100 protein-coding genes, 3 tRNA genes, 1 pseudogene and 1 other annotated feature (2 of these 105 only partly in view) are annotated in these 115,343 nt (G+C 50.3%); of the genes and pseudogenes, 69 read left to right on the forward strand and 35 right to left on the reverse strand.

Features of this window, described 5'->3' with window-relative positions; all coding sequences use genetic code 11:
* Positions 1-318, reverse strand: the 5' portion of a protein-coding gene (locus JWZ98_RS02400) for a sensor domain-containing diguanylate cyclase (protein ID WP_205453017.1). 1,824 nt of this gene lie to the left of the window's left edge; only the first 318 of its 2,142 coding nucleotides appear in the window; its start codon is at positions 316-318; its stop codon lies off the left edge, out of view.
* A gap of 165 nt (positions 319-483) precedes the next feature.
* Between JWZ98_RS02400 and JWZ98_RS02405 the strand changes: the two genes are divergently transcribed.
* The 7 genes from JWZ98_RS02405 (at position 484) to dapD (ending at position 7,346) form a co-directional block, all read left to right on the forward strand.
* Positions 484-1,890 carry a cytochrome ubiquinol oxidase subunit I gene (locus tag JWZ98_RS02405; protein ID WP_205453019.1) on the forward strand — a complete coding sequence of 469 codons (1,407 nt, stop codon included), beginning with the start codon at positions 484-486 and terminating at the stop codon, positions 1,888-1,890.
* Positions 1,880-2,971, forward strand: coding sequence for a cytochrome d ubiquinol oxidase subunit II (gene cydB, locus JWZ98_RS02410; protein WP_205453021.1), 1,092 nt, complete (start codon positions 1,880-1,882; stop codon positions 2,969-2,971). The genes JWZ98_RS02405 and cydB overlap by 11 nt, the downstream gene beginning before the upstream one ends.
* A 112-nt stretch (positions 2,972-3,083) precedes the next feature.
* Positions 3,084-3,662, forward strand: a complete 579-nt coding sequence (locus JWZ98_RS02415) for a DUF502 domain-containing protein (protein WP_205453023.1) — start codon at positions 3,084-3,086, stop codon at positions 3,660-3,662.
* An 84-nt stretch (positions 3,663-3,746) separates the two neighbouring features.
* The gene (locus JWZ98_RS02420; protein WP_205453025.1) at positions 3,747-4,238 is read left to right on the forward strand and encodes a CinA family protein; all 492 of its coding nucleotides are present in this window, start codon (positions 3,747-3,749) and stop codon (positions 4,236-4,238) included.
* Positions 4,239-4,415: 177 nt separating this feature from the next.
* A complete protein-coding gene (locus tag JWZ98_RS02425) occupies positions 4,416-5,201 on the forward strand; it encodes a M48 family metallopeptidase (protein WP_205453026.1) in 786 nt (261 codons plus the stop codon).
* Positions 5,201-6,403, forward strand: a complete 1,203-nt coding sequence (gene dapC / locus JWZ98_RS02430) for a succinyldiaminopimelate transaminase (protein ID WP_205453027.1) — start codon at positions 5,201-5,203, stop codon at positions 6,401-6,403. The genes JWZ98_RS02425 and dapC overlap by 1 nt, the downstream gene beginning before the upstream one ends.
* Before the next feature lie 124 nt (positions 6,404-6,527).
* Positions 6,528-7,346: a 2,3,4,5-tetrahydropyridine-2,6-dicarboxylate N-succinyltransferase gene (gene dapD / locus JWZ98_RS02435; RefSeq protein ID WP_205453028.1), complete on the forward strand. Its 819-nt coding sequence runs from the start codon at positions 6,528-6,530 to the stop codon at positions 7,344-7,346.
* A 96-nt stretch (positions 7,347-7,442) separates the two neighbouring features.
* Here the strand turns inward: dapD and JWZ98_RS02440 are convergent, their stop codons facing one another.
* The 7 genes from JWZ98_RS02440 to JWZ98_RS02470 all read right to left on the reverse strand — a co-directional run bounded on the left by JWZ98_RS02440 (position 7,443) and on the right by JWZ98_RS02470 (position 15,281).
* Positions 7,443-8,177 (reverse strand): hypothetical protein, encoded by a 735-nt coding sequence (locus JWZ98_RS02440; RefSeq protein ID WP_205453029.1) that lies wholly within the window; start codon positions 8,175-8,177, stop codon positions 7,443-7,445.
* A 331-nt stretch (positions 8,178-8,508) separates the two neighbouring features.
* The gene (locus JWZ98_RS02445; protein ID WP_205453030.1) at positions 8,509-9,519 is read right to left on the reverse strand and encodes an NAD-dependent epimerase/dehydratase family protein; all 1,011 of its coding nucleotides are present in this window, start codon (positions 9,517-9,519) and stop codon (positions 8,509-8,511) included.
* A complete protein-coding gene (locus JWZ98_RS02450) occupies positions 9,512-10,945 on the reverse strand; it encodes a radical SAM protein (RefSeq protein WP_205453031.1) in 1,434 nt (477 codons plus the stop codon). The genes JWZ98_RS02445 and JWZ98_RS02450 overlap by 8 nt, the downstream gene beginning before the upstream one ends.
* A gap of 117 nt (positions 10,946-11,062) precedes the next feature.
* On the reverse strand, positions 11,063-12,619 hold the full coding sequence (locus JWZ98_RS02455; RefSeq protein WP_205453033.1) for a radical SAM protein: 1,557 nt from the start codon (positions 12,617-12,619) through the stop codon (positions 11,063-11,065).
* A 9-nt stretch (positions 12,620-12,628) separates the two neighbouring features.
* Positions 12,629-13,372 carry a WecB/TagA/CpsF family glycosyltransferase gene (locus JWZ98_RS02460; protein WP_205453035.1) on the reverse strand — a complete coding sequence of 248 codons (744 nt, stop codon included), beginning with the start codon at positions 13,370-13,372 and terminating at the stop codon, positions 12,629-12,631.
* Positions 13,365-14,372 carry an NAD-dependent epimerase/dehydratase family protein gene (locus tag JWZ98_RS02465; RefSeq protein WP_205453037.1) on the reverse strand — a complete coding sequence of 336 codons (1,008 nt, stop codon included), beginning with the start codon at positions 14,370-14,372 and terminating at the stop codon, positions 13,365-13,367. The genes JWZ98_RS02460 and JWZ98_RS02465 overlap by 8 nt, the downstream gene beginning before the upstream one ends.
* 291 nt (positions 14,373-14,663) lie before the next feature.
* The gene (locus tag JWZ98_RS02470) at positions 14,664-15,281 is read right to left on the reverse strand and encodes a PIG-L family deacetylase (protein ID WP_205453039.1); all 618 of its coding nucleotides are present in this window, start codon (positions 15,279-15,281) and stop codon (positions 14,664-14,666) included.
* A 34-nt stretch (positions 15,282-15,315) separates the two neighbouring features.
* Between JWZ98_RS02470 and JWZ98_RS02475 the strand changes: the two genes are divergently transcribed.
* On the forward strand, positions 15,316-16,530 hold the full coding sequence (locus tag JWZ98_RS02475) for a glycosyltransferase family 4 protein (protein WP_205453041.1): 1,215 nt from the start codon (positions 15,316-15,318) through the stop codon (positions 16,528-16,530).
* Between the two features lie 18 nt (positions 16,531-16,548).
* On the opposite strand, the gene JWZ98_RS02480 is transcribed toward JWZ98_RS02475, so the two are convergent.
* Complete coding sequence (locus tag JWZ98_RS02480) at positions 16,549-17,634, reverse strand: glycosyltransferase family 4 protein (RefSeq protein ID WP_205453042.1); 1,086 nt, start codon at positions 17,632-17,634, stop codon at positions 16,549-16,551.
* A 179-nt stretch (positions 17,635-17,813) separates the two neighbouring features.
* Positions 17,814-18,572, reverse strand: a complete 759-nt coding sequence (locus tag JWZ98_RS02485) for a hypothetical protein (RefSeq protein WP_205453043.1) — start codon at positions 18,570-18,572, stop codon at positions 17,814-17,816.
* Positions 18,573-18,857: 285 nt separating this feature from the next.
* Here JWZ98_RS02485 and JWZ98_RS02490 point away from each other — a divergent pair, with 285 nt between their 5' ends.
* The 6 genes from JWZ98_RS02490 to JWZ98_RS02515 all read left to right on the forward strand — a co-directional run bounded on the left by JWZ98_RS02490 (position 18,858) and on the right by JWZ98_RS02515 (position 24,822).
* Complete coding sequence (locus JWZ98_RS02490) at positions 18,858-19,295, forward strand: hypothetical protein (protein ID WP_205453044.1); 438 nt, start codon at positions 18,858-18,860, stop codon at positions 19,293-19,295.
* 358 nt (positions 19,296-19,653) lie between these two features.
* A complete protein-coding gene (locus tag JWZ98_RS02495) occupies positions 19,654-19,899 on the forward strand; it encodes a hypothetical protein (RefSeq protein WP_033155885.1) in 246 nt (81 codons plus the stop codon).
* A gap of 6 nt (positions 19,900-19,905) precedes the next feature.
* Entirely contained in the window at positions 19,906-20,244 is a 339-nt protein-coding gene (locus JWZ98_RS02500) for an ArsC family reductase (RefSeq protein WP_205453045.1), read from the forward strand.
* On the forward strand, positions 20,244-21,374 hold the full coding sequence (gene dapE, locus JWZ98_RS02505; RefSeq protein WP_205453050.1) for a succinyl-diaminopimelate desuccinylase: 1,131 nt from the start codon (positions 20,244-20,246) through the stop codon (positions 21,372-21,374). The genes JWZ98_RS02500 and dapE overlap by 1 nt, the downstream gene beginning before the upstream one ends.
* 342 nt (positions 21,375-21,716) lie before the next feature.
* Entirely contained in the window at positions 21,717-24,038 is a 2,322-nt protein-coding gene (locus JWZ98_RS02510; protein ID WP_205453052.1) for a CHASE domain-containing protein, read from the forward strand.
* Between the two features lie 49 nt (positions 24,039-24,087).
* Positions 24,088-24,822 carry a TIGR00266 family protein gene (locus JWZ98_RS02515; protein WP_033155888.1) on the forward strand — a complete coding sequence of 245 codons (735 nt, stop codon included), beginning with the start codon at positions 24,088-24,090 and terminating at the stop codon, positions 24,820-24,822.
* 13 nt (positions 24,823-24,835) lie between these two features.
* Here JWZ98_RS02515 and radC read toward each other — a convergent pair whose 3' ends face one another.
* The 4 genes from radC to JWZ98_RS02535 all read right to left on the reverse strand — a co-directional run bounded on the left by radC (position 24,836) and on the right by JWZ98_RS02535 (position 30,507).
* Entirely contained in the window at positions 24,836-25,510 is a 675-nt protein-coding gene (gene radC, locus JWZ98_RS02520; protein WP_205453054.1) for a DNA repair protein RadC, read from the reverse strand.
* Positions 25,511-25,756: 246 nt separating this feature from the next.
* The gene (locus JWZ98_RS02525; protein WP_205453056.1) at positions 25,757-27,112 is read right to left on the reverse strand and encodes a Dyp-type peroxidase; all 1,356 of its coding nucleotides are present in this window, start codon (positions 27,110-27,112) and stop codon (positions 25,757-25,759) included.
* 13 nt (positions 27,113-27,125) lie between these two features.
* Positions 27,126-28,430, reverse strand: coding sequence for a hypothetical protein (locus JWZ98_RS02530; protein WP_205453058.1), 1,305 nt, complete (start codon positions 28,428-28,430; stop codon positions 27,126-27,128).
* Between the two features lie 40 nt (positions 28,431-28,470).
* The gene (locus JWZ98_RS02535) at positions 28,471-30,507 is read right to left on the reverse strand and encodes a cytochrome P450 (RefSeq protein ID WP_205453066.1); all 2,037 of its coding nucleotides are present in this window, start codon (positions 30,505-30,507) and stop codon (positions 28,471-28,473) included.
* A gap of 462 nt (positions 30,508-30,969) precedes the next feature.
* Between JWZ98_RS02535 and JWZ98_RS02540 the strand changes: the two genes are divergently transcribed.
* The 6 genes from JWZ98_RS02540 to JWZ98_RS02565 all read left to right on the forward strand — a co-directional run bounded on the left by JWZ98_RS02540 (position 30,970) and on the right by JWZ98_RS02565 (position 37,018).
* Entirely contained in the window at positions 30,970-32,565 is a 1,596-nt protein-coding gene (locus JWZ98_RS02540; RefSeq protein WP_033155891.1) for an alkaline phosphatase D family protein, read from the forward strand.
* An 84-nt stretch (positions 32,566-32,649) separates the two neighbouring features.
* Positions 32,650-33,885 (forward strand): glycerophosphodiester phosphodiesterase, encoded by a 1,236-nt coding sequence (locus tag JWZ98_RS02545; protein WP_051669772.1) that lies wholly within the window; start codon positions 32,650-32,652, stop codon positions 33,883-33,885.
* 446 nt (positions 33,886-34,331) lie between these two features.
* On the forward strand, positions 34,332-36,569 hold the full coding sequence (parC, locus tag JWZ98_RS02550) for a DNA topoisomerase IV subunit A (protein WP_205453068.1): 2,238 nt from the start codon (positions 34,332-34,334) through the stop codon (positions 36,567-36,569).
* Positions 36,570-36,761: 192 nt separating this feature from the next.
* A tRNA-Pro gene (locus JWZ98_RS02555) sits at positions 36,762-36,838 on the forward strand.
* Between the two features lie 6 nt (positions 36,839-36,844).
* Positions 36,845-36,921, forward strand: a tRNA-Arg gene (locus tag JWZ98_RS02560).
* 21 nt (positions 36,922-36,942) lie between these two features.
* Positions 36,943-37,018 (forward strand) — tRNA-His (locus tag JWZ98_RS02565).
* A 72-nt stretch (positions 37,019-37,090) separates the two neighbouring features.
* Here the strand turns inward: JWZ98_RS02565 and JWZ98_RS02570 are convergent.
* From JWZ98_RS02570 to JWZ98_RS02580, 3 genes are all read right to left on the reverse strand, one after another.
* A complete protein-coding gene (locus JWZ98_RS02570; RefSeq protein WP_205453070.1) occupies positions 37,091-38,200 on the reverse strand; it encodes a hypothetical protein in 1,110 nt (369 codons plus the stop codon).
* Positions 38,201-38,202: 2 nt separating this feature from the next.
* On the reverse strand, positions 38,203-38,415 hold the full coding sequence (locus JWZ98_RS02575; RefSeq protein ID WP_205453071.1) for a hypothetical protein: 213 nt from the start codon (positions 38,413-38,415) through the stop codon (positions 38,203-38,205).
* 582 nt (positions 38,416-38,997) lie between these two features.
* Positions 38,998-40,467, reverse strand: coding sequence for a hypothetical protein (locus JWZ98_RS02580; protein WP_205453072.1), 1,470 nt, complete (start codon positions 40,465-40,467; stop codon positions 38,998-39,000).
* A gap of 496 nt (positions 40,468-40,963) precedes the next feature.
* On the opposite strand from JWZ98_RS02580, the gene JWZ98_RS02585 reads away from it, so the two are divergent.
* From JWZ98_RS02585 to JWZ98_RS02595, 3 genes are all read left to right on the forward strand, one after another.
* Positions 40,964-41,323 (forward strand): hypothetical protein, encoded by a 360-nt coding sequence (locus tag JWZ98_RS02585; protein WP_205453074.1) that lies wholly within the window; start codon positions 40,964-40,966, stop codon positions 41,321-41,323.
* 99 nt (positions 41,324-41,422) lie between these two features.
* Positions 41,423-42,394: a DUF932 domain-containing protein gene (locus JWZ98_RS02590; RefSeq protein WP_205453076.1), complete on the forward strand. Its 972-nt coding sequence runs from the start codon at positions 41,423-41,425 to the stop codon at positions 42,392-42,394.
* Positions 42,395-42,603: 209 nt separating this feature from the next.
* On the forward strand, positions 42,604-42,978 hold the full coding sequence (locus JWZ98_RS02595; protein WP_205453078.1) for a hypothetical protein: 375 nt from the start codon (positions 42,604-42,606) through the stop codon (positions 42,976-42,978).
* A gap of 633 nt (positions 42,979-43,611) precedes the next feature.
* Here JWZ98_RS02595 and JWZ98_RS02600 read toward each other — a convergent pair.
* The 3 genes from JWZ98_RS02600 to JWZ98_RS02610 are packed head-to-tail and all read right to left on the reverse strand — an operon-like array spanning position 43,612 to position 45,522.
* Positions 43,612-44,505: a poly(3-hydroxybutyrate) depolymerase gene (locus JWZ98_RS02600; RefSeq protein WP_082877685.1), complete on the reverse strand. Its 894-nt coding sequence runs from the start codon at positions 44,503-44,505 to the stop codon at positions 43,612-43,614.
* A gap of 45 nt (positions 44,506-44,550) precedes the next feature.
* The gene (locus JWZ98_RS02605) at positions 44,551-45,153 is read right to left on the reverse strand and encodes a hypothetical protein (protein ID WP_064041007.1); all 603 of its coding nucleotides are present in this window, start codon (positions 45,151-45,153) and stop codon (positions 44,551-44,553) included.
* Between the two features lie 42 nt (positions 45,154-45,195).
* Complete coding sequence (locus JWZ98_RS02610) at positions 45,196-45,522, reverse strand: EthD family reductase (RefSeq protein WP_205453080.1); 327 nt, start codon at positions 45,520-45,522, stop codon at positions 45,196-45,198.
* A 117-nt stretch (positions 45,523-45,639) separates the two neighbouring features.
* Here JWZ98_RS02610 and JWZ98_RS02615 point away from each other — a divergent pair, with 117 nt between their 5' ends.
* Positions 45,640-46,515 carry a LysR family transcriptional regulator gene (locus JWZ98_RS02615; protein WP_205453082.1) on the forward strand — a complete coding sequence of 292 codons (876 nt, stop codon included), beginning with the start codon at positions 45,640-45,642 and terminating at the stop codon, positions 46,513-46,515.
* Positions 46,516-46,794: 279 nt separating this feature from the next.
* Here JWZ98_RS02615 and JWZ98_RS02620 read toward each other — a convergent pair whose 3' ends face one another.
* From JWZ98_RS02620 to JWZ98_RS02630, 3 genes are all read right to left on the reverse strand, one after another.
* Positions 46,795-47,034, reverse strand: a complete 240-nt coding sequence (locus JWZ98_RS02620; protein WP_205453084.1) for a hypothetical protein — start codon at positions 47,032-47,034, stop codon at positions 46,795-46,797.
* 156 nt (positions 47,035-47,190) lie between these two features.
* Positions 47,191-48,419, reverse strand: a protein-coding gene (locus JWZ98_RS02625; RefSeq protein WP_205453086.1) for an IS3 family transposase whose coding sequence is annotated in 2 segments (ribosomal slippage) — positions 47,191-48,128 and positions 48,128-48,419 — 1,230 coding nt in all. Because the reading frame shifts where the segments join, the coding sequence is not laid out codon by codon here.
* Positions 48,019-48,135: a sequence feature (AL1L pseudoknot), on the reverse strand. It overlaps the preceding gene by 117 nt.
* A 47-nt stretch (positions 48,420-48,466) precedes the next feature.
* The gene (locus JWZ98_RS02630) at positions 48,467-48,727 is read right to left on the reverse strand and encodes a hypothetical protein (RefSeq protein ID WP_205453088.1); all 261 of its coding nucleotides are present in this window, start codon (positions 48,725-48,727) and stop codon (positions 48,467-48,469) included.
* A gap of 578 nt (positions 48,728-49,305) precedes the next feature.
* On the opposite strand from JWZ98_RS02630, the gene JWZ98_RS02635 reads away from it, so the two are divergent.
* The 5 genes from JWZ98_RS02635 to JWZ98_RS02655 all read left to right on the forward strand — a co-directional run bounded on the left by JWZ98_RS02635 (position 49,306) and on the right by JWZ98_RS02655 (position 56,331).
* Positions 49,306-49,659: a response regulator gene (locus JWZ98_RS02635; protein WP_205453090.1), complete on the forward strand. Its 354-nt coding sequence runs from the start codon at positions 49,306-49,308 to the stop codon at positions 49,657-49,659.
* Entirely contained in the window at positions 49,649-50,272 is a 624-nt protein-coding gene (locus JWZ98_RS02640; protein WP_205453092.1) for a chemotaxis protein CheC, read from the forward strand. Before JWZ98_RS02635 ends, JWZ98_RS02640 begins: the two co-directional genes overlap by 11 nt.
* A 2-nt stretch (positions 50,273-50,274) precedes the next feature.
* Complete coding sequence (locus JWZ98_RS02645) at positions 50,275-53,268, forward strand: PAS domain-containing hybrid sensor histidine kinase/response regulator (protein WP_205453094.1); 2,994 nt, start codon at positions 50,275-50,277, stop codon at positions 53,266-53,268.
* Complete coding sequence (locus tag JWZ98_RS02650; RefSeq protein WP_240348186.1) at positions 53,258-55,345, forward strand: EAL domain-containing protein; 2,088 nt, start codon at positions 53,258-53,260, stop codon at positions 55,343-55,345. Before JWZ98_RS02645 ends, JWZ98_RS02650 begins: the two co-directional genes overlap by 11 nt.
* Before the next feature lie 362 nt (positions 55,346-55,707).
* Positions 55,708-56,331 carry a tyrosine-type recombinase/integrase gene (locus JWZ98_RS02655; RefSeq protein ID WP_205453096.1) on the forward strand — a complete coding sequence of 208 codons (624 nt, stop codon included), beginning with the start codon at positions 55,708-55,710 and terminating at the stop codon, positions 56,329-56,331.
* Positions 56,332-56,680: 349 nt separating this feature from the next.
* Here the strand turns inward: JWZ98_RS02655 and JWZ98_RS02660 are convergent, their stop codons facing one another.
* A complete protein-coding gene (locus JWZ98_RS02660; protein ID WP_205453098.1) occupies positions 56,681-56,989 on the reverse strand; it encodes a hypothetical protein in 309 nt (102 codons plus the stop codon).
* 101 nt (positions 56,990-57,090) lie between these two features.
* Positions 57,091-57,753 (reverse strand): SOS response-associated peptidase, encoded by a 663-nt coding sequence (locus JWZ98_RS02665; RefSeq protein ID WP_205453100.1) that lies wholly within the window; start codon positions 57,751-57,753, stop codon positions 57,091-57,093.
* Positions 57,754-57,850: 97 nt separating this feature from the next.
* On the opposite strand from JWZ98_RS02665, the gene umuD reads away from it, so the two are divergent.
* The 30 genes and pseudogenes from umuD to lhgO all read left to right on the forward strand — a co-directional run bounded on the left by umuD (position 57,851) and on the right by lhgO (position 94,399).
* Positions 57,851-58,339 (forward strand): translesion error-prone DNA polymerase V autoproteolytic subunit, encoded by a 489-nt coding sequence (gene umuD / locus JWZ98_RS02670; RefSeq protein ID WP_205453102.1) that lies wholly within the window; start codon positions 57,851-57,853, stop codon positions 58,337-58,339.
* 1,447 nt (positions 58,340-59,786) lie between these two features.
* Complete coding sequence (locus JWZ98_RS02675) at positions 59,787-61,307, forward strand: radical SAM protein (RefSeq protein ID WP_205453104.1); 1,521 nt, start codon at positions 59,787-59,789, stop codon at positions 61,305-61,307.
* Between the two features lie 4 nt (positions 61,308-61,311).
* Positions 61,312-62,307: a hypothetical protein gene (locus JWZ98_RS02680; RefSeq protein ID WP_205453106.1), complete on the forward strand. Its 996-nt coding sequence runs from the start codon at positions 61,312-61,314 to the stop codon at positions 62,305-62,307.
* A 94-nt stretch (positions 62,308-62,401) separates the two neighbouring features.
* Complete coding sequence (locus JWZ98_RS02685) at positions 62,402-63,220, forward strand: thiamine pyrophosphate-dependent enzyme (protein ID WP_205453107.1); 819 nt, start codon at positions 62,402-62,404, stop codon at positions 63,218-63,220.
* Positions 63,217-64,179, forward strand: coding sequence for a transketolase C-terminal domain-containing protein (locus JWZ98_RS02690; protein WP_205453109.1), 963 nt, complete (start codon positions 63,217-63,219; stop codon positions 64,177-64,179). The genes JWZ98_RS02685 and JWZ98_RS02690 overlap by 4 nt, the downstream gene beginning before the upstream one ends.
* Positions 64,180-64,195: 16 nt before the next feature.
* Complete coding sequence (locus JWZ98_RS02695; RefSeq protein WP_205453111.1) at positions 64,196-65,365, forward strand: DegT/DnrJ/EryC1/StrS aminotransferase family protein; 1,170 nt, start codon at positions 64,196-64,198, stop codon at positions 65,363-65,365.
* Positions 65,366-65,375: 10 nt separating this feature from the next.
* Positions 65,376-66,095 (forward strand): nucleotidyltransferase family protein, encoded by a 720-nt coding sequence (locus JWZ98_RS02700; RefSeq protein WP_205453113.1) that lies wholly within the window; start codon positions 65,376-65,378, stop codon positions 66,093-66,095.
* Positions 66,086-66,670 (forward strand): SIS domain-containing protein, encoded by a 585-nt coding sequence (locus tag JWZ98_RS02705; RefSeq protein ID WP_171696635.1) that lies wholly within the window; start codon positions 66,086-66,088, stop codon positions 66,668-66,670. Before JWZ98_RS02700 ends, JWZ98_RS02705 begins: the two co-directional genes overlap by 10 nt.
* A 25-nt stretch (positions 66,671-66,695) precedes the next feature.
* Positions 66,696-67,634 (forward strand): NAD-dependent epimerase/dehydratase, encoded by a 939-nt coding sequence (locus tag JWZ98_RS02710; protein ID WP_205453115.1) that lies wholly within the window; start codon positions 66,696-66,698, stop codon positions 67,632-67,634.
* A gap of 30 nt (positions 67,635-67,664) precedes the next feature.
* Positions 67,665-68,264: an NUDIX hydrolase gene (locus JWZ98_RS02715; protein ID WP_205453116.1), complete on the forward strand. Its 600-nt coding sequence runs from the start codon at positions 67,665-67,667 to the stop codon at positions 68,262-68,264.
* A gap of 115 nt (positions 68,265-68,379) precedes the next feature.
* On the forward strand, positions 68,380-69,171 hold the full coding sequence (locus JWZ98_RS02720) for an ABC transporter permease (RefSeq protein WP_205453118.1): 792 nt from the start codon (positions 68,380-68,382) through the stop codon (positions 69,169-69,171).
* 58 nt (positions 69,172-69,229) lie between these two features.
* Complete coding sequence (locus JWZ98_RS02725; RefSeq protein WP_033155987.1) at positions 69,230-70,561, forward strand: ABC transporter ATP-binding protein; 1,332 nt, start codon at positions 69,230-69,232, stop codon at positions 70,559-70,561.
* 62 nt (positions 70,562-70,623) lie between these two features.
* A complete protein-coding gene (locus tag JWZ98_RS02730) occupies positions 70,624-72,108 on the forward strand; it encodes a hypothetical protein (RefSeq protein WP_205453120.1) in 1,485 nt (494 codons plus the stop codon).
* A complete protein-coding gene (locus JWZ98_RS02735; protein ID WP_101052024.1) occupies positions 72,105-74,168 on the forward strand; it encodes a hypothetical protein in 2,064 nt (687 codons plus the stop codon). The genes JWZ98_RS02730 and JWZ98_RS02735 overlap by 4 nt, the downstream gene beginning before the upstream one ends.
* A complete protein-coding gene (locus JWZ98_RS02740) occupies positions 74,168-76,333 on the forward strand; it encodes a hypothetical protein (RefSeq protein WP_205453122.1) in 2,166 nt (721 codons plus the stop codon). Before JWZ98_RS02735 ends, JWZ98_RS02740 begins: the two co-directional genes overlap by 1 nt.
* On the forward strand, positions 76,330-77,283 hold the full coding sequence (locus JWZ98_RS02745; protein ID WP_205453123.1) for a hypothetical protein: 954 nt from the start codon (positions 76,330-76,332) through the stop codon (positions 77,281-77,283). Before JWZ98_RS02740 ends, JWZ98_RS02745 begins: the two co-directional genes overlap by 4 nt.
* A 473-nt stretch (positions 77,284-77,756) precedes the next feature.
* On the forward strand, positions 77,757-78,218 hold the full coding sequence (locus JWZ98_RS23110; RefSeq protein WP_240348188.1) for an IS5 family transposase: 462 nt from the start codon (positions 77,757-77,759) through the stop codon (positions 78,216-78,218).
* Between the two features lie 308 nt (positions 78,219-78,526).
* Positions 78,527-80,533, forward strand: a complete 2,007-nt coding sequence (locus JWZ98_RS02755) for an acyltransferase family protein (RefSeq protein WP_205453124.1) — start codon at positions 78,527-78,529, stop codon at positions 80,531-80,533.
* Between the two features lie 265 nt (positions 80,534-80,798).
* Positions 80,799-81,029: pseudogene (locus JWZ98_RS23115) on the forward strand (hypothetical protein); the annotation flags it as partial.
* A 314-nt stretch (positions 81,030-81,343) separates the two neighbouring features.
* Positions 81,344-82,069, forward strand: a complete 726-nt coding sequence (locus JWZ98_RS02760) for a glycosyltransferase family 2 protein (RefSeq protein ID WP_205453125.1) — start codon at positions 81,344-81,346, stop codon at positions 82,067-82,069.
* Positions 82,070-82,528: 459 nt separating this feature from the next.
* A complete protein-coding gene (locus JWZ98_RS02765; RefSeq protein WP_033155994.1) occupies positions 82,529-82,990 on the forward strand; it encodes a hypothetical protein in 462 nt (153 codons plus the stop codon).
* 52 nt (positions 82,991-83,042) lie between these two features.
* The gene (locus JWZ98_RS23120; RefSeq protein WP_230410266.1) at positions 83,043-83,156 is read left to right on the forward strand and encodes a DUF5989 family protein; all 114 of its coding nucleotides are present in this window, start codon (positions 83,043-83,045) and stop codon (positions 83,154-83,156) included.
* 17 nt (positions 83,157-83,173) lie between these two features.
* Positions 83,174-85,006, forward strand: a complete 1,833-nt coding sequence (locus JWZ98_RS02770) for a carbamoyltransferase (protein ID WP_275899212.1) — start codon at positions 83,174-83,176, stop codon at positions 85,004-85,006.
* Positions 85,007-85,219: 213 nt separating this feature from the next.
* Complete coding sequence (locus tag JWZ98_RS02775) at positions 85,220-86,212, forward strand: GDSL-type esterase/lipase family protein (protein ID WP_051669808.1); 993 nt, start codon at positions 85,220-85,222, stop codon at positions 86,210-86,212.
* 12 nt (positions 86,213-86,224) lie between these two features.
* Positions 86,225-87,622, forward strand: a complete 1,398-nt coding sequence (locus tag JWZ98_RS02780) for an MBOAT family O-acyltransferase (RefSeq protein WP_205453127.1) — start codon at positions 86,225-86,227, stop codon at positions 87,620-87,622.
* A 173-nt stretch (positions 87,623-87,795) separates the two neighbouring features.
* The gene (locus JWZ98_RS02785; protein ID WP_205453128.1) at positions 87,796-88,920 is read left to right on the forward strand and encodes a hypothetical protein; all 1,125 of its coding nucleotides are present in this window, start codon (positions 87,796-87,798) and stop codon (positions 88,918-88,920) included.
* 6 nt (positions 88,921-88,926) lie between these two features.
* Positions 88,927-91,290 carry a hypothetical protein gene (locus JWZ98_RS02790; protein ID WP_205453129.1) on the forward strand — a complete coding sequence of 788 codons (2,364 nt, stop codon included), beginning with the start codon at positions 88,927-88,929 and terminating at the stop codon, positions 91,288-91,290.
* Between the two features lie 450 nt (positions 91,291-91,740).
* Positions 91,741-92,622, forward strand: coding sequence for a hypothetical protein (locus JWZ98_RS02795; RefSeq protein WP_205453130.1), 882 nt, complete (start codon positions 91,741-91,743; stop codon positions 92,620-92,622).
* A gap of 15 nt (positions 92,623-92,637) precedes the next feature.
* The gene (locus tag JWZ98_RS02800) at positions 92,638-93,219 is read left to right on the forward strand and encodes an HAD family hydrolase (protein WP_205453131.1); all 582 of its coding nucleotides are present in this window, start codon (positions 92,638-92,640) and stop codon (positions 93,217-93,219) included.
* A complete protein-coding gene (lhgO, locus tag JWZ98_RS02805) occupies positions 93,203-94,399 on the forward strand; it encodes an L-2-hydroxyglutarate oxidase (RefSeq protein WP_205453133.1) in 1,197 nt (398 codons plus the stop codon). The genes JWZ98_RS02800 and lhgO overlap by 17 nt, the downstream gene beginning before the upstream one ends.
* Positions 94,400-94,460: 61 nt before the next feature.
* On the opposite strand, the gene JWZ98_RS02810 is transcribed toward lhgO, so the two are convergent.
* Positions 94,461-95,024: a methylated-DNA--[protein]-cysteine S-methyltransferase gene (locus JWZ98_RS02810; protein ID WP_205453135.1), complete on the reverse strand. Its 564-nt coding sequence runs from the start codon at positions 95,022-95,024 to the stop codon at positions 94,461-94,463.
* Between the two features lie 78 nt (positions 95,025-95,102).
* On the opposite strand from JWZ98_RS02810, the gene JWZ98_RS02815 reads away from it, so the two are divergent.
* The 4 genes from JWZ98_RS02815 (at position 95,103) to JWZ98_RS02830 (ending at position 98,398) form a co-directional block, all read left to right on the forward strand.
* Positions 95,103-95,825 (forward strand): hypothetical protein, encoded by a 723-nt coding sequence (locus tag JWZ98_RS02815; RefSeq protein WP_033156000.1) that lies wholly within the window; start codon positions 95,103-95,105, stop codon positions 95,823-95,825.
* Positions 95,826-95,836: 11 nt separating this feature from the next.
* Positions 95,837-96,610, forward strand: coding sequence for an alpha/beta fold hydrolase (locus JWZ98_RS02820; RefSeq protein ID WP_205453137.1), 774 nt, complete (start codon positions 95,837-95,839; stop codon positions 96,608-96,610).
* 112 nt (positions 96,611-96,722) lie between these two features.
* A complete protein-coding gene (locus JWZ98_RS02825) occupies positions 96,723-97,097 on the forward strand; it encodes a hypothetical protein (protein ID WP_101052039.1) in 375 nt (124 codons plus the stop codon).
* A gap of 71 nt (positions 97,098-97,168) precedes the next feature.
* The gene (locus JWZ98_RS02830) at positions 97,169-98,398 is read left to right on the forward strand and encodes a pyrophosphate--fructose-6-phosphate 1-phosphotransferase (RefSeq protein WP_205453139.1); all 1,230 of its coding nucleotides are present in this window, start codon (positions 97,169-97,171) and stop codon (positions 98,396-98,398) included.
* Positions 98,399-98,483: 85 nt separating this feature from the next.
* Here JWZ98_RS02830 and JWZ98_RS02835 read toward each other — a convergent pair whose 3' ends face one another.
* On the reverse strand, positions 98,484-98,951 hold the full coding sequence (locus JWZ98_RS02835) for a nuclear transport factor 2 family protein (RefSeq protein ID WP_205453141.1): 468 nt from the start codon (positions 98,949-98,951) through the stop codon (positions 98,484-98,486).
* Between the two features lie 96 nt (positions 98,952-99,047).
* Here JWZ98_RS02835 and JWZ98_RS02840 point away from each other — a divergent pair, with 96 nt between their 5' ends.
* Positions 99,048-99,671, forward strand: a complete 624-nt coding sequence (locus tag JWZ98_RS02840) for a TetR/AcrR family transcriptional regulator (protein WP_205453143.1) — start codon at positions 99,048-99,050, stop codon at positions 99,669-99,671.
* On the opposite strand, the gene JWZ98_RS02845 is transcribed toward JWZ98_RS02840, so the two are convergent.
* Positions 99,639-102,332, reverse strand: a complete 2,694-nt coding sequence (locus JWZ98_RS02845) for a cation-transporting P-type ATPase (RefSeq protein WP_205453145.1) — start codon at positions 102,330-102,332, stop codon at positions 99,639-99,641. The two genes, JWZ98_RS02840 and JWZ98_RS02845, sit on opposite strands and share 33 nt — an antisense overlap.
* A gap of 189 nt (positions 102,333-102,521) precedes the next feature.
* Between JWZ98_RS02845 and JWZ98_RS02850 the strand changes: the two genes are divergently transcribed.
* Entirely contained in the window at positions 102,522-102,728 is a 207-nt protein-coding gene (locus JWZ98_RS02850) for a hypothetical protein (protein WP_033156006.1), read from the forward strand.
* A gap of 62 nt (positions 102,729-102,790) precedes the next feature.
* Here JWZ98_RS02850 and moeB read toward each other — a convergent pair whose 3' ends face one another.
* Entirely contained in the window at positions 102,791-103,537 is a 747-nt protein-coding gene (gene moeB, locus JWZ98_RS02855; protein WP_205453147.1) for a molybdopterin-synthase adenylyltransferase MoeB, read from the reverse strand.
* A 205-nt stretch (positions 103,538-103,742) separates the two neighbouring features.
* On the opposite strand from moeB, the gene groES reads away from it, so the two are divergent.
* The 4 genes from groES to zwf all read left to right on the forward strand — a co-directional run bounded on the left by groES (position 103,743) and on the right by zwf (position 108,268).
* Positions 103,743-104,030 carry a co-chaperone GroES gene (gene groES, locus JWZ98_RS02860; RefSeq protein ID WP_020484651.1) on the forward strand — a complete coding sequence of 96 codons (288 nt, stop codon included), beginning with the start codon at positions 103,743-103,745 and terminating at the stop codon, positions 104,028-104,030.
* A gap of 56 nt (positions 104,031-104,086) precedes the next feature.
* Positions 104,087-105,727, forward strand: a complete 1,641-nt coding sequence (gene groL / locus JWZ98_RS02865) for a chaperonin GroEL (RefSeq protein WP_205453149.1) — start codon at positions 104,087-104,089, stop codon at positions 105,725-105,727.
* Positions 105,728-105,903: 176 nt separating this feature from the next.
* Positions 105,904-106,650 (forward strand): response regulator, encoded by a 747-nt coding sequence (locus JWZ98_RS02870; RefSeq protein ID WP_205453151.1) that lies wholly within the window; start codon positions 105,904-105,906, stop codon positions 106,648-106,650.
* Positions 106,651-106,777: 127 nt separating this feature from the next.
* A complete protein-coding gene (gene zwf, locus JWZ98_RS02875; protein ID WP_205453153.1) occupies positions 106,778-108,268 on the forward strand; it encodes a glucose-6-phosphate dehydrogenase in 1,491 nt (496 codons plus the stop codon).
* A gap of 128 nt (positions 108,269-108,396) precedes the next feature.
* On the opposite strand, the gene JWZ98_RS02880 is transcribed toward zwf, so the two are convergent.
* The 6 genes in view from JWZ98_RS02880 to JWZ98_RS02905 are tightly spaced (at most 58 nt apart) and all read right to left on the reverse strand, a layout consistent with a single transcriptional unit that may run on beyond the window.
* Entirely contained in the window at positions 108,397-109,287 is an 891-nt protein-coding gene (locus tag JWZ98_RS02880) for a DUF6671 family protein (RefSeq protein WP_205453155.1), read from the reverse strand.
* 58 nt (positions 109,288-109,345) lie between these two features.
* On the reverse strand, positions 109,346-109,981 hold the full coding sequence (locus JWZ98_RS02885; protein WP_205453156.1) for a MarC family protein: 636 nt from the start codon (positions 109,979-109,981) through the stop codon (positions 109,346-109,348).
* A 32-nt stretch (positions 109,982-110,013) separates the two neighbouring features.
* A complete protein-coding gene (locus JWZ98_RS02890) occupies positions 110,014-111,336 on the reverse strand; it encodes a GTP-binding protein (protein WP_205453157.1) in 1,323 nt (440 codons plus the stop codon).
* The gene (gene cysD, locus JWZ98_RS02895) at positions 111,336-112,271 is read right to left on the reverse strand and encodes a sulfate adenylyltransferase subunit CysD (RefSeq protein ID WP_205453158.1); all 936 of its coding nucleotides are present in this window, start codon (positions 112,269-112,271) and stop codon (positions 111,336-111,338) included. The genes JWZ98_RS02890 and cysD overlap by 1 nt, the downstream gene beginning before the upstream one ends.
* A 1-nt stretch (position 112,272) precedes the next feature.
* Positions 112,273-114,855, reverse strand: a complete 2,583-nt coding sequence (locus JWZ98_RS02900) for a DUF2309 domain-containing protein (RefSeq protein ID WP_205453159.1) — start codon at positions 114,853-114,855, stop codon at positions 112,273-112,275.
* On the reverse strand, positions 114,852-115,343 hold the 3' end of the coding sequence (locus tag JWZ98_RS02905; RefSeq protein WP_205453160.1) for a proton-conducting transporter membrane subunit. Its footprint extends 1,101 nt past the window's final position; only the last 492 of its 1,593 coding nucleotides appear in the window; its start codon lies beyond the right edge, outside the window; its stop codon occupies positions 114,852-114,854. Before JWZ98_RS02905 ends, JWZ98_RS02900 begins: the two co-directional genes overlap by 4 nt.

Below are 115,343 nucleotides of genomic sequence, written 5' to 3' on the forward strand. Positions count from 1 at the left end.
TAGCGAAAAGCCTGGGTTGCCGAGCAGTAGCCAGGCGCCAAGCCAGGATTCCAGGATATTGCCGGTAGCGATGCAGGCGGAGATTAACCAGGAGTCGCCGACCAGCATGCCGGCCAGAAACGCGCCGATGAATACGCCCGGCCAATAGCGCTTGCCGCCCAACAGAAAAGTGGCCATCCCCAGGCCGGCTGGAAACCAAACCAGCGTGACATTGCCGTTGTCGGAAAAAAAAGCCAATACCAGTTTGGCCAGCATGGCGTAGAGCAGGGCTATAGCGACTATTTTCAGTCCAACGATGTGGCGCGGAGTAAAGCCCATGAGGTTTTGGAATGTGTGCTTGTAAGTTGAAAAGTGTATATCAGTCGTCTGTATTCTCCAGTTTTTCACGCGGGTTTTAATGCGAATCGGTCGAGAAAAATCGCAGACAAACAAGTGGATAACTCTATAATTGCCCGCATTTTTGAGCTTGACCGAGGAGTGGGGATGATTTCCGAAACGGTTGTTGAGTTATCGCGGGCGCAGTTTGCGCTGCATGCAGTGCAATATTTTCTATTCGTACCTTTGACGCTGGGTTTATCGCTCTTGTTGGCGGCTATGGAATCCTGGTTTTTACTCAGCGGGCAGGGCGTTTATCAACGTATCACCCAGTTCTGGGGCAAGTTGTTCGCGATTGGTTTTGGCTTGAATATGGCTTCTTCTTTGGTGATGGCGAGTCAATTCGGCACTCATTGGTCGTATTTTGCGCATTATGTCGGCGATGTGTTTGCCTTGCCTTTATTGTTGGGCTTTGCCGGTTTGTTTATAGCTGCCAACGGCCTGGGCTGGTTTTTATTTGGCTGGCAGCGCCTGGGTAAAGGCACACATCTGGCGGTGACTTGGCTAATCGCGATTGGCTGTCACTTGAGTTTTTTCGGCTTTCTGATCGCCAGCGGCTGGATGCAAAATCCCGTGGGTGCGGAATTGAACACTCAAACGCTGCGCCTGGAGTTGCTTGATGTGTCGTTGGTTCTGAGCAATCCGCTGGCTTGGGCGAAATTTGTGCATAGTTTGCTGGCCGGTTATGTGGTGGCGGCTGGTTTTGTGTTGGCTATCAGCGCTTACTATTTACTGAATCAGCGCGAAACCGAATTGGCGCAACGTTCTTACCGGATGGCGGCCGCTTTGGGTTTGGCGAGTGTGATCGCTACGATGGCGATAGGCGATGCCAGTGTTTATGGCGCCGGCGCGATGCAGCATAACAAATTGGCGGCCATTAACGGTCTGCCCAATGCTGCGACTTTGGCACAAAATCGCCAGCGCATCGGCAATGGCGTAAAAGCCTATGCCTTGTTGCAAGAATTGCGCGACGACAAAAAAGAGCCGGAACTGTTGGCGGCGTTTGCCGCCGCCAAAGTGGATTTGGGTTATGGTTTATTGCTGAAGCGTTGGCGGGAAAGCGTGACAGATGCCAGTCCGGCGCATATAGAACAAGCCGTCAGCGCTAGCGTGCCGGCTAGCGGGCGTTTGTATTGGGGATATAGACTGATGATTGCGGCCGGCGCCTTACTGGCACTGCTGTTTGTAGCGGCAAACGCGGTCAATATCGTCGGATGGCAGCATGCTTGGTTATTCAAGGCCAGTGTTTACACTTTACCGTTGCCATGGTTGGCGAGTGCCAGCGGCTGGTTTATCTCGGAGTTCGGCCGGCAGCCTTGGCTGGTGGCCGATATGCTGCCCATCTGGCACGGGGTATCCACATTGGCTGTCGCCGATCTGGCAGTCAGTCTGGCGGCTTACGGTTTGACCTATGCCGGCCTGCTGGCGTTGGCAGTCATGTTAACTTTAAAGTTTATCGGGCAGGGCAGCGCCACCGCGTTGCCGATTAACCAGGAGCCGAGTTATGTTGCTTGATTATGAAATGCTGCGCTTGATCTGTTGGGGCGTGTTGGGCTTGTTCGTGATCGGTTTTGTGCTGAGCAGCGGTATCGAGATCGGCGTCAGCCTGTTGTTACCCTTTTTGCATATTTCCGAAGCGCAGCGCGCCGAGCTGGTCGCCAGGTTGGCACCAACCAGCGCCGGGAATCAAGTCTGGCTATTGGTAACTATCGGAGTCTTGTTTGTCGGTTGGCCGACAGTGTATGCGGCGACGTTTGCCAGCTTTCAACCTTTGCTATTGTTGATGGTGTTATCGCTATTCGTGCGGCCTTTGGGCTGGTATTTCAGAGCTAGCGTGACGCGCGAGGATAGTCTGAAAAAATGGGATAAGGCCTTGTTCATTAGTGGCTTGTTGCCGGCGGCGCTGTTGGGGGTGATGGCCGGCAATCTGTTGAAAGGCGTGCCGTTTCATTTAGCCAGTGATATGCACATTGCTTTTCTGGGCAGCTTTTCCGGGCTGTTCAGTCCGTTTGCGTCCTTGGTCGGCGCTACCTGCGTAGCCTTATTGGCAGTGCATGGCGCGATTTATCTGCAAACGCATAGCCAAGACGAGCTGTACCAGCGCAGCAAGGCGCTGGTCATGTCCAGCGGTCTGGCATTTTTGGTATTGTTTGCGTTGGCCGGCGGTTGGATTACTCATCTGGAGGGTTATCACGTCAGCACCGAGATTATGCCGAATGGGGTTTCTAACCCTTTGACTAAATTTGTGAAACGCGGCGACGGTTTGTGGTTGGACAATTACGAGCACGAGCCGGCTCTATGGGCCTTGCCCGCTTTGGCCTTTGTCTGCGGGATAGCCGCTTTGGTGTTGTCCCGTCTGGATAGGGCTTATTGGGCGCTGCTGGCTAGTGCCGTGATGGTGGTGATGGTGATTTTGACCATGGGGGTGTCTTTGTTTCCGTTCTTGGCACCGTCCAATATCTCTTTAAATAGTTCTTTAACTATTTGGGATGCCAGTGCCAGTCTGACGACCTTAAACGCACTGCTGTGCTTGACGGGAGTAATGCTGCCGCTGATGGCGATTGCCACGCGCGGCCTTTATAAAATGTTACCTTGAGTGCGGCTAGGGGTGTTTCGGAGGCAATGCATACATCGAGACTTCCTTAACCGGCATAACTCTGCTAAAACCTAGTTCCCTAACAACTATAACTAATAAAGGTAGGCGCATCATGAAGAAAATCCTTAATCACACCCTGATCGGCATTCTGGCGTTTATACCGATTATGGTGATTGTACAAATCGTGTTGTTCGTGAAAGACCGGCTTACCGATTTGTTTCAATTCGTTTACGGTTATTCCGATAATTATCTGGTGACGTTTTTGTTGTTTGCCGCCAGCTTCGCGACCATTACCTATGTGGGGAGTCGGGTCAGCCTAGGCCGGTTTTCCATTATCGCGATGTTCGAACACCTGATCGAGCGCATCCCGCTGTTAAGCACGATTTACCGCGTCACCAAAAAGCTGGTGAACATGATCGCCGGGCATCAGTTGCAAGAGCCGCGCGAAGTGGTTTATATCGAATATCCAAAGGAGGGCATTTGGGTGCCTGCCTACGTAACCAACAAGACCGACGACCGTTATGTGTTGTTTGTGCCGACATCGCCTAATCCTACTTCAGGTTTTGCGGTCATTGTCCACGAATCGAAAGTAGTTAAATCGGATATGAGTATCGAGCAAGTGACCAGCTTTATCATCAGCGTCGGCGCCGATTTCGAAAAAGTCTCGGAAATCGCCAAATTGCCTAAGTAAGTTCTCCCGTCTGTTGCAGCGATGACCTTTTCGCTGCAACAAAACCCCTTTTCGGCTTGATGCCGTATCAGCTAACCGGATGTCATGCACGATCCAAGCTATTTACTCGCCGAAGCGCTCGGCAATCGACTAAACACCCTGAGGCTACGTCTGGCTTTGGCGGAATCCTGCACCGGCGGCGGCATTGCCAAGGCAATTACCGATGTGCCGGGCAGTTCCGGATGGTTTGACCGGGGTTTCGTCACCTACAGCAACGATGCCAAAATCGATATGCTGGGTGTCAAACCGGAGACTTTGGCGAGAGTGGGGGCGGTTAGCGAAGAGACTGCTTTGGAAATGGTGGCGGGCACTTTGACCAATAGCCTGGCCGATCTGGCTTTGGCCGTCACCGGTATTGCCGGACCGGATGGCGGCACGCCGGTAAAGCCGGTCGGAACCGTATTTATCGCCTGGCAAATGCGCGGCGCTAACGGCGCTTGTTTGCAGAAACAATTCAGCGGCGACCGGCAGTCGATACGTCAGCAGGCAACGCTGTTTTGCTTGCAACAACTTTTACACATGCTGGAAAACGCCTAATCCCGGCGATTTTTATTTCTTCGACAGCGTCTGATTCAGGTATTTTCAAGAGCTGTTCTGTAAATAGCCTGAGTTCAATCCGGAGTCGGAATAAGGCTTGATCGGCCAAAAAGCTTTTAACTCCGGCTCACAAGTTACGTTAAAATGCCGCTTCTTTTGCTTGCGGATGTTGTCGCCATGTTGAAAAAACTCCTGCTTTCCACGGCTGTTTCCTTAGCGCTAGCTGCTTGCGCTACTAGCCCTACCGGCCGTTCCCAGTTTATCTACATGTCTGATAATCAGGTCGATCAAATGGGCTTGCAATCCTTCAGTGACATGAAAAGCAAAAACCCTATTACGCAAAACCCACGCTACAGTCAATTTGCCAGCTGTGTGGCGCAAGCCATTACCCAACAAACCGGCGGGCAATGGGAAGTGGTGGTGTTTGAAGATGAAACCCTGAATGCGTTTGCATTGCCTGGCAACAAAATTGGTGTACATACCGGTCTGATCAATCTGGTCGACAATCAAGATCAACTGGCGGCGGTGATAGGTCACGAGGTAGGCCACGTCCTGGCGCGCCACAGTAATGAGCGTTTGTCGCAGGAAACCGCGGTCAGCACCGGATTATCGATGGTGCAAGCCGTGTCGCAGCCGCAAACCGCATTGGGGCAAACTGCGCTGGGCTTATTAGGCGTTGGTGCCCAATACGGTGTCATCCTGCCGTTCAGCCGGGTGCATGAAACCGAAGCCGACACTATTGGTGTGGATTTGATGGCCAAAGCCGGCTTTGATCCTAGGCAAAGCGTCAACTTGTGGTTGAAAATGGATAAGGCTGCGCAGGGCGGCCAACCTATCGAATTTATGTCCACCCATCCATCGCACGGTAGCCGCATCGAGAACTTGAATCAGCATATGAATCAAGCGTTGCAGATGCAGCAACAAGCTAGAAACAATGGCAGACAGCCGCATTGCAGCAAATAATGAATCCGCATTTATCGCAATTACATCCGTATCCGTTTGAAAAACTGGCTACGCTGAAACAAGGCATTACGCCGCCGGCTGAGAAAGCGCATATTGCTTTGTCGATCGGCGAGCCAAAACACGCCACCCCGCATTTTATTCAGGAAGCCTTGCTGCGGCATTTGCACGGCTTGACGCAGTATCCCACCACCAAAGGTTTACCGGAATTGCGTCAGACCATTGCCGACTGGACCTGCCGCAGGTTTGGAATTCCGGCCGGCGGTGTGGATGCCGAAAGCCAGGTATTGCCGGTCAACGGTACCCGCGAGGCCTTGTTTTCCTTGGTGCAGGCCGTGGTCGATCCGGCCGATAAGCCGGTGGTGATCATGCCCAATCCTTTTTATCAGATCTACGAAGGTGCTGCTCTGCTGGCAGGCGCCGAGCCGTATTATCTGAATACGGTCGAGGCGGATGGTTATTTGCCCGATTTTGACAGCGTGCCGGAGGCGATCTGGCAACGCTGTCAGTTGATCTTTATTTGTTCGCCCGGCAACCCGACCGGCACGGTGCTGACACCAGCCGATCATCTGAAATTATTGGCTTTGGCCGACAAGTACGATTTTGTCATCGCTTCCGACGAGTGTTACACAGAGCTTTACGACGACGAGGCCCAGCCGCCGCAAGGTTTGTTGCAAAGCGCTTATCAGGCCGGCATTACCGATTTCAAACGCTGCGTGATTTTCCAAAGTCTGTCCAAGCGCTCCAATGCGCCGGGCTTGCGTTCCGGCTTTGTCGCCGGCGACGCCGAGGTGTTGAAACAGTATTTTAAATACCGCACCTACCACGGCTGCCCGATGTCGGTGCCGACCCAGCACGCCAGCATCGCTGCCTGGAACGACGAGGAACACGTCAAGCTTAACCGCCAGTTGTACCGCGACAAGTTCAGCGCGTTTATCGAAATTTTGCAGGATGTCTGCGAGATTAGCCGGCCGCCGGCCAGCTTTTATATTTGGCTGAAGACACCGATTGATGACGCTGAGTTTGCTAAACAGTTGTTTGCTCAGCAAAACATTACAGTGCTGCCGGGCAGCTATTTGTCCCGCGACAGCGGCGGCATCAACCCCGGCGCCAACCATGTGCGGATTGCCTTGGTCGCGCCTATTGAAGAGTGTGTAGAAGCCGCGCAACGGATTAAAGCATTTCTCAATGAAAACAAGCCGTAGGAATTTCCCCTCTTTGAAAAAGAGGGGCTAGGGGAGATTTTTAGATAAATCCCCCTCGATCCCCCTTTTACAAAGGGGGAAGAAACCCAGACCCTTTTTTAAAACCATTCCAAGAAGTGAAAGCATGTCAAACCTGGAAACCATCATCAACGACGCCTTCGAAAACCGCGCCGAAATCAGCCCGTCCACCGTCTCAACCGAAGTGCGTAACGCGGTTGCCGAAGCCTTGAATATGCTTGATAAAGGCGAAGCCCGCGTCGCCGAGAAAAAAGACGGCGATTGGGTCACCAATCAATGGCTGAAAAAAGCCGTGCTGCTGTCGTTTCGCATCAATGAAAACAAGGTCATCGAAAGCGGCGACGTGCGTTATTACGACAAAGTGCCGACCAAATTCGGTCAATACAGCGAAGCCGATTTTGCTCAAGCCGGCGTCCGCGTGGTGCCGAATGCAGTAGCCCGTTACGGTTCTTACATTGCGCCCGGGGCGATTCTGATGCCGTCTTACGTCAACATCGGCGCTTACGTCGACAGCGGCACCATGGTCGACACCTGGGTGACCGTGGGTTCTTGCGCGCAAATCGGTAAAAACGTGCATTTGTCCGGCGGCGTCGGCATCGGCGGCGTATTGGAGCCTCTGCAAGCCAACCCGACCATCATCGGCGATAACTGCTTCATCGGCGCTCGTTCCGAGATCGTCGAAGGCGTGATCGTCGAAGATAATTGCGTGGTATCGATGGGCGTCTACATCGGCCAAAGCACCAAGATTTTCAACCGCATGACCGGCGAAGTGACTTATGGCCGCATCCCGGCCGGATCGGTAGTCGTCTCCGGCAACCTGCCCAGCAAAGACGGCAGCCACAGCTTGTATTGCGCGGTGATTATCAAGCAAGTGGATGAGAAAACCCGCAGCAAAACCGGGATTAATGAGTTGTTGCGGGATTGAATTCGGGGCGGAATTGTACTCCGTACCCGCACAAAAAATCGCCTGGGGGCTTGTCGTCCCCAGACCCATAAAAGGCCTGTCATCCAAATGATCGGATTACCCGGCGTGTCCGCGCCGTTTCAATCCAAGTAATCCCAATAGACCACTGCCCATCAGCCAGATAGCGCCCTGAATGGGTACGGCGGACATCACTGCCCATGCGCAGAATAGTTGGTCCTTACCGAAGACGTCTTGGCGCCCATCATAGGTAACGAAGGTCCATCCCGTGGCTGCGACCATTCCATACTCCGGCCCCAACCAGTACCCAGAGGTTTGCTCATTAGTAAAGCTTTCTGTGTTTGGAATCTCGCCGACTCTACCGCCCAGTTCGCTGTAGAACAGTTGGCCAAATTGGCCACCACTTTGGTGGTATCCAAATTTCGGATTAGCGCCCGCCGATGGTAAGGCCCATTGATTGGAGCCGGCATAGTTGATGGTATTCAGATAGGAGACGAAGGCTTGGGCTCCAAACCAGCTGACTAGGCCATTGACACCGAAGTCGACTGTGCTCAGGGTATGAGTGCCACTGTCAGATGGGGTGTCATAAAAATTTGGTGTGTCAGTGATTACTGGACTAGCGGCAGTGATGGCGTTGACTATATTGTTGTAGCCTTGGCTGGTAATCAGACTACCGAGTAGATTGGCATCGGCGGTCCAGGTAATGTTGCTGACGCTACTGTATACCAAGCTTTGATCGGCTGAAGTGTATGGCGTCAAGATAGCCTCTGAAGTGAGGCTGGTTAAGCTTAGTAGCAGGCCGGTGGTGGCCAGCAAGGGTGAGTTGATTCGCATATCTATTCTCCGTATTTGTGAGTTTAAGAATTTTGCCAACGGTCAAGCGCCCTAGGATGTTGCGTTAGCATTTTGCCTTGGTCCAGCAGTGAACGCCAATCGCTCGGAACTTGGCGATTGGAGGCCTTCAGTAAGTAATATGCGCTGAACACAGCGAAGCGCATCGATCTCGAACCATGCGCCTCCTATTCTCGACAGGTCGTCGGACACCTTGGTTGTGCGGGCAACTTGGTTGGCCCCAAAAGCAGGATTGCGATTAGTCGGGTATGGCAATGGCAGTGGCATTCATCTAATGCAGTTTTCTTAACTCGTTCGAATTTGCCGAGTAGTCTTAGTTGTCGCGGCTCAAAACATTTTCCAAACCTTTTTGGATCGAGGTTTTGGCTTCGAATCCGAGTGCTAATTTTGCGCGGCTAGCTGAGTATTCGGGGCCACCCAGCAGCACCGAACCGTAAACTTGATTGGCAGAATAAGACTTCCAGCGTGGTCGCATTGCGTTACCGGAGAGATTGCGGCTAAACCAGCGTAATTCCTGAGCCAAATGCACAGCTGATATAGGTAAAGGCACACATTTTGCTGTATGGTGGGTGATGGCTGCATAGGCAGAAGCTAGCGCTCGCAAGTCGGTCGGAGGGCCAGCAATATTTAGCGTGTTTGAGCTGATGTTGGGGCAGGTACCGGCTTGGACGATAGCTTCAATCAGATCATCGACGTAGACCAACGAGAATGGTCGCGGCGAACGACCTGCCAAGAACAGGAGTTTACCGCTAAGCATCGACACCAGCATGCTAGTAAAGCCGCTATCGCCTGGACCGTAGACCTGGCTAGGCCTAAGGATCACGGTACTAAGGTCGTTCGTGGCGGCGTTGGCTATTTCCAGTTCTGCCGCAGCTTTACTTTGGCCGTAACTGTCTCCGCCGCCTATTGGACTGTCCTCGTCAATTACTGCGTTGAGTGGCGGTGCATAGGCGCAAACCGAGCTAAGGAAAACCAGTCGTTTAACACCGTTCTCGATGCACGACTTTAGCAACAATCGGGTGCCGTGGTAATTAACGCGCCATTGTTCTGCCTGTCCTCCTTTGCCTGGAACGATTGCTGCTAAATGATAGACAACCGAAACATTGCGGGTTGCGTCGGCCAAACTGTGTTCATTTAAAATATCGCCAGATACGAAGCGGACGGATGGCGTGACTAGATTAGGATGCTGTCGGCTTAGTGCGGTGACAGTATGGCCGTGTTCGATGAGAGAACGGACCAAATGCCTGCCTAAAAATCCTGTGGCGCCGGTAACTAGCGATGACTGTTCGACATTATTCAGGCTTAATGTTAAGGCGCTAGCCATTGGCTCTTACTGCGTTCAATAACGCGTAAGCCGCCCCCTTCGGGTACTTTAGAATCAAGCGGGCGTTATAGGCGAGTTCACTAAGCGATGTCAGAGACCTGAGCGCAAAAATGATCAACCGTTTGCGTAGATAGGTCCGGTAAATCGCCTGAATGACATCGGGATCGAAATCGCCTGTTTTAACTTGGTTGTACGCAGTTTCTATGCTGCCATTGTGCAGGCCATGTGCAGCGATCTCATCGTAAACATCGGTGCCTGGGATCGGAATTAGGGGTTGTAACATTGGCACGACGCCGAACCGCCAATAACGCTCAAGTGCATAGGCAACGGTGGCTTTAATATCGCTTAAGGTTTCGCCTGGAAAGCCAATGATGTAAAAAGCATGTAGTCTTAAACCGACTTCCTGACAATAATGCATCATTTCATCAACCTTTTTTAGATCTAGGCGTTTGCGTACAACGTCATCCACAACGCGCTGGACACCCGACTCGATCGCTACGGTAAGAAACTGGCAGCCGGATTCTTTTGCACGACGGATGCGTTGTAGCGTCCAGGCATCGCCTCTAACGCCGTTTGGAGTGTCCCATTTGATACGCGGCTCAAAGGTCAGCATGAAGTCGATAATCTGGTCGTAGCGTTCTGTATCGTGTACGAGATTGTCGTCTTCGAAATGAATGAAATCGACACCGTAATCGTCTACTAAATGCTGGATATGTCTGCGGGAATAGGCAGGAGAATGGGCGCGAAATTTATAACCCATCGTGGTTTGAATCGAACAAAACACGCATTTATGCGGGCAGCCCCGGCTGGTCAACATGCTGATAGGGCGCTTGCCCCATTCACGAAACCGCGGAGATAGACCGCGCCTCGCCAGCGCGAAGTAACTTTCCATATCGACCAGGTCGTATGCCGGTAAGGGCAGCGCATCCAGTGGGTCAGCAAAACTGACCGGTGCTCTCGGGTTGGTACGCAACAGGTCCAGGTCGGCACGGTCTGCCACAACACCTTGTATTTTTGGATGGTTTTCGCCGCTCTGTAAGGCTATGAGGAGTTGGCTAAGGCGTTCTTCGCCCTCGCCTATGACCACAAAATCGATGCTCGGTCGGGACAGAGCCTCCAGTGGAAAGACCGATACGTGAGGCCCTCCCATGATGATAATTGCGTTTGGTGCTATTCGCTTTGCCAGATCGGCAAAATGGTAGGCGCGATCAATCTGGCTGCTAAACATATTAGAGATGCCGATGATATCCGGATTGGCCGAGCGAATTTGAGTTTCGATTTGTTCGTCGGTATCACCGAAAATCCAATCCTCGTCTTCGTGCCGGAATGCGGCACTCAGGCGAGCGTCGTAGATTTGGACCGATCCGCGCCATGCGCTTTGCCTGACGTAGGCGGCGAGGGATAGTACGCCAAGAGGGGGGCTCACTGCAGGTCTAGCTTTCATGCCATCAAGACGAACGACTTGATTGGGTACGCATAGCAGCAGTTTCATTTTTTTCGGCCCGAAAGATAAGTGTCGTAGGCGGAGAGTTTTATGATGCAATCACCAGCGCATCATCCGGGCGGCGTCTGTTTTGGCAAGCGTTACTGAATCGCCGGAGAGTAATTGTGTGGCACGGCGAAAGCGCTTGTACAATCCTCGAAGTCCTTGGCCTTGTGCCAGACGCAGTAAATAACGTGCTTGCCGCCGCAACCACTGCGGCTTAATGACTTTGCGTCGTAGCCAGCGGGTATGTGCGGCGGTGGTGAAGTGCTCCAAGAATGAACCAGAGATATCTTGATAAGTGATTACGCTCATATTGCTACCATCGTATTCTTCCCACTTTACTGGCCGAATTCGATTTTCCGCGAGCAGTTGATTGTGGAAGTCCGTGCCAGGGCAGGGTGTAGCCATGCTGAATTGCACCGAATCAATATCCAATTCACAAGCATACTCAAAAGTATTGATCATCGATGCCATCGTTTCACCAGTCAGGCCAAACACAACCGTCATATGTGTTTTGATGCCCAGTTTTCCGGCTTTATCGATAAGGGCTTGTAAACGTTGCACTTTGAGTGGTTTTTTTATCGCGCTCAACACCTCGGGATTAGCGCTGTCCAGGCCAAATTTCAAGCCGACGCAGCCCGCGTCCGCCATGCATTCCAACAGTTCTTCGTTAAGCGCGATCGCGTCGCCCATTGCTGACCAAGCGATCGTTAGGTTGCGTTGCTTTATCTCTGCGCAAAGCTGGCGGACATGTTGTTTATTGGAGGTGAAGTTGTCGTCGTCGAAGTATATTTCCTTGACACCGAATTTTTCGACCAGCAACCACATCTCGTCGACCACCCGGCTTGCACTGAAGTAGCGTTGTGGCTCGCCTCTGTAAAGAATTTGTACCCAGGCGCAAAAGTCGCAACGATACGGACAGCCGCGGCTGGTGTGCATGTAGGCTGTTGGCGAATGCTGAAACATGCCGTCGTAGTATGCGCTAATCGAAGGCTCCGCATTTCGAGGAAATAGATGGCGCGCGGGTGGCGGTAGTTGGTCTAGAGGGTAAATAAGTGCTGCCGGCGGATTGAGACGAGATTGACTATTTTCCATCCGATACGCCAATCCCGCTATAGCCTCTAATGGCTTATCCGCGCTTAGGGCTTGTATCAGTGCCAGGCAGATTAGTTCGTATTCGCCAGCCAGGACGAAATCGATGTGTGGGTATTGGTCGAGAATGTCGGTTGCGAACACACTGACGTGAGCACCGGCCAGAATGATTTTTGCTCCGGTGGCGGATTTCAGGGCGAGCGAGAACCTTATTACATCGTCGATGACAGCGGTATTTGGCTCCAGAAGAATAATGGCAGGATTGACTGCGCGCGCATCGCGCAAAAACACATCTTCGGTAAGATTCAAAGGTACTCCGTCGATCACATCAACCTTGAAACCGTCGCGTTCTAGTAAGGCGGCGCAGTAGGCTAAGAAAAATGGAAAGGTGGTGTAACGTGGTTTATCTTTAGGGCGTTTTAGCAGCGTCAGTGGAAACCGCATGCCGGAACCTAGCAGGTAACGCTCTAAACCGTTGCTTAGTGGGCGGCGAAACGCTGGATTGGCAATCAGTATGTTCATCGCTATACCTCATTGTTCGGTAAAAAACCGATTCTTAAACAGATGTCCGGCAAACTCGATTGCTCCTGGGTATATTCTGGATCGATAATGGGGTTCGTGTAGGAATCGGTGCATCCATTCAATACCGAGTTTTGATACCCATGCCGGCGCGCGTGCCTTGTGGCCGGCGTAGACTGCTAATGTACCTCCGCCGATATGCCAGCATAGCGCCCTTTGGCAAACGTCCCGAGCATTCAGCAGAATTTGTTCGGATTTGGGGGTGCCGGCCCCTACTAGAACCGCGTCTATATCAGCATGTTGTGCCAATATGGCCCGATATTCTTCGGACTTCATAAAGCCGTGGTAGGCTGCGACAATGTGCCAGGAACCATTTCGGCTATTAATGTTGTCTGCTGCCAATTGCGCCTGGGTCGGTGTGCCACCAATAAGCACGGCGTTTACTCTGGGTTCTGGCCAAGCTAAAGCGCGATCAAACAAAGCTGTCGCGACGACCCGCGGCGGTGTTTGCGCAAAAAGATAGCGAAATGCCAAAGTAATTCCAACACCGTCCAGGCAAACGAGATCACATACTTGGATAAAAGAACGGACGTAAGCGTCGCGTTCTACATAATTGTAAACATGAGGATTTAAAAACCCTACCAACATGTATCGCCTAGCTGGGTTAATCATGAACTGGCGAAGGTAGTTATCCAAGTAGGACAAACTTCCGGTATTTATGACTAGCTGACCGAAGTTGTAGGGGCGCTCAGGCATTGACGTCTTGAGGCGTATTATCTTCTATCGGGCGGCGTATTTGTAGTTCTGCGATCTTCAGATAGTGGTTTAGGATACGTGTCAGTCCCGCTTGTAAATTGATATTGGGTCGCCACCCCGTATCGTCAATGGCTTTGGTGATAATGGGTATCTTGTCGAAGGCCTCGATATAGTGCTTGCCATAAAGGCTCACTGGGTCCACGTATCTTATTTCGGAGTTCGATGCGCATAATTCTTTGATTAGACCTGCCAGTTTGTCGATTGGAATGACATTGTCAGGGTGGCCGAGGTTATAAATATTATTTATCTTACCCTTGGCCTGTACTTGGATGATGCCATCGACAAGGTCGGATACATGACAAAAAGATCGGATTTGTTGACCATTTCCGAATACTTGCAGATCACGTCCCGCCAATGCCGCCTCAAAAAATTTGGGGATGACGAAACCGATGTTTGAGCTTTGCCATTCCCCCATGGCGTTAAATGGGCGTACGATCTTTAGCTGGAAATCCCCTTCCATCGCTAGATTTAACAAGACATGCTCTGCGGTTAATTTCGCCAATGCGTATTCCATCCTGGCACCGCGTTTGCAGGGCACAATCTGCTCAACAGACTCTAATTGCTGACCATTTTTACCATAAACTTCTGACGACGAGACGTACAAGAGGCGGGCTTTGGAATAAGTAGCTATTTTGGCGACTTTTTCGGCAAGACCCAGAATGCTGCCAGCAATCCTGCCGCTTTTTCCTAAAATGCCCAGGGAGCCCACGGGACTAGCGAGATGGTAAATTTCGTCAAATTGACCCAGGTCGTCTGGAAGGGATTCAACGTCCTGAATGTGGAGTTTTAGATGGCCTAACAGGTCTGAATAATTGAGTTTGGTGGAACTGATGTTATCGACGACGGTAATCTCGCTGGCCGGCTCTAACACTAATAAGCGATTGCAAAGGTGATATCCGATAAACCCAAGGCCTCCCGTCACCAGAATTTGCTTTGCCATGGTTAAACACCCCGCTTCAGTGGCTTCTTGTGAACTGCGACGCTATGAAAATCTCCGTTGCTTAGGAAAAAGTGGCGGAGTCCGAACAGGTAGCGTCACAATAGAATAATGGCTAGTCTGGTAAACAATATCATTGTCCCGGTTCGTCAGCAATACCTTTGCCCAAATTGGGTAATGACAACGGGCGAGTAAGTTTCGATATGCCGATGGGCTAGGTTCTCCGAACAGTTACCGTTTGCGATTTGCTTGACTATGCGGCCGGATGGTAAGCAAATTGAGTGCGTCTTGGGTTTAGCGAAAATCTACGAGCCGTTTAACCCGAAATGCTTCGGCGTAAGGTTTACAGATTTGTGCGCCACGCAGACTCGCAATTGCTTGCAGGGTTTCAGGCGATCGATGTCCGCGAACCTGCGAAGAATAAAGGGCATAAGCCGTCAGTTTTTGCTCGATTTGTATTTCGCGGAAGTAGCTTGGCTCATTTGATTTGGAATGTAGCCAGACTAGACTATCCGGCTGTTCGAAAATCAGTACATTTTGTACGAACCAGTTGGTATCGTGTGGTCGGGTTGCTACGATTCCTGCATCGTAGACTGCTCTGTGGTCCTGGTTATAAGAGGGTTCAGGAATCAGTACCCTATTTGGCTTTATCTGATTGATGGCCAATTCCATGGCTGGTATCAGATCCTGCATTCTGTAGTGATTTACGGGATTGTCGAGCACGTTCCATTGGAAGTTGAGCATGGTGGCTGCGCGTTCCAGTTCCTGAATGCGTTCGATTCGAGACACATAAGGCCGGTCTTCCGCGCCGAAATGCAGTACAAAACAGTCGGGGCCTAAAAATGAAAAGCAGCCGAGTACCTCGTCATCAATGTGGGGGGAAAATATCAGGGTGTTGTATTGTGTTGGCATTTTGGCATTTTATTCTAAGCGCCCTGAAAATTACATGCTCATAAAAAAGCTAGACAGCTTAAGTTTTATCGGTATTCGCCCGACTCGTCCTCTACGTGTTTTAGTGGTCCAGAACCATTGCAGAGGGTTTGGTGGGGACGATGTAGTGGTAGCCAACGAGTCCTCATTGCTTATGACTCAGGGACATGAAGTTTCCATCTGGGCTTTAAGAAACGGCGATTTGAATGGCTGGCAGGATAATCTCGCGGTCGCATTAAATGCGGTGTACAACCATAGAGCTAAAGCGGAGCTTAATCAACGTATTCGCGAATTTCGCCCCGACGTGATGCACTGCCATAACTTGTTTCCGCGTATTACTCCAGCAGCCTATGACGCAGCGCGCGAGGCAAACGTGCCAGTGGTTCAGACCCTACACGATTTTCGTACATTTTGTTGTGTAGGAGCATTTTTACATAGGAACGGACTGCCATGCGAACTTTGTGTCAATGGCTCTTCGTATTGGGGGGCCTGGCACCGCTGCTATCGTAAATCCTGGTTCGGCTCAGTGCTGTTCGCTTTCGCGCTCGATACACATCGTCGACACCAGACTTTGCAGAGGCAAATTCAATGTTTTATTGCGCCGTCGGAAGCCGCGAAACGCCGGTTTGTCGCGGCTGGCCTGCCTGGCGAGAGGATTCGTGTTAAACCTAATTTTATCAGTGATCCCGGTTATACCTTGCGAGCTGATCGCAAAGGGGGGGTGTTTGTCGGTCGTCTTAGTCAGGAAAAGGGTCTCATGACCTTGATGGAGGCTTGGCGTGGGATCAACTATCCGCTTATTTTAGTGGGGGACGGCCCCTTGATGGCGGATCTAAGAAGATGGTCCAATCATTGGATGACGTGGGGGGGGCATCAGCCAAATTCAGAAGTAGGGGGGTTCATGCGAAATGCTGAGTTTCTGGTGATGCCGTCACTATGGATCGAAGGGTTTCCGATGGTGATTGCGGAAGCATTTGCTCATGGTTTGCCGGTGATCGCCAGCCGACTGGGTGCCATGGCTGAAATTATTGAAGATGGCGTCACCGGTTTGCTTTTTAATCCGGGTGATTCCCAAGACTTAGCAGCCAAGGTCAGTTGGGCAGTTGCTAACCCTGAGCGAATGTTGCAAATGGGTATTGCCGCACGTCGTGTCTATGAGTTGAAGTATACCGCGCAGGAGAATTACCATCAGCTAATGCAAATATACCGTGATGCTCTTGCGGTTATCTAAAGCGTAACGCTTTTCCGGCTAAGAGCGTTTCAGACTGGCAATAATGCCCTCGGCATATTGATTCGCCATGCTTTCGATAGAATACTGCCGTGAACTTGCCAAGGCACCGCTACTCAGGCGGCGAAGTGTGGATGGTGATTTCAGCAAAGAAATAACGGCATTGGCGTAGGCTCGAGAATCGTTGGCTACCAATAGTCCGTTCACGCCGTCGCACAGATATTCGATTTCCGGGCTGTGAATGGGAATGTTGGTGGTGATTAGTGGTAAACCGGCGGCGAATGCATCCAGAATTGCCAGTCCAACTAAGCCGGGACAAAGGAAAACTTCGGCCAAGCGGAAGCATAAGGCCTTTTCCATGGTAAAGCAGGGGCCAAGGTAGTGAATTCTATGATCACTCGCATCGGCTTGTGAGACCAAGTCTCGTCTTATGCCATCGCCCAATACCAGCAAATGAAAGTCCGGACAGTCTGCCTGGATTAATTTCACCGCCTCGAGCAGAAAGTCCAAACGCTTGTCATCATATAATCCGCCGCAGAATAGGCCGATCGGAACGCCGTTGGGAATGCCGAGTAGAGTAGCGAAATTGCTGAGTTCGGTCGCACCTATCGCCGTTAGCATCTCGCGAAAACCGGATACATCCACGCTATTGTTTAGCACGGTAATTTGCGCGCTAGGTATCCCGTCAAGCAAAAGGTAGTTTCGGGTGCCGGAGGTGTAAGCGAACCACCAATTTCCTGTCTTCATCAGTTGTTGTCGGATTCGCTCTTTGAACGATCCGGTATTGGCTCGTGAACTTGGCCACCACACCCAAAAAGCCAAATTGCGGCGTCCCCATAATCCTGCCAGAGCAATGAGATAATTCAGAATATGACCGTTAGCGTTGAGGACAATTACTCGGTCAGCGGATAGCATTTGCCAGAATATCGGCTGGTAAAGCAATTTACCACCGAAAAACCAATAGTTTTTGACTTTTAGGCCAATCGATTTAGGCAAATCGATTAAGTCGCGTTTGGCAGCCTGCTCAACGTTCGGTGTGCCGTAGGCTACTTGCAGTTCGATGCCAACTTGTTGCAAACGTTGATAAATTAATTCGTAAAGTCTCACGCGATAGTGTGGTACCACGGGTTGAACGATCAGAACGCGAGGGCGCGTATGGTCGGTTTTCGATTTCGTGAGATGGTGGCGACTACTTGTAGACATGTCATGTTACCACGAAAATCAGCCCAAGATTTAAACCCAGCATGGCAGAGGAGGGCAATCGCTGTTTTGTAAATTTGCCTCGTTTAGTTGATGGGCGTCACTTGACCGATTTTAGAGGTGGATAACTGGTCGGCGAATCCCGCTCTTTCCGCCCGAATCGTAAACACCATCACCAACTCTTCATCCTGTTGCAAGGTCAGCGGCGTCGGCAGGCCATCCGAGCCGGGTTGCTTGCCGATGATCGGCTCGATGCAGACATACTCGGCTTTTTTGTCGCTCCAAATGCCAAACGCTAATGCCAGGTCCGCCGACAATGGCGAGATGTCGCAAGCCATTGTGACCACGTAATTGGCTGTGCTTAACTGGATCGGTGCCGCTGGCGAGTTGGCGTGATGTACTCTCAAGCTATCGTGCGGGAGCGTTGCAACTTCGATCTGCGTATCCGCAATCTCGATAAAACTGTTGGGCGAAATCGAAAAATAGGGGTGAAAGCCGGGGCGAACCAAGGCGGTTTCCGACATCGCGCGAATGCGGGTGCTGACGGTCAGGGTTTTGCTGTTTGCTTCCGTCTGCTCCTGCCAATCGGTGATTACTGCGACGCTGCCCCAGTTAGTTTCGTCAGGCGCGGTGAGGTTTTTTTGGTGCGGTAGATCAGTCTCGCAAGGCGTTATGCGGTATTCGCCGTGTTTAAGCGCGAAAGGTGGCGATAATTCTTCAAAATTAGGTATGCACAGATACACACCGCCGCGCGAACCGCCGTCGGCTTTATCGTGTAAGGGTTGGATAATATGAATGTCGTCTAACTGCCAATTGACTAGTGTGCCTGTGTCGGTGAATTTCATGAGGGAAAATGTATCCTGTGCTGGAATGGTTTTACGGTATTGGGTATGGCGATATTTGAGTGAGTTTTTAGGGCGCGCGATGTGGCATAAGTTGCCAGTCTGCGGTCATGGGTCTCAAAAATAAGTGCCTTGAGGGCTATTGTAAACAACGGGGCAGGGAATATGGGGATTTCAGGTTGGCTTGATGATGTTTCTGTAAACGGGCGCTGCTGATAGACTCAGGATTGTCGAATTTTCGACTGTAATAAAATCAAACGGTAACCTCGTTTTATCCAGGTCGAGACGATGCAAACAACCGACATTTTTTCCTTGAAAAGCCACGTCGGCGAATATCAAGATTGGCCATTACAGACTCAATTGCTGATAAATGGCTTGCCGAGCTCGTCTTATGTGCCCGGCTATCGGCTTTTGCATCAATTTCAAACTCCCGCGCATGAATACCTGTTAATTTGCGATTGGGATTGCCCCTTTGAAGAAGCCACAGAGATAATCTTGCTGGATAGCCAGTTCAACGTGCTGGCGGTGCGTTCGTTTGGCGTGCCCTACGGCTCTTTCTGGCTGGACGAGGTGTGGGTGTTGGATGATGCCAACCTCAAGCTTAGGTTTTTTCGAGATGAGGATTGGCAAGTGACTATCACGCCGCAAAACGTCCCTTGCCTGCATTTTTCAAGCAGAAGTTGGCTACCGGTGTTTCGATCGCGGATACAGTTAAAACGGCTTTAAGCGGATAGATCGACCGGATGCGGTCTGCCGCTCGGGTTTGTGCGGCTATGCAGCCCTAGGTAGGAATTTTCCGAACCAACCGATGTAATTGCAAATGTAGCTGGTAAGCTTGTCCTGAGAATCGAAACGGGAGTATGCCCGGCGGAAAATAGCCGATCAGGGAAAGTATGACGGCGCGCCAGGGAGTTTTAACGCATGGCAAGGATGAGCGGCTATGCGTTACAATGCGGGCATAAGTTCCAAGGAGGCAACACAGCATGAATGCGACCCCTTTCGATACGCTGCCTACGCGCAGTTGATTTAATTGCCGCCAGTTGCCGGCCCGTTTTTCTCTTCAATCCTAACCTGCGAGCACACCATGCCAGAAAATATTTCCAATAATGCCCTAATCCTCGCCCTGTTATCTCTGAACGGCGAGATCGCTATTCAAAAAGACTACCTGGAATCCGATGAAATTCCGGAAGACGAGGTAGCCGATGAGGAAGAAGTGCTGGACGATTTGGAGCAGGCTTTCATGGAGTTTGTGGACGTTTACAAAGCGCGTGCCCACGCCGATAAAACCTTGCCTAGCCTGGAAGAATTGTTGGCCGGCGAAGAAGGCTAATAATCTATGTTGGTAATGTACGGCATCAAGAACTGCGATAGCGTTAAAAAGGCGCGCACTTGGCTGGAAGCGCGGCAGATTGCCTACCGCTTCCACGACTATCGAATCGATGGCCTGGATGCGGCTTTGCTGCAACGCTTTGTCGATGCGCTGGGCCTGGATGTCGTGCTGAACCAACGCAGCACCAGCTGGCGTCAGTTGGACGACGCGCAAAAAGCCGATTTAACCCCCGACAAGGCCGTGCAACTCATGCTGGCTGTGCCGACCCTGATCAAGCGCCCGATTCTGGATGATGGAGAGCAACTGATCGTCGGCTTCAACCCCGATCAGTACCCTACCGAATAATGAGCGAAACCCTTTCTTTGCTAGAAGCGTTGATTCGTCGCGAATCAGTCACCCCCCACGACGCCGGTTGTCAGGATTTACTGGCGCAGCGCTTGACCAAGCTTGGCTTTGTTGACGAGCGCCTGAATTTTGCCGATACCCAAAACCTCTGGTTGCGAAAAGGGCAACAGGCGCCGCTGTTTGTGTTCTTAGGGCATACCGACGTGGTGCCGACCGGGCCTTTGGCGGCGTGGGATTCCCCGCCGTTCGAACCGACCATCCGCGATGGCAAACTCTATGGCCGTGGTGCCGCGGACATGAAAGGCGGCATCGCCGCGTTTGTCACAGCCGTCGAGCGTTTCCTGGCCGAATATCCCGAACATAAAGGCTCGATAGCGATCATGATGACCAGCGACGAGGAGGGCATAGCCACTCACGGTGTGGTCAAAGTGGTCGAGGTGCTGGAGCAGCGCGGCGAAAAAATCGATTGGTGCTTAGTCGGCGAGCCGTCCAGCGACAAGAAAATCGGCGACGTGATTCGGGTCGGGCGACGCGGCTCCTTATGCGCCAAACTGACAGTGCAGGGCATTCAAGGCCACGTGGCTTATCCGGAATTGGCGGAAAACCCGATTCATACTCTCGCGCCGGCCTTGAAGGAACTGACTGAAGAAGTGTGGGATCATGGCAATCAATTTTTTCCGCCAACTCGCTTGCAGGTTTCTAACATCAACGGCGGCACGGGTGCGGAAAACATCATTCCCGGCCAGGTGGAAGTGCAGTTCAATCTGCGGTTTTGCACGGAGCTGGACGAAGCGACCATCAAGGCCCGTACCCAGGCAATTTTGGACAAATACGGCTTTAAATACGATCTGCAATGGCGCTTGTCCGGCAACCCATTCCTGACCTCGCAAGGCGAATTAATCGACGCCACGCATGCCGCGATTGAAAGCGTCTGCGGCTTTCAAACTTTGGACGATACCGGCGGCGGCACCTCCGACGGCCGTTTCATCGCCCCGACCGGCGCGCAAGTCATCGAATTGGGACCGTTGAACGCCAGTATTCATAAGGTCAATGAGCACATTGGCCTGGACGATTTGGCCGTTTTAAGCCGAATTTACCAACAGATTTTGGTCAATTTGCTGGCGCATTAAGCAGGTTCTTAAAATACAGGCACTCCCGCTTCTGCGGGAGCCCAACTGCCTAAACAGGGTTCGCACCGGGCCCGTGTAAACAATTGTCTTCCCCCAGTCGTCACCCCCTCGGCCTCTAATACTCTGCCCAACCCGCTGGCAAGTTAGAGAAACGCCGGTCCATGATTGAGCTATGCCGAAGCGCTCAAGGGATTATCTTCAAACAGTGATTACCGAAGGTTTGATCCGGAAATTTCGCCGGATACTAATCGCAACGACCACGCTATACTTTTAAGCCTAGATTGTGGCGTAAGCTTGGCCGACGGTCTGAAACGGAATATTCCGATATCAACAGGGGAAAGCATGACTACTAGCCCTGCTCCACAAAAGTTATTGGCGCGCTACCGGCATTACTATCCGGCTCTCCTGATTTTGCTGATTTCGCTGTCTGCCTTGCTTGTGGCTTGGCAAGATCTGAATTGGCGTTATCAGCAGCGTTTACAGGAATATTTCGATTTCGAAACCCAACGCCTTACCAGCGACATCAGCAAACGCATGGCTTTGCATGGCCAAACGCTACGCAGCGCCGCCGGCTTGTTTGCCGCCAGCGACGAGGTTACCCGCGAGGACTGGCGTGCTTTTGTTGAAATGCTGGAGTTGGATCGCAGCCATCCGGGGGTGCAAGGCGTGGGCTATACGGTCTGGATTCCCGCCGGACAGCTCGAACAGCATATTGCCGATATTCGCCGCCAGGGCTTTCCTGACTATGTAGTTAATCCGTTAGAACCGCGCAGCGAATATTCCAGCATTATCTACTTGGAGCCGTTCGGCGGCCGCAATCTCCGCGCCTTTGGCTACGATATGTACTCTGAACCGATTCGGCGCAAAGCGATGGAGCGCGCGCGGGACAACGGCGAGTTGGCCTATACCGGTAAGTTGGTTCTAATCCAGGAAACCAAGGCCGATTTACAAGCCGGGATGTTGGCGTATTTCCCGGTGTATCGCAACGGCAGCATCCCACAAACCTTAGAGCAGCGCCGTTCCGCGCTACTAGGCTGGGTATACATTCCTTATCGCATGAATGACTTGCTGAAAGCTATCCTGGGACAGGATTTATTGGCCTTGCGCCTGGAGATTTTTGATCAGGACGATCTCAGTGCCGAGGGCCTGCTTTTCGATAGTCAGGCCAGCTTGGTGCCGGCAGCGTTTAAAACCGATGCCGGTGCCATGACTCGCATACAGCGCCTGGATTTGGGCGGACATTTTTGGACCTTGCGTTACAGTGCCATGCCAGCCTTCAGTAAGACCGCCAGATTCGAGCCGCCCTGGGTTGAAGTATTGGCGTTGGTGCTGATCAGCTTTTTGCTGTTTTTTATTACCTGGGCCTATATCAATGCACGCCGAAACGCGGCGATTGCGCTGCAATTGACCGAGTCGTTACGGCAAAGCGAAAGCCGGTTCCGCAGCTTGTTCGAAAACTCGCCGGTGGCCTATCTGGCAATGGATAGGCAAGGTAATTTGTTGGATGTCAATCCGCAATTGTGTGCGCTGCTGGACTACGACATTGATGAACTGATAGGCCGCAAACTGTTTGAGTTCATTTCGCCGGAAACCGGACAGGATTTTCGGCTAAAACTGCACCTGCTGAATCACTACGGTTTGCTGGAATGCGAATTGTCGCTGCTGACAAAATTGGGTCATATGTTGACCGTGATTCTGGACGGCCGCTTGCAGGGCGATAAGGCCCGACCTGCCGTTATTCATTGCATTTTGACCAATATTACTGAGCGCAAGCGCGCCGAAGATAAATTGCAATTGGCAGCCCGTGTGTTTAGCGATGCGCATGAAGGCATCACCATTACCGATGCGGCCGGCAATATTATCGATGCCAACCCGACTTTTTGCGCGATAACCGGCTATGCCCGCGAGGAAGTGATCGGCCGCAATCATAGTATTCTGCAGTCGGGAAAACACGATGCGCAATTCTATAAAGACTTGTGGCAAACCCTGCAAACCGAGGGTTGCTGGCAAGGCGAGATATGGAATCGCAAGAAAAGCGGCGAGTTATATGTCGAATTGCTGACGATCTCGGCCATGCGCAACCGCACCGGCGAAATTCTGAATTATGTCGGTTTGTTTTCTGACATCACCCAAGCCAAACTTCAGCAGCAGGAACTGGAACGCTTGGCGCATCACGATCCGTTGACGCAATTGCCTAACCGGATCTTGTTCAACGATAGATTTTGTCAGGCCTTGGCGCGCTGTAAACGCGACAGTACCTTATTGGGTGTCGTGTATATGGATCTGGACGGGTTCAAACAGGTCAACGACCAGTTCGGCCACGAGGCTGGCGATACATTGCTGATCGAGGTGGCTAAGCGGATAAAGGCCAATTTGCGCGAGGACGACACGGTGTGCCGATTAGGCGGCGACGAATTTGCCTTATTGATGGGCGGTCTGGAATCCAAGCCGCAGTGTGAGCAAGCCTTGCTGCGTGTTCATCAGGCGATTTCCCAGCCCTACTATATCGGCGGGCAAACCGCGAAGATTGGCGTCAGTAGTGGTATTACCTTATGTCCGCTGGATGTGGGTACGCCGGATTGCTTACTCAGTCACGCCGATCAGGCCATGTATCTTGCCAAACAGCAGGGCCGCGGCAGCTATGAATTTTTTCAGCCCGGTTGAGTCTGCTTAGCAAGCGTTTAATTTTTCAACTAAACAAGAGGAGATACCTATGCGTTGCCATCAAGTCGATTATCAGATTATCGGTCATGATATTCAAATGGTCGAAGTCGAGCTCGACCCCAAAGAAACCGTGATCGCCGAAGCGGGGGCGATGACGTATCTGGAGCAGGATATAGACTTCGAAGCCAAGATGGGCGACGGTTCCGGTGGGGTGATGGATAAGCTGTTTGGTATCGGCAAACGCATGCTCACCGGCGAGTCGGTATTTTTGACCCATTTCACCAATCACGGTGCGCAAAAACGCCGGGTGGCCTTTGCCGCGCCGTTTCCGGGCTCAATCGCGGCATTGAATATGGCTGAATTGGGTGAAGAAGTGATTTGCCAGAAATCGGCGTTTTTGGCTGCCGCGTACGGCACCCAAGTGGATATTGCCTTTAACAAACGCTTGGGCAGCGGCTTTTTCGGCGGCGAAGGCTTTATTCTGCAACGCTTGCGCGGTGACGGCATGGCCTTTATTCACGCCGGCGGCACGGTGATCCGTAAGGAATTGCGTAACGAAACCTTGCGTCTGGATACCGGCTGTCTGGTGGCGTTCAGCGGCGACATCGATTACAACATCGGGATGAGCGGCGGCTTGAAAAGCATGCTGTTCGGCGGTGAGGGCTTGTTTCTGGCGACGCTGACAGGCACCGGTTCGGTGTGGATTCAAAGCATGCCGTTTTCACGCTTGGCGGAGCGGGTGTTAAGCCAATATAAGCCAACCATCGGTCAAGATAGCCAGTAGCGGCGGTCAAGAGCTAAAGCAAGCCATGTTCGGCAAACGAAAAGGGCTGGCCGTCGCCGACGATGAAATGGTCCAGTACGCGGATGTCGAACAGGCCCAAGGCCTGTTTGAGTTTGTCGGTAATTTGCCGGTCGGCCTGGCTGGGTTCGCTGATGCCGGACGGGTGATTGTGAGCAAATATGACCGCTGCCGCATGATGAAATAAGGCCCTTTTTGCGACTTCGCGCGGATAGACGCTGGCGCCGTCGATGGTGCCGCGAAACAGCTCTTCCCATTGAATCACCCGATGCTGGTTGTCCAGAAACAGGCAGGCGAACACTTCGAAACTGTAGCTACGCAATTGGGCGCTGAGATAAGCGCGAGTGATGGCCGGGCTGGTCAAGGCGCTGCCGCGTTGCAATATCTCGGCGAAATGGCGGCGGGCCATTTCCAGTACGGCTTGTAATTGGGCGTATTTTGCATCGCCTAAACCGTTGCTCCGGCAAAAGCGTTGTTGATCGGCACCAAGCAGCGCCTGCAAGGAGCCGTATTCGCTCAACAAATCCCGGGCCATATCCACCGCCGACTTGCCGGGCGTGCCGGTACGCAGAAAAATCGCCAGTAGCTCGGCGTCCGTCAGCGCGGTAGCGCCACGCTGCAATAGTTTTTCTCGGGGTCGCTCGTCTGTGGGCCAATTCTTGATGCTCATCAACTCCTCCCGGCCGTTAATAATTGATTTTAAGCATAGAAGAAGCAGAAGGAGTTTGCCATGATGCAAACTGAAAAGATTAAATGGCTAATTGCGCCGAGACTTTAGGTGCGCTGCACGCAAAGTTAGCGATGAAGGGAATGTTTGCAACGCTTTGGTATACATGGTTGCCGCAGCTTGGCGAAAGAGGCTGGTGCTCCTTTCGCCAAGCGTATTCAATAGCAATCCTTACTGCAAAATGCCCAATCAGGAACTAGCCAGCAAGCCCAGCGCACTCAAACTAGGTAAAAAGAAATAACTGCCGCCTCGTGTCGTCACAAATTGCTGAAATCCGCAAACCCGCCGCCGCAATGGTTCATCCTGAATCGTAAAGTTGCGATTTTCCGCTACGCCGCTACCGATCAATGGATCGTCTTCGTCGTAAAGGCCGGCGAATTTGACGCTATTAATCCAGGTGTGCTGTACAAATTCGAACTGGCGTTCGATATTGGCGTTTAAGCAGATAAACAAAAGACCGCGCTCTTTGCCGTCATCTTTCGCCGGGTTTTCCAGGAAGTTGCCGTAGCTGCGGCCGCGGCGCAGGATGCGGTGGCGGTTGGCGACTTTCAAGGCTTCTTCTGCAGTGGCGCCCAAGCCGACTGCTCTGGGATTGGCCCTACGAATGTGCGAGCCCAGCGGGCAGCCGGTGCCGTGCGGGTCTTTGGTGAAATTGAAGCTGTTATCAACCTTATTCGGATCGCTGTCCTGATTGGGCTCCACCACAGCGCCGCTTTTCCAGCGGCCGACGAATTTGGCAGCCAGATAATCGGCGGTGATGCCTTGCCGCGCGGCTTCATCTTCCATGAATTGCCAGAACGCGCCGACATCCTGTTTCAATTGCCGCAAGACCAGATAAGTACCGTTTTTGCCGAACGCTTCGCCGGCACTACCCAACTGCGGCATTTTGGTAAGTTTGCCGTCGTATTGATTCGGATAACCCAGCAAAAATTCGCCGGTAGCGATTTCGCCGGTGCCGCTGGTAGTCGGGAAGCCGTCTACGACGGGATCGGAAATGCCGTCCGCAAAACCAAAATGCTCCAAGGTAAAGCCATTGGCGTCCTGCTTTTTCTCGCCGGCATCCAGACGCTGCACGACGCTTAAGCCCGCGCCTTTAAAGGCTTTTTCGTGATACTTACGGCTGGCGTTGTGGATCGCGTCATTTTTGGAGAACAGCATAAACAACAGGTCCACCCGCTTGTCGCCGCTGCCCCAATCCCAAGCGCTGGGATCGTTGATGCCGCGGTCGCCCAGCAGCGCGGAACGATGTTCGGAATGCATGCCTTCCCGGAAGGACAGCTCAAAGCTGTACAGGCTGTCTTTATCCAGATTTAGCTGTTCGAAACCGGAATAACTGATCGCCAGGTTGATACGGTTTTCAGTTTCATCGGTCGGTTTGTCCGCGCCATGGCTGATTTGGTTTTGATCGACCAAATTTTTCAGCCAAGGTTTCGTTTTGCCGGCATCGTCGATTTTTAACAGGTAATAACTACAGTGGGCCATATGTTTGTTATAGCCGCTAAATACGATGCCTTGTACGTCGTCTAATTTATCGATGGTGGTCATTGTGGGAGTCCTTTTATAAGCATCTCAGCCAAGCAGCCAGATTGGTCGTGGAAAACAAGCCTTCGTGTATCGCACGGTTATTGGCGACATTTTTCACGGACAAATCGATGTAGGCGCTATACCAAACCAACTCGGCAAGCTGGCTGTTTCTGGCGAAATTTTTGAAGCGCTGCTCGTCGCGGGAGCCGCCGCGCAAGGCCAGCCATTGGGTATCCGGAAAGCCCCGGTCCTTGCCTAATTGCGTGTTGCTCCAAACGGCGGTCAAGCCGACGCTGGCGTGGTCGATGAACTCGCCCAGGTAGTTTTCCCAGCTACCGTCGTAATTGCTCATGAACAACAGGCGTTTATTGCCGGGCAGAATCACCCAGCGGGCAAAATGGATAGTGACGATGCCGCTGAGGTCGCCTTTGGTCGCCACCAGTTTGGCAACCAGATTGATGCCGGCCAGCACTATTTTTAAAGTGGTCAACCGAAACCAGCCGGGTTTGATTTCGATGACGCTGGTCAGATGGTTTTGTAATTGCCGGTCTTCTACGCGCTGGATGGCTTGCATCTGTTCGGAGACTGTCCAGGGTTTGTCGTCCTGCTTATCGCGCATTTCGTTCCAGCGCAACAGCACTGCGAATGCGACGCCGGCTATCAGCGCTATTACCGCCAAAAACTCCACCAGCGGTCCGAACATGCCGAAGAAGCCGCCTACCAATAAAATACCCAACGCTGCTAGTAAGCCGTTGAAGATCATTTGCCCGGCACTGTTTAAAAACGGTTGCGGGGTGGGTTTGTTGACGGGGCCTAAATGTTTGACGATGTCGGCGTGAATTTCGGCCGGTTGTTTGGCTGCCAATTCCGCGCGATTGGCGTCGATATAGGCTTCGATGCGTTCGCGGATTTGCTGCTGCTCGACAATCGTATTGCGCGTTTGGCCGGGATGGGCGACGTAAAAGGCATTGGCGCCATGGTCGTTCTTTAATAAATACTCAGCCAGTTGGCTGGCGTTGTTGCCCGGATAATCCTTGCAGCAGCTATAAACGGTATTCACAAACTCCGGATTGCCAGCAATCAGGTCGTTGATAAATTGCTTCACCTCGCCGTCGATATTGGCTTCAAACGCCAATAGCGCCGGCTCGCCGGTATCCACCTCGGAGGGATGTTTGCCGGGAATGACGAAAAAAGTGCAATAGTGCAGCTGTTGATAATTGGAAAATTTAATCACCGGATTGTTTTTAATATCCGTGCCTATCGGCGCCAGATACGCTTCCAGCTTTTGCAGCTGGTCCGGCAATATTTCCGTGATAACGGTCATGGGGTTTTGTTGCATACACACGTCCTCTTGAAATTATTATCGTGCTGGTAAAAAGTTACCGATCAAAGCTCAGGACAAATTGATCGGGAAACGGTCCGTCGTACAAGATGCCGCTGTTTATTTTTAAGTTATTCAAGCGCAGCAAACTGGCTACCAAGGTCGGGATTTGGATGCGATTGATGTATTCGCCAAAGCAGCGGTGCATGCCGTCACCGAAGTGCATGTAACGATCCAGCGCCCGATCATCGCGCACACTTAAAGGCTCCGGCCAGGCGCTGTCGTCGAACATCGCCGAGGCGGTGAAGGCGAATACTTCAGTGCCGGGCGGAATCTTGACGCCGGCAATCTCCGCGCCGTTTTTACAATGCCGGCGCATCGCCGCCGCCATGGTGTTGAAGCGGAATACGTCGAAGCACAGATGTAAAAGTTTGTCTTCGTCGTCGACTACTTGTTTAGCGCGTTGCATGACATCGGGCTTGCTGAGCAGTTGTTCGACAATCAAGGTAGTAGCCATCGAGGTGGTATCCAGCGCGCCGACGATCAAACCGGAGATATTGCGACGGATGCCGTCATCGTCCAGATCGTGTTCGCCGTCCATGCCCATTTTGATGAGCCGCGACAGAAAATCTTCAAACTGCTCGCCTTGCTGGATGCGCTGCCGGCGCTCGGCAATCAAATTCAACAGATACGGCCCCATCTCATGAAAGGACTGCTCGGCGGTGATTTGAATGCTGCGCTGGTTACTTAGATTCAAAAACAGGTCGTGAAACAGTGAGCGCATCCAACGCATCATCGTCACTTCGTCCGGCCCTGGCACCCCCAGGTAATCGCGAATAAAACGCCGCGCCACTGGTCGGGTTAATTGCGACACCATGTCGATGCGGCCTACCGGCAACGCAGCCTGGATCATGTCATCGCAATGCTGGCGGACGATGCGGCGAATCAATTGGTCTTCGCCGGGCTTGATCACTCGGCGCAGCGCACCTTGCTCTTTGCTGTAGGTTTCGGAACGATCCATCCCTAAAAAGAATGGCCCGTTCAGGCGTTGCATATTGGGCGCGTTGATCTCGGCAATCGTAAACTCGGTGTCGCGCGCCAGCGTTTCGCGGACATCGCTGTCACGAGTCACCAAAGCGCGTTTGCCCAGGACCAGTACCGGTTTATGTTTTCGTAACAATCCGAATAGCCAACGTTGCACCGTGGCGCCGGTCAGCATTGCAACGCCGCGAGCCAGGTAATAACTGACGATATTTTGCGGCGTGGTGGACGTAGGATGATAGTCCAGAGCGGGTGCCGGCGTGGGCCGGTGCTCGCGGTACATTTTCAAGGCCAGGGCGCCGGTGGGGGTAGCTGCCAATTGCTCGACAAAAGCCTGGTATGCAGCCGGTAATTCTGCTTTGCTAGGCTGTACGCCGCCGAATTGGGCCGGCAACAGCACTGGTGCAGACAGTGCTGCCAGACAATAATCAGCGATGCTGGGCTGGTTGCCCAGCAAATAGGTTCTGCCGTCGGCTAGCAGAGTGTCCAGCTCCGCAAAGATCGCCTCGATTTGTTGTTTGCAGGGTTCGACTTGGCCGGGATCGGCAGGTAGGGATTTTTCCATGGCTTGAGCCAATATCGGATAAGCGCGTTCGGCTAACCATTTTTGCCAGGCTGGCACCCGCTGCTGCCAGAAAGACAGCACGGTTTCTTTGTGTGGCAGCAACATCGCATAGCCGTAATTGCGTGTCGCCAAGCCTAATTTGTCCACCAGCAAGGCCAGCAATCGTTCGGTCTCCGCCAAGCCTTTCTCATCGCGCGGATACAGCCGCAGTTCGGCGGGCAAACGGGCGTCGATGTATTGCAGCGATTCGTGCATGGTACATAAGGTTGCTTCGCTGGTGATCAGCACCGGCATGGCTTTAGCATCGGCACCCGCCAACAAGAAGGAGGGTAAATGCAGCATCGGCACGCTGCCTTCTTCCCGGTACGGTACCCCGCCGTAATCGAGCATCCAGCGGACTAATTCGCTGATATGGGATACAGGAATCGTTAATAAACGATTCAGTTGTTTGGATTTGGCTCCACGCCGCGTACTGCCGGGTTTGATCATGATTCCTTCCTCTTGCTTGCTATTGTTATAGTTTTTAATGCTATAGCTGGCATACACCGATGACTGTTTAGTCATGTCGGCTTGAATGGCATGTTGGTATGCGCGCTGGGTAAAACAGCTTGTCGGTCTGCTGACTTATGCCGTTATCGGCTGCCAAGCACTTGTTAACCCATCCGCGAATCAAGCGCCGAGCTTTAACGGAGTATCAATAATAGATCAATCGTAACTAATTGAAATAAAAAGCGAAAGATAAAATGTTGCTTAGCAACAACCGTGCCTAAATGCGAAGCACGTCACAAAACGCGCTGGGCGGCGCCCGCCTGGTACCTAGCAAACGGAAAGCTTCTCTGTCGCCGGAATCCGCTGCAAATCTTCCGATTCTTTCTCTGCGGGCCTTAATCAGATTGTCATTTGCTGCTGCCTATAATCCCGGCCTCTTCACAACGCTTAGGAGCAGTCACAATGCAATTCATAAAGCCAACCAAACTGGCATTGGCAATAGCCGGCTTGTTAGCGCTGAACGCGCCGGTATTTGCGGAAACCGTTGACGTACCGCAAATGGAGCAAGGTATTCAGATCGGCGATTTAGCGCCTGGACGTGCTATCGTTTGGAGCCGGGCGGATCGGCCGGCGCGGATGATGCTGAAATATGCTTATAACCCGCAGTTTAAGGACGCGATTAGTGTCCGCGGCCCCTATGCATTGGCCGAAACCGACTTTACCGCGCGCCAGGGCTTGACCGGGTTAGCTGATGGCAAAGACGTCTATGTGAAAGTCTGGTTTGAAGATTTGACTAATGCTCGCGGCAAAAGCGCACCGGTGGTCGGACATTTCCATACTATCGGTAAGCGCGACGACATCCGCTTCGTTTGGGGCGGCGACACCGCTGGTCAAGGCTGGGGTATCAACGAAAGCTTTGGCGGCATGAAAATCTACGAAGCCATGCGCCAAGTCCAGCCGCAGTTTTTCATTCAAAGCGGTGACAACGTGTATTCCGACGGCCCGATTCCGGAGAGTAAGCTGGCCGAGAACGGCCAGCTTTGGACTAACGTGGTCACGCCGGAAGTGAGCAAAGTCGCTGAAACCTTGGACGAGTTCCGTGGCCGCTACAAATACAATCTGTTAGACGAAAACGTCCGCCGCTTCAATGCCGAAGTGCCGCAAATTTGGCAGTGGGACGACCATGAGGTGGTGAATAACTGGTCAGATTCCAAAGACCTGAGCGCCGATCCGCGCTACACCGAAAAAAATATACCGACGCTAATTGCCCGCGCCACTAAAGCCTTCCTGGAATATGCACCTCTGCGTCCGCACGATGCCGAAGAATCCGAGCGGATTTATCGCAAAATTTCCTACGGCAAACTATTGGACGTGTTCGTACTGGATATGCGCAGCTATCGCGGCCCGAATACCGCTAATCTGCAATCTCAAGAAAATGCCGAAACCGCTTTCCTCGGTGCCGAGCAAATGGCTTGGCTGCAGGACGAGTTGAAGCACTCTAAAGCCACCTGGAAAGTCATCTCCGCCGACATGCCGATTGGTTTGAATATCGGCGACGGTAACACGGCCCAAGGCCAGGCGCGTTGGGAAGCTGTAGCTAATGGCAATGATGGGCCGGCAGCGGGTCGGGAACTGGAAATGGCTCGTTTGTTGAGTTTTATCAAGCATGAGCAAATCAACAACCTGGTTTGGCTGACTGCCGATGTCCATTATGCCGCCGCGCATTATTATGATCCTGCCAAAGCGGCATCCAAAGACTTCGCGCCGTTCTGGGAGTTCGTCGCGGGTCCGTTAAATGCCGGTTCCTTCGGGCCCAACAGTACCGACGGTACATTCGGTCCGCAAGTGGTTTTCTCCAAAGCGCCGCCAGCCGGTCAAGCCAATCTGTCGCCTTACGCCGGCTTGCAATTTTTTGGCGAAGTGAATATCGACAAGAAAAGCCGCACCATGACGGTGGATTTTAAGGACATCGACGGCGCTGTGGTCTTCAGTAAAACTCTGGCGGCGGAAGCCGAGCGTGAACGCGAGCACGATCATAACGACCGCGATCACGACTAAAGCCAAGTGGCCGGGACGGTATGTGCCGCCCGGCCATTTCTCTGGTTAAGCCATTTAACTTCAAGCAAAATAAGGACTCTATTCATGTTGAAACCCACGTTATTGACTATGGCCATGCTGGCTGCAATCGGTGCGCAAAACAGTGCCCAGGCGCTGCCGCACAGTGAACATCACGAACACGCCAGTGCCGGCCCGCTGGTCATCGGCCATCGCGGCGCGTCCGGCTATCGTCCCGAACATACTCTGGCTGGCTATGCCTTGGCGATTGAACTGGGCGCGGATTTTATCGAACCCGATCTGGTGCTGACCAAGGACGGCCAAATGATTGCCCGCCACGAACCGATGATAGGCGGCACCACCGATGTGGCCAATCATCCGGAGTTTGCTGATCGCAAAACCACTCGCATGGTGGATGGCGTGGCCGTGACCGATTGGTTTGCCAGCGACTTTACCTTGAAAGAAATCAAAACGCTGCGCGCCATCCAAACCCGTGGCCGGGACAATTCATATGACGGTGAGTTTGAAATCCCGACTTTGAACGAAGTGATCGCGCTGGCCAAGCAGCAAAGCGCAAAAACCGGTCGCCGGATTGGCATCTACCCTGAAATCAAACATTCGACTTATCACGCCGAACTGCAGAATGCTAAGGGTAAGCCGCTATTTGGCAAGCATTTCTTCGAAGACAAACTGTTAAAAAAACTGCATAAGGAATATGGCAACAGTGCCTGCGCGCCGGTGTTTATCCAGTCTTTCGAAGTCAGCAATCTGCAATATTTAAGCCGCAAGACCAACATCAAATTGGTACAACTGATCGATGCTGACGACGTCAATGCGGACGGCTCACTATCGCTGGTTGCACCTTACCAACAGCCTTATGACTTTGTGGTAAAAGGCGATCAACGTACTTTTGCCGATTTGCTGAGCAACGACGGTCTGGATTTTGTTAAATCCTATGCGGATGCAATTGGTCCTTGGAAGCCGTATTTGGTAAAAACGGTGGCCGACGGTGTGGACCGTGACGGCGACGGCACTATCACGATCAACGACCGCCGGGTAGAAGGCAGTACCGGCGTGGTGGAAATGGCCCACGACAAAGGCTTGCTGGTGCACACCTGGACTTTCCGCAACGATGCCAGTGGCTACGGCTTTGCTGATCCGCAGCAGGAAATGACGTATTACTTTGATTTGGGTGTGGATGGCTTGTTTACCGACTTTGCCGACACCGGGGTTGCGGCACGTGATGCCTTGGTGCACGGGGATGGCACGCAGGCTGGAGAATGTTGCAGATTGGAGTGGAGTCACCTAGGGAGTCATCGTTAGCGCTAGTCGATGATTGTCATTATGTTCTGCAAGCTCCATGGCTTGCGGAGCATCGCCTTGGTGTTAGGCGAACAAGCGCCGGAACGAGTTGTACTTTAATTATTGTACGTTAGCGGCGAGCTTGTTCCGGCGGATGGTGGTAGTCATTAGTTGGCCTAGTGTGCCGTGCCCGGGCATAACCTCTTCCCCGAAAGGTTAACTACGCATGGCAAAGCGTATATGATTTGGATAGCTGGCAAGTTTGTCGGTGTCACGTGATGCCGGCTTGGAGTGGCTAGAATTCTTGATCAGCACGCAACGAATTTGGCCTTCTCTGGGTTGATTCATCGAATCCACCCAGAGAAGGCCAATGTCCAGCACCCCATCATGCTACGACTGTGGTATTTTAGCCGCCCTCTATTTCGTCGCGGTTCGGCGGCTTTCAACACAGGATTACTCGCAAAACCATGGGTGTACAGGAAAACTTCGAACAACTCCCGCTAAAAGAATTCACCGAAAAAGCTTATCTGGATTATTCCATGTATGTAATTTTGGATCGGGCTTTACCGCACATCGGTGACGGCCTAAAGCCAGTACAGCGCCGTATCGTGTACGCGATGTCCGAGTTGGGCCTAACGGCGTTGGCCAAATACAAAAAATCGGCCCGTACCGTCGGTGACGTGCTGGGTAAATACCATCCGCATGGTGATTCGGCTTGCTACGAAGCCATGGTGTTGATGGCCCAGGACTTTTCTTACCGTTATCCCTTGATTGATGGCCAGGGCAACTGGGGGTCGCCGGATGATCCAAAATCTTTTGCCGCCATGCGGTACACCGAGTCTCGGCTGACCGCTTACGCGCAAACCTTGCTTAGCGAATTGGGGCAGGGCACGGTGGACTGGACCGACAATTTCGACGGCACCTTAAAAGAGCCCAGCCTCATGCCGGCCCGCTTGCCGAATGTGCTGCTGAACGGCACTATGGGTATCGCCGTGGGGATGGCAACCGATATTCCGCCGCATAATCTGCGCGAAGTCGCCAATGCCTGTCTGCAATTACTGGACGATCCTGAAACGCCACTCGAAAATTTGCTGACGCATATCAAAGGGCCTGATTATCCCACCGATGCCGAGATCGTCACGGCTAGCGCCGATATTCAAAAAATGTATGCGACCGGCAACGGCTCGATAAAGATGCGTGCCAAATACGAGCTGGAAGACGGCAATATCGTCATCACGGCTTTGCCGCATCAGGTGTCCGGTGCCAAGTTGCTGGAGCAAATTGCCGCGCAAATGCTGGCGAAAAAGTTACCGATGATCGAGGATTTGCGCGACGAATCCGATCACGAAAATCCGACACGGTTGTTAGTTATTCCCAAGACCAAGCGTATTGATGTCGATGCGGTGATGTCGCATTTATTCGCCACGACTGACCTGGAAAAGAATTATCGGGTCAATATGAATATGATCGGCTTGAACGGTAAGCCGCAGGTCAAAAATCTACGGATGATTTTGACTGAATGGATCAGCTTTAGAACCGAAACTGTGCGTCGTCGTCTGCAATATCGTTTGGATAAAGTGCTGGCACGTTTGCATATTCTGGAAGGTTTGCTAATTGCCTATCTGAATATCGACGAAGTGATTGCGATTATTAGAAGCGAAGATCATCCTAAGCCGGTTCTGATGGCGCGGTTTGGTCTCAGCGATTTGCAAGCGGAAGCAATCCTTGAGCTGAAATTGCGGCACTTGGCCAAGCTCGAAGAAATGAAGATTCGTGGCGAACAGGATGAATTGGAGCAGGAGAGACAGGCCTTGGAAAAAACCTTGTGCTCTGAGCGCCTGTTGAATCGCCTGATCCGCAAGGAAATCGAACGCGATGCGGAAAAATACGGCGATGATCGGCGTTCGCCCATCGTTGCGCGGGATGCGGCTCAGGCCCTCGATACCACTGAGCTGATTGCGAATGAACCGGTGACGATTATCTTGTCGCAAAAAGGTTGGATCAGGGCGGCCAAAGGCTATGACATAGAAGTCGAAAGCTTGAGCTATCGCGCCGGCGATGCGTATTTATCGTCAGCGAAAGGCCGGACCACGCAATCGGCGTATGTATTGGACTCCACGGGCCGAGTCTATACCATTACGACTCATGATTTGCCCTCTGCGCGAAGTCAGGGTGAGCCGCTGACCGGTCGGCTTAATCCGCCGCCAGGTAGTTTGTTTACCGATGTATTTACTGGGCAACCCGACGATTGGCTATTGATTGCCAGTAATGCCGGTTACGGTTTTCGAGTGCAGTTAAAAGAGCTGCAAAGTAAAAATAAAGCTGGGAAGGCGTTGTTGAGCTTGCCGACTGGCGCCAAAGTTTTAACGCCGGCGCCGATTCCAACTGGTCACGACTTGCTGGCGGTTGCGACCTTCCAGGGTAGATTGTTGATATTTCCAGCGTTGGATCTGCCCGAGTTGGCGAAAGGCAAGGGTAATAAACTAATTCAGATTCCTGGCGGGGACGTGGTTTCCGGTAAGGATGCTGTGGTCGCGGTAACGGCGTTGTCGGCGAGCAGCGAGTTGAAAATCGTCTCAGGCAAGCGGCATGTCACCCTGAAAGCCATGGATATTGCTCAATACACTGGCAATCGTGCGAATCGTGGCACAGCATTGCCGCGTGGTTTCCAAAAAGTGGATGGGTTGGAGTGTGTTGTTGCTTAATACTCTGCCGGTGCCGCACATATTATTGGGAGTTTAAAAGCTTTTTTGGGATTTTTTGTACCAACTATTTGAGGCCCAAAATCGGTTTATCAGATCAGTGTGAAAAAATCTGTTGACGTAAGTAATTAATGTCTTTATCATAGTCATCTTTCTGGAGCGCTTCTGCTCTTCGGGATAATAAGAAGGTCAATTCGGGGTATAGCGCAGTCTGGTAGCGCGTCTGCTTTGGGAGCAGAATGTCGGGAGTTCGAATCTCTCTACCCCGACCAAGATTTGCGCTTGTAGCTCAGCTGGATAGAGCATCGGCCTTCTAAGCCGAGGGTCGCAGGTTCGAGTCCTGCCAAGCGTGCCATCGCAAAAAATCATCATTATGGTGAGCGTAGCTCAGTTGGTAGAGTCCCGGATTGTGATTCCGGTTGTCGTGGGTTCGAGCCCCATCGTTCACCCCAATAAAATCAATAGCTTGAGGTTGTTTGTATGATGCAAGATCGGCATCTACTGACACAGCTACTGACAAATGATCAATCATTCGACGGTTTAACCGTTTTCAACTTGACATCATACACATTCATCATTGACGCAGTTCTGTGTCCGCTCGCATCCAGTTTGTTGCCCGTTGTATCACTGACTCCTTTCCGTTTAAGATCATGAAAAGTGAAAGGTACCCAGTTTATTCCCTTTTCTTCAGCAGCTAATTTGGTGGCAACCGTAACTCGCCCTATGGCCGTTTTTAGGCTATCGACAACGATCTTATCGCCAGTGCGTTCGCTGATGATTATGTGCCTATCCTCGGCACGGATCGGATGAGGCTGTTTTCGCTCTGACAATATCCGGTTTCTTGTCGCAACTGCGAAATCCCAGGCGCTACGAAGTCGTGAGTTCCATTCCGTTATATTGTCACGCGAGCCTTTGCGACGCTTGATGAGAAGGCCTTCGGGTAATACGTTGGCATCAGTAAGATCTAACACTTCCGACAGTCGCATGCGGCATAGATAAGCGATTTCCATGGCCGGCCAGACATACCAATAATTAGACTCGCGAGCGATCTGGAGCATAAATTCGTAGTCTCGATCTTCCGCATAGTGTTGTCGGGGTTTGATCGACAGCTTTGTTACGCCCTTTGTCGGGTTGGTTTTGATCTTTTCGTACTCATAAGCCCAGCTGAAAATTCGCTTAATGTACGCTAATTCCTTATTTGCACGGCTTTCCGATGTTTCGCCTCGTTTGTCTCGGTATTTTCGCACAAGACCGATAGTCCATCTGCTGATTGGCAGTTCGCCAAGTGTTCCGGTCGTGCCTTTGGTTCCACAAATTTGCGTATGACAGTCCAGATAGTCGCGTTTGGTGCTGATTGCCAGTTTGCGCCAGATCGGTGTTTCTTGGAAATCCCGAGAAAGCGTGCTAAATGTCATAGCCAGGGGGGCTTTTTGGGCTTCGTAGGCTTGCCATATTTCTGATAGCGATGCTTTTGGGCCGCAAAAGCGTTTAGATCGCCATTTTCCAGTATCCGAATCCTTGTATTTGAGCATCCACTTGCCGGTGCCAGATTTGTCCCACCATACGCCGGTTGGTAGTTTTTTAGGGTCGATGTGAGCTGGTACGGTTGCGGTGCGCGGAGGGCCTTTGGTCATGGCTAGTCGAGGAACTCAAATTCCTGGTCTGGTGGCAGTATTTGCGATTTTAATCCCATGGCCGCGTTGATGGCATCAATTGTTGTGAAAATTTTTCCATTCTTTCCATGCAAGAAGCGAACACCGGCCGCACGCAAACAGCGTTCGATGTCCCCTGGACGGTCGTAGCCGGTGACGGTTTTGAGTTGTTCGGTATCAATCAGGCCGGTTGTCACTGGGTTATCCGATTAAATTCGATTACCCAAGCTCATGGGTTTGCGCCTTAGTAGCTTTAACATTGATCGACTCCCATAGGTAGCGATATCCTCCATTTGCCGCTTTTCAGCAACTAGGATTTGGCCGTTCATATGTGGCATAAATTTTAACCGTGCCATCAGAAAGGGTGCCGTCCTTACAAAAGGTTTATTTCAAATATGAATCTCTTTTTTAAACGCAGATCCATCTTAGTTCCGAAACTTAACGATTCATACGAAGAAAGCTTATGTGTTTTTGGGGCCTAGCTAATTCAATTTTTTATACGGAAAAGATCACAAGGTTGTCATTGATTGGCGTTTAGTGTTGGCGCTTTCATCAAACTGATTTTCAAGCGCCACTTGGTAACATCATGACTCTCAAACGGACTCGACAATGATGTGCTGGGCAAGTATCCCGGAGGAATTAGAAGCTCTAAAAACATTCCTGGCGGTATGTACCGGGAAATCTGCCCAGATTTGAGAAAAAGTTATTATGAAGAGAAATAAGTCGTTATCAAACGCTCTAGCGTTCGCCGCAATGTTAAATAAATTACAGTTTTTTGATTAAATTGAGCGCTCCTGGAGGCAACCCGCAATGTGAATGGTTTCCTTTACGGTCCAGCAGAAATCCCTAATAAATAGACTCGCGTCTTCAATACTCATGCCTTTTAATAACTCATACGCCTCTTTCTGAATCTCAAATTTTTTTAATTTGACTCTCAAATGTGCGGCAGCACCGATTTGACTAGGATAAGAGTCAGACAAACCAAAGACAGAAATCGAATATCTGGCGGTAAGGTATTTAAACAAATCCTCAGAAAAACCGTGATGCCACAGAAATTCTGGGGTTAAAACATCCTTGTCAATTCTTTTAGCGAATTTAGATAAGGTTTTATAGATAGGAATACCTTTGTTTGTTTCGCCCCTAATATTGACTTTTAGCTTTGATTTTCGCAAATAATCATAATAAAGAAGAGCTGCAGATACTGCAATGCAATAGGGTTGCATATGTAGATCATTAAATTCAGTTAAAACGTCATTTTTTTCATTATAAGGCGTGCCTGTCAAAATATACATCTTACAAACGATTTGAGCACATTTAATCAAATCGCCTGGCAACTTCTTTAACTGTTGATTGAAAGTACTAGCCAAAGTGGGTAGTATCTTATCCTCAGATTCAATGTGCTTTAGATGCTGTATATCATTTGGAAGGTTATCTAATAATTCATTTTGAATATTAAAGATAACATCTATGTCATTTGTCACACGGTTAATCGTCGCAAATTTTATCAGTGTCGCATGGAGAGTATCGGCGGCGAGTCCTTCTTTCTCATTCTGGTTGAAGGCATACTGAAGTACGTTGCGAGTTTTCATAGCCGTTTCATCAAGCACGGCGTCTGGCAACATATGCTCATTGTCATAACCTTCAATATTTTTTTGCATGAATAAAAACAGATTTTGAATGGCCAAGTCGAAATCAAAAATCAATCTATCAAAGCCAGTAGCCATATGTTTTTCAGGCGACAGAATTTTGTAGCGATTCTGTTCTTTTGTCGACATGCCTTGGAAAAGGCGAGTATAAAAACATCGAATGATCGCATCATGTAATTGCTTTGATTTTTTAACTGCAAAGCGTGAAGGGTTATCTGATAACGATGATTTCGTTTTTTTTATGGGGCCGGTAATAAACAAATTAGACCAACCCTGTTTAACTTTCGATAATATTGCGAAGTGACACAGTAACTTGTAATACTCCGATCTATCTTCTTTAATTATGCTTTCAGCATAAGGAGTAGTGATTATTTTTGTAATAGCCGCTAAGTGAAATTCTGGCTTAGAACCAGCTCCATAGTACTTTTCAAGATGACCCGCCAACTTCATAAGGGATAAGTCATTCTTTTTAATTGGTTTGTAGCAGGACGGTTCATACCGACTTTCAGGAAACTTGCCGTAATCGTTATCTCGCAACACTTTCCAAAGTGCTTCTTTGTAGAAAATGGGTTTGTCTTTAACGGTTCTCGCTCTTTTCGCCATAGCGCCCCTTCTTTACACTAGTGAACGAAGACCTATTACTTGACTAACTAGCATCCTCGCAATTGTTGCATCAAACGCCCGCTTGAAATTCTGGTCTGAGGAATACCGGTGGTAGAAACTCAGTTACATTTGATGATTTTGGTGCTATTGCCCTGTGAACTATACATTCCGCGGACAAAATAAAACGACATGTTACCTGTTCAAACTTGGAAAGCGAACCAAGCATGAAGCAATTGCTTTGTACCCAGTCACTGGTTGAACTGAGGGTAACACCCGTTTTTAAAAAATCTCAGCCACATATATCCTCCCTGAGTACTGCTTTCGGGCATGACCTCAGTGACTTACACATCACGGGCAGTACTCAACATCCCTTAACACATCAGCACCTGATCGTTTCGGCGGTCAGGTGCTGATGTTTTCCGTCGTAGCTTGGCCACTATCGAACATCTGTCCGGTGAGGATGGCGGCTGCGCGTTTTTCAAGGAGTCCGTTTCTTATGAGCGTTACATGTCCCCTTTGTCATTCCCGTCAGGTCATCAGTTTAGACCGAGGTAAAAAAATCGGTGGCTTAATCGGTACGGTTGGCGGAGCCGCTAGTGGCGTTGCTGGAACCGTGAGTGGCGCTACCACCGGTGCCGAGTTTGGTGGTGCCATCGGCGTTGTTGCGGGTCCCGCCGGTGTGGCAGTCGGCAGTATTGCCGGCGCTATTTTCGGTGCGCTGGTGGGTGCAGCTACCGGTGGTGTGACCGGCGCCAAGCTGGGCGAAGTCATCGATCAGCGCGTGCTGGACAATTACGTCTGCCAGGACTGCGGTTTAACCTTTAGCGATCATACCAGCCGAGATCAGGCTATTTAGTTTTTCGGTGTTCTTCGTTTCAACAACCGCGCAAAGGGATCAGCTTCCAGCTGTCCCGCTGGTTGTTTCCCCTGATTAACAATTTTTAGGAGTCATTTTATGGCACATCTAGTCGAACAAATGGCCTACGTTGGCCAAACGCCCTGGCATGGCCTAGGCAATGTATTAGCTCCCAAACAACCCTTGGAGGTCTGGGCCAAACAAGCCGGCATGGATTGGCAAATCCAGGCATCCGAAGTGCGGTTCATGGCCGATCAGGTTGGTCACCTGGGTACGATCCACACCTTTGCGGATCAAAAAGTGCTGTACCGTTCCGATACCAAGCAAGCCTTATCGGTGGTTTCCCAACGCTATCAAGTCGTGCAACCGCGCGAGGTGTTGGAGTTTTATCGCGACCTGACCGAGATTGCCGGCTATGAACTGGAAACCGCCGGTGTCCTGAAAGGCGGCAAGAAGTTCTGGGCCTTGGCGAAAACTGGTCAAACAACGGCGCTGAAAGGTAACGATCTGGTCCATGGCTATCTGCTATTGGCGACCTCCTGCGACGGCACACTGGCAACCACCGCTACCCCGACCACGATCCGGGTCGTCTGCAACAACACCCTGACCATTGCGGTCAACGGCGCCACCCAAGCGATCAAGGTGCCGCATAGCACCAAGTTCGATGCGCAGGCGGTCAAGCAGCAGCTGGGTGTGGCGGTGTCGCAATGGGATGCCTTCATGTACCGGATGCGTACGCTATCAGAACGTAAAGTGAAATCGCATGAAGCGATGAACTACTTCTTGCGGGTGCTATGCGATACCCCAGCGGCGAATGCCGGTGAACCCGCCACGCTGGTCAATGAGCGGGCCTTGAAAAAGGTACAAAGCCTGTACGACGGACAAGGCCGCGGCGCGGAACTCGATTCCGCCAAAGGCACGGCGTGGGGACTGCTGAACGCGGTGACGGAATATGTCGATCACGAGAAGCGCGCCCGCAGCACCGAGAGTCGCATGGATTCAGCCTGGTTTGGACAAGGTGCCACCCTCAAACAGCGAGCCTTGGACTCGGCATTGCAACTTGCAGCTTAAACCCGTTAAACCAGCAACCGTTATTCGTAAAAGCCCTGTTTTTGTGTCGGGAAACGACGCAAAAATAGGCAATTTTTTTCTTTAGTTAGTTTGTTGTTTTCAACGGTCGAAAAAAATTCCTAATGGTATGGCGTGAGGGTACGTCGCCGTACACATCGATTAACACCCTCGTTCATCGATGTTTTTTTTGATTTTTGGAGCTCCAGACAATGTTCGATAACGACAGCAACAGCAATAATCCTAACAAAGATAAATTTGCTCACCTTAAAGCGATTGCCGCCGGCGAAGTACCGACGCAACAGCCGACTCCGTGGCAACACGAGGTCAATAACCCATTGATCGGCACTATCAAAGGCTTCGGTGAGTTTCACCACGAACGCTTTGGACTGCAAAGAACGATCATCGTCGAACGTGAGAACGGCGAGGTTGTTTCGGCGTTTATGAATGCCTATATCGCCAACGGCATGGAACACCATAATGCCCAGCCCGGTGACTTGGTGCTGATACAGTTACTGGGAAAGGCCAAGAGCCAGCATGGTAATCAGTACAATGAGTTTCAGCTATATGTAGAGAAACCAGCATAACGTCAATTGCTATGCATCGATACAAGGCACTGGCTTCGGCCAGTGCCTTGTTTTTGTTTGTTGATCAGATTCTGAATGACTGAGCATCGTTAGTGGTCGGCTCCTGACGGCCGAGGCCGTGTAAAAACGCAAAAACAAAATTCAAAAATTAAAATTTTCCCCACTTTTTCGGTTATTTCGCGTGCATGCAGAATAAGCATTTCCATCCAGAGATAAAATTAGACTGCCAAGCTAACTTATTTTTCCACCGCTCTTTGAGTTTTTACGTTTTTACACATCCTGGGCCATAACCGGCCGTTGAGGGTGCTGGCGAAATTTTCGATCCCTAAGTTCAGCGAATGACAGCTTTTCGGCAAGCAACCTTGAGTCGTCTTTGGCTCGACCCGGCCAAAACCCGCCGCTCGGAGTAGCTATCCCATTTTAATAATTAAGGCACCATGTAACCCAATCGGCTGTCCGGTATTCGGCTACGTTTTGGGTCGTCGTTTGATGGCTCTAGGCTCAATACGTCCAGGTCGGTTGTCAACCAACTGTTCAGCCACAAAAAGGAGCTGGCAGACCCGAGAGGAATCCGGGTGACCGTTTGCTTTCGGGTTTACCTTTGCACCCATTACGATTCATATGGAGCCAATTTCACTTTGCCCGTGGGCTAACTTGAGTCGCTGACACAAAAAACTCGACAATATCCTGACTTCGCTCGGGCCAATGTGAATGGATTTGATCACCTTCACAGTACAACGTTTTTACGCCCCCGGCACACCCTGAATAAGAGGAGCAACCATTTGCGATTTTATCCGGAATAGGATCACATTTATTACAAGCTGCCCACCAACCCACCGCTTGCTGACCATAACCAGGAAACAGGCGATCCTTGCTGCTGTGCATGATCATAACCGGCAAGGGCTCGGGGCATCTGCGGTCGCGCAAATCATCATATGCAACCCCTGCTGCGCTCGGCGCAATGGCACGTGGGATGTGTCGTGTGCCAGTCATAAATGCTAATGCCATTGCCGAAGTCCCTCCATCGGAATGCCCGGTAACATAGACCTGTTTTTCATCAATACACCACTTTTTGGCCATTAAACTGGGAATGGTGCCTAATTCTACGGTAGTGCTGGGCGATAATTCCGGGTGATCCGCATAGGCCACGATGAAACCGGCTTGGGTAGCAGGAAAAGTGAACCCAGTTGTTTTTTCGGTTTTAGCCCGATTCGATCCGGCCGGAGAAAATACCAGTAATAGTGGGTGGGCAACGGATGCATCATAATTGGCTGGTGTGCGGACATTGTATTTGATGCCATTTTCGGTTTCTTCACCATAAGTCTCTCCAGCGTCTCCACTGAGTTGATCAGCTTTGCAAAGACGTTGCAGCATCTCAGGTCGATACACGGCCTGCCCCAATTCTACCGAGTCGCCGCTATGATCCATCAAAAGCATGACAACCATTACTAATATCGGTAACCCGAATAGCACTTTCTGCCAAGAATTGGTTCTTAAAAGAAAAACCTTTAATTGAGCCATATTCATAGTCATATTCCCCCTAAGTACGTTTGACTCGCCTGCACCATTCGCTCATGCCCCAGGTGAGTGATTGGGCGCTTCCTTATTCGCTAACTTCATTACTATATAAGCCAGCAACAACAAGCTTCCGATCATCACAATCTGCGGCATATAGCCTTTTCCCGGAACCGATTCCAGGCCAACAGAGAACGGAATATGAGTATCAAGACGCTTATCCTTGTCGACAATAGCGATGTGTGCCAAATAATTACCAGCACCATATTGACTAAAATCGACCATACTATCGAAAGTGCCGTTTTTAACTTTTTTCGGCTGCTGATAAAAAACCCTTTGCCCTTCAGGTTCTTTGGTGATTTCGAATTCCACGCTGACATTGCGCAGACTTTTACCTTCGTAGTCGAACACCAAATTAGTTGGGCCGATTTCGGGAATGATGCTGCAATATTCCCGATCCCCTGACAGAGTCGGGGTATAGGCCGTGAAATGGACTCGTTCAAAACCAACTCTCGTAACGCAAGCATCGGCCTCGTCAGGCGCACCGCGATGCGCTTGGGCAATAGTTGGCATTAATCCAACCAAAAAGACAACAGGCAGCAGACCCAGCCACCTAATGCGCTTATAAGCCACCTTTTTTAGTTTGATAGAGTTAGACATTGATTTGCCTCCACTGTGATTATGTTAAATCCGATGGTCGGATTAGAAATCAAAGGTTTCCACCTCGGAGATCAGAAACAACGGCTCACCACCGCTAGAAATCTCAACGGCATGCTGAGCTGTTTCTTGGCCGCCTGGTGAATTCAGACAAGCCTCTAATTCGGCGAGGGATGGAAAATAAACCTCGGCAATCCGATGAAACTGCGCTGCAGATTTGTCTGCATTGGAAAGAATCAATGAGGCGACAAATCGTGTTTTGCCGGCCAGCTTTTCGACAGCCATCGGCACATGCTCATCAGCATAACGACGTTCAAAAGTTTTTAAATCTGTTGGTGTAGGGTACATTACGATTAATTTTGCAGTTTTCATAGGAATATTGAATATTTATTTGATTGGACGTTTATATTAAATAATGAGTTAGGAAAATAGTAAAATACCAATTTTCTATGAAACAATAGGTTTTTCCTATTCAAAAAGGGGCAAACTGTGGAAATGCAACAAATACGCTATTTTCTGGCCGTCTGCGATAAAGGTTCATTCACTCGCGCTGCACAAGCAACCTATGTGGCCCAACCCTCGCTGACCCAAGCAATTAAGAAATTGGAAGATGAACTTGGCGGTGAGCTATTTAGCCGAGACCGCAGTGGATGTCGGTTGACGGCTTTAGGACGTTTGGTCGAACCTTCTATACGTGAAATAGTGCGCAAGACGCAAGCTGTCAAAGCTGAGGCTGTGCGTTTCAGCCGCTTAAATACTGTGCCACTTCGCATCGGCGTGATGACGACAATTGCCGCACACCATTTAAGTCCATTCTTCACTGACTTTCAGCAAGAACGACCCCATGTAGAACTGGAATTAGTCGTCGACAGTGAATGCAATCTATTGAATCAACTTGATGAAGAGGGCCTGGATTTAGTTATCAGCGCACCAACATCCTTACTGGCAGAGCATTACCAGTCTTTAGAGCTTTACGAAGAACGCTATGTCGTTGTCTTCAACGACAAACACCGTTTCAATCAAATGCAACAAATTGATTTAGCGACCATACAAGCTGAACCTTACTTGGATCGCCTGAACTGTGAATTGCGTGAAACACTGAGGAGTGTGTGCCAGGGGCGGCAGGTCAATCTTTATGCTGCCTATAGAAGTAATAGCGAAGAGTGGATACTGAGTATGGTACGCGCCGGAATCGGTGTTGCGCTAATGCCGGAATTCACCATCACCAAAAATGCAGATCAGATTCGAGTTCGTTATCTGTCAGATCCGGAAATTCGTCGCACCATCTGCGCTATATTCCCACCCACATCGGCCGCAAAACCCGAAGTGGCAGAAGTATTGAAAAGTCTGCGGATGGGTTTTTAAAAAATCACAGGTTAGGCAAAACTAAATCAAAAGTCCGATTATGGCGTTTAAAGGGGTTAGGAAACCTCTGATTATTGCAGTTTTTCAAGAAAAATTGACGCGCAAACCATTGTTTTAATTGGTGCTGAACCAATCTGCCAGAAAGCCGCCATACATGTTTCTCAATAGCTGACCTTCAAATAGGCTTGAGCAGACCTTCACCAACTCAATTTATTGTTGAAGGTTACAATGAAAAGCCCAGTTTTATTTGGTCATTTGCTTGGCAAATCAAAAATCCTTTTAATATTCAGACATCACGTTCTCAATACGTCGATCTGGCACTAACCATAGCAATGCGACCAGCACATAAAGCCCTTGAGCTAACCATGGCGACCAAAACGTGCTTAGTGTCGCTATTAAGTAAATCAATGGTGAGGATTTACCCTTCCAGTCGCTACCGACAGCTCTTTTTAATAGCGAATTTGCCCCTTGTGAAACGATGATGAGGTATTGTATTAATATGTAAGCGATTGCTGCCATCAATAGAACCACTCCGTAAGCCATCGTTGGTATAGCCGCAAAGTGATTTTCCCCCATCCAGGCAGTTGTGAACGGAAATAACGATAACCAGAACAATAAATGCAGGTTTGCCCACAGTGAATCGCCCCGGGAATCTCGGAGGCTGATTGTTGTGAGTCATGCTGCCTTAGCCGGCTCGGAAAGTTGTTGATAATACATGGCCTCGGCTTCGGCGGGTGGGATATTACCAATCGGTCCTAACAGCCGTCGATGATTAAACCAGTCAACCCAGGTCAAGGTGGCGAGTTCGACGGCTTCGCGGTTTTTCCACGATTGCTTGTGAATCAGCTCAGTTTTATACAGACCATTGATGGTTTCGGCCAAGGCATTGTCATAAGAGTCGCCCACACTGCCTACGGATGCCTCAACGCCGGCTTCTGACAGACGCTCGGTATAACGAATCGAAACATATTGCACCCCCCTATCGCTATGATGGATCAGGCCACCGTCGCGCTGGGGTTTCCGGTCATGCAGTGCTTGTTCCAGCGCATCCAGCACAAAGTCGGTGTGTGCGGAAGACGACACTTTCCAACCGACGATGTAGCGGGCAAACACATCAATCACGAAGGCCACGTAGACAAAGTCCTGCCGGGTTTTGACGTAGGTAAAATCCGCCACCCACAGGGCATTCGGCCGCTCGGCGCTGAACTGCCGGTTGACGCGATCTAAGGGACATTCCGCGTCAGCGTCACTGATCGTCGTCTTGATGGTTTTGCCTCGCCTGACACCTTTAAGTCCTAGGTTTTTCATCAGGCGCTCCACGGTACAACGGGCCACGACCCAGCCTTCGCGTTTCAACTGATTCCAGACTTTTCGCGCGCCATAGTTTTGGAAGTTTTCATCCCAGACGCGCCGAATCTGCTGGTTCAGGATATCGTCCTGCTTGGCGCGGGCCGAACGAAGCTCGGGATTGGCTTTGCGCGCAGCATGCAAATAATACGTCGATGGGGCAATCGGCAATACTTTGCAAATTGGCTCGACCCCATAACCCTCGCGATGATCGTCGATGAACGCTTTCATGACTTGAACCGGCGGTCGAGCTCCGCCTGCGCAAAATATGCCGACGCTTTGCGTAGAATCTCGTTGGCCTGGCGCAATTCACGGTTCTCGCGTTCTAGCGCCTTAATGCGCTCCACTTCGCTGCCGGACATTGCTTTGACTGTACTAGTGGTTGGTTGGGTTTGCCTCAACCAGCGACGTAGCGTTTCAGCTGTACAGCCAAACTTGGCCGAAATCGACTGAATCGCCGCCCATTCTGATGGGTATTCGCCTTGATGTTCTCGCACCATGCGAATGGCTCGTTCACGGATTTCCGATGAATATTGGTTTGACGTTTTCTCTTTCATTGCTCCATTCTCTCAAAGGTTGGAGCCTCCGAGATTCCCGGGGCGATTCACTCTGTGTTTGCCGAAATGGCGAGGGCTCGATATTGGCAGGCACCCTCTATATGTGGATGTCGCAAAATTGGCCGTTGGATGCGGTCGCCAATGACCGCTTTGTAGATCTCCAGTTCCCAGGCGCTGGATTTAGCTGACTGACTGGTTTGGAGAAGTGCGACCGTCAAGTTTGGGTCGCCTGGCGACTGTCCGCTCTTCAGATTGATCGCCGGAAAGCTGCCATTGAATTCCGATACCTGAAAGCTGCCGTTCGTCACTGAGTCCAACCGACCCATTTTTGACGGTCGCGTTTCTCAAAAGCAGCCAGTCAGCAAGATCAAGATTCTGCGAACTAGAGGGCTACAAAGCAGCCATTGGGGACCTCACACAACGGCTAAAAGGAGACTTTGGATGAGGTTGAAGATGAATGGGTCTTACAGACTGCTATGGGTAGCATTGCAGCTCATCAAAAGGGTCGAGTGATAACATTGAATAGTTGATTCTGGAAATTTTCCAAAAACCCGCTTGTACCATCTTTACTAGGGGTTGTAAGCCCGTTTCGGCCTGACAATGCTGTATACACTCCGCTCGGGTAATCGGCAGCACATGTCCAGAATCGAGCCTTGTTGGTATGCCGGGGGCGCAAGCACGAAAGGCTCCTAGGCACAACGGTATCAGGAGGCTTTGATAGATGGTGCTGACAGGCCGCGTTAGAGATTCATTCCAAATTTAGAACTACACTTATCATCTTTAAAATGAGTAGGCGATTATTTTCTGCTAATTTTCATTTATCGTCCTTTTTTAAACTTTCATGAGCAAGATAAAACCCTTACAAACTATCGAGGACCTAAAAAATATGACTGTAAAAAACTGTCTAATCGTTGACGACAGCAAGATGTCGAGAATGATGGTTAAAAAAATTATTCTTGATGCGCACCCCGATTGGATTCTTGCGGAAGCCCAAAACGGCCAAGAGGCCATTGACCGGGCCAGCGAGGCTGGGTTTGATATTATTTTGTTGGATTACAACATGCCGGTGATGGAAGGTGGTGCGGCGGCAGCGGTGATTCGACCGTTGCAACCTGAGGCCCAAATTGCTTTTTTAACCGCAAATGTTCAAGAGGCGGTAAAAAATCTGGCAATTCAATTAAGGATTGATTTCATCCCCAAACCTATTACTGAAGAAAAAATTAAAAGATATGTCGGATAACATCGATAACACTGATGAAGATTTTCTGGATGCCGTAGCTGAAATTCTCAACATCGGCATGGGGTATGCCGCCAGCGCACTCAGCGAGATGGTCAATGAGGAAGTCAAGCTGAGTGTGCCGGGTGTCATGTTTGTGAGCCGGCCCGATGCCTTAAAAATCCTGCAAGCCAAGACCGAGAAGGAAGTCAGCGGTGTTTGTCAGCATTTCGACGGGATTATGGGGGGCGACGTATTATTGCTGTTCCCCGAGGAGAAAAGCCTGCAATTGGTCAGGGCTGTTTTGCAACAGGATATTTCTCTAGACGATTTGACCGAAATGGAGCAAGAAGCCATGGCGGAGATCGGCAATGTCATTCTAAATGGTTGTTTGTGTGCGATAGCCGATTTGTTCGAGCAGCAAATTACCGGCGGTATTCCGGAATTCGTAAAAGGATCCTTGACCAGCATTCTCACCGATGAGCCACTTGTGAATAAGGTCGAAGCCTGCGTCCTGCTCTTGAATATGGAGTTTTCATTGGCTAAACAGCATGTTGAAGGGTATGTCTCATTTTTAATGGATGTAGATTCAATGGATGTCTTCAAACAAAGTGTTAAGACCTATTTAGGTCTGTAATTTTGGAACAAACACTGATGGCCAGCGGCAATACATTGATTCAAGAGCTATATCCAGCTATTTTCGAGAATTGCCAGTTTGGATTGATCGTGCTCGATACACAAGGGTATGTTATAGATTGGAATAACTGGGTCACTAAATTCAGCGGCCTGAAACTTGAAGAGATAAAGGGCAAACAATTACGGGAGATATTTCCCCGCGCCATGAGTGGCAGCCTGGGTCGAGCCGTAAAGTTGGCGCTGAGCCGTGGCATGAGTTCGGTTATTTCACACACCTTAAATCCAAACATCCTGCCCTTGTTTTCTAGTTCTGGAGCGGCAATCGATCAGCAGCTTAAAGTCCAACCGTTAAATGTCAATGAACATAGCCAGTTGTGCCTGATCCAGATCACCGATATTACCGCCGCGGTTAAACGTGATAAACAGTTGCTCGAAAACTTGGCTGAAATGAATTTCCAGAAGTCTGCGTTGGATCAGCATGCCATAGTGGCTATTACCGATGCAAAAGGGACGATTACTTATGTCAATGATTTGTTTTGCCGGATTAGTCAATACGGTCGCGAGGAGCTGTTAGGGAATAATCATCGCTTGATTAATTCTGGGGTTCATCCGAAAGAGTTCTTCCGCGATATGTTTCGCAGTATTACTAGGGGTAAAATCTGGGCAGGTGATATTTGCAATCGAGCCAAGAATGGCGATTTGTATTGGGTATCGACCACGATAGTGCCCGACATGGGTAAAGACGGTAAACCCAAACGTTATTTTGCGATCCGGGCGGATGTCAGCAAGCTAAAACGCGCCGAAGAGGCTGCCAACGCAGCGGCGATTGCCAAATCGCAATTTCTGGCCAATATGAGCCACGAAATTCGTACCCCGATGAATGCGATGTTAGGCCTAACCCGCCAAGTGTTGGAAACCGAATTAACCCATGATCAACGCGATCAGCTTAACAAGGTATCCACATCCAGCCAGGCCTTGGTGCGCATAATTAACGATATTCTGGACTTTTCCCGGTTTGAATCCGGCTACATGGTGCTGGAACAGGTACCGGTCAAACTGGAAGCCGTTCTGATGGAAGTGTCCAATTTGTTCGGCGCTCAAATTGAAGAAAAAGGTATAGAACTATTTGTTGAGATTGATCCGGACACGCCGTTGTATATCAGCGGAGATGCCTTGCGGTTGGCGCAAATACTTAACAATCTGCTCGGCAACGCCGTCAAATTTACCGATCACGGCGAGATATATGTGTCGGTGCAAACCGAACGTCGAGATGGTGAGTCGCTCTTACTAAGCTTTACTGTGAAAGACACCGGGATAGGCATTTCGTCGGAGCACATTAAATTGCTCTTTAAACCTTTTGTGCAGGCCGATAACTCCACAACGCGTAAATTTGGTGGCAGCGGACTTGGTTTATCGATCGTCAAAAAGCTGGTCGAACTGATGGGCGGCGACATTCAGGTAAGCAGTGTGTTCGGTCATGGTGCCACTTTCAAGTTCACCATCAAAGCCGGGGTGGTACCCGATGAAATGCAACTTCCGTACAAAGCTCACCACGATTTGCAGCGTTTACGTGGCAAGCGCGTGCTGGTGGTGGACGATCAAGAGACCTCACGCCATATCTTGTCGCGATTATTGACGGCTTGGGGAATTCAAGCAGTTACTGCTGAGTCCGGCGATGAAGCTTTGCTGCTGCTCGCCCAAGCAGATTGGGAGAACCAACCTTTTTATGCGGTATTGTTGGATTGGCGAATGCCTGGAAAGAACGGTTTGGAAGTAGCAACGGAAATTAAGAGGCAACTGAAGCAGGGCGGCAAGGAAGTCGAATTAAAACTGCTGATGGTGACAGCTTATGATAAACAAACTTTGCTAAATAGTTCGGGCGTCGAATGTGTGGATGGCATTTTAAATAAACCGATCGTGCCCTCCATATTGTTCGATGCACTATTGCGTCGTCAAGCGCCTGAAACGAACGACCGCGATAAACATACTGATCGAACCTTCAACGGGTTGCGGGTATTGCTGGTCGAGGATCATGAGCTAAATCAGGAAGTCGCTGCCAATTTTATGAAAAAACGGGGTGTAGCCGTCACGGTTGCTTCGCATGGCGGCGAAGCCGTGGAGATAATCAAGCATAAAACCTTCGATCTGGTTTTCATGGATTTGCATATGCCGGTTATGGGAGGAATCGAAGCCACACAATTAATTCGCGAACTACCCCAAGGTCAAAATCTGCCTATTGTGGCCATGACCGCAGCTGTATTGGAGGAAGATAGGAAAAAATGCGTGGATGCGGGTATGGACGATTTTATTTCCAAACCGGTGGAACCCGAGGATTTGCTGCGGGTAATGAGCCGGTATTTTCTCGTTTCTGACCAAGCCGAGTTGGCGAATTCGACTGTGCTGCGCAATGAATCCATCCTGGATTTGGCGCAAGGCCTACATCGTTTAGATGGAGACAAAGTGTTACAGCAGCGGCTCTTGTTACATTTCAGCGAGCGGTGTCAGTTTATTGCAAAACGTTTCGAGACATTGATCTCGGACGCGGATACCGAGGCCCTCATTGAGTTGATTCATGGACTAAAAGGCGTCTCCGCCAATCTTGGCGCTGTTGGTTTGGCCGAAGCTTGTCGGCGCGTGCTCGAGGAAGTGAAAGTCGGCGGCAAACTATCTCGCGCTCATTTTGAAGCCACTCTGTTAGAAACTCGGACGCAGATACAACAATATCTTATGGATTACACGCCACCCAATATGGATAACCAGGTGGCGGAATCCGTTTCCATAACCGAATTCCTGGGAGAGCTGGAACGGTTTATCAGCAAACAGGAAGTGATTCCGGATGATTTACAAGCACTACTGGCTCAACTTGCTGATTCTGAATTGCCGTATTCGCCTGGATTACGCCAATTGCAACATTATCTGAGTCACTTCGATCACCAAGGGGCCGGTGAAGTCTTAACGGTGTTAATGTCCAATTTTACGAACAAGCATGATGAGTAATATGGCGGAACAACCCGATAAACCACTCGTTTTGCTGGTAGACGATTTACCGGCCAATCTGCACGTTCTCGTCTCGGCGCTGAAGGCCGATTACCGGCTAAAGACCGCGACCAGCGGCCTGGATGCATTGAAATTATTGCAACAACCGGATAAGCCCAAGTTAGTTTTGCTGGATGTCAAAATGCCTGGTATGAATGGTATAGAAGTGCTTCGCCGCATGCGGGACGATTTACAAATCAGTGATATTCCGGTGATTTTATTGAGTGCCGACGCGTCCGAACAAAGCGAGCTAGCCGGATTGCATCTAGGCGCGGATGATTATCTGTTCAAACCCATATCACCCAACGTACTCACGGTAAGAGTGCGTAATCAAATACAACGCTATGCTGATCGCATTCAGTTGCGTTTGGCGGCCCACGTGTTTGAACATAGTGGCGAGGCGATTCTGATTACCGATCAACATAACCGCATTATCGACGTCAATTCGGCCTTTGTCGCATTGACGGGGTACGATAAATCCGAAGCCTTGGGTAAGGATCCTCGCTTCCTGTCCTCCGGACAAACCGAACGTGAAGTCTATACCTCAATGTGGGAGGCGATTCATAAAAATGGGTTCTGGCAGGGGGAGTTGTGGGACAGAAGTAAGTCGGGGGATATCTATCCTAAAATGGCAACCATATCGGTGGTGCGCGACCGCACAGGCAACATCGAATTTTATTTGGCCAGTTACATAAACATCAGCAATATCAAGGAAGCGCAAGCCCACATCCAGCATCTGGCTCATCACGATCCATTGACGGGATTACCCAACCGCCTGCATTTACAGGTATTTTTGGAGCAATCCATGATGATTGCCAAGCGCCAATCAGAGCAATTGGCGGTCATGTTATTGGACTTGGACCGCTTTAAAAATATCAACGACACCCTGGGTCATTCGATCGGCGATGAATTGTTGATACAGGTGGCGAACCGTATCAAATCCAGCATACGGAAAAATGATTTGGTTGCCAGACTGGGGGGCGACGAATTTGTCGTGGTGCTGAGAGGCGAAAACATACAGAGTATGGCGGCCTCGGTAGCGCAAAAGATCTGCGAAAATTTGCAACGTCCTTTCGGATTGGCGGGTACTAACTTGCGCACCGCAACCAGTATCGGCATTGCGATTTATCCCGACAATGCCCAGCACATGGAAGGCTTGATGAAAAATGCCGATATGTCCATGTATTTTGCCAAATCCGAGGGCGGCGATGGCTTTCGGTTTTTTTCGGCTGAAATGAATCGGCATGCGCATGAACGTATGGATTTGGAAAATCAGCTGCATTTTGCGGTGGAAAACCAACAGTTCGAGTTGTATTACCAGCCACAGTTTTCTTTACCCGACCTGCATCTCATCGGCGCGGAAGTATTGTTGCGTTGGCAGCATCCGGAAAAGGGCTTTATTTCTCCCGCCGTATTCATTCCCTTATCTGAAGAAACCAATCAAATCTATAAAATTGGCGAATGGGTGCTGGAACATGCCTGTGAACAGGGAGTTAGTTGGATACGGGAAGGGTTTCCGTTAAAAAGAATCAGCGTCAATGTTTCGGCAAAACAGTTTCAGAATAAACATTTTTCCGAATTGGTAGCTTCCGTATTGGCAAAAACAGGCCTCCCCAGGGAAAAATTGGAATTGGAGTTGGAAATTACCGAGACCGCAGTGATGACATCCCCCGGCGACGCTGGCGCCTTACTCCAGTCTTTTCGGGAAGGCGGTATTATGGTGGCGCTGGACGATTTCGGCCAAGGGTATTCATCACTGGGTCAATTGAAAAACTTACCCCTCGACCGATTGAAAATCGATGCCGCGTTTGTGCGGGATATTTCCGGGGATATGCACGACAAAAACAATGGTGCCATTGCCGCAGCGACTATTGGCTTGGCACACAATTTGGGATTTCAGGTGATTGCGGAAGGTGTCGAAACCCAAGAGCAATTGGCGTTTCTGATCGCACATGGCTGCGATGAAGTACAGGGTTTTTACTTTGCTAAACCTATGCCAAAACGTGAGTTCGAGAAATATTTGCGTGATTGGCTGTGAGTAATTTAGTGGTGTAAGGGGGGCTCAACGGGAAATACCCTAGAGTTGCGGGTCGATATTAGAACTACTCTTTACTCACGACCAGTATGTATTACTTGTAGATTCAAGTTTTCCCTGAGGTAGGCCGTCCGATGACTTTTCCTTGCATGAGATATGCTTGACATTGAGCACCAGATGATCACATCCAGCTATATATTCATAACACAGTCTGATCTTAACTTTGAATAGTAGCTCAGTGACTTTCACCTGCCGTTGACTTGAAAAGCGCGACAGTCTGCAATTTGGCCGTCAGCGCCCGTTCCAGCAGATTCAATTTAGTAGTTTGACAATAAATCTCCTTAAACAAAAGCTAGGAGTATGTCATGAACCCGGAAAATCAAAACAATCAGCACACACCCTGGAATAAAGGCAAGTTGATTGGACAAAAATCGCCACTAAAATTGAAGGAAATCTGGGCCATTCGGATGCGTTTACAAATGGCCAAAAATACACGCGAACTAGCGTTATTCAATCTTGCCATTGATAGCAAGCTCCGAGGCTGTGATTTGGTCAAGCTTAAAGTCTGCGATGTGGCTCAAGGTGGCCGGGTGTTATCACGCGCAATGGTCATGCAGCAGAAAACGCATCGACCGGTTCAATTTGAGATAACGGAACAAACTAGAGAGTCTTTAGCAAACTGGATTAAACAAGCGCAATTAAAATCTGATGAGTATCTTTTTAACAGTCGAATTCATCGGTCACCTCACCTTTCCACACGACAATATGCGCGAATAGTTGAACATTGGGTAACATCCATTGGTCTTGATCCGGCTGCTTATGGCACTCATACCATGCGCCGCACAAAGGCGACCTTAATTTATCGTCGGACGAAAAATTTAAGGGCCGTTCAGTTATTGCTGGGCCATACTAAGCTGGAAAGCACTGTTAGGTATCTCGGCATTGAGGTTGACGATGCGCTTGAAATTTCAGAGCAGACTGAAATTTAGCGCTCATTAACCCGGTAGCAGTCATTTTTATGGCTGCTACCCATCAACACATTGATTTGGCCTTGGTAAAGCGAATGGGTTTTGGTCTGGGTGAGACATCGACAATTTCAATTTGCTCGCCGAATACCGGACATTCAATTGGATATCGGAGGCCTTAAATAGTTGAAATTGGATAGTGACCTCGACCGGCAGGTAATGGCCGTTTGGTTGAGGTCGCCAACGGCGGCTTTGTAGTCCTCCAGTTCCAGAATCTGGCTTCGGTCAACTGGCGGCTTTGGAGAAGCGCGAGTGGCAAAAAGGGTCGATAGCGTCGAACCAGCCCATTCAACGCAAGATCGCCCAACCCTCTTCATTTTTTTATTTCCCGCCGTTCTTGAAGTAATTTGTCACGCTGTTCTGCCCAAAACATGCTAGCTGTATGTTCCGAAATATTCCCATCCGCCACCAATTGGCAGAGCCCAATAAATGAAGCATAGAGCTTGATGATGCCTTCGTCCTTGGGATATTGGCTCAATAATTCATGCTGTTTTTGCCGGGCATCGGCATTGCAAAACTCATTGGGGAGTGTTGCGAAATCAATATTGTCGCCGCCGCCAATCGCAGCTTTCGCGGTTTGAGAAAGTATCAGCAGGAAGCAACAAATCAATTTCTTCGTCAAATCCGATCCTCAAATCGACATTTCGTCCAGCGCAGAACTAATAGAAGGATAATCTCTGTTAGAAATGTATGTGTCAATCCGGAATCGCGGGTCATGGTTTTTTATTGCAATGCGGGTTCTGTACACCGGGCATCATGATGCCTCGGGCTGTTCACCCAATCGCTGACCGGGGTTGTGGTCATGTTGGTGTAGGCTTGGTCATCGAGTAAGGCATAGGCATCATTGGTGTTCGCAGTTTTGTTGAGCCAGTCATGATAATGCTGTGTTGGAATGATGACCGGCATGCGCTCATGAATCGGTTGCATCAGTTCATTGGCGGCGGTGGTAATGATGGTGCAGGAATACAGGGTTTCGGTATCATGTTGCCATTGCTCCCATAATCCAGCGAAGGCGAAGGGTTGACGATCTTCGCGGTGAATGTGAAAGGCTTGTTTGCCGTTACGTCGTTCCCACTCGTAAAACCCGTCTGCGGGTATCAAACAACGTCGATGCTTGAAGGCGGAACGAAACGACGGCTTTTCCCGGATCGTTTCCATGCGGGCATTGATCAAGTGCGCACTGTTTTTGCTGTCTTTAGACCAGGACGGTACCAAGCCCCAGAACAGATTCACCGCTTTGCGCGAACCGTCATCGAGTTCAACGATGTTCAAAATCTTCTGGTTTGGGGCAATGTTGTAACTTGGGTGAAATTTCACCGGGCGCAGCAATTGAAAGTGCTCAACGATGTCTTCAACGCTTGCAGTCAAACTATAGCGGCCACACATATAGGGTTGCTCTCCAGATTTCAAACAAGAACAAATGTAGAACAAAATAAAATCTGGCGGTAGACTACTCACCCCGAGATTTCAGTGTATTACCATTATGACCGTTACACCGCTTTCCATCACTACTCAGAACGTTGTTTCCCCGCTGAAAGATCTATGCCGCGTCACGCTGTTCAAACCGGCTGCACCGTTATCGCGCGTAGCATTGCCGCTATTTATCAGCAAAATCCCGGCAGGTTTTCCGTCGCCGGCGAGTGACTATATCGAGAAGGACCTGGATTTGAACGAGCTGATGATTGAAAATCCAGCGGCGACGTTTTTTGCTCGCGCCCAAGGTTATTCGATGATCAATGCTGGTATTTTGCCCGGCGATATATTGGTGATCAATCGGGCCCTAGACCCGCAGCCGGGTTCGATCGTGGTGTGTGTCTTGGATAACGAATTTACCGTCAAGCGGTTGGTGTATGACAACGGCCAGTGGCAACTGCATGCAGAAAACCCAGAGTATCCGGCTATTGAGCTCAATGAAGACAGCGAAATGCAGGTCTGGGGCGTGGTCACCTATGCTATTCACAGCGTTAACTGATGACCGCCAATAGCTTAGGGGGTATACGGCAATCATTACCAGCAAATGATCGGCGACGTGTAATTGCAGCGAGTGACTTTCCCGGTCTCGGAACGGCGGCATGGGTCTGCACCGCGATCAGCCAACAAAAAACACTAGAGCGGTTTCGAAATCCCAGTTTGGCGTCAGGCTGGAAAGGAGGTTGTGAGTCGCTGTAAAATGCCTTCCGCGTCAAACACGCCCGATAAGGGGAGTGGTGGCAACGCAGCTTGCAATTCCGAGCCTGCCGACATAATGCTGAGCAATACAATGTGCCGGATTGTCGGCGGATCGAACGTAATAACTCTCGTGGATAGGCGAGAAAATGCCAGTTGTCCTGGTTGGGGGCTTGATTGTTCGATGCCATTGTCGGGCATGATGGTACGCTGCGCCAATCGCTTACGTCATTCTGAAGCTAGGCACGATTTGCGTGCTATGCTCGATCTCGCGAGCACGAGGGCGTTTGGTTTTGGGGGTGTTGCGTCAGTAGGCTGTTTTCACTAGTGAGATCCTCAGGCTATTGATAGCCTGAGTAAGGCCTCGAACAATTCCGTTAGAATGGATTTTGATACGGTCATTTTTTCTGTTTTAATCGCCAGAAGCCTTCGAACTTAAAACTGTCTCTTGCCGGGGTGTAGGTGGAAGCGGGCGAGATTGAGTTCATGTAGTCTAGGCTCGTTGTACAAATATGCTTGGTTAATTTTGACGATTCAAGGCTGATCGATCATGGTTGTATCTAGTGAAGTAAGTCATGGCTCTTATTAAATTGGTTGGCAACGTAGATTGCTTTTTTACAAAAAACATTTTAAGCTCTTAATAATGTGTGGAATAAATAAAATATTAAGAGATAAAGTATTTTGTATTTATTAGGCTTGGCTCATGGGGATTTTCTGGTCAAATAGGTTAACTTTTGTCTTCTGATAATCGCCTTTTCAGCAGGCGGTTGAAATTATTTTCGACGTTGAGTATCCATAAGTATGGTTACTACAAAACATTGTCGACAAGTTATTGATTTTTTGTTGTCGATGAGTAAACTTAAATGATTAGGTTGTGTTTTGAGGGTGATTTTCTGACTGAATTGTGTTTTTAACGGGCCCTTAAATCAACTGGTGTCAGAAGTTAGTCAATGATGCTATTATTGACTTGACGTCGAGCCGAATAATTAAATAGATTGAGTTATCAACTTTAAAGAGAAGCGGGTGGATGCACCGTAATACATAACGTTACGACCGCTTCGGCAGGTAGTGGAAAGGTGTTTTATCGTGTACAAGTCGGTCTTTCCTGAAAAGGCTTTTTTACAACGTTTAACAATTGATGCCGTAGAAATTGAAGCGCAATTACATTAAGCAGAATTGCTTTAGATTATGTTTTTTCGGTTACCTAAATGAGTCGCAACAGACCTTAGTCTCACATAATAATTAAATACTAGATGGATGTATTGTTCATAAACCCCGATTCGTCTACTAAGGCTTATCAGGATCTCGCTAAAACCTATTCAGCTATCGAGCCCCCTACATGGGCACTTTTACTGGCGGAGTCATGCCGAAGCAAGGGATTTGATGTAGCCTTAATGGATTGCGACGCTGAGCGTTTGACGCTTGAACAATCGGTTCAGCGCATTGATGAGCTCAACCCCCGTTTGGTAGTGTTTGTTGTTTACGGGCAAAACCCCAATTCCGGAACAACCAGTATGATCGGCGCATTGGCCTTGGCTAGCGCGTTTAAGGATGCTGCTGGTAACCAAACGCCGATTGCCTTTGTTGGGTCGCATACGAGCGCTTTGCCTCTGGACGTTTTGGCTCATGAGTGCGTCGATATTGTGTTGCTCAACGAAGGTGTTTACGCATTGCACAACCTGTTGAAAGGCAATCTCAAGAGCGACTTGGCGCATGTCAAGGGCATCGGCTATAAACAAAACTCTTCGGCTTTGCCCGTGCTCAACCCGCCTCAGTCCGTGGTACCGCAGGAACGAATGGACGAAGACCTGCCGGGTTATGCCTGGGATTTGCTGCCTTACCGCGAAAAACCACTCGATCTTTATCGGGCGCATTTCTGGCATGCCGAGTTCAGCCACGACAAACGCACACCGTTCGCGGCTATTTACACCTCGCTAGGTTGCAATTTCGGTTGCGATTTCTGCATGATCAACATTGTCAATCGATCCGATAACGGCGCCGGCATTGATGCCTCGCACTCCCGCGGCATGCGTTTCTGGTCGCCAGCCTGGGTAATTCGCGAAATGGAGAAACTGGCGACGCTTGGCGTTCGCACACTACGCATCAGCGACGAAATGTTCTTCCTCAATCGTAAGTACTACGAGCCGATACTGCAAAACGTGGTCGATAGAGGTTTCGACTTTAACATGTGGACTTATTCCCGCGTCGATACCGTCAGGCGCGATGCGCTCGATTTATTTAAACGCGCCGGCGTAAACTGGCTGGCGTTGGGCATCGAGGCGGGTAATCAAATGGTGCGCCAAGAAGTTTCCAAGGGGTCGTTCAAGGAAGTCAATATCCGTGACGTGTGCGACACGATTGGCGATGCCGGCATCAGCATTATCAGCAACTATATCTTCGGCTTCCCGGATGATACGCTGGAAACGATGCAGCAAACGCTCGATCTTGCCATCGAGCTCAATACCGAGATGGCCAACATGTATCCTTGTCAGGCCTTGCCGGGCAGTCCTATGTACCATATTGCCAAACGCAACGGCTGGAAACTGCCCGAGACTTACGAAGGCTTTGCCTTCCTGTCGTATGAATGCGAACCGTTGCCGACTAAGTATTTGCGTTCGGAGGATGTGTTGCGTTTCCGTGATCAGGCATGGCAAACCTACTTTTCAAATCCCGCCTATCTCGGGCTTGCCGAGCGCCGTTTTGGCGTGCAGGAGCGCAAGAATATCGAGGACATGGCTAGCATCCGCCTTAAGCGAAAATTGTTGGGAGATTGAGCACTTGATTATCACCAGAACCCCGTTCAGGATTTCGTTTTTTGGGGGGGGCACCGATTACCCAGGTTGGTATCGCGAGCATGGCGGCGCCGTGCTGTCGACCTCCATCGATAAATATTGCTACATCAGTTGCCGTCGCCTGCCGCCGTTTTTCGACCATAAACACCGCATCGTCTATTCCTTGATCGAAAACGTCAAACATAACGACGAAATTCAACATCCCGCGGTGCGCGCGGTGCTTAACTGGGCGAATGTTGCAGAAGGCCTGGAAATTCATCACGATGGCGACCTGCCTGCTCGTTCCGGTTTGGGTTCCAGTTCGTCGTTTACCGTGGGCTTATTGAACGCCTTGCAGGCCTTGCAAGGGCGAATGACCAACAAGGATGAATTGGCCAGCGATGCGATTCACATCGAACAAAACTTGATTGGTGAGAATGTCGGCTCCCAGGATCAAGTGTCCGCCGCCTTCGGTGGCTTCAACCGGATTGAGTTTCATACCAATGATACCTTCGACGTTGCACCGTTGATTCTGCCGCAACAGCGCCAACAAGAGCTCCGTCAACATTTGATGCTGTGCTTTACCGGCTTCTCGCGTATCGCCTCCGAAGTCGCGAAGTCGAAAATCGACAATTTGAAAAATCGCGAAAAAGAGCTGAAGTTGATGCGGGCAATGGTTGACGAGGCTATTGCATTGCTGCAGGACGGCTGCGAGCCCATCGAATCCTTTGGTAAGCTGTTGGATGCCAGCTGGCATTACAAACGTAGCTTGTCCGAGCGGGTGTCCACCCCAGAGATCGACGAAATATACAATGCGGCCATGGACGCCGGCGCCATCGGCGGCAAAATTTTGGGCGCGGGTGGTGGTGGTTTCTTATTGTTGTTTGCTAAACCGGAGAAACAGGCCGTGATTCGCGAACGGCTCAACAACTTGATTCACGTGCCGTTCAATTTCGAAGACTCCGGCAGTCGAGTGGTTCTCTACCAACCCAACGGACTTTAATTGTGATGCACCAGTTTTTATGTCTTGGCCTTTATGCCGGGGTGGCCAACGGTTCGCCCCGTTCTCGAACCAACGCCGAAACGGAGGCGCTGCTTTGAATTCCCAACCCCTTGATTTACGCGCCAAGGCCCATTGGGTCTGGAGAGAGACGCTAGCGATCCACCGTCGCGCGCCCGAGACTCGGTTGGCTTCGTCGCTATCAGCCGTTGAAATTTTCGTCGCCTTGTATTACGGAGGCGTCTTGCGTTTCGATGCCTCTCAGCCATTGGCGGCGCATCGTGACCGTTGCGTGATCAGTAAGGGCCACGGTTCAATTTGCATGTATCCGATTTTGGCCGATCTCGGTTTTTTTTCCAAAGATGAATTGTTGCGAGTTTGCCATAGCGGCGGTTTTTTGGGCGGTATTCCCGATCCGGTGATTCCTGGTTATGAGACTGTCAACGGTTCGCTCGGCCATGGCCTGGGCGTAGCCACCGGTATGGCTCTGGGCTTGAAGCGGCTCGACAGTGACCGACAAGTGTTCGTCGTGTCAGGTGACGGCGAATTGCACGAAGGAGCCAATTGGGAGGCCGCGATGTTTGCCTCTCAACACAGGCTCGACAATCTGAATCTCATCATCGACGACAACGGTATCAGCATGCTCGGCTATACCGATGATATCGTCAGCCACCATTCGCTAAGCGAGCGCTTAACCGCGTTTGGCTGGGATTGTCGGCGAGTCGATGGTCACGATGTGTTGGCTGTGCAGGCGGGTTTGTTGGAGATGAAGGTGACGGCGGCCGGTAAGCCGAAAGCGCTGATCGCCAAAACCTTGAAAGGTCGCGGTGTGCCGGGATTGGAGAATGCGCCTTTGTCGCACATTCTTAATCCCAAGCCGGAATTAATTGACAGTCTACTGGAGCAATTGCCATGACGACCAAACCGCTACCGATGCGCGACGTTCTGCTTGATCGGGTTTGGCAAGCGATGGGGCAGGATACGAAAATATTTTTCGTCAGTGCGGATTTTGGTTCGCCGATACTGGATAAAATACGCGCCGATTTCCCCGACCGTTTTGTCAACGTCGGTATCGCCGAGCAAAATTTGATCAACGTGTCTGCCGGTCTGGCGCTCGAAGGGTTTACCGTGTTTGCTTACGCGATTGCGCCGTTCATAACCATGCGCTGCTACGAACAGATTCGTGTCAGCTTGGCATTGCTGTCGGAAGTGCGGCCGATTAACGTTAACCTGATCGGCGTCGGCGCCGGTTATAGTTACGTGGTTTCCGGGCCGACGCACCAGTGCTACGAAGATTTGACCCTTATGCGCGCGATGCCGAATTTCCAAGTGTTTTCACCCGCCGACCATGTAACGGCGGGAGCATTGTTCGAGCGCTGCGTATCGGCTACCGGCCCCAAATATTTGCGCTTTGACGCTCAGGTATTGCCGGTAATCTACGAACAAACGGCACCGGACTTACGATTGGGTTTTCACGTTCACCGTCGCGGCCAGCGCGTGTGTTTGCTGGCCACCGGCTACATGTTACATACCGCGCTGAAGGTGGCGGCTCAGCAAGACCCCGAGCACGATGTCGGTGTCATCGATTTGGTGGACATTGCGCGTTTCGATGAGGATCGATTAGCTGACGAACTCGCTGGCTATCAAGGCTTGGTCAGTCTGGAAGAAGGCTTTAGTGGTCGCGGAGGGGTTGATGCCATGCTATTCGATTTCCTGGCCCGACGTAAACTGCCCTTGACACTGCTCAATCTGGGGGTCAATGGCGGCTACCGTTTCGAACTGGGTACACGGGCCGAATTACACGAACAAGTCGGCATAGGGCCGGAAGCCGTGCAACGGCGCGTTGCGGTATTCATTCAATCACTTTCTCATTAACCGGGTATTCGACAACATGAAATTCCCCCTGATGCGTAACAACATTCTGCGCGAAGATCTCGACGCAGTGATCGAACATCTCAAACAGGACGATCCGATTTTGACTCATGGTGCGAACGTGCGCGCGTTCGAGGCCGAGTGGTCGGAGTGGCTGGGCGTGAAATACAGTGTTTTCCTGAATTCCGGTGCATCGGCCAACCTGCTGACCATGGCGGTGTTGAAGATACGCCATCCCGAAGGCGGCGAAGTCATCGTGCCGCCGCTGGCCTGGGTATCGGATGTTGCATCGGTGTTGCAGAACGGATTCACCCCGGTATTTGCCGACATCGATCCGGCAACGCTGGCGATGGATACTCAACAAATTCTGAGTAAGATTACCGACAAAACCCGCGCCGTGTTTCTGACTCACGTCCAAGGTTTCGATGGCCTGACGGACGAACTGGTCGCGGAACTCGAACGCCGCAACATTCCGTTGATCGAAGATGTCTGCGAATCGCACGGCGCCCGCCATAACGGTAAATTGCTGGGTAGTATCGGCTGGATTTCCAATTTTTCCTATTACTACGCCCACCACATGAGCACCATTGAGGGCGGCATGGTTTGCACCAACGACCCCGAGGTCTACCAGCAAGTGCGCATGTTGCGTTCGCACGGCATGGTGCGCGAGGCGACCGACAATGATTTGAAGGCACGCTACATCGACGACAATCCGCAGCTCAACCCGGATTTTATTTTTGCCTATCCGGCCTATAACACCCGTAATACCGAAATCGGCGGCATAATGGGCCGTAGCCAACTCAAACGCCTCGATATGATCGTACAACGGCGTACCGAAAATTTGCTGCGCTTTCTCGATAAAATTGATGCGTCCAAATACCGCACCGATTTCAAACTTGAGGGGTCGAGCAATTACGCTTTTAATCTGATCCTCAAAGAGGCCGACGATAATTTGGTTCAACGAGTGATGAAAAAAATGCGCGAATCCGGCATCGAATTCCGCAGAGGTAGCGCCGGCGGCGGCAACCAGATCCGTCAGCCGTATTTGCGCGGCATCGTGCCGGAAGGCCATCATCTGGAATATCCGAATACCGAACACGTTCATTTTTACGGTTTTTACATCGGCAATTTCCCCGACTTGAACTCTGCCGAAGTCGACGAACTGTGCGCGTTGCTCAACGCGGTTTGACGGCGACATCGTGACCACGGCAATTGTTCTGGCAGGCGGCTTGGGCACTCGTTTGCGTGACGCGGTACCCGATTTGCCGAAACCGATGGCCCCAATTAATGGTCGGCCGTTTCTCGAATTTTTATTCGAGTATTGGCGTACCCAGGGTGTGGAGCGTTTCATTCTATCGGTTGGCTACCGGTGCGATGCCATCATTGATTACTTCGGTGAGAATTATCGTGGTGCGATGATCGAATACGTGCTCGAACAAACTCCTCTGGGTACCGGTGGGGGGGTGCTGTTAGCCGCACGCAACATCTCGGCCGGCGAACGTTTTCTGTTGCTCAACGGCGATACTTTCTTCGCTGTGGATTTGGAGCAGTTAATGTGTTTCGCACAACGTAACGACGCGGATTGCTGTTTTTCGTTGTTTCGTTCCAACGAAGAAGGCCGCTATATGGCGCTGGAAGTAGCGGACGACGGTCGCATCGAGTCCTTGCAGTCAGGTAAGGGCGGTATCGGCAGTTTGGCCAACGGCGGCGTGTATTGCCTGCGCCGTAGCGTATTGTTGGAAGAACAATTTACGCCGAACGCCAAATGGTCTCTCGAAGACGATATTTTTCCGGCGGCTTTGAAGGCCGGTCGGCGTTTAACCGGTATCGAGTTTCCGGGCACTTTCATCGACATTGGCATTCCAGACGATTACGCACGCGCCGCGCAAGTGTTGAACCAGGAGGCGGCGTGGATATAGTTTCGCGCATCAGGATCAATGTTCAAGCCTCGATTGATGCCAAGATCAGTCTATTGGCGGATACCGAGGCTTTAACCGAATTCGGCGCAGCGGTGGAAGCCGTCATTGCCTGTTATCGCAACGGTGGCCGCATTTATATCGCCGGTAACGGCGGCTCGGCGGCCGATGCTCAGCATTTGGCGGCGGAGTTTGTCAGTAAACTCGCGCGGGAACGTGACGCTTTGCCCGCAGAAGCCCTGACTGTCGATAGTTCCATCCTGACCGCAATCGGCAACGACTACGGATTTGAACACGTATTTTCCAGGCAGCTGGCCGGTAAAGCCTGCGGCAACGACATCTTTTTAGGCATCAGCACGTCGGGCCAGTCGCCGAACATCTTGCAAGCGCTGGCGCAATGCCGCGCTATGTCGATACCCAGCATCGTATTTTGCGGCCGCGATGGCGGCAAAGCGCGCGAACTTGCGATGTATGCAGTAGTCGTTCCGGGAACTGCGACCAGCACTATTCAGGAATTACACATAGTCCTGGCGCATACGCTGTGCGAGTGCGTCGAAGCGGCAATCTTTGGCGAATGAATTTTTTCGAACCGAAAGGAGAGTTATGAGTTACAACATTTTAGTGACCGGCGGTGCCGGCTATCTGGGTTCTACCATGGTACCCGACTTGCTGGCAGCGGGACATAAAGTTACGGTGCTCGACAACTTCATGTTCAAGCAAAGCAGTTTGAACCACGTCTGCCACCACCCGAATTTCTCGGTCGTAAAGGGTGACATCCGCTTGGAAAAAAATGTCGCACCATTGCTCAAAAATGCCGATATTGTGATTCCGTTGGCTGCGCTGGTGGGGGCGCCGCTGTGCAATCTGGATCCAATCGGCGCAACCACTACCAACCACGACGCGATCACACTGATGCTGAAGTTGTTGGCCAAGGATCAAATCGTGTTGATGCCGACCACGAACAGCGCTTACGGCACCGGCGATGAAAACAACTTTTGTACCGAGGAGTCGCCGTTGCGTCCGATTTCGCAATATGCAATTGAAAAGGTCAAAATCGAACAGGAATTGATGCAGCGCGAAAACGCAATCAGCTTCCGTTTGGCGACCGTATTCGGCATGTCGCCTAGAATGCGCGTCGATTTATTGGTCAACGACTTTACCTACCGCGCGGTCAACGACCGATTCGTCGTGCTGTTCGAAGGCTATTTCAAACGCAATTATGTACATGTGCGCGACGTTTCCCGCGCTTTCCAACATGCGATTACCAACTATGACGCGATGAAGGGTCAGATTTACAACGTCGGTCTTTCAGAAGCCAACGTCTCTAAAAAAGAATTATGCGAAACAATCAAAAAGCAGATTCCCGACTTCGTGTTCATCGACGCGCCTGTCGGTAAGGATCCTGATCAACGAAACTACATCGTATCCAACGCCAAAATCGAGGCAACAGGTTACAAAACCTCTGTCAGCCTTGATGCCGGTATCTCCGAATTGATCAAAGGTTTTACCATGATCAAGAATTCGATGTACGGCAACGTTTGATCCAACACCAAACTAACTATCAGCTACGGCATGCAACACGAAGATAAGGTAACGGACCAGAACTTTCGGATCGAACTTTTGGGGCGACAAGAGGTATTCGAAAACGCGCTGTTTCGGGTTTATGCCGATCACGTCGTCGATTCTCACGGCAACGAAGTGCCTCGCTATCTGAGCGTCGTGCCTCGCTGTTTAGTCGACGACTCTGTCGCCGGCGTTGCGGTACTTCCGGTTGCCGGGCACGCTATTGGCTTGATCCGAGTGCTAAGGCACCCGTTACAGCGCTGGTCCTGGGAAGTGGTCAAGGGGCATGGGGAACCCGGCGAAAGCCCAGCCGCCATAGCGGAACGCGAGCTGATGGAAGAGACGGGGTTGGCGCTATTGGACGGTGGTTTGAGGGATATGGGGGGGCTGTCGCCGGAAGCAGGCGTTATCCAGGCTCGCTCTCGGCTGTTTGCCGCTTCGGTCGATGCCGGTGCAACCGCCAAGGTCGAACCGGAGTTCGGCCACGGCGAGCTTCAATTTTTCGACCGATCCAAGGTATTACAAATGATCGCCGAGGGTGAAATCGAAGACGCCAGTTCGTTGGTGCTGGTTTACAAATGGTTGATGACGCATGATTTCAATGTTTGAAGACATTTTTGATTTGTTGCTCCGCTACGGCTTTTTAAATGTGCTATCAGCTAGTTTGAGTTCAATTCGCCGCCCAAACTAATTTGCCCGGTAATCTAATCTCCGCCTTGATTCCATGTTGGATATTGTCAGTAATATTATGAAGTATCGTTCACTAATTGGCGCACTTGCCTTGCGTGATTTGCAAAGCAGATACGTTGGGACTATGGGTGGGGCATTATGGTCTATCATCCAGCCAGCCTCTACGGTGGCGGTGTTTTATTTTGTGTTCTCGGTAGGTTTTAAAGCGGCCGCGCCCGCCGGTTCGCCTTTCATTATGTGGTTTATCACCGGACTGATGGTTTGGTTTTATTTCAATGAAACTTTGATCACCATTACCGGATCGGTGACCGGTAACGCTCATCTGATTAAGAAAACCGTTTTTCCGACCGAAATACTCCCCTTCGTATTCATCACGGCAGGTATTGTGCCGCATATGATCTTCATGATCTTTGTGATAGGAATGCAAGTTTGGTATGACATTGCATTTTCGCCGGTGCGTTTGTTGGTGGTCTATTTCATGCTGTGCAACGCCACATTGCTACTCGGTCTGGGTTGGTTGTTTTCCGCGCTACAAGTGTTTTACCGGGACATAGCGCAAGCCCTATCCGTGATATTGAATGTTCTGTTTTGGTTAACGCCGATTGTGTGGTCAATGGAACTGTTGCCGGAAAATTATCGCCATCTATTATCTTATAATCCAATTTACTATATTGTTGAAGGGTATCGTGGCTTACTTATATTTCCGGAGCCGAAATTACCAAATTTAGCTGATACTGCTTTTTTTTGGATTGTGACAATTTCGATTCTATTTTTCGGTGCTTATATTTTTCGGCGGCTTAAGCCTGAGTTTGCCGATATGCTTTGAAAATAATGGAGCATAATGTGATTAATAAGCGTTATTTAACTGAAATGGAGGGGGCTTAATGGAGTCGTTGCCTGCAATATCAGTTTGCAACGTTAGTAAGAAATTCAGATTGTTTTCTTCTCCGAAGCAACGGTTAATTGAGGCTATTCATCCATTCCGTAAGCAATACCACAAAGAGTTTTGGGCGCTGAGGAATATTAGTTTCGATGTGCATCGCGGGGAAATCTTCGGTATTTTGGGGCGTAACGGTTCAGGCAAGTCGACGTTATTGCAAATCATCTGCGCAGTGATGCAGGCTACCGGAGGAGAGGTTAAGTCGAGCGGCAGAATTTCCGCATTACTGGAGTTAGGAGCTGGTTTCAATCCCGAATTCACCGGGCGTGAAAATGTCATTTTAAATGGTGCCATTCAAGGTTTTTCGAAACAGGAAATGCAAGAGCGTATCGACGATATCGAAGCATTTGCCGACATCGGCGAATTCTTTGATCAACCGGTTAAGCTTTATTCTTCTGGAATGTTTGTCCGGGTTGCATTTGCGGCCGCGATTCATATAGACCCCGAAATCCTTGTCGTCGACGAGGCGCTGAGCGTTGGTGATTCCAAATTCCAACACCGTTGTTTCCAACGCATCCGAAACTTCATGGAGCAAGGCAAGACTATTTTGGTTGTCTCGCACAGTACGGACACCCTGTTAAGGATTTGCAACCGTGGCGTCGTTTTGGATCGGGGAGAGTTGGTACACATCGGCCCGATCGCTGGTGCTGTCAATCACTACCAAAAGTTGTTGTTCGGAGAGGCTCAAAACATATCTAAGAACAACGGTAAGCGAAAGAAGGAAATGGTCAAGGGAATGTCGGAGATGCCCAAAAAGGAAAGGGCGGACAAAACCGATAAAATCCCCTTAAAACCTACCTATAACCGCCACGAAACCCGAATGGGCTCGGGTAAGGCCCGGATTGTCGATTTCGATCTGGTGGTCGATGGTGAATTGAATCCTCCCGAGATTGCCTCGCATGCCAATTGCGAGTTGATTGTCAAATTAGTCGGCAACGAGTTCGTGCAACTCTCGGTTGGTTTTGCCATCGTCTCGCTAGAAGGCACTTATGTTTTTGGCACTAACCTGGCAATGATGGGACATCCTCCCGCTCAAATCGAAGCTGACGGCTATGCGGTGTTAAGATTCCATTGGCAAGCGCATCTTACCGGGGGCGAATATTTTCTCAATCTCGGTTGTAACGAATTTGTCGATGGGCAAGATAGTTTTGTCGATGTGCGACGCTCAGTGGCACGATTGAAATTTTCGGATACACCGCAATCGGTAGGTTTTGTTGACCTTCAGGTCGTGCCTGAATTAGTGGCTGTAGAGATTCCGGATGAGCAGGTAGTTTAATGATAGCTCCACGACCGTTGGTGGTAGGTTATCCCCGTAGCGGTTTCTCTTTACTCATCAGTGTGATTGCTGAACTTGTCGGTCCGGCACGGGATAGACGTACGCTTAGCATCAAAGCGCTGTGCGACACTGCCGGATTCCAGATTTCCCGGCGAATAGAAGATGTGTTCATGCGCCGCGGTCTGTCGCACGATCTCATTTACAATTACAACTTTCGACAATTGGCCGGAGGACCTAAATGGTTGGCCGGTTCCGAGTTTCGCGATGCTCGATTTCGAAAATATATCGGCCTGCGTGGTGGCGGGGATTTCACACTAATTACTTCTCATCCCCGAGAGATTCTCAATTATTACGAGGTTGTCCATTCGCATGTTGGGCCGGCGGCTTGGTTGAGCGCGCTTGATGTCCCGAAGGGCTTGCGTTTTGCATCAATGCGTCATCCCGCGGGAACGCTAACATCTGCCTGTTTTTCGATCAATGCGCTGGCCAGTGAATATATCCAACGTTTTGTTCCCTGTCAGGAGGATAACGACTTTCTAAGACAACGCCTTGCTCTTTACAAGCTTAGCGATCTTAACTTTTTCGAAGCGCTACTGCCGCCTTTTAAGGCTTACCTTGAAGAATTCACACAGCAAGATCACCAATACTATTTGATGCGCTGGGAAGACTTGATTGATAGTCCGGTCAAGACCATTCTCGGTATTGCAGATGAATTGGGTTGCGGCACAAGCGTACCTCAGGCGCAAGCCTTATGGGCAAAACTCGACCATGTGAATCTAACCGGCGCCCACAAGCACAATCTACGTCGGGGGCATGGCATCGTTGAGGGTTGGAAGGGCTGGATAACCAATACTCATCTCGATATTTTGCGCGACCACGGGATCGAAAAGTATGCGGTTCGCTACGGTTACGGCCCCATGTCGCCTTTAGACGAAAGTGCGTATACGCCATTTCAGCAAATGCTCGAAGACTATATTCGACGGGGCGAGGTATTTCGTGATTACGGTGACGAAGATTTGTTTGGATTTGCTTTCAACAAGTCCAATATCGATTTTTCTCGTTTTGGTTTTCGCCAATATCCTTGGCGAACCCATACGTCCATAGAGCGGTCCTCGTGCCGCGACGAAAGCTTGGTCATGGAAGTGTCGGATGTGGCGGAGGAGGCGTGCGGCATTTTCAATGAAGCAGCCTCAATCTGGATCGACGCGGTGCATAATGACGATTTAGATTCGGCCATGATAGATTCGATAACGCCAGTCGTATCAAGACTTTACGATAATGATGCGGAGCTGGCCTCGTTTGTATCCGCTATGACCGCTGCGGTCAATGCTGGCCAGTGCTCCTACGCCGGTAAGAAGGAGAAATACTCTGAGCCTCTGTTGCTGGATAGCGTGGGAACGACAAATATCGTACTTTTTCAAGGCAAGTATTATGCGGTTCCACAGGCGCTGGGGCCTGTCGATTTTAGCCTGCCGAACCTCTCCGGCATTGCTTTTACGGGAATTGCAGATTCTTTTTCCGAACTCATTTTGATGGTGAATAAATGAAAGGAAACAGCAGCGAACTTAGATTTCTCGAGCCGACTGCGCGAGCCTTTGCAGAAGCCTTGCGCGACAATCCGCCATTAAACGGGCCTGTTTATCTTGTGGGTCACGGCGAGCTTGCGGATACCATCGTGCGGGATGCTGCTAACGAAGGCGTATCGGTTATTGCGCACGCGGATATTCCGCCAATGGAAGTTCTAAAACAAGCTCGCGTGTTGTTGTTTACGGAAACTCGCGGCGAGCAACTTGGGGATCTGTTGTTGGCATGTTTGGATCTGCAACAGGTACGGATTTTTGCGCCGAAAAGTGATTGGCACATGAGTCGCAAACCCTTGTTTATAGTTTCTATCCCCAAGGCCGGAACGCATTTGGCCTACGAGTTTGCTCGAGCGTTGGGATATGCCGCTGGTATTCAAATACCTGATTTTCCCAAGCCAGGCACTTGGTATTGTATCGAATACAGTAACTCACATACGGTTGCTCGCGATTTCTTTATCGACTCGGTGCGCCGAGCGCCATTTGGCAATCGGCACCATCCGGTTACTCAATCCCCTGTGCTCTTTGTTTACCGGCACCCGTTGGATATTCTGGTCTCTGAGGCGCATTACTACCATCGCGAAGGTAAAACGGTTTTCGCAGGCTATTTTTCCGGTGAGGATTTTGAACATCGGGTGCGCCAATTGGTAGACGACGAATGGTTGTTGGGTTCCTTACGGCAGCGTGTGGGAGGTTTTTTGCCATGGCTGAATTTTCCGAATGTCATCCCGGTCGCTTTCGAGGAACTGGTGGGGGGAGCCGGCGGCGGTTCGGCGCGCGCTCAACTTAAATCGATTTGGGCCATACAGTTAAAACTTCAGGCGGACGGTATTACCAAAGACATTGCTGCTCAGGTCTTCAATCAGAATTCGGCGACCTTTCGTGAAGGTCGTATAGGTGGCTATCTTTCGCAATTGCCTTCAAATCTGATCGACGAATTGGCTGATCGATGCGCTGATGTTCTTTCCGGCTTCGGCTACACGGTAAGGGGTGATTCGTTGATTCCTAGCCGGGTGGCTGAATTTCAGTCGCGTCCGTTGCGGTATTCGTCCAAAGACTTCAACGAGATGCCTTTGACCGTGGAACAAGACTTCATGGGCTGCAATCTTGTCCGCTATGCCCGCCGTTTTTATGCCGTCCCCCTTTCGGCGGGTGTTATTGCTCTGGATGAATGCGCGCCCCAGCAGCTTGCGCGCTTGCCTTCGGCAACGACGCTTGCCGAATTAAAGTCCGTATTGTTGATTGGCCGTAAGGCTTATGATCGGCAATTGGCGCAGCTTAACCATACGGGGCTTGAGTTGCATTCCAACACGGCGCACAACGTTTCCCTGGCCTACTGGATGGAATCCGAAGAGCCTTGTCTCTTTGATGCTTACAAAGGCTTCAATTTGGTGGCCTGGAAGGGACGTTATTTCGCTTTGCGTCAGTCTGTTGGCACGATCAATTTAGCGCAAAATTTACAGACCTTGCTGACCCTTTACACGCCGGACGCTATTCTAATGGCAAGGGATGTCGACACTCTGATGGATGATATAGATGGTATCTCGACGGCGGTTCGCCTGACGAATAATGTCAACGGAAATATCGCCGGTTTGCAAGCTCAGCTCGACGACTGTGCGCGTTCGATCCAAACGCAATCGGAACAGTTACAGTTGCAGAATGTTTATGATATGGCCCGTTTATACGGGGAAAAAATCGAAGGTTCTCTACAGGCTTTGAGTCTGCAGATTGAAGACTCCGTGGTCAAAGGTTTGCAACATACGCTAACTAGCATCATTCAACAGCATGTTTATGATATGTCCCGTTTATACGGAGAAAAAATCGAAGGTTCTCTACAGGGATTGAGCCTGCAAATTGAGGACTCCGTGGTCAAAAGTTTGCAGAATACGTTAACTAGCATTATTCAACAGCACGCAGGCTTGCAAGGTGAACTACACAAACAAGAAGAACGAATTATGGACTTGAATAATAAGCTCAACATTCGTAATGCGAGTTTCCTATCGCGTCTGTTTCGGAGAAAACCTTGATGAGCGAACAGATACTGAATGTCGCAATTCCCTGGAGCCTGACACACTATATTCCGCTGAATGGCTTTCATCCCCTCTATCGGGCGTTGTTCGAAGAGAAGCCCGACTGGTTGAATATCGCGGCATGGGATAACATCGAGTTATCGCAATCTTTGCGCGGCGACGAGGCGTTCAGAGAATCCTTACTCGCCGAAGTTGCGAAAGAGGCCGTCAAGTTGGAAAACGTTTCCTTATCGCCTATCGAGAAGGATTACTTTGCACATTATTGGTCTGCCAATCAGGCATTAACCCGTTTATTGCCCGGTGAGATTGAAGTTCATCACACTGCACCGTTTCCGAGTCTGTGTCGCCCTTTTGTATTTCACTGCGAATCGTTCGCGCCGGTTTTTTTTCCATTCGCGCATCAAGGAACCGGTAGCATGGAATCGCAAGAACAGGTACGAGCGCATTACAAGCGAATATTTGAAAATCCGCTGTGTCTTGGAGTTTTTTCCCATTTACCTGAGACGATCACGGATTTGAGCCGTTTTTTTGCGTCGCCTATCATCGATGCCAAGCTTCATTTGTCGCGCATTGGTTTAATGGAGGGGGCGGAAGAAAATAAACAATTATCCAAAGGCCCTCTATCGTCAGCCAGATTCCTGTTTGTCAATTCGGCCAATCAGAACCCTGCAAATTTTTTCTTGCGCGGCGGGCATATTGTCTTGCGTTTTTGGCAAGCCTTTTGTCGCGATCCGGAGAATAAACGATTGTTTATGCGTTGTGGACGCCCCTCGGATGCAATGTTGCGACAATATGGTGTTGATTTAGATTGGTTGGGCTGTCACGAAGGTCATAGCATTATATGGATTGAGGATTATCTGACAGCGCATGAACTGGAGAAGCTAATGTGCGCCGCGCATTTTCTGCTGCTTCCGAGCGCTTCCTTGCATTCGGTTTCGATCATGCAGGCTATGGGGGCGGGCGCTGTGCCGGTTGTCTCCGATACCATTGGGACCAGCCGCTATGTCGTGGATGGGAAGGATGGAATAGTTTTATCTGGGGTATTTGACAATAATTGGCGACGGGATTCTGAATGCGGAGTAATGATTGATCAATATGCTCGAAATCCAGATTTGGAAGACGCCCTTGTTGAACAACTCTTAAGGCGCATAACAGAACTGTTCCAAAATCCAAAAAAATACGCAGAATTGTCTGCCAACGTGTGCAGAAAAGCTCGTATGGAGTTTTCAGGGCGCCTATTCAGCGAAGCCTTCTGGTCTGACGTATATGGTTTATATCAGGATTTTCGTAAAGATAATCTTGTGTCGAATGGGGCAACAGATTTATTGCCAGCGAAGCATCATCTTTTAATTGACGACGGCGATTGGGGCAGGGTTTTCACGAGTCCGCCGCAACCGGTAGCCAGATTGCATACCGGTCAAGGATGCGTCACCGAAATGGGAGGGTGTTTTATTGCCTCTCCTGGCGATCAAGCGGTGGGGTTGCATGACTGGTCTCCAATCACTGAGTATGTCGAGCAGTCATTGCCCATCCCTCTAGCGTTTTCAACGGAAATAAAAGGGCTAGGCGGATGTTATCTCAGAGTCCCAATCACGGAGGCCGAGCGCCGCAATACAAAACGGTTTATTGAAGTCGTAGCCAACAAATTAATGCCTTTTCCCCTTGTTTACGCGCTCTCATCCAAATTTCTTAAGTTGTTAAGGCGTTTATATCGAGCATGGAGGCAATTCTTTGGCGAAATAGTTGCGGAGCAAAAAATAGCCCAGCCGGAAGCCAATATTGAACTTGTTGCACAAGATATGAATGGGCTGAATATTATACGTTGCAATCATCAGTTTTATGCCATCTCCAAGAATGGAGGAGAATTCAACAAGCAGCGCGCAGATGCTGGAGATTACGAAGTTTGCATTAAAGGAACAAGTCTTAAGGACATACTGCGTAAAGTCGAAGAGTTATCGACTGTATCGCAAGAAAGCATTGAGTTAGTTGAAGAAGGGGTTTGCGGCTTCAATTTGATCCGTGTTGGAAATTCTTTTTTTGCAATCATGCAAGCCGAAGGGGCATTTGATATGAATCGTGTAAATACAAACGGCTATAGCCAGCTCTATACCGGCGACTCGCTTGAGGATGTAAGAATGGCTGTAGAGCGCAGTTTGTCATGACCGGGCATTCCAAGAGTCGGTCGATTCACCTTTGGTTATATAACCATCCTTTACAAGGCGTAACTGATCAGATCGAGTTCTTTTTTCTGATAATGCAGCAACATGGTTATTCCGTGACTATGGGGCGCACCCCAAAGGATAGTGCGTTAAATGTGGTCATCGAGAATTTTTCGGAAATGACCAGCAGGACACTCATTGATTATTGCGAACGCACTGGCAAGCGAGTGGCGGTTATTATGACCGAGCACCTTGATCTGGTTGGAAACGAATTGTTCATCCATGGCGACCGATTATGGAGCAATAATGACTACATGCATCCTGCAACTCAGGTGGCGAGAATCAAGAATCTCATGGATTGCGTACCTTATTTTCGGGCTATTTTTGTGTTGGGGGACCTGCCTGAGTTAGTAGGGTCTGAGAGAATGTTTCCCGGCCTTACAGTCAGAACGCTTCCGTTTCCCGAATTAGTGCGTGTTGATTTGACGGGTCAAAACCCGACGCATGAAGTCGTTTTTTCCGGCGCACTTACTGCGTTTCGGGATCAAACGCTACGGGCGATTGCCGAACGTTTTGTGTTAGCGCAAACCTCGAACTTTTTACCGAGAAAGGGGCGTGACCGACTTAATGAATCCGCGCGCATCGTGTTGAATATTCCCCAGCGACCCAATTGGCGTTGGCTTTCACTGATGCGTATCATTGCCGCGTTGCGTTGCGGCCGAGCAACGGTTTCGATTGGAACGCAAGACCGATCCTGCATTGCTGAATGCTGTATTCAATTGCATGAAACTGGCTGGGAAGATGAATTAAGGCGGGTGGTGAATAATTGGCCCCAGGCCTATCAAGATTGTTTGACGCAATATGAAGGCATGCGGCAATCTTTTCTCGCAAAGCATCGGTTTCCACATGATTTGATAGAGTATTGGAGTTTATTGGAGCACTTGGACACCTGATTAATAGGCATGAACTATTTATACAAAAGATAAATATTGATGGATTATAAGATGGCGCATCAGCTTCCTAAAAAGTGATATTTTTCTTGCCGGCAGAAGTTTCAAGGGAATTCTGAAATAACTAAAGTCTCGTGGCGCTATTTATTCCGTTAAGGAACCTCTGATTAATTGCACACCAGGGATATAATTTGGCATTCACCTGGTTTTCGCGACGACGCGCATGGACCCTTAACGATAACTCAGTTTTGCCGATGCCGAATACGCTAACAAAGGCAAAGTCACCCGGCACGAGAAGTTTCTCGGTTAGCTCGAAGCTTTATTGTCGTGGGCCGTCATGCTAGCGAAGATCGAACCGCATTATGCTTCAGGTAAAGGACGTGGGCGCAAACCGTTTCCGTTGAATACCATGTTGCATGTTCACGTCGCACAGATTCTCTATAACTACTCCGATCCGGCATACCCATAGGGAACAAGTGGAAGAGGCGCTGTATGAGATTGAATCGCTGCGGCGTTTTTGCGGTATCCGTCTGGAAGCCGTGCTGGATGAAAGCATGATTTTGCAGTTCCGGCACTTGCTGGAAGAGCACGGGCTGATGGCGCAGATTTTCAAGGTCATCAACCAAACGCTGGCGGATCGCGGGCTGTTTCTAAAAGCCGGCACTATCGTCGATGCCAGCCTGATTGCCGCACCGATTTCGACTAAAAACCAGGACAAAGCGCGCGATCCCGAGATGCATTCGAGCAAAAAGGGCAATCAATGGTTTTTCGGCAGCAAATTCCACATCGGCGTCGATAGAGAAACCGGCTTGGTGCATACCCTCAAAGTCACCTCGGGCAACGTCAGCGACATCGCGGAAGCAGTCTCGTTGTTGCACGGCGAGGAACAGTTCGTCCACGGCGATGCGGGTATCAGGCCCGATTGGCCTTTCTGGTAGCGATTGCCAATGTCCGCGTGGGGATGCCTAATAACGTCGTAGCCTGATTGCGTCTGCAATTGCCAAATAAGGCGCATTGCTAGCACAAATCGGACTGTTTTAGATCAATCATCAGTCAGTTTTTGAGTTTTGATCGGCTATTGAAACTGATGTATTTCAAAACAGCTATTATTCAGAGGTTCCATAACGAAAATGCAGAAGTGTGGAGCGTTAAAAAATTAAAACGCCAACATTGGTTCGGTATTTAAAGTTAGAAATTATTTCTAATTGCGGCAATGTTGGTTTTTTGACTTTGCGAGGGCTTAAATTTGAATAGTTCGCTTTTGCACACTGCGGGCGCGCAAAATAGTACTTATTACAAAGAAATTGATGGTATCCGTGCCATCGCAGTCATATTAGTTGTTTTATTTCATCTTGAGATCGCTGGCTTTAAGGGCGGTTTTGTCGGTGTTGATATATTTTTTGTAATAAGTGGCTACCTAATAACCGGATTGTTGTTGGATGAGTTGTATCAGTCCCGTGTAAAAAATATTGACTATGGGTTGTTTTTGATTAGACGAACTAAACGCATATTTCCGGCGTTGGCGTTTACTCTTTTTTTATCATTTTTTATAGCGGAGATATTGTTTAGACCGGACGATTTTGAACATCTTGGCGGTTCTATTTTTTATGCTTTGGTCGGATTGTCAAATATATTATTTTGGAGTCAATCTGGCTATTTCGACAAAGCGGCTTATCTAAAGCCCGCTTTGCATACTTGGTCTCTTAGTGTCGAGCTACAGTTTTACTTGATTTGGCCGATAATTGTTTTATTTTTGTTTCGCAGAGTCCCAAGAGCGCATTTAACTCAAGCATTTTTTTTGATTTCCGCTTTCAGTGTTTTGTTAAATATCGCTTATGTCAATAATCTTTTTGAAATTCAAAATAAACTCGGATTATATTTGTCCGTATCGTTTTCCAACGTTGAATCCTCGGCATTTTTTCTTATGCCATTTCGTATATTTGAATTTTCACTAGGAGCTGCTTTATTAGGTGTTGAACACAGTCAAAATCGTTCTGATTGGGTAAAAGAGGCTGCTGTATTTATTGGATTTTTAACAATTATGTATGCGGTTACGCAGCATAAAGATGAGCATGCTTATAATTGCACTTTTGCGCTACTCCCGTGTTTTGGAGCCGCATTACTAATATATGGCGTAAAAACATCTAGACTTTTCGGTGCGCTTTTGAGGCATCCGTTAGTTTCTGGCTTGGGTCTAATCAGTTATTCAGTATACCTTATTCACTGGCCGACGATTGTATTTTATAAATATATAAAACCGGAGTCATGGAGCTTTCTTGATAAGGTCGCTGTATTGATTTTATCGATAGCTATCGCCGCTTTACTATACAAATTTATTGAAACGCCTTTTAGAAGGATCGATTTTCAAAGCACTTCCTCCGGGCGACGTAAATTCTGGTCTGCTGTTTCATTGTCTTTAGTAATTGTTGGAGCTCCAGCATTGCATGTTTACTCTCATGATGGTTGGCGATGGCGTTTCCCTAAAAATGTCTCGTACTTATTATCAGGAACAAAAGATTCGTTAAGTACCTTGAAACCTCGGGCGCCAGGTTGCTCGTTCACAAATTTTAAAAACTTTGATCAAGCAGAATGTATTCAGCCTGTTAATGGTAAGGTCAATATATTGCTGATGGGAGATTCTGTAGCAAGTTATAGTTGGATGGGGTTGAATGAGAATTTGCCTAGAGAGCGATTTAATCTTCTTCAAGCAACACCGTCAAATTGTAGGCCTGGTGTTAATTGGGGGATGGATTACTGCCTTCAATCTAATCAATTTATGTTTGACTTTATTGAAAAAAACGCTATCGATTTGACGATATTTGCGTCGCTTGGCCCGGATTATAATAATTTCCGGGAAACTATTAGATACATGAAAGCAATTGGTAAGCCAGTTTTAGTAGTTGGGCAGCCATTTATATTTAAAGAGAAGCTAATTGATATAGTTGCTCGAGAGGCAAATGAGAAGTCCACCGAGTATGAGATTCAGTCTATTGCGCGAGACGGATTACTTTCTAATACTGTCGATTTGCGCCGGGCAATTCAAAAAATTGCAAATGAAGAAAATGTTGACTACTTCGATATTCAAGAACAGTTATGTGATGTCGTCGATGATTTATCTACTTGCAGCTTTATTATCGGAAATAGCTTGATTACAGCTGACAATAATCATTTAACGCCGGCTGCGTCAACTAAAATCTTTAAAAAGCTTGGAGGGATCATTCGTGCAAAATACCAAAATTTGAATGTGTCTTGAGTTTGACTGTAATAGAACGCTCATATGGTAATGAATTGAGTATGAATTCATTTAAGCCGCTAGTTTTAGGCGCTCCGCGTAGCGGTTTTGCCTTGCTTGCTACCGTCGTTATTCATTTCTTGCCGCTACTTGATGCTATGCCTGCCAGCGCCAAAGAAGCGGGTGTGGACTTGGGTTATCCGGGCGTCGAGGTACCCGTGTCACGATTTACAAAGCCCGGCAAAAACGCGGCGCGTGGATACCCGACGACTCAAACGTGCCCTAACGCCGCAACGCCATCGAACCGATCATCGGCCACCTACAGAACGACGGACTATTGGGGCGCAACTACCTGAAAGGCGAAATGGGCGATGCGTTGCATGCCATCCTGTGCGGTGCAGGCCACAACATCCGTTCGATCCTCAGGCGGTTGAGGATTTTTTGGCGTTATTTTGGGCAGTCGCTGTTTCGGCTATGGGGCGCATTTTCATCAGAGCAATTTTTATCGTTCGTGTGAGGACGGTCCCCTCTGAAAAATTTTGGCTTTTTCAGGGGGGTGTTTAATTCGTAACATTGAATTCACTGTATATTAATCAATGGCTTACGCATCGATTTTTCTTGATAAACTGCATTAATGAGAGGTTTCCTAGAGTGGCTATTAATATTCCGGTTAGTTATTGCTGGGCTTTTATGATGTAAGTCGATATTATATTGAGTTATAGATTTAAAAATAATTTGACGGCGTGTTCTTGCTGGATTTTTATTAAAGGCTAAGAAAAGAACAGAGCAGCAAGCTGCATTTATAATGCGGCTGTTTATTTGAAAAATAAAATGGATAATTCGAAATTAAAATTTATAACAACGCTTTTTATTCCTGTAAAAAATGAAATAGATGCATTGAAAGTTATAATGCCGCGGATAGACAAAAGTTGGTGTGACGAGATATTGATTCTTGATGGTAGTTCTGATGATGGCTCAAAAGAATACCTTGTTTCTAAAGGATATAATGTGGTACACCAAAAATCAAAAGGAGTTAAAGCGGCTTTTTGGGAAGCGTTTGAATTGGCTAGAGGTGATGTCATTATTCCGTTTTCGCCGGACGGTAACTCGATTCCAGAAGATATTCCAAGGCTAATTGAAAAGATAAACGCCGGTTATGATATAGTTGTAGCATCGAGATACAAAGGTGATGCAATTTCGGAAGATGATGATTTCGTATCGGGAATTGCCAATAAGTTTTTTACCAGTCTTATTAATATACTTTTCTCAACAAAATACACAGATGGGCTCGTGATGTACAAAGCATTCAAAAAGTCTCATCTATATACATTGGAAATAGATAAATTCAAGAGTGATTTTTCGGAAATAATGTTATTAACCCGTGGTGCTAGGTACGGTTTGAAGATAACGGAAATTTCTTCTTCTGAGCCCCCTAGAATAGGCGTGCAAGGAAGTCGAGCCCATCCCGGGGTGCTAGGAAAATATAAGAGCGCTCTTGTTTTATTAAAATCCATATTGCGAGATGCATTGTTTTATCATCCTAGTCTGAATAGATAACAAAACATACCGTAAAGAAACAGGTTGTATTATTCTAAGGAGCCTCTGATTAATTCAGTTTTTCAAGAAAAATCAATGCGCAAGCCATTGGATTTAATTGGTACGGAAATTCATGTTAACGAATTAATCAGAGGCTCCCTAATGCAACAGGCTAACGAGTAAAATTCATCCGGTTTTGCATCTTTAGTTCATACATGATTTGAGTGTCGTATTCAATTTTCTTGTTTCTGGCGTACTTTTTTATATTGCCTATCAGGGAAATCAAATAATAAACAGGAAAAAGTTTGACGATCATCGCTTCGGTTGTCGTCATGCCGCGGGATTGGGGTGTTGATCAGTATCGATTCGTGGCATTTGGGTGAGGCGTCGAGCAATGGGATAGCGTTGTTCGCCAGTTTATCGGCCACTTTTACCAGCGTTTAACGCCGTATCGGCTAGTGCCGCTAGTAGTTAAAATCTATGAGAAAATCCACTTATAAACGATCAGGTTACGTGCTTGAAAACTCGCGCCAAGAAGAGAATGCAGAAAAACCAACTGAACGCGGATTTGGAATAACTTTTTCTGTCGTATTTTTAATGATAGCCTTTATAAGGCTATATCGAGTCCGTGACTTTTATGATTGTTGGTGGCTGACGGGGCTATCCCTTGCCGCCATTTTTCTGTTCCTGGCTTATTTTTGGATGGCGCCACTACGTCCTCTTAATAATCTTTGGTACCGTCTGGGTCTCATTTTATCTTATTTAATTAATCCCGTCATAATGGGAGCCGTTTTCTTATTGACTATTCTGCCTGTTGGGCTATTAATGCGCCTCCTCAAAAGAGATTTACTCAAGCTGAGATTTGATCGCAAAGCGCCAACATATTGGCAAAATCGACCGCTTATTGTGGTTAAACAACAAAATATGAACAATCAATTCTAATGTGGAATTAGTAATGCTGAATATCTTACGAGAACTTTGGGTCTTCCTCTCCATGCGAAAGAAATATTGGCTATTACCGATCATATTCGTACTAGCCTTGGTCGGCGGTCTGGTCGTTTTAAGCCAAGGCTCCGCGATCGCGCCATTTATCTACGCCATATTTTGAAGTTTGCCGAAGAAAGCGTGAATATATTAGGTATCTCGGCGTTTTATCACGATAGCGCGGCCTGTGTGATTGTAGACGGTCAGATAATCGCCGCGGCGCAAGAAGAGCGGTTTACCCGCAAAAAACATGATGCAGCTTTTCCTAAAAATGCAATTGAATATTGCCTGAACGCGGCCGGTAAAAATCTGGATCAAATTGAGTATGTTGTATTTTACGACAAGCCTTTTTTAAAATTCGAACGACTTCTTGAAACCTATATTGCTTTTGCTCCACGTGGTTTTCAATCATTTTTAACGGCAATGCCGATTTGGCTCAAAGAAAAGCTGTTTCAAAAGCTATTACTGCGGGATGAGTTGAAAAACCTGGGTGCGGATTCGAATATAGAAAGTCGTTTGCTATTCGCCGAACATCACCAAAGCCACGCCGCCTCCGCTTTTTTTGCCTCACCATACGAGGAAGCCGTTGTATTAACTATGGATGGCGTCGGCGAATGGACAACGACTTCAGTAGCAATCGGATGCGGCAACCGTTTAGAGGCAGTGAAGGAAATTCATTTCCCTCATTCGATTGGCCTTTTATATTCGGCATTTACCTATTATCTTGGCTTTAAAGTCAACTCTGGCGAATACAAGGTAATGGGACTGGCGCCCTACGGCGAAACAAAATATGTCGACGTTATCCTGAGTAAACTCCTTGATCTAAAAGCCGACGGGAGTTTTCGGCTGGATATGCAATATTTTGATTATTGCACTGGCCTCAAGATGACCAACAAAAAGTTCGACGCGCTTTTTGGCGATCGGCCGCGAAAGCCCGAGCAGCCTTTGACCCAGAAGCACATGGATATTGCCGCATCTATTCAATGGGTTACGGAAGAAATAGTGCTTCGCTTGACGCGAGCCCTATTCAATGAAACCGGCCGTAAAAATCTTTGCCTTGCCGGCGGCGTCGCACTTAATTGTGTGGCTAACGGCAGAATCTTGCGCGATGGTAAATTCGAAAACATTTGGATTCAACCGGCCGCGGGTGACGCCGGAGGTGCGGTTGGCGCCGCGTTGGCTGCTTATTACACGCATTGCGACAAACCGCGCCGGACAAATGGAAAAGATGCAATGTCCGGCACTTATCTGGGGCCGAGTTACAATAATGGGGAGATTGAACAACAGCTCTCCAGCGCCGGCGCGCGCTTCGAAAGGCTAAGCGACGCCGATTTGATTACGGCCACCGTAGATGCTTTGGTAGCGGGAAAAGCCGTTGGATGGTTTCAGGGGCGCATGGAATTTGGCCCTCGAGCGCTGGGGGCTCGCTCCATCCTTGGCGATCCGCGTAATCCGGCGATGCAGAAAACATTAAACCTAAAAGTAAAGTATCGCGAAAGCTTTCGTCCTTTTGCGCCGGCAATATTGCGTGAGGATATGGCTGAGTGGTTTGAACTCGATTGCGACAGCCCATATATGCTTTTCGTCGCCAATGTAGCCAAAGACAAGCGAACGGAAGTAACGGAACAGGAATCGGCGCTGTTCGGGATCGATAAACTAAATATACCGCGCTCCGAAATACCCGCAGTGACCCATGTAGACTATTCCGCAAGAATCCAATCCGTAGATCGCGAAACCAATCCGAGGTTTCATGAACTCCTCTCCGCATTCAAAGCCCGCACTGGATGCCCTGTACTCATTAACACCAGCTTCAACATTCGAGGGGAACCCATCGTTTGCAGCCCGAAGGATGCGTTTCGTTGTTTCATGGGCTCCGAGATCGAATTACTGGTCATTGAGAACTACATTCTCTACAAAGAAAAACAGGATAACCGTCTGAAAACAAATTACAGCACCACTCTTGAGCCGGATTAACCACGGCTTGATTATTAGAAAACCAACGCATTACTTGAATAGCAACTGATTTTTGAATTAAAAACTGCCAATGAAAACAAGTCTCTCCTCCTTGTCTTGTTTGAGAAATAGATTTTCCCAATACACACCAGTTGGCCAGCCGCCAAAAATAACGACGGCACTCCAAAGTCAAGTGATTGGAATTTCATAGATCAAACTTTCGCTAAGGTTGCCATGCCACAAACTAATAAAAAATTCCTATCGATAATTTTGCTCTGCCTGTCGTCGGCAATTGCTCTCGGTCTCGCAGAAGGCCTCCTGCGCATAAAAAACAGTTCAATGACCAACTACGATATCGAGATGTGGCGCTACGGCAAGGAACTAAAAACCCGCCGCCCTGAGCCTATGCTTGACTTCGATCATGTCAGGTCAAAATCGGCGATATTGCAGAATGTCGAAATTCGCCTCAACGAGCATGGGTTGCGCGGTGCCCCGCTTTCTGCTTTGCCGCCAGGCGGACGAAGAATTCTCTTTCTCGGTGCCTCCATCACATTTGGCTGGGGAGTTTCTGAACAGGACACCCTTGAAGCCAGACTTGAGACGGCGTTAAGCGCTATCGACAAACAGCCCGTACAGGTGCTTAACGCCGGCGTCGGCAACTACAACACAGAGCGCTACGTTTCCCGTTTTTTTGATGAGCTTACCGGCCTGCATCCGACCGATATCGTCGTGCATTATTGTCTGCGCGACGCTGAAGACCTGCCTGCTGGCGGAGATAATTTGTTGTTACGTCACAGTCAACTGGCGGTGATCTTATGGGGCGTCTATCACCGGTTCTTCGATAAGAACGGAGAACAATCAATGGTGCAGTACTATCGCGACGTCTATCAGCCAGAAGCGCCCGGCATGCTCAAAATGAAAGAAAAGCTCAGACAACTTTCGGAGTATGCCAAAGCGAACAATATTCGGATATATCTGGCCATGACGCCCATCACATACAACTTAGTTGACTACAAATTCGGGTTTGTCCATGACATCATGAAGCAAGTATCGGCTGAGTATGGATACACTTATTGCGACCAGCTGCCCACAATGAAAGGTGTGCCTCCGAAAGACATCTGGGCGATGCCTACCGATCCGCACCCTAACGCACTTGGCCACCGATTAATGGCCGAGGCGATCCTGCCCATGCTTTCCCAATCAGGTCACGCCTCTGTCAATAATTAAACAGGACAAGGAATGCTATTTAGTTCGCCGATATTTTTTGTATTTTTTTCCGTTTACTTCCTGCTCCACTTTATCATCCCCAAGCAATTTAGAATTTACCTGATCATTCTTGGCAGTACGATTTTTTATGGATGGTGGCGAATCGAATACATATGGCTGCCTTACTTATTGACGGCAATCGCCTACCTCGGCGTCATTTGGATGAATGGCGCGGTCAATCCAGTCGCACGCAAACGCCGGGCGGTTGCGTGCGTCATCGGTTTATTTTTGCCGCTGGTTTTCTACAAGTACACGGATTTTTTCTTTAGGGAACTGATCGGACCGTTCGTTGGTATGCAAGACAATTTGCTCAATATGCCGCTGCCGCTTGGTTTGTCTTTCGTCACGTTTACCCTCACGGCCTATGTCATCGATATCTACAAAGGCAAGTTTCCGGCAACGTCATCCGCATCGGCAGTGCTCGCCTATGTCTTATTCTTTCCGCATCTAATCGCCGGGCCGATTCTGCGCCCTGCTGAATTGCTGCCGCAACTCGAACGGCAGCGCATGGCGACACTACGCCGGTTTACCGTGCCGCTGGCGATTTTTTCGCTTGGCTTGGTCAAAAAGCTGGTATTTGCGGATCAGGTCGGTTTTGCGGTTAATGATGTTTATAACCAAAACGGGACGCTTGGGGCTCTGGACGCGCTGTTGGCAATTTACGGTTTCTCGGTTCAAATTTATTGCGACTTCAGTGGGTATACCGACATGGCGATTGGACTTGCGCTCGCGATCGGAATCCGTCTACCTAATAACTTCCGTCGGCCTTACGCCGCGCGTTCGCTTAGCGACTTATGGGGCCGGTGGCATATTACGCTGTCATTTTGGTTTCGTGACTATCTTTTCCAGCCGCTCGGCGGCTACCGGCGCGGACGGTTCAAGGCCGTCCGTAATATATTGATCACCATGCTATTAAGCGGTTTATGGCATGGTGCGAATTGGACCTTTTTGATCTGGGGCTTGCTGCACGGCATCGGTATATCGGTTAATTATTTGTTGCGGCCCGCCTTACGCAGATTGCCATCCGGCAAAGTGCCCGATTGGATTGGGGTGTTGCTGACATTTCATTTTTTCGCTTTTGCAGCGGTCTTCTTTCGTAGCCCGACTATTGCAAAAGCGCTAGACATCTGGGCGGCCCCCTTTATCGGTGGTTGGGGCGGGATTGATTCGTTCGCCAACAATAATATTTTTCCGTTGTTGTTGATCTTAGTGTTCTTCGCGCTACACCGGTTTGACGACATCAGGCGGATCAAAATTGCGGTTCATTACGCTCAGCCTGAATTTATATGGATTGCGCTGGCTTTCTGTTGGCTTGTGGCGATCACAATAAGTCAAGGAAATACAGCGGCTTTTATCTATTTCGATTTCTGACGAATTGCACGAAACAAGGCTTACCCATAAGCCGCCTACGACCCAAAACCGGGTATTCAGCACAGAGACTGGAAACTCCGAATCAACCGATAAGTTTGAGGATGTTGCTTATAGGTATGATTGGAGTCAAGCCCTTTAAAGAACAATAACAAACCTTACAAGAGAACGTGTTGATGGCGGTGAAATTCGACAGAATATCCAATTTGATCATTGTCCTTGTGACTCTTATAGTTACGAGTTATTTAATAGAAATATGTAGTCAGCTCATCATAAAAAAACTACCGGCATATGATTCCCGGTGGGTTTTCAGGGCAAAAAAACCACCGGCATATTCTGATTCGCCTTACTTTAGCGCGGAATTCATGCATGAATCCTCTAACGGAGAAAAAGGAAAATTTGATGATAAAGTCCGTAGATTAGTAAATTTTGAAGGTAAGTATATCAATGTGATTGACGGGCATCGCCGGACGGCGTTTGTCCCGGAAGACGCGAAAAATACTGTATACATTTATGGCGCGTCCACAATATATTCTCAGGAAGTACCGGACGAATACACTATCCCGAGCATAGTGCAGCGCAAGATCAACGAAATTACGACTCAATATAAAGTCGTGAATTACGGTGTCTCATCAATGAACTCCGAGCAGCAACTTTTTTTCTTACACGAAACAACGCTAAAAGAAGGTGATATTGTAATATTTTTCGATGGTGGCTGCGATATTATATATAAAGTATACAACGATTATGAATATGGTCTCAATATAAACACTCTACGGAATTCAGAAAAACCCGGTGTCCTTGAATCGCGAATATTGCCGGTTTTAGAGAAATTAAAATTAATACACTTTGCCGAACTTCTCAAATATATCAAACAGCAGTCACCCCCTCTACATACGCGCAATGCCGAAGAGGTAAACGCAAGGGCGATTAAGGCGAGCGAGAATTTTGCCAATAATATTCGCTTAGCGCATCAATACAGCAAAGCGTCGGGCGCTGATTTTTATCATTTTCTTCAACCGTCCATCTTTTCTCTTAAATCTCGCACTAAACACGAGCAATTTCTTATTGATAACTTCTTGTTGACCCCTCCAGGAATGGAGTTTGTGTATACGCACAGCATTGACAAGTTTGCTAACCAGAGTGACGCATTGAATGCCGACGGAATTATATCGGTAGATTTGAGAAGTGTTCTTGATAATAAACAAGGCGAGGTGTTTCTGGATTTCGCCCATACGACCGAACGCGCAAATGAAATTATTGCTACAGCTATTTTTTCAATGGTCAGGTGGAAACGGTAGTAAGGCATGACTGAAACTGCTCCTAAACATGTTACAGGCAACTACTTCCCTTCTGACCTAGTCATCATTCTGAGTCTGCATGCCTGTCTATTCTGGACTCTTGCAGCAGCCAATCTGCCATTGGCCCACGACACGATGATTAACTTCCAGATGTTTGGTACGGTCTATCGCGAATTTTTACTCTCGGATGAGTTTCCACTTTGGTTACCATTTACCAGTCAGGGTGTCACGGCGGATTTTGCCTATGCATTCACGTTCACGCCGGCTTTTTATGCTGCCGTTTTTTTGGGAAAACTCTTTTCCGTCACTGACACGCTATTACTGTTTCGGTTCGGACTTTATCTCGAAGAAACTTTGCTGATCTATGGCCTCTACCAGCTGTCCTCTCTTTTCCATAGGCACCGCATCAGCCCTATCATCGTTGGCATCACTGGTGTGCTGTCGGTTTCTTGGGGGACGCAGATTCATTGGAACTTCCACCTGATTTATCTGTATCCATTGTTGTTGTATCACACCGCCCGGTATCTACGTGGTGAAGGCTTGGAACATTTAGCGTTCGCGCTGATTGCGATGACTCTGGGCGGGCTTTTTTATACGCAGATATTCATTGCGGCCACGCTGGGCGCATTCGTCTGTATCTGGCTGCTTCTATTCCGGCCTCAAATGCCGTCACTTCTACGCTTTGCGATTCCGAATCCAGGAGGGCAGGTAATCGTCTGCGTAGCGCTGGTCATCGCTTTTATGAACGTTCAATTTGCCCGGCATGTAATCGACGGTATGCAAAGCTTCACTTCCCTGCGGCAGGCCAACGGGTCTGTCGGGCTGGATATCTTCTTGACTTATGGGGGATATGTATCACCCGTGAAATTTATGGAGTTCATCTATGCGGCACCGGTTCGTTTTGCTTTTGTTGCCTACAGCGGTCTCTTCACCATACTGTTCGTGACGTTTGCCCTGATACACGCAAGGACAAAGGCCTTTGGGGTGTTCGTGCTTTTAGTGGGGTTGGTGCTGCTATTTTCTCTGGGGGCTTCTGGGGGGGTGGCGGAAATTGCCTATAGGTTTTTCCCCACGATGGATAAATTTCGCCACATCGGATTTGTCACGCCGGTCGCGAAGATTCTGCTTATCGTTGCTTCGGGATTTGGTATTGATCATTATCTGGAAAATAGGTCCGCACGTGGCCGTAACACATTGTTCCTTACCTCGCTCGCTATTGCATTGGGTGCGGTTTTTGTCATGGTCGATGCTGAGCATGGATGGCAGTATGCCTACGCGAGCGATTCCAGCCTGGATATACCTTTCGCCTTTCATTATTGGCAGTGGGCTATCGTTGTATTATTTGTCCTGGTGGCATTTGGGCTTGGGACTAAGCTCGTTACGCGCGACATACTGGGTCCCGGTCTTCTGGTTTGCGTTTTGCTGGAAATGATGAGTTATAAGTTCATGCTGGAGTGGCGCGCCCCGGCCATGACGCCAAATTGGTTCAGGCACTGGCAGTCTCTCCGTCACGCCTACGATGTGCGTCCCTTGCTTTATAGCTCGATGCGCCGAAGAGAAATCGAGCAGGACATCATTCATCAGTTATCCCTGATGGAGGTATGGGGGGCTCGCAACAGCTTGGGATACGGAAGCTTGTCGCTCGATCTGTGTTTTCCGGTTCACCGCGTGGATATGATAAGTACGCCATTTGATTCGCTTATTCGGACACGTCTTGCCGTAACGGACGGGCAGTCTCCGCAGGAATATTTCACACTTGGAAGCGTCGTTAACGATACTGCGCTAATGGCTGCAATTGGCTGTGAAACGCCAAAACTCTATTTAGCTCGTACGCCGGTTCTCACAGATAACGACGCCCAGGTGAGACATATCATCAATAACGCGGCGACTCTGTACGAAACGCCGGTCGTCCAGACTAGTCATCCAGGTTGGTCCGACGCGATGCCAACTTCATCATCGGCCATTTCTACGGACGTAATTACAATTCGCCGTTTCAGTGCCAACCAACTGATAGCCAATATTGAGATACCTGCTGGTTCAAACAGATTCCTGATTTATTTGGACAGCCTGCATCCAGGCTGGCACGCCCAGATCGATGGTCATCCCGCGCCAATTCTTCCGGCCAATATTGCCTTTAAGGCCTTAGAATTGACTCCCGGGTACCATGAGGTGGCATTCCGCTTTACCGGAGGCTCCCGATGGACCGCCGCGACGATTTGGATCAATTATCTTTTAACGATTGTTCTACTCTTGACGATTGTAGGCGTCTACGGGAGGTATATGTTGTCAAGGATAACCTCGCTTTTCTTGCGGCCTAATTCAGTCCGTAGCCACAATCCCGAGGGTGCCTCGAAAAAGCCTTCGCAATAAGAGTATCGAAACTGTCGAAACCGATTGCAATCCAACAGGTTGCGTTCCATCAACGGCTTCGCAAAGGCAGGTAGAGTTTTTACAATCTCTCGGTTTTTGATTTGTCCATATTTGACGTTGGGGATCGATCTGGTTGTTTTTATTGAGTATTGGCTATAAAAAGTGCGATCTGTCTTCAAGTCTGGTCGTGTACAGGATCCAGTTACAATTCGAAATTCCAACTCGTGTTGTCTAACTAAGGCTGTTATGATTCAGTTTATGTTGCCGAAGGGCAAATTTTTTTGGTGCCAATATTGTTGCGTGCTAAAACTACCTTAGTTTATGGAAAAACGGAATATCAAATCTCTAATTCGAGAGCGAGGAATATCTGATCGTCAACTTTAAATTTTGTTTAATGGCTTATTCAAGATCGGCTGGATTTCTTGGAAGTTTAGATGGTATCGAGGCGTTATGAAAAATGCGCTGATTTCCCTCCTATTACCTAGCCGCGGCCGCTTGCAACGCGCCAACGACTTTTTACAAAGCGTTCTCGAGAATAGCGAGTATCCGGAATATGTGGAAGTTATTGTTTACCTGGACGAGGATGATTTTGCTAGCCACTCGATGGAATGCCCCGGGTTAACCATTAAACGTATTATAGGACCTCGGGCAACCATGGGCGCCTACAATACCGCCTGTTATGAAATGGCGCGTGGAGATATTATCGTTCTTGCCAACGACGATATGATTATTCGCACTCGTGGTTGGGACAGCATAATACGCCAATTACATGACAGTATTCCGGATCGTATCTATCTTGCCTATGGAAACGATTTATTTAAGAAAGGAAATCTTTGCACATTCCCTATCCTTTCCCGAAAAACTTGCGAGATTTTAAGAGAGCCTTTTCCAATGATTTATAAAGGTGCCTTCATCGATTATCACCTTATGGACATTTTTAAGCGTTTGGAGAAACTGGGCCTTAAACGTATTCGCTATTTACCTGAGCTTATATTCGAGCATATGCATTATCGGGCAGGAAAGGCGCCCATGGATGATACCTACCGGCAGCGAGGAAGGTTTGCCGATGATGGCGATTTCTTGTCGCTAATCACCATGCGGGCAAATGGTGCCAGAGCATTATCTGAAGTGAGTCAGAAGGAAACAGTGCCGGCCGCTTTGGATGATTGTGTTCCGAGTTCAGTGCCTCATGGAATGCTGGGTGTCGCAAGCTATATCACACGTTTTATTTTTTTGGATAAAGGTTTGCCGTTGCGCTGGCGCTTATCGTTATGGATATGGTTTTTGGGCAGGCAGCTGGCCGCTCACGGTTTGCTGAAACCGTTTGTTTGACGGGTTAGCCGTTCTATGACGAAAACTTACGCAAAACCTGCATTGTTCCTGGATCGCGACGGTATTATCAACGTCGAAAAGAATTACGTCCACCGTATCGAAGATTTTGAATTTGTTGACGGCATTTTCGACCTATGCCGTCTGGCAACCCGCTTGGGCTTGGTGTTGGTGGTGGTGACCAATCAGGCCGGCATCGGACGGGGCTTTTATACGGAAGCGCAATTTCACGCGCTTACGGCCTGGATGAGTGAGCGCTTCGCGGCGGAAGGTGCGCCGTTGGCAGCGGTGTATTTTTGTCCGTTTCATCCCGAGCACGGTGTTGGCGACTACAAACGTGAGTCTTTCGAACGCAAACCCAATCCAGGGATGATGTTGCGGGCTCGCGACGAACTTGGTTTGGATCTGTCCCGTTCCCTGCTTTTGGGCGATAAACATTCCGATATCGTTGCCGCAAAAGCGGCGGGGGTTGGCGTGACGCTGTTGCTGGGAGAGGATGCCAACGACGCCCGACCGACTGTGGCGATATATTCGCTTGCCGAGGCTTGCTCAGTTCTCGATCAGCATTATTTGAAGAGGCAACATGACGACGTTTTCTGATTTTTGCATTATCGGCGGGGGTATCGTCGGTTTCGCAACTGCACTGACGCTGCAGGAACGCCATCCCGACGCTCGCATTGTGTTGTTGGAAAAAGAGGAGATGCCCGGTCGACATCAGACCGGTCACAACAGCGGCGTCATACATGCAGGTATTTATTATGAGCCGGGGAGCCTGAAGGCGCGTCTGTGTAGGGAGGGGTTGGTGGCGACCAAGGATTTTTGCCGCGCGCATGGGATTCCCTACGACGAATGCGGCAAGCTTATCGTGGCGACTGACAGCGTGGAGCACGAACGGATCAATACACTGTACGACCGCGCGATTGCTAACGGATTGCAATTGGAACGCCTCGACGGAGCTGAGCTTGCACGCAGTGAGCCAAATATTCGTGGGATTGCTGCCTTGTATAGCCGGGAAACGGCGATTGTCGATTACGGCTTGGTATGCCGTAAAATGGCCGAACAAGTGGTGCAAGGCGGTGTGGTGGTGCGTTACGGTTTGCAGGTGGATCGTATTGAGGAGAGTACCCACCACGTTGAGGTTGGGGGCGGCGGAGAGCTCTTTCGCGCAGGCCAATTGATCGTCTGCGGCGGTTTGCAAGCCGACCGGTTGGCCCGCTTGGCAGGCCTGGATGTTGATTTTCGTATCGTGCCCTTTCGCGGCGAATATTTTCAATTGCCGCAAGCCAAAAACGCGGTCGTCAACCACCTCATTTATCCGGCGCCCGACCCGGCGCTGCCGTTCCTGGGTATTCACTTGACCCGTATGATAGACGGGAGCGTGACTGTGGGGCCAAACGCGGTGATTGGTTTCGCCCGCGAAGGCTATCCCAAGTTATCGTTTTCCCGGCGAGATTGCGCAGATTTTTTAGGATTTCCTGGGTTCTGGAAATTGATTTATCGCTACCGCCACCACGCGCAGCAAGAGTTGGTGACGTCGTTTAGCAAACGGGCTTACCTTCGGAAATGCCGCAAATATTGCCCGTCGTTAAGCGTTGAAGATTTATTGCCGTTCCGGGCGGGTATCCGTGCTCAGGTTGTTACCGATGAAGGTCAGGCCGTCCACGATTTTCTGTTTAAGCAGACCGAGCGCATGCTGCACGTCTGCAATGCACCTTCGCCGGCTGCGACTTCAGCACTTCCCATCGGCAGAATGATTGCGGAACGTTGCCAAGCCATTTAGCGGGCCTTGAATAAATGGGTTTTCATCGGCGCGGGCTGCCAATTTGCGGATTATGGTTTTATCATCCGATTTCGATTAGTTGCTTTTTGTAAAGCAACTCCCGGCGTAATAACGCCGCTTTGCGTTCCAAACCCCAGCGATAACCCGATAATTTTCCGTCAATCCTTAATACCCGGTGGCATGGTATGGCTATGGCCAAAGGATTGGCGGCGCAAGCGCTTGCCACCGCACGCGCCGAATTCGGCGAACCTATGCGCCGGGCAATCTCGCTGTAACTAGCGGTGGCACCGACAGGGATTTCCCGTAATGCCTGCCAAACGCGCTGTTGGAACGGCGTTCCGCCTGTATCCAATGTCAGCGCCAGTCCTTGCTCCGGTATGTCGATAAATTGTCGCAATGCGGCGAAAATGCGTTCGAATTCGAGTGAGCCGTCTATAAACTCCGCTTCAGGATATTTATCCTGGAAGGCTGTGGTTAAATTGTCCGGAGCATCGCCCAAGGCGATTGCGCAAACGCCGGTTGGTTTAACCGCCACTAGCAGCCAGCCCAACGAACACATCCCGGTTGCAAATAGAATTTGGTTGCCGGGTTCACCGTTATGGTTTGGAGAAATAGTATTGTTCATATTTAGTCCCATATTTATGCTGGCCTACGGCAACAGTGTTTGGCAAAATTTGCTGTTCGCATGTTACTTAACAAAATAATGAAAAAATTACTGAATCAAAGCTTTTTAACCAACTTTATCTCCCTGCTGATTATCGCTGCCGGCTATGTCAGCCCGTTTTATCCGGAAACGCTGAAAGCAATTGGTTTTTTTGCATTTTCCGGGGCAATTACCAATTGGTTGGCTATTCATATGCTGTTCGAAAAGGTGCCGTTTTTGTATGGCTCGGGGATTATCCCGGCGCGTTTCGAAGAGTTTAAAGCATCGATCAAGGCCTTGATGATGCAGCAATTTTTCACGGTGGAAAATATCGAACAGTTTATCGAAACGGAAGAGCAGCAGGGCGGCAAGGTGTTGAATTTGCAACCTTTGTTAAATGCTGTCGATTACGACAAGGTATACGAAGGCTTGGTATCTTCCATTATGGCTTCTTCGTTTGGTGGCATGTTGTTGATGATGGGCGGCGAAGAGGCGTTATTGCCGCTAAAACAACCTTTTACCGAAAAAATGCAGCATACCCTCTCGGAAATGGTGGAGTCAGAACGGTTTAAACACGCTTTACAGCAAGGATTGAATGCGCACAAGATTGGCGAGGATTTGACCGGCAAAATCGAAATGGTGATCGACAGGCGTTTGAGCGAATTAACGCCGCAATTGGTCAAGGAAATGGTGCAATCCATCATCAAGCAACATTTGGGTTGGCTGGTGGTGTGGGGCGGCGTATTCGGTGGGATATTGGGCGCAATCTTCGGTTTTGCTTGAGCGCAGTGACGATGACGGCCATCGAACTGGCTTACGATAGTTTCGGCGAACCCGGCGACACGCCATTACTGATTGTGCATGGTTTTCTGGCCGCCTCGCGTAACTGGCGTTCGGTGGCCAAACGCCTAGCGGAGCAGCGGCATGTTTATGTGTTGGATATGCGCAACCACGGCAGTTCGCCGCATGCCGAGGTGCTGGATTATCCCAGTATGGCCGCCGACTTGTTGGCTTTTATGGATAGCCACGAGATTCCCTGTGCTCATTTACTCGGGCATAGCATGGGGGGCAAGGCGGTGATGTGGTTTGCCTTGCATCATCCAGAGCGGGTCGCTGGTTTAATCGTTGCGGACATCGCGCCGGTCAGTTATCAGCATAGCTTCGACGATCTTGTAGACGCGCTTAGCCGTTTACCAGTCGATAGCATCGGCAACCGAAAGCAGGCCGAAGAGGCGCTAGCCGAAGCGGTTCCGGATTTAGCCTACCGACAGTTTTTGCTGCAAAATCTGCTACTGAAAGACGGCAATTACTACTGGCGGATCAATCTGGATATTATTCAAAAAAATGCCCATCACATAGTCGGCTTTCCGGAAGTCGGCGAACGCCGGTTCGTCCGGTCGGTGTTATTCATCGGTGGCGGCAATTCCAAATATCTGGATGAAGAAGCGATTTATGCAGTGTTTCCGCAAGCAAAGATCGCGAAAATTCCAGATACCGGCCATTGGTTATACGTTGAGGCGCCGGATGCGTTTTGTCGCTTGGTGGAGGATTGGTTGCTGGCCGCTTAGCGCTTAAGTGCTTGATCTAGGCTGGTTTAGAACCTTGGTACACTGGCGATAAATCGCAAGGACGATAAGCTTGCTACCGCAATTTAGCTAGTTCAGTGCGGAGCGGTAACAGATGACAGATAATTCATATCAACACATTCAAGGTATCAAACGAGGCAAACTTGCGGTGCCGCTTGAGGATTTGTTGCTCACACAGGCCGAACACGGGCTCAGCGATTATTTGTCGCTTTCGCTAAGCGATTGCGGTGAATTAACCAAAGTCAGTATCACTACGACCGATGTCGAGCCGCTAACCTATTCTGCTTTTATTCGTGCCTCCGCGCCACTGGATTTTGCTGCGGTAGTGTTTGTGGCGCAGCCGGTTAAGCTGGGTGAGCTGAGCGATCATCGAACGTTGCCTGATAAAAGAAAAGCTTGTGTTAGAATCGCGCGGCTTGCACCGTTTTGGCGAGTGTTGCGGCAAAAGGGATCGCAACGCCGGCGCTGAGACGCGGCGATAGCTGATGGTTGGTACGCCGAGCCATCACACTTTTTCTTAACTTTTTATTTGAAACGCCCATGAACAAACCCAAAAAAGTTGCAATCCTCACGGCCGGCGGTTTGGCGCCTTGCCTGAACTCCGCTATCGGCAGCCTGATTGAACGCTACACAGAAATTGATCCTAGCATCGAAATTATTTGCTACCGTGGCGGCTACAAAGGCCTGCTGCTGGGTGACTCCTATGTCGTGACCGATGAAGTCCGCAAAAAAGCCGGCTTGCTGCAACGTTTCGGCGGTTCAGTGATCGGCAACAGCCGCGTCAAGCTGACCAATATCAAAGACTGCGTGAAACGCGGTTTGGTGAAAGAAGGCGAAGACCCGCAAAAAGTCGCTGCCGACCAGTTAATTAAAGACGGCGTCGATATTCTGCACACTATCGGCGGTGACGATACCAATACTGCGGCGGCCGATTTGGCGGCATTTCTGGCCAAAAACAACTACGGTCTGACCGTGATCGGTTTGCCAAAAACCGTTGATAACGACGTATTCCCGATCAAACAATCCCTGGGTGCCTGGACTGCCGCCGAACAAGGCGCACGTTACTTCATGAACGTGGTGGCCGAGAACAATTCCAACCCACGCATGCTGATCGTCCACGAAGTCATGGGCCGTAACTGTGGTTGGTTGACCGCTGCGACTGCACAGGAATACCGTAAATTGTTGGACCGCGCCGAGTGGCTGCCTGAGCTGGGCTTGTCTCGTGAATCGTATGAAGTGCATGCGGTATTCGTTCCGGAAATGGCTATCGATCTGGAAGCCGAAGCGGCGCGTTTACGCGCGGTGATGGATAAAGTCGATTGCGTGAATATCTTCGTGTCCGAAGGCGCCGGTGTGGAAGCTATCGTTGCCGAACTGCAAGCTAAAGGCCAAGAAGTGCCGCGTGATGCGTTCGGCCACATCAAGCTGGATGCAGTCAATCCGGGCAAATGGTTTGGCGAGCAATTCGCGCAAATGATCGGGGCGGAAAAAACCCTGGTGCAAAAATCCGGTTATTTCGCCCGTGCCGCGGCAGCCAACGTCGACGATATGCGTCTGATCAAATCTTGCGCTGACCTGGCCGTGGAATGTGCCTTCCGCCGCGAATCCGGCGTGATGGGCCACGACGAAGATAACGGCAACGTCTTGCGCGCTATCGAGTTTCCGCGCATCAAAGGCGGCAAACCGTTCAATATCGATACCGACTGGTTTACCGAAACGCTGGCGGCCATCGGCCAGAAAAAAGGCGGCAAAGTCGAAGTCAGCCATTAATAAAGTTTTGCTTGATCTCAGGGGCGGATTTATCCGCCCCTTTTTATTTACAGGAAGCGAATAAATTCGCCTCTACCGCCAAGTTTCACAAGCCCAATTCAGTTAAACCGGCATGATCGTCCGGTCGCCGGCCCAACGGCCAATGGAATAAACGATCATCGGCTTTAATCGGCAAATCGTTGATGCTGGCAAAGCGACGCTGCATTAATCCGTATTCGTTAAACTCCCAATTTTCGTTGCCGTAGCTGCGAAACCAGGTGCCGGCATCGTCGTGCCACTCGTAAGCGAAGCGCACCGCGATACGGTTGTCGGTAAAAGCCCATAATTCTTTGATTAGTCGATAATCCAATTCCTTGGCCCATTTGCGCTGTAAAAACTCACGAATTTGCCCGCGACCTACCGGAAACTCGGCGCGATTGCGCCAGCGGCTGTCTTCGGTATACACCTGCACGACGCGATCCGGGTCGCGGCTATTCCAGGCATCTTCCGCCATGCGGACTTTTTGTGCGGCGGTTTCAGCGGTAAAAGGCGGTAGAGGCGGTTTGCTGTCCATCGTTAAGCTCCTGACTGGGGTGAGAAAGTAAGTAGACAGATTTGTCTACTTATGGCGATGGTAGCAATTGTAGACAGACTTGTCTACAATCGAAACATGATCTCTGATTCCATCACCATTCTGTCGGACCGCCCGCCTCGAGAGAGGATATTACTGGCCGCGCATGATTTGTTTTATCGCGACGGCATCCGCGCCACCGGTATCGACAAAGTAATTGCCGAGTCCGGGGTAACGAAAGTGACGTTCTATCGTTATTTTCCCAGCAAGAATGATTTGATCCGGGCGTTTTTGACCTATCGGCACGAAGGCTGGATGGCCTGGTTTACAGACGCTTTACAGCGGCACGGCGGCCGGCCGAGCGGTGGCTTAATCCCGCTGGTAGCCACGCTGGAGGAATGGTTTCGCAAGCCTATTTATCGCGGCTGCGCGTTTATCAATACCGTCGCCGAATTGGGCGGTGTGTTGCCTGATGTGCTGGAAATTTGCTACCAGCATAAACAAGATATGGTGCGGGTAATTGCCGAACTGTTGCCGGACGGCCTAAACCGGCAGCAGTTGGCGAATGCGGCTGCGGTGGCGATAGACGGCGCGATTGTTAAAGCGCAGCTGGAAGCGCCAGAGGTCGCGGAAAAGCAGTCCCTGAAAAGCTTGGAGACGCTATTAGTTGCACTGAATGCCTTCGCGCAATCAACGCCGGCGGTTAAAGCGCCGAACGACTAGTTTTTCCAGGCCTATCGCTACGTAAATAACTGAGCTAACCCCCAAAATCAACAGCCACTCCTCCCGACCGATTGCCTCGCTGCCGAATAAGGCCTGCATCGTTGGCCAATAGGTAAACAGCAGTTGCAGCAAAATCATGCTGACGACACCAAAAATCAGCCATAAATTGGAAAAAACGCCGACTCGGAACATCGAGTAATTTAGCGAGCGACAGTTGAATAGGTAAAACAATTCGCCAAACACAAACACATTGACGGCGACTGTGCGGGCCTTAGCTAGGGTTGCGTTTTGCGATAGTTCCCATTCAAACAAGCCGAACGCGCCGGCCAGCAACAACAGGCCGACCAGACAGATACGAAACATTAGGCGTTTGGTCAGGATAGCTTGCTTGGGATTGCGTGGCTTATGGAGCATCAGACCCGGTTCCTTGGGTTCGAAAGCCAACATTAAACCCAGCAGTACTGCGGTGGTCATATTGATCCAGAGAATTTGCAGGGGGGTAATCGGCAACGCCACATTGGCGAACACCGCGGCGGTAATCACCAGGCCCTCACCGAGATTGGTCGGTAAGGTCCAGGCGATGAATTTGACCAGATTGTCGAACACGCCGCGGCCTTCTTCGACGGCGGCTTCGATGGTGGCGAAATGATCGTCAGTCAGCACCATGGCCGCCGCTTCTTTGGCGACTTCGGTGCCGCCCATGCCCATCGCCACGCCGATGTTGGCTTGCCGTAGTGCCGGGGCATCGTTGACGCCGTCGCCGGTCATGGCTACCACGTGACCGTTGGCCTGCAAGGCTTGCACCAATTGCAACTTTTGCTCCGGCGCGATGCGGGCAAAGACATCGCAGTCTTTGACGTGTTTGCGATAGTCAGCTTCGCTGTAGTGTTGCAAGTCGGCGCCGCTGATCACACGTTCGGTATGGCGCATGTTGAGCTGCTTAGCGATGGCCAGCGCGGTGACGGGATGGTCGCCAGTGATCATCTTCACCGAGATGCCGGCCTTATAACAGGCGGCAATGGCTCGGGCAGCTTCGGGGCGGGGTGGATCGATCATGGCTTGCAAGCCCAAAAAGGTCAGGCCGCCACCCACTTCGCGATGTTCAACCGCATCGTCATCATGCTCAGCGCGCGCAAATGCCAGGACTCTCAAGCCTTGTGCGGCAAACGCTTCAGCTTGCTGGTTCAGGCAGTCTCTATCCAGTGGTACGAGTTGCATATCGGCGGAAAAGGCCTTGTCGCAGCGCTGTAACAGGCTTTCCAGCGAGCCTTTTAAATAAATATGCCGGGCGTCTTCGGCCAGGTTGTGATGCAGAGTGGCCATGAATTGGTACGCGGATTCGAACGGAATGGCGTCCAGGCGCGGATGGTCGCCGCTGACGCTGGCTTGATGCAGACCGGCTTTGTGGGCGGCTACCAGCAAGGCGGCCTCGGTAGGGTCGCCTTCGATACGCCAGTTGTCGGTGTCGGCGATTAATCGGGCGTCGTTGCACAGCAGGCCGGCTTTTAAACATTCCATTAGTGCTGGTTTAAGGGACGGGTCGACCGCTTGGTTATGGCTGGTAAATTCACCGTCCGGCGTGTAGCCGCTGCCGCTGACCTCGAATATTTCACCGCCTGCTTGCACGAATTGCACGGTCATTTGGTTTTGCGTCAAGGTGCCGGTCTTGTCGGAGCAAATCACCGTGGTGCTGCCCAGGGTTTCCACCGCCGGCAGTTTGCGGATGATGGCGTTGCGTTTGGCCATACGCGAGACGCCGATAGCCAGCGTAATCGTCAGCGCCGCGGGCAGACCTTCCGGGATGGCGCCGACAGCCAACGCCACGGAGGCCATGAACATGTCCAACATGGTTTCACCGCGCCAGACGCCGACCGCAAAGGTAATGGCCGCGCAGCCGACGATCACCCAGAGCAACAATTGACTGAATTGGCTCATTTTTAGCGTTAGCGGCGTTTCCAGCGGTTCGGCGCTGCCGATCAGCTTGTTGATGCGGCCAATCTCGGTGTTATCGCCGGTACTGACTACCACGGCCAGTGCACTGCCGTAACTGACCAGCGTCGAGGAATACGCCATATTGGCGCGATCAGCCAATAAGGTGGCCGAGGGTAGAGTCTGTGCCTGCTTTTCCACCGGTACCGATTCGCCGGTTAGCGCGGATTCGTCGATTTTCAGTTCGCGGCTTTGCAAGAGGCGCAGATCGGCAGGCACCTTGTCGCCGGATTGCAGGAATACCAAATCGCCGGGAACTAACTCGGCAGCAGCAATACTTCGGCGCTGGCCGTCACGCAGGACGTTGCTGCTGATATTCAAGGTCTGAGCCAGGGCGTTAATGGCTTTCAGCGCGTTCGCTTCCTGAACGAAGCCGATCACCGCATTGATAATGACCACACCGAAGATGACGCTACTGTCGGTCCATTCCTCTAAAAAAGCGGTGGTGGCCGCGGAAAACAGCAGGATGTAGATCAAGGGCTGATGAAATTGCGCCAATAGCAAAAGCAAAGGGCCTTTGCCGCGGCGAGCGGTCAGGCGGTTGGCGCCGCTAGTCGCTCGGCGTTTTTGCGCTTCCTCGCTGCTCAGGCCTTGACCCAGCTCTACGCCGAAATGCGTTAATACGGTTTCCGGCGTTTGGCTGTGCCAGTTGGCTTTAGGGTAATGGTCCATATGCTCAGATTGATAGTTGAAAATGGCGTTGGCGTAGTTGCCCCAAGGCTAAATTAGCCTGAGGTTAAAACCATAAGTTGACAAAGAATACTTTGTGCTTGTTCCCTAAAAGGGATGGGGTTATAGTCCATTCCCGAGGTCTATGGCCTCATTCTAAATTAAAATAAAAACAAATAGTTGGAGGTATATATGGGCGGAGTTATCGAATTAGTGGTGTTGATGTTGATTATTGCCATCTTCGCTTTCGCACCGTTGGGGTATTTCATTTACATGTACACCATGAAGAATGGCGAACCGTTCGGCGACATCGAGCCGCACGGCGATAGCGATTCGGCGCTATTGAGAAATGTCAGCAAAGCCATTCTGATGGTTAAAGGCAAACTGGGAAAAAATTAATTACGTCTTATTTGCCAGCAATAGAAAGCCGGGATTAGCCCGGCTTTTTTGTGCGGATTAGCTTATTTCGCGCCGCAGCTCGGGCAATGTGGGTTTTTCTTCAAGCGCATGCTATGCCATTCCATACTCAGGCCGTCCAGCAACAGCAAGCGGCCTGTTAATGTGCTGCCGGTACCGACCAGTAGTTTGATCGTCTCCAAGGCCTGTATGCTGCCGACGATGCCGGTGATCGGCGCAATCACGCCATTGCGGGCGCAATTTTGCAATTCCTCGCCGTCGCTTTGATAAAGACAGTTATAGCACGGGCTATCGTTTAACCCAGGGGTAAATACGCTGACTTGACCCTCAAAGCGGATCGCCGCGCCGGAAACCAGAGGGGTTTGCCGGTCGACACATGCCTTGTTAATGGCAAACCGGGTAGTGAAATTATCGCTGCAGTCCAGCACCACATCCGCCTCCGTCACTTCTTTAAGTAATTGCTCGTCAGCCAGACGTTGCTTGTGAGCAAACACTTTTACGCCCGGATTAATTTTTTCCAAAGTCTGCTGGGTTGAAATAACTTTATCCAACCCTATATCGGCTGTGTTGTGAGCGATCTGGCGTTGCAAGTTGGTTAAATCGACTTGATCGTCGTCGTAGACGGTGATCTGGCCGACACCGGCCGCAGCCAGGTACATTGAGGCAGGCGAGCCCAAACCGCCGGCACCGACGATTAATACTTTGGCATCGAGCAATTTTTGCTGACCGGCAATATCGATTTGCGGCAGCATGATTTGCCGGCTGTAACGGAGTAATTGTTCGTCGTTCATAGTGTGTATGGCTTGGGTAAGGCGCAGATGATGCCAAAGAGCTTGACAGAGTGCAAAAGCCGGATATTATTAGCACTCGTTGCTAGAGAGTGCTAATAAAACTGAGGCCGCTTAAAAGCTCGCTTCCTCCGTAAGGGGTAGCTGTTTTTTAAATTGCTTTACACAGTTTTTAACCTTTAACTTTATCTACATTAAGGAGACATTGATGAAAATTCGTCCGTTACATGACCGTATCGTCGTAAAACGTGTTGAGGAAGAAACCAAAACCGCAGGCGGCATCGTGTTGCCGGGTTCAGCTGCTGAAAAACCTAGCGAAGGCGAAGTATTGGCAGTAGGTTCAGGTAAACCGTTAGATAACGGCCAAGTACGTGCCTTGGAAGTTAAAGTTGGCGACAGAGTACTGTTTGGCAAATATTCCGGCACCGAAGTTAAAGTCGATGGCGAGCAATACATCGTCATGCGCGAAGAAGACATCATGGGTGTTTTGGGTTAATCCCAATTCCTTCGACACACTCTTTTTCAATTTAACCAATATCTCAGGAATAAGAAATGGCAGCAAAAGACGTAAAATTTGGTGGTGACGCTCGTGCACTGATGGTGCAAGGCGTTAACGTTCTGGCTAACGCAGTAAAAGTTACTTTGGGTCCTAAAGGCCGTAACGCTGTATTGGATAAAAGCTTCGGCGCGCCAACCATCACCAAAGACGGTGTATCGGTTGCAAAAGAAATCGAATTGAAAGACAAATTCGAAAACATGGGCGCGCAAATGGTGAAGGAAGTTGCCTCTAAAACTTCCGACGTAGCCGGCGACGGTACTACCACTGCGACTGTTTTGGCTCAAGCAATCGTTAACGAAGGCTTGAAGTCAGTTGCAGCGGGCATGAACCCAATGGACCTGAAACGCGGTATCGATCTGGCAGTCACTACAGCGGTTGCAGCGATTGAAAAAGCCGCTACACCTTGCAGCGATAGCAAAGCGATCGCGCAAGTAGGTACCATCTCTGCTAACTCCGACGAATCAGTGGGTGCGATCATTGCCGAAGCGATGGAAAAAGTCGGTAAAGAAGGCGTGATTACTGTTGAAGAAGGCACTGGTCTGAACAACGAACTGGACGTTGTCGAAGGTATGCAGTTCGACCGTGGCTACTTGTCGCCGTACTTCATCAACAAACAAGAAAGCATGAGCGTCGAATTGGACGATCCTTTCGTCCTGTTGTACGACAAAAAAATCTCCAACATTCGCGAAATGTTGCCGATTCTGGAAGGCGTGGCTAAATCCGGCCGCTCTTTATTGATCATCGCGGAAGACGTAGAAGGCGAAGCCTTGGCAACTTTGGTTGTCAACAACATGCGCGGTATCGTTAAAGTGGCTGCGGTTAAAGCACCTGGTTTCGGTGACCGTCGTAAAGCCATGCTGGAAGACATCGCAGTTCTGACTGGCGGCGTGGTGATTTCTGAAGAAGTAGGTCTGTCTTTGGAAAAAGCTGACATCAGCCAATTGGGTACTGCAAAACGTGTCCAAATCAACAAAGAAAACACCACTATCATCGATGGTGCTGGCAACGAAGATCAAATCAAAGGCCGCGTCGCGCAAATCCGCGCTCAAGCCGACGAAGCGACCTCCGATTACGATCGTGAAAAATTACAAGAGCGTCTGGCCAAATTGGCTGGCGGTGTAGCGGTCATCAAAGTCGGCGCTGCGACCGAAGTAGAAATGAAAGAGAAGAAAGCTCGCGTTGAAGACGCGCTGCATTCAACTCGCGCCGCGGTTGAAGAAGGCGTAGTTGCCGGCGGCGGGACTGCGCTGATCCGCGCATTGTCTGCTCTGGACGGCCTGAAAGGTATCAACCACGACCAAGACGTAGGTATCAGCATCCTGCGTCGTGCTATGGAAGAGCCTTTGCGTCAAATCGTCAGCAACGCCGGCGATGAAGCGTCTGTAGTTCTGAATGAAGTTAAAAAAGGCACCGGTAACTTCGGTTACAACGCGGCAACCGGCGAATACGGCGACATGATCGCGATGGGTATTCTGGACCCAGCGAAAGTGACCCGTTCCGCGCTGCAAAACGCGGCTTCAGTGGCAGGCTTGATGATCACCACGGAAGTGATGATTGCTGATGCGCCATCCGACAATAAAGCCCCTGCAATGCCTGATATGGGCGGCATGGGTGGCATGGGCGGCATGATGTAATCGCCTTCGGCCTCGGCCTGAAAACCCCGGTTGCCGCAAGGTGCCGGGGTTTTTTATTGTCTGGCGCTTTGGGTGTGGAACGGTTTACGATGGTGTGCAGCACTATAGATTGATTTTTGCCGCGAAACATTCGATAACGGCATCAGCAAATTATTCACAGCTCGAAGCCATTAACTATGACCAACGATTTTTCGATTCTGATCGCTGACGACAATGAAATCAATCTATGGCTGTTACGCGAACAGTTGGAATACTGGACGACCAATATCACCTCGGCAAAAGACGGGCGGGAGGCCTGGCAATTGTTGCAAGAACGCCGCTACGACTTCATCTTTCTGGATGTGAACATGCCGTTTTTGAGTGGTTTCGATGTCGCCGCCAATTTGCGCGGCACCGAAAACTACAATCGGCAAACGCCGGCAGTCGCCGTCACGGCTCACGCGCAAAATCAGCAGCAGGAACGGGCAATCGCCGCCGGGTTCAACGAATGTTTGGTCAAGCCGGTTCGCCTTTACCAGTTGGAGCAATTGCTGGTGCGTTGGCGGCAACATGAGCCGGTGAACGCCGAGTATTATGCCGGGCAACTTTTGCGCAAAGCCCAGCATAACCGGCAGTTGAGCCAAGTCTTGATGGGCAAATTATTTGAGCAGTTGCCGGGATTAATACTCGACATCGAGCGGGCCTTGGACAATCGATTGCTGCAACAGGCGTGGGATTTGAACCATAAACTGCATGGCACCTTTTGTTTTTACGATTTTGCCGATTGCCTGGCGGTCGTCGAGAACTTGCAAAAAGCGTTGGTACAAGCCGACGCAGAGTTGGCGCAACAGCGCTTTAATACAATGAAAATTAAGCTGATTCGGCTGTTGGATAACCAGGATCAAGTTCTGAAGTGTCTCGGTGACGATGACCCCATATTATGATCAAGGTGACACTGGCGTGGCTCTAATTTGGCTGCTTTTATCGGCTGCGGCGCTTTGGCGTTCGACGCGCCCGCGCAAATGATGCAAACTGCACCCTACATTCCAAAGTAAAGACAAGGTGGCTTTTATGAATACAGACCCCTGCACTTACGTCATTTTCGGTGCTACCGGCAATTTGGCGCGCTTGAAGCTGATGCCGGGCTTCTATCATCTGGAATTGGAAAAAAAACTGCCGGAAGGCACACGTATCCTGGCGGTGGGCCGCCGTCCCTGGGATAGAGCAACCTGGCTGGCCGAAGTGAAGGCCTTGCTGCTAGAGCAGGCCAATACGCCGATGGACGAGGCCGTATTCAACCGTTTTGCCGAACGGCTGGATTATCATCGCGGCGATCTCGACCAGCCGGAATGCTATAAATCCCTGGCGGAAACGCTAAATGCTCAACCGCGATTTTCCCGCAATATGGCCTTCTATCTGGCCATAGGTCCCAGTGATTTCGGCAATGTCATCGAGTCCTTGAGCCAGGTGGAGTTGCTGAACGAAGAATACGGCTGGCGACGAGTAGTGATCGAAAAGCCATTTGGTTACGATCTGGAGAGTGCACAGGCCTTGCAAAAACGTCTGAGCCGCTATTTAAGCGAAGACCAGATTTACCGCATCGACCATTATCTGGGTAAGGGCATGGTGCAGAACGTCTTGGTGTTTCGTTTCGCCAACGTGATGCTGGAACCCTTGTGGAATCGCAATTACATCGACCATGTGCAGATCACGCATTCCGAAGAACTGGGCATAGGTAGCCGCGGCGAGTATTACGATAGCGCCGGGGCGATGCGCGACATGCTGCAAAGCCATCTGTTACAGCTGTTAACCTTGGTGGCGATGGAGCCGCCGGTGTCCATGGACGCCGAATCGCTGCGCGACGAAAAAGTCAAAGTGCTGAAGTCCATTCGGCCGATCCCGAAATCGGCTGTGCATGCACATGCCTTTCGCGGCCAATATGCCCGCGGCAATATCGAAGGTCAAAAAGTGGGCGGTTACCTGGAGGAAGCCAATATTCCCGCTGACAGCAGTACCGAAACTTATGCGGCCATGAAATTGTTGATCGACAACTGGCGCTGGCGTGGCGTGCCGTTTTACTTGCGCACCGGCAAGCGCATGGCCAAGGGCCAATCCTCGATTTCGATCTGCTTTCGCCACCCGCCGTTTCAGTTTTTCCGCGATACCCATGTGCAGTGCATGACGCCGAACTGGATATTGCTGGGGATTCAGCCGGAAGAATGCATCCGCATCGAAATGACCGTTAAAGAGCCGGGTCTGGAAATGCGTACCCGCACTACCAGCCTGGATGCCAGCTTCCGCAATCCCGACGAACGCCGCGTGGATGCCTACGAAGATTTGTTATTGGATGTGATGAAGGGCGACCGTTCGCTATTTTTGCGTTTCGACGAAGTGGAATACGCCTGGCGCATCGTCGATCCCATTCTGCAAAATTGGGTGACCGAGCGGGACTATATCGCCACCTATCCGGCTGGTTCCTGGGGGCCGGAAGAAAGCCGCCGCTTGTTCGAGAAGGAAGACCAGTACTGGCGCAGTTCCTTGATGCCGGAGTGTCAGCCGTAATCGGTTTTTGGTTGCGTAACGCTGTTGCCTAGCCGCGTTTCATATATTAAGTACTGATTTGTTTGGAGAAATTGGTGCTTAATATGGATTAGCTTCTCAGGTTTTATTGAGCGGATTGATGATGTGCGTTATGGATTGCAGTAGTCGCAATTGCCCGCCGCAGCAAATTGTTCCTCTCGATCAATCAAAATTTGCTGCGTGCATCGCACACAAGCAATGATATCCGCCTTGGCTTGCTCAGTGGCTTGTCCGCAATCCTCGCAAGGTAAGCCGCGGACTACGCCAGATTTGGCAAAGCCGGGCGCGCCACAAGCGGGACAGAGCGAACTTAATTTTTCCACCAAAGCTGCGGCTGCGCGGCGAATGTTGAGCATACGTGTCGGATTGGCGAATGCGCGCATATCGGTTTCGATGAAAACTTTCCCGGTTAGGGATAAAGATAAAGCCCAATCCACGGCCTCCTGAAAAGCGTCCCAAGTCGACAAGTCCTTACGAAACTGCGGGTGATGTTCATCATCCGGTCGCACGATCAAATGGTGTTCGGGAAACCCCGCAGATTCGGCGAAGTGTTTCGCCTCTTTAAAGTCGGGGACGGTTTTGTGGGAAAAGTTGGTATGCCCGGATGCGGTCGCGATCACTTCTATACCCAAACCGTCGTCAATCCACAGCAACAACTCCAGATTATGCGGCAGCATGAACGAGACCGGGTCCGGCCCAAACGCCCCTTCACTCGCCAAACCTATCGACAGGCGGGAGAGTTGCATACCCATTCTTGCTTTGGCGCGCGCGGCGTCAAGCTGACTGCCAATGCGGGCGATGTCTCGGGTAAAGGTGCCAAACTGGTCAGTATCATAGTCACTGACATGCTGAATCCGGCAGCCCAAACCGGCACCTAGCACTTCGCGCAATGGCGCTTCTTTGCCATGTTGGGTCAGTAAGGCCACGCTTTGCCCCCGATACACCGAAACATTAGCGCTTACTGTTCGGCTTAAATCCTCGTAAAGCTTGGTTGTCGTCATAGGCTTGTGGGGGTAGGTTAGACCAACGCGCTGTAATCGGATTTTCTGTCGGGCTCATTCATCCGCCTGCCAAAATAGGAAATAGCTCAGTCAAGCCGCCGGCGATAAATTCGACGGCGGTCGAGGTCAATAACAAGCCCATGACCCGCGTCACCACGTTCATGCCGGTTTGGCCCATCAAGGCGATGATGCGCGGTGCTAGCAGCAGGATGAGCAGCACGATGACACTGACGGATACGATCACGCCGCTGAACAACAAATAATGCGCCAAGGACAAATCGCGATGGGCGTAGACGATGGTGGTGCTGATGGCGCCAGGCCCCGCCAACAACGGAATCGCCAAGGGCACCACCGCGACCGAGGCCTTTTCGTGCGACTCGGCGTCTTCTTCCGGTGTGTGCCGAGAACGATCATCGCTGACTCGCAGCATCGATATGCCCATCAACAGCAACAACAGACCACCGGCCACCCGAAACGCAGGCAGGCCGATGCCGAAGAAATTCAGGATAGGCTCTCCGGCCAGCAGCGAGGTGAACAACACCATCGCCACCGCAAATGCGGTGGTCATTGCTGTCTGCAGACGTTGCCCAGGTGATTTTGTCGAAGTCAACGACAGAAAAATCGGCATGGCACTGATCGGATTGACTACGGAAATCAAGCCGGCGAGCAATTGCACATATTCGTTCCAATTCATTTGGGGGATTCCTGTTTGTAGACCCTATAGCGTTAGATAATCACGCCGGCCGCTACCGTGTGCAACGATACCGGATCGATGATAATGAAACTGCCGGTGGTGCGGTTATCGACATACGCATCGACTAACAGTGGCTGTTGCAATTTCAGTTTGACCCGCAGGATGTCGTTCATGACCGCCGTTTCCGGGGTGGCCTGGTGGTCCAGCGTATTGACGTCAACCCGGTAACTTAACTCTTCGAAGAAAGCATTAACGGTGCGGGTGGTATGTTTAACCAGGTACTTACCCCGCGCTTGCAGTGGCTGCTCGGACAACCAGCACATATCGGCGGTGAGTGTCTTGACGACCCGCGGAGGCTGAACGGGGCTGGATAGCATATCGCCGCGCGAAATGTCGATTTCACTATCCAGCGCCACTACCACCGCGCGATCTACGCTTGCCACGGCCAATGACTGTTCGGCCACATGCAAGCCCTTGATAAGCGCCCGCTGGCCGGTCGGCCACACCGCTACTTCATCGCCAATGTGCAGCTGTCCCGAAGCCAGTGCGCCTTGATAACCGCGAAATTCCGTATCGCTTGCTCCGTTGGCGGCATTGCCCAGCATCACCCGCACCACACGCTGCACCGGTAGCCTTAGCGGGGCCCGCTCGGCATCGCGCCGGGCCGGGACGGCTTCCAAGTATTCGAGCAAACTGGGACCGTGATACCAAGGAATCGCCTCCGCGCGCGTTGTCACGTTGGTACCGTTTAAAGCCGATAGCGGAATGGCTTGCACGTGATGACGACCCAAGGCGCTGACAAAGGTGTTGAACGCATCCACAATGCCTTGATATACCGCAGGTTGCCAATCCACCAAATCCATTTTGTTCACTGCCAGCACTAACTCGCGGATACCGAGTAAATGTGCCAGATAGGCGTGGCGGCGGGTCTGGGTGGTGACGCCTTTCCTGGCGTCGACCAACAAAATCGCCGAGTCGGCGCTGGAGGCGGCGGTGACCATGTTGCGGGTATATTGCTCGTGGCCGGGCGCATCACCGATGATGAATTTACGCCGCGATGTGGCGAAATAGCGGTAGGCCACATCAATCGTAATGCCTTGTTCCCGCTCAGCGATCAAACCATCGGTCAACAGCGACCAATCGATAGCCGCCAGCCCGCGCTTTTGCGAAGTGGCTTGAATCGCCGCCAATTGATCCGCGGCGACGTTGCCGGTGTCGTACAACAAGCGACCGATCAGCGTGCTCTTGCCGTCATCGACGCTGCCGGCGGTGATAAACCGCAGCAGGCCGGAATTAGCGGGTTGCACGGTCTCGTCAAATTGGCTTTCAAGTGTCACATAGCTAGGTGCGTTCATCAGAAATACCCCTCTTTTTTACGTTGTTCCATCGCCGCATCGGAGGCGCGGTCGTCCAGGCGGGTCGCGCCACGTTCGGTCAGCAGGCATTGGGCGGTTTCGGCGATGATGTCGGCAACGTTACCGGCTGACGATGCCACCGGCGCGGTGCAGGAAATATCGCCGACGGTGCGGAAACGGCAGCTGATGGTTTCCACGGTGTCGCCGGCCTGGGCCGGTGTCAGATGCGTTACCGGCACCAGAATGTCGCCGCGCCGCACCACTTCACGCGGATGGGCGAAGTAAAGCGCCGGCAGTTCGATGTCTTCGCGCTGGATGTATTGCCAGACATCGAGTTCGGTCCAGTTTGAAATCGGGAATACCCGTAGATGGTCGCCCAGTGCCACGCGGGTGTTGTACAAAGACCAGAGCTCAGGGCGCTGATTTTTGGGTTCCCATTGACCGAACTCGTCGCGCACGCTGACGATACGCTCCTTGGCCCGAGCTTTCTCTTCGTCGCGTCGGGCGCCACCCAAACAGGCATCGAAACCAAATTCGGCGATTGCTTCCATCAAAGTCACCGATTGATAGGCATTGCGCGATTCCAACGCATGCCGTAAGCGTACCGAGCCTTTGCGGATCGAGTCTTCGACGCTGCGCACGTGCAACTGGCAAGCGTAGCGTTCCGCCATCCGGTCGCGATAGGCAATTACTTCATCATAGTTATGACCGGTATCGATGTGCAACAGCGCGCAGCCAATGCGCTCGGGATGAAACGCCTTGTAGGCCAGATGTAACAACACCGCCGAATCCTTGCCGCCGGAAAACAACAACACCGGATGGCGACATTCAGCAATCACCTCGCGCAGGATGAACAGCGCCTCGGCTTCCAGTAAGTCCAGGTGGTCCGCCGCTACGTGTGTCTGGTTGACGGGTGTGTTTACTTGCTCGTTCATATTAGCTCTCCTTGCCAGAATCGGTGACGGCTTGCCAGTGCTGCGGCTGTAGATAGCGATAGCAGTGGTTGTCCAACGGATCGATGCGCGTCAGGTGTAACCAGTGGTTGTCTACCAATTGCCGAACCTCGGCGTGGTTTGCCAATACTTGCTCGATCATCTCGGCGGGTGCCTCGATGACCACGGTCAAACGCACCGGCTCGTGGCGCAGGGTTTTGCCGTCATGTAGCGATTGCCAAGGCAAGCCGGTGCGCAAATCGCCGCCGTTGCCTTCGAGAATGCCGATGGTGCCGACCACATTGTGTAACGCTTTGTTACCGCTGCCGAAGCGGCGGTTATCCACGGTCGAGGCGTAGTACTGCAGATTAATCCAGCTGGCCACCACCATTGGCGCGCTCATGATCAGACTCAAAATCGCAGTATCCGAGTCTTGCCGGTAATCGTAGTTGTGTAGAAATACCCGACCGTCGAATTCAAAGTGATACGTACGTTGTCTGGGCGCGGCAATAAAAGCCGTATTCCCCGCCAGACCCCATTCCGGACGAATCTGCGACCAATCGCGGCTGCGTTGAGTAACGGCTTTCATTAGCGCAGCGGCATCGTGGCGGGGTAATCCCAAACCCGGCGCGCGCTCCTGGCGAGTGAGTTGTGAAGCCTGATTCAGCCAGCGCTGTAATAGCAACAGGTCTTCGCCGAAGCAATGCGGGATTTGCTCAAGGTCGAACAGCCGCACCTCGTCCGTGGTCGTATCGTGCAAACCGGCGACAAACCAGGTGTCTTTCGGGATAGTCAGTCCCTGCGCTGCCAGGCCGGCGCGGACCTCGCGATCATTCAACACCGCCGCCGCCACCCTGGCGTTGGCTTCGCCGCTGTGTCCTCCGCATGCGCCGCAATCCAGGCCGGCAGCGTAAGGATTGTTGACGGCGGTGCTGCCGTGGCCGCATAACAACACCAGCCGGGCAAAGCCGTCTGTCAGGCTCATGCCCTGCAGCGCTTTGCGCGCCAGTTCGATGCGATCGCCAAGGGCGATACCGGTTTCGACTACTGGCCCCTTGGCAATCAGACGGCCGCGCTGGCGGGTAATGACCGGTCCGATGCGGTGGACGATGGCTTTGTCCAGACCGGCGATACCCGGTTTCACTACCGGCCGGGTCAAACCCAGGCTGTCGCTTAGCAATTTGCCGGCGAAGCTCAGACCGGAAATTTCCACGTAAGAGAAACACGACACCGCGGAATTTTTAAAGCCCTTCCAAAGTCTATTCAAGCGCTTGCGCAGCCAGCGCTTTTCCAGGATGCCGCGCAGTTCGCCGACATCGGCATCGGTTACACTTTCCCGAATCCGGAATCTAGGCTTCAGCAAAACCGGACATTGCGGCTGACCATGATGGTGCCCAAGAGCGATGTATTCGATGGGGAAACCGAAGAAACCGGCAAAACCAAGGGTTTCGATAGTATGAGATTGCATTTCCAGAGCGCGCCGATAAATTTCGGAACGCACGTCGATACAAAACACTGCCTGCAGGTTTTTACGCTGGGCTTGCCAAGGGCCTGTTGAGGCCAGCGCCGACGCGAGTTTTTCGAACAAGGGGCGTTGCGTTGCCAATTCGTAGGCCGACTGCATAATATGCCGTACTTCAAGCGCTACGCCGGTATCGGTATCTGTCAACGGCGCGTCTTGCCAATGGCCTCGCCATGTCTCGACATCTTGCCGGCTTGCCACCGCCGAAATGAGCGCATAGTCATAGCTGAGCCGTATGGCCAGTAGTTGCCGCAAGGCATCCTGGTTTTTCTCGGGGCTGGTTTGCCAATGTTTGTAACACACCCAAGAACTCCAGCCGGCCACCGTCAGCAACTGCCGATGACAGGCATCATCGAGTCGGGCGCTGGGCAAACCCATTTCAGTGAGTATCTGCGTAATCGCCTCAATGGGCTCTTCAGGCAAGGCGTTTATCGTCTGACGAAACGCCGACAGGCCGGCTAATTCCGGCGTGCGATCAAAGGCCGCAGCGCGGCGCCAGGCCGCATACAGCGGCAGCCCCCGCCAGGGCATGCGCCATGCGGATTGTCCTTGATCGAAGTAGGCCGCGCACCATTTGGATATTTCCTCGGTAATCAATACCGACCACTGGCTGCCACGCATGGCGTCCAGATGCTCCGCCAAGGTCTGCCAGCGCTTGCCGGTCAACCCGAAATCCTGGCCCGACGCTTCATGCAATAGGGACAGGCATTGTTCTAGCGACATACTGCTGCCGGCAAGTTGTAGTGCCTGCCTGACATCGGACTCTTCAATGCGGCCCGAACGATAGTGTTCGGCATAGAAACTCGCCGGCATCAGCATCTCGCCTTGACCCATCCGCGCGCTAAAGGTGCAAGCGTCGCCAAAAGACCGCTCGCTCAGGCCAAGAAAGGGGTTGACCGCCACGAATTGTTGCAACGGCCATACCGGAGCGATGCGGTCGCAGGCACGCTCTATGGCTGCCAGTATGCCTGGGGTCTGCCAGGTATCCCGGCTATCAGCGCGGACGCCTGTCTCGGTGCCGTCGAATGGGTGGGTGGTTTTAAATGACAATACAGCTGAGTTCATTGCGGCATTCCTCCAGAGTGACGATGGCTAAGACTGACGGGCTTGGACCCATACCGATGAATCATGCGGTTGGCCAGAGTACTGATGTAAAAGCCGTTGTAGATATGCACGTAGGCTGCTTGCCAAACCTGGGCAGCCGCCGGGCCGGGGTACTGAATCTGTAACATCAAAATCGTGAAAAAGCCCGCCAGTACGATGATGAGCAATACACTATCGAACAGGCTGTCTATCGGCATCTGGCCAGCAATGTCAGCGCGGAGCACATGCAGGAATCCGGTTTGCAGGGCGAAATATAAAAGGCTAACCCCGGCGGCAATCAGCAGGGCTTTGCCGATTTGCGCTGGACCGGTTTGATGGGCCACGGCATTCCACAACAAATAGGTCAAGGCCATTTGCAAGATGGCACCCAACAGTACAATGCCCGGCTCTTCCCTAAATGTCAGATCGAACAAGCCGGCACTGCCAACGGTCAAGCCCAAGGCGGCAAT

Source organism: Methylomonas sp. EFPC1 (assembly GCF_016925515.1).
Taxonomy (GTDB): Bacteria; Pseudomonadota; Gammaproteobacteria; order Methylococcales; family Methylomonadaceae; genus Methylomonas; species Methylomonas defluvii.

Bases quoted from the DNA above. Each gene is read 5' to 3' on its own strand.
- JWZ98_RS02405 (WP_205453019.1), top strand. From the start codon at position 484: ATGATTTCCGAAACGGTTGTTGAGTTATCGCGGGCGCAGTTTGCGCTG.
- cydB (WP_205453021.1), top strand. From the start codon at position 1,880: ATGTTGCTTGATTATGAAATGCTGCGCTTGATCTGTTGGGGCGTGTTG.
- JWZ98_RS02415 (WP_205453023.1), top strand. From the start codon at position 3,084: ATGAAGAAAATCCTTAATCACACCCTGATCGGCATTCTGGCGTTTATA.
- JWZ98_RS02420 (WP_205453025.1), top strand. From the start codon at position 3,747: ATGCACGATCCAAGCTATTTACTCGCCGAAGCGCTCGGCAATCGACTA.
- JWZ98_RS02425 (WP_205453026.1), top strand. From the start codon at position 4,416: ATGTTGAAAAAACTCCTGCTTTCCACGGCTGTTTCCTTAGCGCTAGCT.
- dapC (WP_205453027.1), top strand. From the start codon at position 5,201: ATGAATCCGCATTTATCGCAATTACATCCGTATCCGTTTGAAAAACTG.
- dapD (WP_205453028.1), top strand. From the start codon at position 6,528: ATGTCAAACCTGGAAACCATCATCAACGACGCCTTCGAAAACCGCGCC.
- JWZ98_RS02440 (WP_205453029.1), bottom strand. From the start codon at position 8,177: ATGCGAATCAACTCACCCTTGCTGGCCACCACCGGCCTGCTACTAAGC.
- JWZ98_RS02445 (WP_205453030.1), bottom strand. From the start codon at position 9,519: ATGGCTAGCGCCTTAACATTAAGCCTGAATAATGTCGAACAGTCATCG.
- JWZ98_RS02455 (WP_205453033.1), bottom strand. From the start codon at position 12,619: ATGAACATACTGATTGCCAATCCAGCGTTTCGCCGCCCACTAAGCAAC.
- JWZ98_RS02460 (WP_205453035.1), bottom strand. From the start codon at position 13,372: ATGCCTGAGCGCCCCTACAACTTCGGTCAGCTAGTCATAAATACCGGA.
- JWZ98_RS02465 (WP_205453037.1), bottom strand. From the start codon at position 14,372: ATGGCAAAGCAAATTCTGGTGACGGGAGGCCTTGGGTTTATCGGATAT.
- JWZ98_RS02470 (WP_205453039.1), bottom strand. From the start codon at position 15,281: ATGCCAACACAATACAACACCCTGATATTTTCCCCCCACATTGATGAC.
- JWZ98_RS02475 (WP_205453041.1), top strand. From the start codon at position 15,316: ATGCTCATAAAAAAGCTAGACAGCTTAAGTTTTATCGGTATTCGCCCG.
- JWZ98_RS02485 (WP_205453043.1), bottom strand. From the start codon at position 18,572: ATGAAATTCACCGACACAGGCACACTAGTCAATTGGCAGTTAGACGAC.
- JWZ98_RS02490 (WP_205453044.1), top strand. From the start codon at position 18,858: ATGCAAACAACCGACATTTTTTCCTTGAAAAGCCACGTCGGCGAATAT.
- JWZ98_RS02495 (WP_033155885.1), top strand. From the start codon at position 19,654: ATGCCAGAAAATATTTCCAATAATGCCCTAATCCTCGCCCTGTTATCT.
- JWZ98_RS02500 (WP_205453045.1), top strand. From the start codon at position 19,906: ATGTTGGTAATGTACGGCATCAAGAACTGCGATAGCGTTAAAAAGGCG.
- dapE (WP_205453050.1), top strand. From the start codon at position 20,244: ATGAGCGAAACCCTTTCTTTGCTAGAAGCGTTGATTCGTCGCGAATCA.
- JWZ98_RS02510 (WP_205453052.1), top strand. From the start codon at position 21,717: ATGACTACTAGCCCTGCTCCACAAAAGTTATTGGCGCGCTACCGGCAT.
- JWZ98_RS02515 (WP_033155888.1), top strand. From the start codon at position 24,088: ATGCGTTGCCATCAAGTCGATTATCAGATTATCGGTCATGATATTCAA.
- radC (WP_205453054.1), bottom strand. From the start codon at position 25,510: ATGAGCATCAAGAATTGGCCCACAGACGAGCGACCCCGAGAAAAACTA.
- JWZ98_RS02525 (WP_205453056.1), bottom strand. From the start codon at position 27,112: ATGACCACCATCGATAAATTAGACGACGTACAAGGCATCGTATTTAGC.
- JWZ98_RS02530 (WP_205453058.1), bottom strand. From the start codon at position 28,430: ATGCAACAAAACCCCATGACCGTTATCACGGAAATATTGCCGGACCAG.
- JWZ98_RS02535 (WP_205453066.1), bottom strand. From the start codon at position 30,507: ATGATCAAACCCGGCAGTACGCGGCGTGGAGCCAAATCCAAACAACTG.
- JWZ98_RS02540 (WP_033155891.1), top strand. From the start codon at position 30,970: ATGCAATTCATAAAGCCAACCAAACTGGCATTGGCAATAGCCGGCTTG.
- JWZ98_RS02545 (WP_051669772.1), top strand. From the start codon at position 32,650: ATGTTGAAACCCACGTTATTGACTATGGCCATGCTGGCTGCAATCGGT.
- parC (WP_205453068.1), top strand. From the start codon at position 34,332: ATGGGTGTACAGGAAAACTTCGAACAACTCCCGCTAAAAGAATTCACC.
- JWZ98_RS02570 (WP_205453070.1), bottom strand. From the start codon at position 38,200: ATGACCAAAGGCCCTCCGCGCACCGCAACCGTACCAGCTCACATCGAC.
- JWZ98_RS02580 (WP_205453072.1), bottom strand. From the start codon at position 40,467: ATGGCGAAAAGAGCGAGAACCGTTAAAGACAAACCCATTTTCTACAAA.
- JWZ98_RS02585 (WP_205453074.1), top strand. From the start codon at position 40,964: ATGAGCGTTACATGTCCCCTTTGTCATTCCCGTCAGGTCATCAGTTTA.
- JWZ98_RS02590 (WP_205453076.1), top strand. From the start codon at position 41,423: ATGGCACATCTAGTCGAACAAATGGCCTACGTTGGCCAAACGCCCTGG.
- JWZ98_RS02595 (WP_205453078.1), top strand. From the start codon at position 42,604: ATGTTCGATAACGACAGCAACAGCAATAATCCTAACAAAGATAAATTT.
- JWZ98_RS02600 (WP_082877685.1), bottom strand. From the start codon at position 44,505: ATGAATATGGCTCAATTAAAGGTTTTTCTTTTAAGAACCAATTCTTGG.
- JWZ98_RS02605 (WP_064041007.1), bottom strand. From the start codon at position 45,153: ATGTCTAACTCTATCAAACTAAAAAAGGTGGCTTATAAGCGCATTAGG.
- JWZ98_RS02610 (WP_205453080.1), bottom strand. From the start codon at position 45,522: ATGAAAACTGCAAAATTAATCGTAATGTACCCTACACCAACAGATTTA.
- JWZ98_RS02620 (WP_205453084.1), bottom strand. From the start codon at position 47,034: ATGGCAGCAATCGCTTACATATTAATACAATACCTCATCATCGTTTCA.
- JWZ98_RS02635 (WP_205453090.1), top strand. From the start codon at position 49,306: ATGACTGTAAAAAACTGTCTAATCGTTGACGACAGCAAGATGTCGAGA.
- JWZ98_RS02640 (WP_205453092.1), top strand. From the start codon at position 49,649: ATGTCGGATAACATCGATAACACTGATGAAGATTTTCTGGATGCCGTA.
- JWZ98_RS02650 (WP_240348186.1), top strand. From the start codon at position 53,258: ATGATGAGTAATATGGCGGAACAACCCGATAAACCACTCGTTTTGCTG.
- JWZ98_RS02655 (WP_205453096.1), top strand. From the start codon at position 55,708: ATGAACCCGGAAAATCAAAACAATCAGCACACACCCTGGAATAAAGGC.
- JWZ98_RS02665 (WP_205453100.1), bottom strand. From the start codon at position 57,753: ATGTGTGGCCGCTATAGTTTGACTGCAAGCGTTGAAGACATCGTTGAG.
- umuD (WP_205453102.1), top strand. From the start codon at position 57,851: ATGACCGTTACACCGCTTTCCATCACTACTCAGAACGTTGTTTCCCCG.
- JWZ98_RS02675 (WP_205453104.1), top strand. From the start codon at position 59,787: ATGGATGTATTGTTCATAAACCCCGATTCGTCTACTAAGGCTTATCAG.
- JWZ98_RS02690 (WP_205453109.1), top strand. From the start codon at position 63,217: ATGACGACCAAACCGCTACCGATGCGCGACGTTCTGCTTGATCGGGTT.
- JWZ98_RS02695 (WP_205453111.1), top strand. From the start codon at position 64,196: ATGAAATTCCCCCTGATGCGTAACAACATTCTGCGCGAAGATCTCGAC.
- JWZ98_RS02710 (WP_205453115.1), top strand. From the start codon at position 66,696: ATGAGTTACAACATTTTAGTGACCGGCGGTGCCGGCTATCTGGGTTCT.
- JWZ98_RS02715 (WP_205453116.1), top strand. From the start codon at position 67,665: ATGCAACACGAAGATAAGGTAACGGACCAGAACTTTCGGATCGAACTT.
- JWZ98_RS02720 (WP_205453118.1), top strand. From the start codon at position 68,380: ATGTTGGATATTGTCAGTAATATTATGAAGTATCGTTCACTAATTGGC.
- JWZ98_RS02725 (WP_033155987.1), top strand. From the start codon at position 69,230: ATGGAGTCGTTGCCTGCAATATCAGTTTGCAACGTTAGTAAGAAATTC.
- JWZ98_RS02735 (WP_101052024.1), top strand. From the start codon at position 72,105: ATGAAAGGAAACAGCAGCGAACTTAGATTTCTCGAGCCGACTGCGCGA.
- JWZ98_RS02740 (WP_205453122.1), top strand. From the start codon at position 74,168: ATGAGCGAACAGATACTGAATGTCGCAATTCCCTGGAGCCTGACACAC.
- JWZ98_RS02745 (WP_205453123.1), top strand. From the start codon at position 76,330: ATGACCGGGCATTCCAAGAGTCGGTCGATTCACCTTTGGTTATATAAC.
- JWZ98_RS02760 (WP_205453125.1), top strand. From the start codon at position 81,344: ATGGATAATTCGAAATTAAAATTTATAACAACGCTTTTTATTCCTGTA.
- JWZ98_RS02765 (WP_033155994.1), top strand. From the start codon at position 82,529: ATGAGAAAATCCACTTATAAACGATCAGGTTACGTGCTTGAAAACTCG.
- JWZ98_RS23120 (WP_230410266.1), top strand. From the start codon at position 83,043: ATGCGAAAGAAATATTGGCTATTACCGATCATATTCGTACTAGCCTTG.
- JWZ98_RS02775 (WP_051669808.1), top strand. From the start codon at position 85,220: ATGCCACAAACTAATAAAAAATTCCTATCGATAATTTTGCTCTGCCTG.
- JWZ98_RS02780 (WP_205453127.1), top strand. From the start codon at position 86,225: ATGCTATTTAGTTCGCCGATATTTTTTGTATTTTTTTCCGTTTACTTC.
- JWZ98_RS02785 (WP_205453128.1), top strand. From the start codon at position 87,796: ATGGCGGTGAAATTCGACAGAATATCCAATTTGATCATTGTCCTTGTG.
- JWZ98_RS02790 (WP_205453129.1), top strand. From the start codon at position 88,927: ATGACTGAAACTGCTCCTAAACATGTTACAGGCAACTACTTCCCTTCT.
- JWZ98_RS02795 (WP_205453130.1), top strand. From the start codon at position 91,741: ATGAAAAATGCGCTGATTTCCCTCCTATTACCTAGCCGCGGCCGCTTG.
- JWZ98_RS02800 (WP_205453131.1), top strand. From the start codon at position 92,638: ATGACGAAAACTTACGCAAAACCTGCATTGTTCCTGGATCGCGACGGT.
- lhgO (WP_205453133.1), top strand. From the start codon at position 93,203: ATGACGACGTTTTCTGATTTTTGCATTATCGGCGGGGGTATCGTCGGT.
- JWZ98_RS02810 (WP_205453135.1), bottom strand. From the start codon at position 95,024: ATGAACAATACTATTTCTCCAAACCATAACGGTGAACCCGGCAACCAA.
- JWZ98_RS02815 (WP_033156000.1), top strand. From the start codon at position 95,103: ATGAAAAAATTACTGAATCAAAGCTTTTTAACCAACTTTATCTCCCTG.
- JWZ98_RS02820 (WP_205453137.1), top strand. From the start codon at position 95,837: ATGACGGCCATCGAACTGGCTTACGATAGTTTCGGCGAACCCGGCGAC.
- JWZ98_RS02825 (WP_101052039.1), top strand. From the start codon at position 96,723: ATGACAGATAATTCATATCAACACATTCAAGGTATCAAACGAGGCAAA.
- JWZ98_RS02830 (WP_205453139.1), top strand. From the start codon at position 97,169: ATGAACAAACCCAAAAAAGTTGCAATCCTCACGGCCGGCGGTTTGGCG.
- JWZ98_RS02835 (WP_205453141.1), bottom strand. From the start codon at position 98,951: ATGGACAGCAAACCGCCTCTACCGCCTTTTACCGCTGAAACCGCCGCA.
- JWZ98_RS02840 (WP_205453143.1), top strand. From the start codon at position 99,048: ATGATCTCTGATTCCATCACCATTCTGTCGGACCGCCCGCCTCGAGAG.
- JWZ98_RS02845 (WP_205453145.1), bottom strand. From the start codon at position 102,332: ATGGACCATTACCCTAAAGCCAACTGGCACAGCCAAACGCCGGAAACC.
- JWZ98_RS02850 (WP_033156006.1), top strand. From the start codon at position 102,522: ATGGGCGGAGTTATCGAATTAGTGGTGTTGATGTTGATTATTGCCATC.
- moeB (WP_205453147.1), bottom strand. From the start codon at position 103,537: ATGAACGACGAACAATTACTCCGTTACAGCCGGCAAATCATGCTGCCG.
- groES (WP_020484651.1), top strand. From the start codon at position 103,743: ATGAAAATTCGTCCGTTACATGACCGTATCGTCGTAAAACGTGTTGAG.
- groL (WP_205453149.1), top strand. From the start codon at position 104,087: ATGGCAGCAAAAGACGTAAAATTTGGTGGTGACGCTCGTGCACTGATG.
- JWZ98_RS02870 (WP_205453151.1), top strand. From the start codon at position 105,904: ATGACCAACGATTTTTCGATTCTGATCGCTGACGACAATGAAATCAAT.
- zwf (WP_205453153.1), top strand. From the start codon at position 106,778: ATGAATACAGACCCCTGCACTTACGTCATTTTCGGTGCTACCGGCAAT.
- JWZ98_RS02880 (WP_205453155.1), bottom strand. From the start codon at position 109,287: ATGACGACAACCAAGCTTTACGAGGATTTAAGCCGAACAGTAAGCGCT.
- JWZ98_RS02885 (WP_205453156.1), bottom strand. From the start codon at position 109,981: ATGAATTGGAACGAATATGTGCAATTGCTCGCCGGCTTGATTTCCGTA.
- JWZ98_RS02890 (WP_205453157.1), bottom strand. From the start codon at position 111,336: ATGAACGCACCTAGCTATGTGACACTTGAAAGCCAATTTGACGAGACC.
- cysD (WP_205453158.1), bottom strand. From the start codon at position 112,271: ATGAACGAGCAAGTAAACACACCCGTCAACCAGACACACGTAGCGGCG.
- JWZ98_RS02900 (WP_205453159.1), bottom strand. From the start codon at position 114,855: ATGAACTCAGCTGTATTGTCATTTAAAACCACCCACCCATTCGACGGC.